We start from the raw sequence: 115343 nt of genomic DNA, 5'->3' as shown, positions 1-115343 counted from the left end.
CCGTGTTCCTGGCCGCCGACCGGCAGCACTGGCCGCTCAGCCGGGATGCCCGGTAGACCTGCCTGCCCACGCGGGAAAGCGGGTTCAGGTAGGCCACGGACTGGGGGATGAGGGCGATCTGTCTGCCCCGCAGCCGGGGGATGGAGCGGGGCGTCACGGCCTCGCCCTTGAACAGGATGTCGCCGGTGATGCGGGCGTTTTTCGGCAGCAGCCCGAGGACCGCGTGGGCCAGGAGGCTTTTGCCGGAACCGCTGGACCCCACCACGGCCACGATTTCCCCGTGGCCGATCTGAAGGGACAGGTCCCTGACCGGGTGGAGGGGGGCGCGGCGCCAGCCGCTTCCGTACCGTTTGAATTCGATGGACAGGTTGTTGACCGTCAGCATGACTACTCCTGGCTGGTTTTCGGGTCTGTTATGACGCGGAGGCTGTTGCCCAGGATGTCGAAGAGCTTGACCGTCACCAGCAGGGACAGGCCGGGCAGGATGGCCAGCCACCAGTAGCCGGTGGAGATGTGGCGCATGGCTTCGGACAACAGGATGCCGATGGACGGGTTGTGCGGGGAGAGCCCGAACCCGAGGAAGGTCAGTCCGGCGGCGTGGAGGATGGCGTGCGGGAAGAGCAGTATCAGGCCGATGGTGAACTGGGGAACGATGTGCGGCAGCATGTGCTTTCGCGCGATCCACCAGGGCGACCGGCCCAGCCTGCGGGAGACCATGACGAACTCGGCCTGTTTGAGTTGCAGGATTTCCGCCCGGATGATGCGCGCCAGCCGCGTCCAGTGGGATATGGCCACGGCGATGATCACGCCCGTGGCCCCGCCGCCGCAGGCAAAGGACACCAGGATGAGCAGCACCAGGTGCGGGGTGGCCATGATCAGGTCGATGAGCGTGGTCACCACAGCGTCGGTCTTTCTGCCCATGGTTGCGGACAGGGTGCCGAGCACGACCGAGACCACGGAACTGACCGTGGCCGCCAGGAGTCCGATGCCCAGGCTGCGGGTGAGCCCCTTGACCGTGCGCACGAACATGTCGCGGCCCAGCCAGTCCGTGCCGAAGGGGAACTCCAGGCACGGCGGCAGCTTTCTGTGCAGGAAATCCGTGGCCAGTCCGGCGTCTCCCATCAGGTTGGCGGTCGCGGTCAGGGTGGCGAAATAGGCCATGCAGAGGCAGAGGACCCATACGGCCCGGCCCCGGCCGTCCCCGAGGCGCAGCCGGTGGGCCAGGAGATGCAGCCGGTCCGGCAGGGAGGGGCGGCAGGTGTCCGTTGTCATTTCGCTTCCTCCGTGCCGATGCGGATGCGCGGGTCGAGGACCCCGTAGAGGATGTCCGCGATGAGATTGCCCGCAAAGACGAACACGGCGCTGAACAGGGTGATTCCGAGCAGGAGCGGCACGTCGCCTCGGATGCCCGCCTCCACCGTGGCCTTGCCCAGGCCGGGGTAGGAGAAGACCTGTTCGGCCAGCACCGAACCGCCGAACAGCTCGCCCAGGGAGGCGAACTGCAGGGTGACGGCGGGCAGGGCCACGTTGCGCACCGCGTGCCGCCAGGCCACGCCCGTCCGCGATTCGCCCTGGGCAAAGGCGAACAGGGCGTATTCGCTGTTCATGGCGTCGATGGTCTTTTCGCGCGTGTGCAGGGCGATCTGGGCCACGCCGATGAGCGACAGGGTGGCTGCGGGCAGGATCAGATGGTGGAGGCGCTGCCACAGGGTGGCGTCGTCGGGCGAGACCCCCGGCGGGGTGGCGCAGCAGATGGGGGTCAGCCCCAGGGAAACGGAAAACACGGCCAGCAGCACCAGCCCCATCCAGAAGGACGGTGTCGAGGCCAGGGTGTAGCTGTAGATGCGGATGATCCTGTCGGTCAGGGAGCCCCGGTTGGTGCCCGCCACCACCCCGAGGACGAAGCCGAGACCGCCCGACAGCAGCCAGGCCGAGGCCATGAGCCACAGTGAGGTCACGAACCGTTTGCCGATGACCGTGGTCACGGGCTCGTTGAAGATCATGGATTGTCCCAGGTCGCCCCGGACCGCGTTGCCGAGCCAGATGAAGAAGCGTTCGGGCGCGGGCTTTTCCAACCCCCAGCGCTCGATGATTCGTTGTTCCTGCTCAACGCTGATCTGCATCCGGTCGATGCCGATGTAGGCAGTGACCGGGTCGATGGGCGACAGGGAAACCAGGGTAAAGGCCAGGATCGAGACCAGCGACAGGATGAGAAACAGTCGGCCGGCCTTGCCCAGGCAGAAGGAGGGGGAGATGACGTTCATATCTGCTTGTCCCGGCCCGGCGGCGAGCGTCAGCCTCGCCGCCGGGCATGGGTATCAGTCTTTCCAGGTCCATTTCTGGATGTTGGCCGTGATGGGCCAGCCGTGGCCGTGGGGCTCGACCTGCGAGACGCCGACATCCAGGTGCTCGTCGATGAAGTAGGTGTGATCGAGATTGACCAGCCACGCCCAGGGAGCGTCGCCCCTGGCGTTGAAACCGGTCTTCCCGTCCCATTGCGCCTTTTTCCAGAATTCGAGCGACGCTTCGTAGCTGTCTGCGGCGAGGGCTGCGTCCAGGTATTCGTCCACCTTCGGGTTCGTGTAGAAGCCCGCGTTGTTGTATCCTTCCCCTGCCTGGTGGCTGCTGTAGAGGTGGTAGACCTCGATGGGATCGTGGCTGCCCCAGCCGAAGACGACGACCCGTGAGTGTTTGAGCTGCCTGATTTCATCCCAACTGCGCTTGCCTTCCACCAGGGCGTTGATGCCGATGTTCTTGAGCATGTCGGCGCAGGCCAGGGCCAGGTACTGGCGGATGGAGCGGGTGGCCGGGTAGATGATGGTGAATTCGGCCTTCAGGCCGTCTTTCTCGACGATGCCGTCCCCGTCGGAATCCTTCCAGCCGCCGTCGGCAAGGATCTTGCGGGCGGACTCGGTGTCGGCGTCGGCGATGACGTTGGCGGGATTGTCCCACGGCAGCCCGTCGCAGGGGCCGTAAGCCGGACGGCCGAAGCCTTCGAGCACGCCTGCGACCAGGAGCTTCCTGTCGATGGCCACGTTGATGGCCTTGCGGATGGCCGGGTCGGTGGTGACGTTGTTGCCTATGGGCAGGCCGTCAGCCGTCTTTTCACCCTTGTCCGGGACGGTGGGGAACATCAGGCCCCGGTTGTCCACGCTCCTGACGGGGTGCAGCTTCATGCCGGGAATGGTCTGCACGGCCAGGGCCTGCGGCACCACGACCACATCGACCTTGCCCGCCCGGGCGGCGGCAAAGGAGGTGTCCTCGTCGGTGAACAGGAAGACGAGGCGCTTGAAAAAGGGCTTGTCGCCGTAATAGTGGGGATTCGCTTGGGCGATCATCTGCTGGCCCTCGTTCCATTCCACCATCATGTAGGGGCCGGACCCGACGGGCTTGCGGGCATAGTCCTGCCCGTGCGCGGCCTTGGGAACGATCCCGAGGCTGATGAACCGGTTGACGAACGTCGAGTCGCGCGACGTGAGCCGGAATTCGATTTCGTATTTGCCGGTGGCCTCGGCCCGGTCCATTTTCATCAGATCGACCTTGCCGCCCACCTTGGCCGCGGTGTTGAAGGTGTAGGCCACGTCCTCGGCGGTCAACGGGGTGCCGTCGGAGAACCTGGCGTCCTCGCGGATGGTCACGGTCCAGGTGAGGCCGTCTTGTGAAAGTGCGTACCGTGTGGCGAGGTCCTTGACGATGTTCAGGTTTTCGTCCCGCCTGAGCAGGGTGGACTGGAACAGGGGGCTGCCGTAACGGCCCCAGCCCAGGGTCGGGTCGTATCCGTCTTCGGGCTCGCCCTGAATGGCCAGGGTGAGCGTGTCCTTGGCCAGGACCGGGGACACGGCCATGGTGCACAGCAGCATCAGGCCGACCGCCAGGGCCAGCGCCAGCCTCCCTGCGGGGATTGTTTTGAAAACGCGCATGAACTCCTCACTTCGTATACGGGTTTTAAAAAAGATTGCGCTAAATAACATTAATATAAAAATCGTGTCAATAAAAGCGACCTAAATCAAAAACAGTCAGACTAGACAAGGCGGGCGGACTGGGTGGGCAGCCTGAGAGGGGGTGTCGCATGGGTTCGGTGGGGCGAAAGGGTATATCGCTGGGCGCGGGATCGCCCCTCGTGCAGACGATCTTCGTTTGCGTGGCAAGGGATGGCACCAATCGGTCTTGTGTATCCCGCCGTGTGTACAGGATTTATTTTCTTGCGGGGCTTGATCGGCTTGGAAAACGGATTATGATTACAGGCAGAGGGAAGGCAAACAGTCAAGCGACAGGAGACGGATATGTGCAAGAACTGCGGCTGCAATCTCGACAAGGACCGGGTGGCCCATCAGCATGCCCACGGCGGCCAGGACATCCATGGCCATGAGCACGAGCACCAGCATGCCCACGTGCATGAGCACACCCACGCGGACGGCACCACCCACTCCCATGAGCACTGCCACGTGCACAGCCATACCCACAGTCACGGGCACGAGCACGGCGTGGACGGCGAGCACGAGCACGATCACGGGGCCCACAGCCATGACGTGGACCACGGCCACGGGCATGGCGGCGAAGGGCACGACCACAATCACGGTTGATGAACGCCCTGCGGCTGGTGTCGGAACCATAGCCGGCACCGGTCGCCCCATCACGGCACGACGCCCAGGGGACGGAGCACGCGGGGGAGCAGCCCCTGGAGCTTGGAGATGCACACCCCGTAGTTGGTCACCGGGACCTCCCGGCGGCCGCATTCCGTTATCCGCCGGAGCATCTCCGTGCGGTTCAGCATGCACGCCCCGCAGTGGACCACCAGGCTGAACCGTTCCAGGTCCTCGGGGAAGTCGTGCCCAGAATAGACCTCGAAACGCAGGTCCCTGCCCGTATACTGTCCCATCCAGCGCGGAATCTTGACCCTGCCGATGTCGTCGGCAACGTTGTGGTGCGAGCACGCCTCGCCGATGAGCACGGTGTCGCCGTCTTTGAGGTCGTCGATGGCCGAGGCCCCCCTGACCAGGCTGTCCAGGTCGCCCTTGTAGCGGGCGAACAGGGTGGAGAAGGTGGTCATGGGGATGTCGTCGGGCACGTCCCCGGCCACGCTCATGACCACCTGCGAGTCCGTGACGACCAACGCGGGCTTTTCCCTGAACCCGTCCAGCGCGGCCTGGATTTCCCGTTCCTTGACCGTGACCCCGACGGCGTCACAGTCCAGAATTTCGCGCAGCACCTGCACCTGGGGCAGGATCAGGCGGCCCTTGGGCGCGGCCAGGTCGATGGGCACCACGCAGAGCACCAGGTCTCCTCCGCTGATCATGTCGCCGAGGATCAGCCGCTCCTGCCGGTATTCCGGCGGCGCGCTGTCGATGATCATCTGCTTCAGACGGTCCACGCCGGTGTTGCACACGGCGGAGACGTGGACCAGGGGAACGGCCTCGCCGCCGGGCAGAATGGCCGTCCCGTCCATGATGCCCGTGCGCAGGTCCGCCTTGTTCCAGGCGATGATGTGCGGGACGTTCATCTCCCGGATGGCTTCCAGCAGGTCGTGTTCGTATTCGGTGAGCCCTTCCTCGCCCAGGACGACCACGGCCACGTCGCAGCGGTAGAGAACCTTGCGGGTGGCCTTGACGCGCAGTTCGCCCAGTTCGCCCGTATCGTCCAGCCCGGCGGTGTCGTAGAAGGTCACCGGCCCCAGCGGCAGCAGCTCGTAGTGCTTGGCCACGGGGTCCGTGGTGGTGCCCGGCGTGTCGGACACGATGGCCGTGTCCTGGCCCGTCAGGGCGTTTATCAGGGAAGACTTGCCCGCATTGCGCCTGCCCGCCAGGGCGATGACCAGCCGAACCCCGCGCGGCGCCTTATTCGACATGATTCCTCCTCGGGGAGAACCCCTTGGCCGAGGACACGGCGAAGCCCGAGCCCTCGATGGCCCGCCTGGCCCGGTCAAGGGTCGGAGGGCCGTCCAGCGGGTCCGCGTTCTTGCCCGGATAGATGATGTAGTTCCCCCGGATGTCCGCCGGGGTCATGGACGGCATGAGCACGTTGCATCCCCGGCGCAGGGCCTCGGCCCGGCTCTCAGGGCGCAGGGCGTCCAGGGCCGAGGTGGCCGGGATGTTCGCCTCGGGGTTGAGGAGGCGCAGGATGGCGGTCATGCGGTTGGAGAGCCGCGCCGAGCCCGGCGCGCAGCCCGCAAGAGGGGTGTCGGAATTGGGCACGAACGGCCCCACCGCGATCATGTCCAGGCCGAGGTCCGTGAGAAAGAGGATGTCCTTGAGCGCGTCCATGGGGGTGGTGCCGGGCAGCCCGGCGATGACCCCGGACCCCACCTCGAAGCCGAGGTTGCGCAGGCCCTCCAGCCGGTGGAGCCGGGCGCTGAAATCCTCGCCCTGTCGCAGCCGTTTGTAGAGGTTGCGGTCCGTGGTCTCCAGCTTGAGCAGGCAGCGGTCCGCGCCGCAGGCGCGCCAGAAGGCGTATTCGTCGATGCCCCGGTCTCCCAGCGACAGGGTCACGGCCACGTCGTGGCACCGCTTGATGGTCCGTATCAGCTCGCCGATCAGTTCCATGGAAAAACCGGTGTCGTCGCCGGACTGCAGGACCACGGTCCCGGCCCCTTCGGCCACGGCCCGGGCCGCGGCGTCGAGAATGTGTTCGGCCTGCATGCGGTACCGCGTGAGGTTCTTGTTGTCGGCGCGCAGCCCGCAGTAGCGGCAGTGCTTGTCGCAGACGTTGGAGAATTCGACGATGGCCCGGATGTAGACGTCGTTGCCGAAGACCCGCTGCCGGGTGGCGTGGGCTTCGGCGAACAGACCGGCGTCGTCGCTGCCGTTCAGGTATTCGAGGATGTCGTGCGTGTTCATGGCGTGGTGGTGGCCGGGGTGTCCCGGTGTTCGAGTTGTCGGGCGGGAACGGTCGACAAAGCGCGGCACCGGCACATGGCCCTGGCGCACTCGTTGACCAGACGGAAGGCGGCAATCTCCTCGTCGTCGGCGTGGTATGGAGGCTTGCCGGCCATGGTCCATTTGAGCAGGGTGGGCACGTCCGCCCGGATCATGCCCCAGAATCCCTGGGGCGCGTGCACGTTGGCGTGGGCGTACTGGCCGAAAATGATGGTGTCGTCCGCGATGACCACGGGCAGGCAGGGCAGCCGCCTGGCCGGGTGCAGGTACACCTTGTCCGGGAAGCGGTGGGCCAGCTCGGTCATGAACCGGTGGGACAGGGCCACCTCGTCGTCCGCCGCCTGGGGCGAGATGCCGAAGCGCAGGGCGTCCAGGAAGGGACGCACCCAGCCCTGGTCGTTGCCCGGTTCGAGGACGATGATGTCCAGCCGTTCGAATTCGGGCTTTTCCAGGGCGGTCTCAAGCCCTTCCCTGTGCGGCCGGGATCGGGCGAACGCGCCGTACACCGCCGCGTGCAGGATGATCCTGCGGCGGCTCCGGGCGAACAGGGACGGCGTGTCCAGCCGGTCGATGGTGGTGACGATCTTCATGGCGTGTTCACCTCTTCGTACTCTCCGGGCGTGAAGCCCAGCTTGCATAATTGACGGGGCGAAAAAAGGCGTTCCACGGTGTCTGCCGGGGCCACGCCCGCTTCCACCATATGGGCCGGGATGGGGGTCCCGTTGCGCCGCGCGTCGGCCACCAGCTTTTCCACCGCGTCGTAGCCGAGTACGGGCACCAGCACCGTTGCCAGGGCCGCGCTTTGTTCCACATGGGCCCGGCAGCGGTCGGGCCGGGCTTCGATGCCGCGCACGCAGTTGTCCGCCAGGCCGAGGCAGGAGGCGGTCAGCAGGGTCATGGACTCGAGCAGGGAGTGGGTGATGAGCGGCAGCAGGTGGTTGAGCTCCAGCTGCCCCAGCCCGGCGGCCAGGGCGATGGTCTGATCGTTGCCCATGACCCGCAGGGCGGCCTGGGTGACCGCTTCGGGCATGACCGGGTTGACCTTTCCGGCCATGATCGAGGACCCGGCCTGGATCGGCGGCAGGGTGATCTCGCCCAGCCCGGCGGCCGGGCCGCTGGACAGCAGCCGGAGGTCCGAACCGATCTTGAGCAGGTTGGCCGCGCACGCCTTGAGCATGCCCGAGACCTCCACGAAGACGTCCGCGTTCTGGGTGGCGTCCAACAGGTTCTCGGCCCGGGACACGGGCAGCCCGGTGATGGCGGCCAGGTTCCCGGCCACGGCCAGCACATAGTCTCGCGGCGCGCCCAGACCGGTGCCGATGGCCGTGCCGCCGAGGTTGACCCGCTTTATGCGTTCCCGGCACTTGAAGATGCGCCAGCGATCGCGGGAAACGGCCTCGGCAAAGGCCCCGAAACTCATGCCCAGGGTCATGGGCACGGCGTCGGTCAGTTCCGTGCGCCCCACCTTGACCACGTCGCGGAACTCGGTCTCCTTGCGCTGGAGGGATTCCTGGAGCGAGGCCACGGCCCTTTCCAGTTCCATGAGCAGGTCGGTGGCCGCCACCCGGAGGGCCGTGGGAAACACGTCGTTGGTGGACTGGTGCATGTTGACGTGGCGCAGGGGGTTGACCAGTTCGCGGTCGCCCCTGTCTCCGCCGAGCCGTTCGGCTGCCCGCGCCGCGATGACCTCGTTGAAGTTCATGTTGGTGGAGGTCCCGGCCCCGCCCTGGAAGGGGTCCACCACGATCTGGTCGTGGAACGCGCCGCCCGCGATTTCGGCGCAGGCGTCCATGATCGCCTGTCCGCGCTCCCCGGACAGATGCCCGAGGAGCGCGTTGGTCTTTGCGCAGGCCTGTTTCACTTGTGCGAAGGCGCGGATGAAGGCCGGGTGCAGCCGATATCCGGAGAAGGGGAAGTTGCGCACTGCCCGCGAGGTGTGGATGCCGTAGTAGGCATCCGCAGGCAGATCGATTTCGCCGATCCCGTCACGTTCGGTCCGCAGTCGTTCCGGTTCCTGGTTCCGCATGGTTCGTCCGGCTAAGGTTACAGGTACAGGTCCCGCTCTCCCGCCTCCATCCGGACCAGGCGTTCGGTCAACAGCTTTTTCCGGTCGGGGTCGGGGTAGTTGTCCACTTCGTTCTTGATGAGGGCCTCGCCGATCCGTTTGGTCTCTTCCGAGGCGTAGTCCTCCAGGTATTCCTTGAAGGTCAGCAGCCCGTTGGGCAGGCAGAATTTCTGGATGAATCCGGTCTTGGCCAGTTCCATGAAGTGCTCGCCGGTGCGGCCCAGCCGGTAGCACGCCGTACACCAGGACGGCACGTAGCCGTGATCCCCGGCCACGGACCGGATGACCTCGTCCAGGCTGCGGCTGTCGCCGACGCAGAACTGCTGCACGTCCGGGCGGTCGTATTCCGGGTCGGAATACGCGCCGGGATAGGTGCGGGAGCCGCCCGAGATCTGGGATACCCCGAGCTCCATCAGTTCCCTGCGGAACTCGGCGGTTTCCCGCGTGGTCAGGATGAGCCCCGTGTAGGGCACGGCCAGCCGGAGCACGGACACGATCTTCTTGAATTCGTGGTTCGTGGTCGGATAGGGCGGATTGTAGGCGATGTCCGAGTTCAGGGCGGGTTCGAGCCGGGGGAAGGAGATGGTGTGCGGTCCCACGCCCCAGTCGCGTTCGAGCTGGCGGGCATGGTGGAGCAGCCCGAGCACCTCGTAGACCGGGTCGTACAGGCCGAAGAGCGCGCCCATGCCCACGTCGTCGATGCCCGCTTCCTGCGCCCGGTGCATGGCGTGCAGCCGCCACAGGAAGTTGGTCTTGGGCCCGGCGTGGTGCAGCTTCTCGTAGGTGGGCCGGTGGTAGGATTCCTGGAAGCACTGGTAGGTGCCGATGCCCACCTCGTGAAGCTGTTTGAAGCCGTCCACGTCAAGGGGCGCGCAGTTGATGTTGACCCGGCGGATTTCGCCGCTCTTGGCCGAGGTCACGGCGTAGACGTCCCGCACGGTCTGGGCGATCCAGTCCGCGCCCAGCGTGGGGTGCTCTCCGTAGACGAGGAGCAGCCGCTTGTGCCCGAGGTCCTCGAGCACGGTGACTTCGGCCCTGATCTCCTCTGAGCTCAGGGTGCGCCGGTCCAATTCCTTGTTGGAGGCCTTGAACCCGCAGTACTGGCAGCGGTTCTTGCATTCGTTGGTGATGTACAGCGGTGCGAAGACCACGATGCGGTTGCCGTAGATGGCTTTCTTGATGGTGATGGCGGTCTCGAAGATGGCCTCGTCCAGGTCCCTGTCCTTGTTTCGCAGCAGGGCGGCGGCCTCATCCGGGTCCAGTCCCTGTTTCTCGCGGGCCTTGGCCAGAATTTCCCTGATACGTCCCGGGTCCGGATTCTCGAACCGGGCCATTTCCTCCCGGATGGTCGCCTCGTCCACGAAATTGTGCAGGCCTTGGCCCAGCGTGTTGTCCTGTTTCATTGGTTGCCTCCCTGGTTCACACCAGAAGTGATTTGACCCGAACGCCGTCCAGATTGCCCAGCTTGCCGGTCAGCGCCCCCACCTCGTCGGTGGTGGCTTCGATGATCAGGTCGATTATGCTCACGCCCCTGTCCCTGAAGGGCAGGCCCATGCGCCCGACGATGATGTCCCCATAATCGCTCAGGATGGTGTTGACGGTCGCGGCCGCCTTTTGCCTGTCCTTGATGATGATGCCGACGATACCGAGTCGCTTCTGCATCACGTATCCTCCTGTTGGTGGCTTGCTCCGTAAAGAGAAGAGCCCGGTTTAGCACTCCCGGGCCTTCTGCTTCGAGGGAATATGGGCGGAGCTTCTGGACGGTTCTCCCGGCCGCGGAAACGGGCAGGGCCAGTTGGCTCCACCCTGTGGTTCAGGCGAACCCTTCCCGCAGGCAGAATTTCTCCGAATGGAGGTGTTCCGGGGAAATTCTTACGAGAAAAAATATTACTAATCAAGAAAAAATTATACTGAACGCATAACTTTTTAAAAAAAGTATTACGAAACAGAGAGAGCAGCGCGGAGCGCGCGGGGTGTCTTGCAGAGTGAAACGGGGAAGGAGGGAAAAGCTTTCGGCCCTAGGATCAGAAATGTCCTCGCCGCAGGTCGAAGCTGTCAGGTCTTAGAGGTTGAACTTGAAGCCCTTGGCCTTGAGTGCAGCCAACCGCGCGCTGCGGTCCACGTAGTGGGTGTGCAGCAGGTGGTGGGACATGTGGCCGCAGGGACCTTCATGCAGGAAGCCGTCCTTGTGGTCGTAGATCTTGGCGATCATGGGGTTGTCCTGGGACTTCCTGACCTTGTAGATCTTGGCGTCGGCGTCGTACACGGACTTCTGGCGCAGGCCAACGAAGTTCATGGAGCTTGCGACCGCTTCCTTGGTCAGGTTGACGCCGAGAACGGCATATCCGGCCATGAAGCCGCAGGCCTTGATGAAACCGCGTCTGTTCATTTTCATGGTTGCTATCCTCCTTATGCGCTGACCCGGCGTGCCCGGAAACGCTTGTTGATCTTGGCCACAGTGCTGCGGAACAGGGAAGCCGTGACCTCGGGGTCGATGGGCTGGCCGCCGCCGTTAACGCAACCGCCGGGGCAGCTCATGATCTCGATGAAGTGGTACGGGGATTTCCCGGCCCTGACTTCGTCGCAGAGCTTGGCGGCGTTTGCCAGGCCGCTGGCCACGGCCACCTTGACCGTGCCGAAGCCGGGCACCGCGACATCGGCGGTGTTGATGCCTTCGTGGGTGCGCACGACCTTGATGTCCGGGTTCTTGAGGGTCTGTCCGGACAGGACCTCGTAGGCCAGGCGCAGGGCCGCTTCCATGACGCCGCCGGAGTTGCCGAAGATGGTGGCCGCGCCGGTGGAGTCGCCCAGGATCGGGTCGGGTTTCTGCGAGGGCAGCGAGTTGAAGTCGATGCCCGCAGTCTTGATCATGTAGGCCAGCTCGCGGGTATTGATGGTGGCGTCGATGTCGCGGAAGCCGCTGTCCGCCAACTCCGGGCGCAGCCCTTCGTACTTCTTGGCGATGCACGGCATGATGGAGACCGTGTAGATCTTCTTGGCCGGGGTATGGGTCTCGTGCGCTCCGTAGGTCTTGGACAGGGGGCCGAGCATGCCGATGGGAGACTTGCAGCTCGACAGGTTCGGCAGCAGGTCCGGGTAGAAGGTCTCGGTGAACTTGACCCAGCCCGGGCAGCAGGACGTGAACTGGGGCAGGGGGCGGGCGCCCTTCTTGCCCTGTTCCTTGACCCGCTGGATGAGTTCGGTGCCTTCTTCCATGATGGTCACGTCGGCGGTGAACTCGTTGTCCCAGATGTAGTCGAAGCCGAGCTTGCGCAGGGCCGCGTGCATCTGGCCGCCGACATAGGTGCCGGTGGGCGCGCCGAAGCTTTCGCCCAGGCCGTACCGGACGGCGGGGGCGGGCATGGACACGACCACGGTGTCCGGGTCCTGCAGCTTTTCGAAGATCTCGTCCACAAAGGACACGCCTTCGTAGATGGCGCTGTAGGGACAGTTGGTCAGGCACTGGCCGCAGTTCATGCAGGCCGCCGGGTCCACGACCGCACGAATGCCGTCTTCGTTGATGGCCTGGATCGCGCCTGTGGCACAGACCTCTTCACACGTGCCGCATGCCTCGCATTTGGTGGGATCGACCTGGACAAAGAAAATTCCGTCCGGGTCGATGCCCTTGGGGGCGTTGGTTTGAGCCATCACGCCTTCAATCTTTTTCATCGTTCCCTCCTTGTTGGGGTGGATTGAAGACAAGTCCACCGGCGCAACTGCCGGAGCTGACTTGGGTGTGCATCCTGACATGGGATACCCTCCTCGGCTAACGGGACCTGTCGGGAAAGAATCGGAGCCGTTAGCACAAATATGAAATTAATAACACAATAGAGGTACTATTTTAAAAAGGATATCCATGTCAAGGTGTCAGAACGTCTTGGCGCGGTTGTTTTCACAATCGGTCGGGGTCGGCCTTTTCGGCCTGGAATGGGAGGAATCGGAAGGATCCTCAGGGGGATTCGCCGGTCCGGATTCGGGCAGGCGGGGCGGCGGTCAGGATTGCTCGTCCGCCAGCCTGACGTTGAGCGAGCCCAGTTCGGGCAGGAACCGGGTCAGGATGAAGTCCCGGCTCTCCCTGGTCATGCGGGAGCGGCACAGATAGCGCAGGGTGATGCGCACGCCGCCGGAGGCCAGGTCCACATAGCCCCTGGGTGTCAGCCTGTTGAAGAAGATGCTCCGTTTCTCGAACACCCGCTTTACCCGTTCCAGATCGATTTTTTCGGATACGTAATAGGCATTGATCAGGTCGAGGAGCCGTTCCCTGGCCTTTTCCCAATCGCTTTCCGGGGTGAGGACGATGCGCAGCTCCGTCCATACGTATCCCGCCCCCCGGGTGGAGTTGACCACCGGCAGGGTCAGGGTCAGTGCGTTGGGGACCTTGATGAGCCGCCCCGTGGAGTGGTTGGTGGAGTCGGTCCTGCCGGTTTCCAGCAGGGTGAAGTAGAGGATGCCCTTGTCGATGACGTCGCCGGAAAAATCGCCGATTTCCACCCGGTCACCGATGGCGAAGACCTCCCGCCAGAAGATCACGAACGAGCCGAGAAAGTTGAGGATCAGCTCCTTGGAAACGATGGTCAGCGCAGCCGCCACGATGGTCAGCGCCGTGAGGATGGGGGTGATGCCGTCCAGCCAGATGACCACCAGGGACATGGCGATCAGGAACAGGGCAGTGTATTTGATGATGAACGGAGCTTCAGTGGCCTGCCGCCCCTTGTGCGTGGCTACGGACACCGCGATCCTGGCCAGGATCAGGATGGCCAGGGTCAGGGCCAGGCTCAGCAGCGCCTTGACCACGTATGGGTTGTTCAGGAATTCCTGCATGGGTTTCTCCGTTGTGTAATCAGTGGACACCGTTCCTATCACCGTTGTATGAAAGGTTGCAATGAAAAGCCACGACCAATCCCGCTGACCGAGGAGGGGACAGTGTTTGATTTTCTCAAGTGGAACAGCGTCAAGTTGGATGCGGCCCCGGGAACTCTCGTCTATGCCGGGGAGAAACGCGATTTCACCCCGTCCGTGACGACGTATTCCTACAGGTCGGACAAGGTCACGGAGGAGTGCGTGCTCTCTGCGGACGGCATTGTCTTCGAGCCGGATTGCATCAATTTTCTCATCGCCACCGGCATCCATCAGCCGGACATGGTCAAGGGCATCGGCGCGAAGCTCTCCATCCCGCCCCTTTTCCTGGAGGACGTGCTCAACACCGGGCAGCGACCGCATTTTGTCTGGGCGGACGACGACACCGGATTCATCGTCATGAAGCACATGATGGTCGCGGACGGCCTGCTCAAGTCCGAGCAGGTCAGCCTGTTCTGGCGGGACAATCTGGTGGTGGCGTTCCTGGAACGGGAGAGCGACCTGCTGGACGGCATCCTGGCCCGCATCCACAAGGGAAAGGGGCGCATCCGTAACTCCGACTCGTCATACCTGATGGTGGCCATCCTCGACGCCCTGGTGGACCAGCATATGCTGGCCTTGGCCCGGTTCGGCGAGGCGGCCCAGGCACTCGAAGGCAGGTTGAGCAGCGGGATTTCCGACGACATGCTGGGCGAACTCTATGAATTGAAACGAGAGACCATCCTGCTGCGCAACACCCTGGTGCCCATCCGGGAAATATTCAAGTCCCTGCTCCGGGACGACACCGAGATATCGGAGCAGGTCCATCCTTTCCTCGTGGACGTGGTCGGCCACCACGAGCAGACCCTGGAAGGGGCCACGGCACTGCACGACATCCTCAAGTCCATGATCGACTATCAGATCTCACTCATCGGCATCAGAACCAACAAGGTCATGCAGCTCCTGACCGTCATCGCCACCATATTCATCCCGCTGACCTTCATTGTCGGGGTGTACGGCATGAACTTCAAGTATATGCCGGAACTGGAATGGTATTACGGCTATTATATAGTCATGGCCGTCATGGGCGTGGTCGGTGTGGGCATGTTCTTCTATTTTTACCGGAAGAAGATGCTCTGACCGACCGGGCCGACCTGTTGAAGGTTTGGGGCGACTTGGTTATGCTGCGCCGCAACTGACGAGGAGCGCATCATGACACCGGCCATCCACGCGGCGAAAAGGGCGAAGATCGCCTACGCCGTCCACGAATACGAACACGATCCGTCGGCGGATTCCTACGGCCTGGAAGCGGCTGAAAAGCTCGGCCTGGACCCGGCCAGGGTGTTCAAGACCCTGGTGGTGGCCGCCGGGCCCGAACTGGTGGTGGCGGTGCTGCCCGTTGCCTGTCGGCTCAACCTCAAGCGGCTGGCCAAGGCCGTGGGCGCGAAAAAGACGGCCATGGCCGACGTCAGGCAGGTGGAACGGGTGACCGGCTATGTGGTCGGCGGCGTGAGCCCGCTCGGCCAGAAGAAGCCGCTGCCAACGGTCATCGACGAATCCGCGTTCGATCAGGACACCATTTTCGTCAGCGCCGGGCGCCGGGGCCTGGAGGTCGAGCTCTCCCCCCGCGATCTGGCCGACCTGACCGGAGCGTCCTTTTCGCCCGTGGCCCAATAACCCCCTTCGCACACGCCGTTTCGGCCCGATCCCGTCCTCCGCATGGCGGTATGGGAGAAAAAAACCGATTATCTGGACGGCAAGCCTATATTTGTTTTATCGTCTTCAGTGAGGTGTGCCTATCCCATGGACATGGCCGCATCTGCATGATCGAAGAGGACCGGTTGACCGATTCCGGGTGTCATCTGCAATCCACGTGGAACATGAACAGACGAATTGCAACCAGAACGCTTTTTTTCGGGGTGGCCTTCCTGGCTGGCGCGGCCTTCCTGACAGGGTTGTCGTTTGTTCAGAAGATGGCGACGGGAATCGATCCGTTTCGGCTGACGACCTATGTCGTTTCCTTTCTGGTCGGCGGAACGACCGGCCTGCTCGTTGGCTATTTCTTCTATATCCTCAAAGCGGCGAACACCCGCCTGGCGGCCGCAGAGGCCCTGCAGCGGACCCTGCTCGACACCATCGACGTCGGCGTGTTCATCATTGACGACAAGACCAAGGTCATCGAGAAGGTGAACCACCATGTGCTGGACCTCATGGGAACCGCTGAAGGCGACGTGGTGGGCAAGACCGCCCCGCTGGTCATCTGCGACCACGGCTCTCGGGAGTCGGATGGTCCCGTCACGGCAGAGGACAAGGCGGAATGCATCCTGCTCACCCCGGGCAAGGCCCCCATCCCCGTCCTTCGCTCGGTGAAGCGCCTGAACCTCGGAGGGGAGGATAAACGGCTTGAAACCGTGGTCAGCATCTCCCGCCAGAGAAAGGCCGAATCCCTGCTGGAGAGCGAAGCCCAGCGGCGCAGGGTGCTTTTGGAAAAGAGCAATGACGGCATAGTCATCATTGACCAGGAGCACCGGATTATCGAAGCCAATGAGCAGTTCGCCGCCATGCTGGGCTATTCTGCGGAAGAGGTCGTCGGCTTGCACACCTGGGATTATGAGGTGAACACGTCAAGGGATGAAATATTAAATAATTTCGAAGACCTGACCAAGATAAACAAGATATTTGAAACTGTTCATCGGCGCAAGGACGGCTCCTCCTACGATGTGGAAGTGAGTGCGCGGGGCCTTCTGGCGGGCGGTGTGCCGCTCATCCTGGCCATCTGCCGGGACATCTCCGACCGGAAACGCTTCGAAGCCGCCCTGGTGGAGGCCAAGCAGGCCGCTGAATCCGCCTCCAAGGTCAAGAGCGAGTTCCTGGCAAACATGAGCCATGAAATCCGCACTCCCATCAACGGCATCATGGGCATGCTGCAGTTGATGAACACAACGGAACTGACGGAAGAGCAGCATGAGTTCATCGAATATGCGCTTCAGGCGAGCAACAGGCTGATCCGGCTGTTGTCGGATATTCTCGACCTGACCCGGGTCGAGTCGGGCCGCATGGAAATCGTTGCCGAGCCCTTCAGCCCGGCCGATATCATGGAGAGCATGCTCCATCTCTTCGCCCCTGCCGCCAGAGAGCAGGGGATTGAGTTGCGGGTTCAGGTCAGCCCGGATGTCCCGGCCAGACTCAATGGCGACGCCGTGCGCACCCAGCAGATTCTCGGCAATCTGGTCGGCAACGCCCTCAAGTTTTCCGAGGCAGGCAGGGTCGACGTGGACGTCCGTCCGCTGCCGATCCACGCCGAGGGCGAGTGTCGGTTGCTGTTCACGGTTTCCGATAACGGGCCCGGCATAGCCGACGAGCAGCTGGCGCGGGTGTTCACGCCCTTTACCCAGGTCGACGGAAGCTACCGCCGCCGTTTCCAGGGCGCGGGACTTGGCCTGGCCATCTGCGCGCGTCTCTTGGAGTTGATGAACGGCACCATGGCCGTGGATAGCGAGCTCGGCGTCGGTTCACAATTCTATTTCAGCATTCCCTTCAAAATCGCCGAGCCTGCGGCCTCTGTCGCCGGGAAACGCATGGGGCCTGTTCTCGTGACGGGTGTGAAAGTCCTGTTGGCCGAAGACGACGGTACGTCGCGCCTGTTCGCCCGGCGAGTCCTTGAAAAAGGCGGGCATACGGTGACGGTCGTGGAAAACGGGGAGCAGGCTCTGGACGCCCTGCGAGCCGAGCCCTTCGACATCCTGCTCGTGGATATTCAGATGCCCGTTCTGGACGGCATGGAAACCATGAAGGCGCTCCGTCGCGGTGACGCCGGGGAAACGAACAGGGACATCCCGGCAATCGCCCTGACCGCCCATTCCATGGCCGGGGACAAGAACAGGTTCCTGGAAGCGGGCATGAACTGGTACGTGTCCAAGCCCCTGGATTCCGACACCCTGCTGGGGGCAGTGGCCTCGGTTTTAGAAACCGACCTCCAGGATACCGCCTGAGTGGACGGAATTCGGGAGTTTTTTCCGTCCCGGACTGGTCAAGGTGCAATTCTTTTAGCCCATGCACCAAAAAACCGTATGGTTTTTGAGCCTGGAAAATGGATATTTTCAGACTGCACCACGTTTTGACACCAGTTTTTTCGATAGTTTGATTTTTGATGCCTATCTGTCCGAAATACTGATTTATTCCCCAAAAAATAAAGACGCTTTTCAGTCTTGAAGGAGCTTCCCGCAGTTGGTGGCTAGGTTGCAACCGGCTGGAAATGTGGATGTAAATTGGTTTGGTGCCAGAACGTGATCAAGTCTGAGCACATTGTCTGGATGTGTCGTCTTCTCATAGGGGTTGATTGTGCCCGTGTGGGCATAATAAATATCTACGGACGGACTATGCTGAATCAGACGGCCGGACAGGCACCCGGTATTGAAGCGGGGCAGGATTTCACCTTCGAGGGGTTCGTGGAGCTGGCCACGTGGTTTCACAATTATCCCGCACCCGGGTTGCTGCTCGGCGGCTACATGGTGGAAGAGGCCAAGCGCCACATCCCGGAGGGCGTGCTCTTCGACGCCGTGAGCGAGACGTCCTGGTGTCTGCCGGACGCGGTCCAGCTCCTGACACCCTGCACCATCGGCAACGGCTGGCTGCGGGTCGTCAACGCGGGCGTCTACGCCGTGTCCCTGTTCGACAAGCATACCGGAGAGGGCGTTCGCGTCCGCCTTGACCCGGCCAAGCTCGAATCCTTCCCCCATACCCTGTGCTGGCTGATGAAGACCCGTCCCAAATCGGAACAGGACTCCGAGGCCCTGCGCCGGGAAATCCGGGACCACGGGCTCGAGATGCTGAGCGTGGAGAAGGTGACCGTCAAAGCCGAGGTCGTGCGCAAGCGGAGCAAGGGAGCCATCTCCCTGTGTCCCATTTGCGGGGACGCCTATCCCGACTTTCACGGCTCCATCTGCCGGTCCTGCGCCGGGGACTCCCCGTATCTCGACGACAGGTCCGCGACCGTGGTCATGGACATCAAGGAATCCATTCCGTCCACACCCGTGGAAGAGAGCCTCGGCAAAACCATTGCCCACGACATGACGCGCATCGTTCCCGGTCGGTCCAAGGGAGTGGCCTTTTCGCGCGGGCACGTGGTCACGGCGGGCGATGTCTGCCGGTTGCAGCAGATGGGCCGCTTCAACCTGTATGTGGACCAGGAAGCCCCGGCGGGGTTCATCCATGAAGACGACGCGGCCCGGGCCTTTGCCGGTCGGATGTGCGGCGACGGCGTCAGGGCCGAGGGCGAACCGTGCGAGGGACGGATCAACATGGTCGCCGCCCGCGACGGCATCCTCGTCTTCAACGATTCGGTCCAGCGCGCGTTCAACTCGCTCCAGGACGTCATCGTCTCCTCGCGGCACGAATACAGCCTGGTGCGCGAGGGGCGCCGCGTGGCGGCCACCAGGGCCATTCCCCTGTTTATCGACCGGAATATCTACGGCCGTGCCCTGGCCATCCTCAACGGCACGCCGCTGTTTTCCGTGGCTCCCCTGCGCAACGCCAAGGTCGGACTGCTCATCACCGGCAACGAGGTGTTCAAGGGGTTGATCGAGGATCGTTTCGAGGAAGTCATCCAGGCCAAGGTGGCCCAATACGGCGGACGCATCGTTGAGACCCTGATACGGCCGGACGACGCCGTCGAGATCGCGGGCGCAGCCAGCGGACTGGAAAAGATCGGGTGCGATCTGATCATCACCACGGCAGGCCTTTCCGTGGACCCGGACGACGTCACCCGGATCGGCCTGGCCCGGGCCGGGCTGACCGATATCCTCTACGGCATGCCGGTCCTGCCCGGAGCCATGACCCTTGTGGGCCGCATCGGCAACGCCCGGGTCCTCGGCGTACCGGCTTGCGCCCTGTTCCACAAGACCACCAGCCTGGACCTGATGCTGCCCCGGCTGTTGGCGGACCTGCCCATCACCCGCAGCGACGTTGCCAAGCTGGGCAACGGCGGGATGTGCATGGAGTGTGCGTCCTGCACATTCCCCAAATGTCCTTTCGGGAGGTAGATCATGCTGAATCCAGATCCCGTCACGTCCATCAAATCCGCAACCCGAATCGGTCCCACCATGAGGATCCACCTCTGGTTCGAAACCAGCGGGGGCGTCGTTTTCGGCCTCGGCCGGTTGCAACTGCTCCGCCAGGTGGAGCGGTGCGGCTCCCTCAAGGCTGCGGCCGAGTCCCTGGGCATGTCCTACCGGGGGGCCTGGGGCAAGATCAAGGCCACCGAGGAAGTGATCGGCCAGAAACTCATCGAGCGGGCCGCCAGCCGCCGCGCCGGGTACCACCTCACGCAGTACGGCCTGGGCATTGCCAAGAGCTTTGACGAGTGGTTCCGTGAAGTTGAGTCCTACGCCCTGTCCAAAAGCCGGGAATTACTGCCTTTTTCTCTTGAAAAATACGAGTGAGCGGCTTTCTCGCCTTTTCAATATGTTAAATATAACATATTGATTTAATTGAATTTTATGATATCTTGATGCTGCTCGAACATCGTGTTCGGGGAAACCATTGCCGGGTGCAGTGCGCACGGCAAACAGCAAGGAGGCCACAGGTATGAAACTCGACCGCCGAAGCTTCATGAAGCTCGCAGGCTCGTCAGCGGCGTGTCTCACCCTCGGGCAGCTCGGAGTCAGTCTGGCTCCGGTCAAGGCCTATGCCTCGGGAATCAAGATTTCCGGTGCAAAAGAGGTTGTGACGGTCTGTCCGTTCTGTTCGGTGAGCTGTCACGTGATCGGTTACGTCAAGGACGGGAAGCTGGTTAACGCAGAGGGCGACCCGGACTACCCCATCAACGAAGGTTCGCTGTGCGCCAAGGGTGCGGCCATGTTCAGCATGACCACCGGCAAGCACCGGCTGCAGAAGCCGCTTTACCGCGCTCCCTACAGCGACAAGTGGGAAGAGAAGGACTGGGACTGGATGTTCGACCGCATCGCGCGGCGCATCAAGGACACCCGGGACAAGGACCTTATCCTCAAGAACGAGAAGGGCGACACCGTCAACCGACTCGAATCCATGTTCCTGCTGGGCACCTCCCACGCAGGCAACGAAGAATGCGCAATTGCCCATCAGGCGATGCGCGGCCTGGGCGTCGTCCACATGGACCACCAGGCAAGGATCTGACACAGCGCAACTGTTGCGGCTCTGGGAGAGTCGTTCGGACGCGGTGCGATGACCAACCACTGGATCGACATCAAGAATGCCGATTCAATCCTCATAATGGGCAGTAATGCTGCCGAACATCATCCGATCTCATTCAAGTGGGTGTTGAAGGCCAAGGACAAGGGCGCCACAGTCATGCATGTGGACCCGAAGTTCTCCCGTACATCCGCCAGGTCGGACTTCCATGTCCCCCTGCGGTCCGGCACGGATATCGCTTTCCTGGGCGGCATGATCAAGTACATCCTCGACAACGAGAAATACTTCAAGGAATACGTCGTTGAATACACCAACGCCGCGCTCGTCGTGGGCAAGGAGTTCGGTTTCAAGGACGGCCTCTTCACCGGTTACGACGAGAAGACCCGGACCTACGACAAGTCCAAATGGGGCTTCGAACTGGACAAGAACGGCGTGCCCAAGCGGGACAAGTCGTTGAAGAACCCCCGGTGTGTCCTCCAGCTGATGCGTGAGCATTACAGCCGGTACGACATCGATACCGTCTCGGCCACCACCGGCGTTTCCGCCGAAAACCTGATGAAGGTCTACAAGAACTTCGCGGCAACGGGTCGCGGCGACAAGGCCGGTACGGTCATGTACGCCCTGGGCTGGACCCAGCATACCGTCGGCGTGCAGAACATCCGCTCCGCCGGTATCATCCAACTCCTGCTGGGCAACATCGGCGTGGCCGGCGGCGGCATCAACGCCCTGCGCGGCGAGCCCAACGTTCAGGGTTCCACCGACCACACCCTGCTGTACCACATCATCCCCGGCTACATGGCCATGCCGCACAACGGCTGGCAGACCTATGACGAGTACGTCAAAGGCAATACTCCGGTTTCCGGCGACCCGCAGTCGGCCAACTGGTGGCAGCACAAGCCCAAGTACTTCGCTTCACTGCTGAAAGCGTGGTACGGCGATCACGCCACCAAGGAAAACGGTTTCTGCTACGAATTGCTGCCGAAGATCGAGAAGGGCGGGGACTATTCCTACCTCTATCTCTTCGACCGCATGTACCGGAACAAGATTCGCGGCGGCATCATCATCGGCCTCAACCCGATGAACTCCGTGCCCAACTCCAACAAGCTCAGGAAGGCGCTGGACAACCTGGAGTGGCTCGTCACTTCGGAACTCCATCACTCCGAGACCACCGACAACTGGCACCGCCCCGGCGTTGACCCGAAGAAGGTCAAGACCGAGGTGTTCCTGCTGCCGTCGGCACACAGGTTGGAAAAGGAAGGCTCGGTGACCAACTCCGGCCGCTGGCTGCTCTGGCACTACAAGGCCGTGGAGCCCGCCTTCCAGGCCAAGCCCTTCGGCGACATGTTCTGCGGCTTCATGGGCCGTTTGCAGAAACTGTATGCCAAGGAGGGCGGCAAGCTGCCCGAGGCCGTGACCTGGCTGGACTACCCGGAAGCCTACGATCCCGACGATCTGTGCCAGCGCATCAACGGCCGTTTCACCCAGGATGCCGAGGTCAAGGGCAAGAAGTACAAGAAGGGCCAGCAGGTTCCTTCCTTCACCGCCCTGAAGGACGACGGTTCGACCATGAGCCTGAACTGGCTCTACGCCGGTTCCTATACCGAGGAAGACGGCAACAAGGCCAAGCGCCGCTCCACCGAACAGACCGCCATGCAGAAGAACATCGGCCTGTACCCCAAGTGGGCCTGGTGCTGGCCGGTCAACCGCCGCATCCTCTACAACCGCGCTTCCGTGGACCTCAACGGCCGGCCGTACAACAAGGCCAAGGCCGTTATCGAGTGGAAGGACGGCAAGTGGGTGGGCGACGTGCCCGACGGCGGCTGGCCGCCCATGGCCACCGGCAAGGGACGCTATCCGTTCATCATGCACAAGCACGGCTTTGGCCAGCTCTTCGGCCCGGGCCGCATGGACGGCCCGTTCTCCGAGCACTATGAGCCGGTGGAAACGCCCGTAAACAAGAACCTGTTCTCGAAGCAGCTCAACAGCCCGGTCTACAAGTTCGTTACGAGCGACATGGACAAGCTGTGCAAGCCTGCTGATCCCGAGTACCCCGTCGTGCTGACTACGTACAGCCTGACGGAGCACTGGTGCGGCGGCGGCGAGACCCGCAACGTGCCCAACCTGCTTGAGGCCGAGCCCCAGCTCTACGTCGAGATGAGCCCGGAACTGGCCGAGGAAAAGGGCATCAAGAACGGTGACGGCGTCATTGTCGAATCCATTCGCGGTCGGGTCGAGGCCATCGCCATGGTCACGGTCCGCATGCGCCCGCTCCTGGTGCACGGACGCATCATCCACGAAATCGGCATGCCGTTCTGCTTCGGCTGGACCACGCCGGGTACCGGTGATTCCACCAACAGGCTCACGCCTTCCGTTGGTGACCCGAACACCACCATCCCGGAATTCAAAGCCTGCTGCGTAAACATTCGCAAGGCCAACAAGCTCACCGAGCTGGCAACCTAAAGGAGTACGCCATGCCCAAGACGATATTCGTAGATACGTCCCGCTGCACCGCGTGCCGCGGTTGTCAGATAGCCTGCAAGGAGTGGCATGAGCTGCCCGCCAACAAGACCACGCAGTACAAGTGGGGCAGCCACCAGAACCCGCAGGATTTGAATCCCAACAACTACAAACTCGTCCGTTTCAGCGAGCACCTGGACAACGGCGTGATCCGCTGGAACTTCTTCCCGGACCAGTGCCGCCACTGCGAACTGGCTCCGTGCAAGGAGATGGGCGACCTGTACATAGAAGGCGCCATCGTCAGGGACGAGAAGACCGGCGCAGTGCTCTACACCGACAAGACCAAGAACTTCTCCAAGGAGCAGTTCGAGGAAATTCGCGAGTCCTGCCCGTACAACATCCCCAGGCGCAACGAGAAGACCGGGGTGCTGACCAAGTGCACCATGTGCAACGACCGCATCCACAACGGGATGCCGCCGGCCTGCGTCAAGGTGTGCCCCACCGGCACCATGAACTTCGGTGAACGCAGCGACATGCTCAAGCTCGCCGAGGCCCGGTTGGCCGTTCTCAAGAAACAGTACCCGGATGCACGGCTGGCTGATCCCGACGAAGTCAACGTCATCTATCTGCTCATCGACAAGCCGGAGAACTATCACGAGTTCGCCGTGGCCCAGGCCGACCTCGGGCCCATGTCGAAGAAGCAGTTCCTCGCCACTCTGGCGAGACCCTTCAAGGCAATGAAGGCATAACGAAAACCACCTCTCCCTCCGGGGCCGGGATGTCGGAACGCGACTTCCCGGCCCCATCGGAGAGCACGGAGCACTGCATGAAGACTGCTTCTGCACAGAAAATCGTTGATTCAACCCTGGAATCCATCAAAAAGCGCGTCCCCGCCTACAGCGAGCTGGCCGACCGGTTCGGTCCGCTCTTCCTGACCAAGGGCAAGGTGCGGGACGACCTCCTCGACAAACTCCCCGACCCGCCCGCCGTGGATACGGCCCGGCTGGTGGCCGGAGTTCCCCTGCTGATCGACGAGGACCTCTCCTTATGGGTGGAGGCCATGGAGGCCTCGCGAGACGAATTGTTGCCGGAAGTGATCGAAGTGCTCCGATTGGAGGCGGATGCGGCCAAGGCCCTGCAAGGCCATCTGGCCGATCCTGTCAACCTCGTGGGACTTGCCCAGGCCCGGATCGAGGGCAACTGGAAACACTTTGAGAACACCTCCGTACAGCTCGGCATCGGGCATTCACCGTCATTGCTGTATATTTCAGAGACCGTTTTCGGTCCTGTCCTCTGTGCTATGGTCGACGGCATGGGCAAGTCCCTGTCCGATATTACCTGGGACAGGGGGTACTGCCCCGTATGCGGTTCCTCCCCGTCCATATCCTATCTTTCCCCCAAGGAAGTCTCCGATCTCGACCACCTGGTGGGGGGCGGCGGAAAGAAGTACCTGCACTGTTCCCTGTGCGGGCACGACTGGCGCTATCGGCGCAACGCCTGCGTTGCCTGCGGCAACGACGAGAACGACAGCCGCGAGATCTTTTACGTGGACGACATCAGGTACGAGCGGATCGAAGCCTGCCACAAGTGCGGCAAGTACTGCCTGAACGTGGACCTGCGCGAATTCGAGCCGCATCCGCACCTGGACGTGGTCCAGATGGGGCTCATTCATCTCGACATCTTCGCCCGCAACAACGAACTCGTCCCGGTGACCCCGACCCTGTGGAACGCCGCGGATTAGGTGGGATGCCATGCCGACCTCGCACCTCAGGATAGTCGCCGCGCCCCAGGGGGCGCAGGAGGACGACCGGCCGGACGCCGGGACGTCGCAACTGGCCTTCCCGGCCACGCTGCAGCGGTACGAGGGCGGCAGGCTCGCCTATCACAAGGATTCGATCGCGGTGGAGGCCCCCCTCCGGCTCCAGGTGGAAGGGGTGCTCGACACCACGCTCTCCAGAACTCCCGGCGACGACATGAACCTCGTCGCCGGGCATCTGTTCTCCCTGAATATGATTCGCGGGAGCGAGGACCTGTCCAACGTGACCTTCAACTACCGGGGGCGGACACGGGTTTCCGTCGTCCTCAAGACCACCGGCGCAATGCGGCGGCTCTTCCCGTCGCCCCGTCCGGTACGGGTCAGGGCCGAGCGGCTGTTCGACTTCAAGGAGACGTTCGAGCGGCGTCAGAACCTGTTCAAGTCCACCGGATCGACCCACGCGGCGGCCCTGTTTTCCGCTTCCGGCGAAATGATCGCCTTCGGCGAGGACGTGGGCAGGCACAACGCCTTTGACAAGGCCATAGGCCGCTCCCTGCTCGAGGGGACCCTGGACGAGGTGGCCATCGCCATGCTCTCCTCCCGGCTGGCCCTCGAGCTGGCGGTCAAGGCCCAGGCCGCCAACATCCCCATCCTCTGCGGCTTCTCCGCCGCCACCAGCTCCGGCATCGACTATGCCGAGCGCAACAACCTGACCCTGGTGGGCCGCCTCCGCAACGGCTCCTTCTACCTCTATTCCAACGGCTGGCGCATCCTGTCCTGACTGGTTGCCGTGCTGCCCGGCGGCCTCCGGATTCCGGTTGCCGCCCCTGTCGCCTCCGGCCCTGCGTAGCCAGTATTTGCGTTCCGTGCCTCTTGACGCAGACTAATCTATCTTTTACATCCTTTTTGTGTCACCAAAACTATAATTATGACATGAAATGGTAATTAAAATCATATTCGTCTTGAATCCGGAGGTCCCGTGCGCGTCCCGAACAGCTTTCTCGCCTGTCTGTTGATTCTGTTTTCGGCTGTCCCGGCTGTTGCCGGACAGCGAACCGTTGCCGACTCCTCCGGCAAGGCGGTGGCCATCCCCGAGACGGTTCGCAACGTCATCTGTTCCGGGTCCGGGTGTCTGCGGCTGCTGACGTATCTTCAGGCCCAGGACATGATCGTGGCCGTGGACGACATTGAGACCCGGCGCAAGCAGTTCGACGCCCGTCCCTACGCCCTGGCCAATCCCCAGTTCAAGAAAATGCCCATCTTCGGCCAGTTCCGCGGCTTCGACAACCCGGAACTGATCCTGAGCCTGGAGCCGCAGCCGGACGTCATCCTCAAGACCTATTCTTCCTCCATGGGCTATGACCCGGTGGAACTGAACGAGAAGACCGGCATCCCGGTCATGGTCCTGAACTACGGCGACCTCGGCAAGCTCAGGCCCGACCTGTACAGGTCCCTGCGCATCATGGCCGAGGTGGTGGGCAAAGAGGACCGCGCCGAGGCGGTGATCGAGTTCATAGAGGGCCAGATCAAAGACCTCGTGGCTCGGACGGCCGACGTGCCCGACGACGGTTGCCCGTCGGTCTTCGTGGGCGGCGTGGCCTTCAAGGGACCGCACGGGTACCAGTCCACGGAGCCCGCCTACCCCCCGTTCAAGTTCGTCAAGACCAACAACCTGGCCTATGACGTGCGACTCTCCGGCAAGGAGCTGCGTCACTCGGACGTGGCCAAGGAGATGATCGTCCAGTGGAACCCCGATTACCTGTTCCTCGACCTGTCCACGCTCCAATTGGGCAACGAGGCCGGAGGGTTGTTCGAGCTGAAGACCGACCCGTCATACCAGACGCTGACGGCGGTGCAGGGGGGCAAGGTCTACGGCCTGCTCCCCTACAACTGGTACACCCAGAACTACGGGTCCATCCTGGCCAACGCCTTCTACGTCGGCAAGCTGCTCTATCCCGATCGGTTCGCTGACGTGGACCCGGCGGCCAAGGCGGACGAGATATTCACCTTCCTGGTGGGCAAGCCGGTCTTCAAGGACATGGACGCCATGTTCCAGGGGCTCGCCTACAAACCCATTCCCCTGAACTGACATGCATTTTTCGGATGGTTCCATACCTGACGAATACCGCCGGTACATCGGCTGGAAGTCCGCGCTGCTGTTCGTGGTGACCGGGGCGCTCTCGGTCTCCCTGCTGGTGGCCGTGTCCCTGGGTGCGGCCCACATCCCCCTGGCCGACGTGGCCCGGTCCCTGGCCGGTGCGGCGGTGTCCAAGCGGTTCGAGATGATCCTGTGGAACATCCGGCTGCCCCAGGCACTGGCGGCAATTGTCGCCGGGGCGGGACTGGCCGTGGCCGGGACGGCCATGCAATCCATCCTGCGCAATCCCCTGGGGTCGCCGTTCACATTGGGGATATCCCATGCGGCGGCGTTCGGCGCGGCCTTTTCGGTCATGATCCTGGACGGCGGGATCATGGCCTCAACCCACACGGACGCGGTGACCATCACCAGCCCGTACGTGACCACCGGGCTGGCCTTTGTCTTCAGCCTGGCTGCGGCGGGCGTGATCATCGGCGTTTCCCGGCTGCGCGGGGCCACCCCGGAGGTCATGATCCTGACCGGCGTGGCTCTGGGCTCGCTGTTCACGGCCGGGACCATGCTCCTGCAGTTCTTTGCCGACGACGTGCAGCTGGCGGCCATGATCTTCTGGACCTTCGGCGACACGGCCAGGGCCTCCTGGTCGGAGTTGGGCATAGTCTCCGTGGTGACCGTGGTGGCCTGCGCCTATTTCCTGTTCAACGGCTGGAACTACAACGCCATCGACGCGGGCGACGAGACCGCCAAGGGGCTCGGCGTCCGCGTGGAGCGGGTGCGCATGGTGGGCATGCTGCTGGCAACGCTCCTGACGGCGGTGATCATCGCCTTTCTCGGCATCATCGGCTTCGTCGGACTGGTGGTGCCGCACATGGCCCGCCGGGTCATCGGATCGGACCATCGCTTCCTGCTGCCCGCGACCATCCTCGGCGGCGGGCTGCTCCTGCTGGTGTCGGACACCGTGGCCCGGCTGATACTGGCGCCGCACGTCCTGCCGGTTTCGGTGCTCACGGCCTTCCTGGGCGCGCCGGTCTTCATCTACCTCATACTCAGGGGGCAGCGCGGATGAGCCTTTCCGTTTCCAGGGTGGCCTTCGGCTACAACGGGCACCCAGTGCTCGACGGCGTGGATTTCGGGCTATCGGGCGGGGAGCTTCTGGCCATCCTCGGCCCCAACGGAGTGGGCAAGACCACCCTGCTCAAGTGCATCAACGCCATTCATCGACCGTCCGGCGGCGTGGTCATGGTCGAGGACCGCAACGTCCTCAAGATGAAGCCCGACGAGATCGCCCTGAACATCGGCTACGTGGCCCAGAAATGCGAGGCCGCGCGGCTGACCGTGTTCGACGCCGTGCTCATGGGCCGCAAGCCCCACATCCGCTGGAAGGTTCGGGACGAGGACCTGCGCATCGTGGATTCGGCGCTGAAGCGGCTGCGCCTCGACCGGCTGGCCCTGCGCTACATAGACCAGCTCAGCGGCGGGGAGCTGCAGAAGGTGGCCATCGCCCGGACCCTGGTCCAGGAGCCCCGGCTGATGCTGCTGGACGAGCCCACCAGTTCCCTGGACCTCAAGAGCCAGGTGGATATTTTGACCATGATCCGGCGGGTGGTCAGCGAGCACGCCATCTGCGCGGTCATGACCATGCATGATCTCAACACGGCCTTCCGTTATGCGGACCGGGTCCTGTTCCTCAAGGACGGGCGGATTCATTCCACCGGCCCGACCTGCGAGGTGACCTCGGCCGTGGTGGAAGAGGTTTACGGATTGCCCGTGGACATCCTCACGGTGAACGGGAGCCCGCTGGTGGTCCCGGCCGCCTGATTCATATCTAAAGGAGACCTTATGCCCTGCGCTTTTCCCCCTGAAGTCATCCAAGACACCATCGCCTTCCACGGACACTCCTGTCCCGGCCTGGCCATCGGCATCCGGGCCGCCGAGCTTGCCTTTCGCGACCTGGGCCTGCCCGGGGAGACCGAGATGGTGGCCGTGGCCGAGACCGACATGTGCGGCGTGGACGCCATCCAGTTCATAACGGACTGCACCTTGGGCAAGGGCAACTTCATGCACCGGGATTACGGCAAGATGGCTTTTTCCTTCTTTGACCGGAAGAAGGGCAAGGGACTGCGGGCCGTGCTCAACCCCGACTCATGGGGCGAGGTCGGGCGCGAGATGGGCGAGTTGACCACCCTGGACGCTTCCGGAAACGGGTCGCCCGAAATCCGGGAGCGGATCATGGCCCTGCGCGGGCAGATGCAGGAGCGCTTCATGTCGATGGAGCTGGACGACCTGTTCCGGATCACCGCCTTGACCTGCGACCCGCCCAAGCCCGCCCGGATTCTCGAGAGCCTCGTGTGCACGGGGTGCGGGGAGACGGTCATGGAGTCGCGCACCCGGCGCATGGGCGGCGAGACCTACTGCATCCCCTGTTTCGGGGAACACGAGCAAAAGATTTAGGGGGCTGCGCGGGAGCGCTGGCCTACAGGGTCAGCTTCGATCCGTTTGCGTCCAGGTAGCCGTTCAGGGCCGGAAGGCCGATGAGCGGCTCGGGCGAGAGCGGGATCGGGCAGACGTCGTATTCCTGCATGAGGGACGAGCATTTGTCCCAGGTGCACTCATCCGTTACCTTGTTCATGATGATCCGGGACAATTGCAGGCCCATCTCGGCAAGGGTCTTGTCGATGCGCTCGGCCTCGGCAAAGGAGAGCCGGTCCGGGTTGACCACGAGGTTGACCGAGCATCGGGACGGGTCCTGGAAAATCTCCTTCAACTCCGTGAAAAATGCTTGCTGCTGCTCCAGCCGGTTCATGACCTTGTCGCACTGGATTTCCTTTTTCCCCAGCTGGATCTTGGTGATGATTTCCTTCTTGTTCATGATCTCGCTGCGCAGTTTGAGCAAATGCTCCAGCCAGATGAGCGACAGGGCGGGCAGGTTGAAGAATTTCAGTGTCAGGGCCGTGGGCGGCATGTCGAAGAGGATGACGTCGGCGTCCGGGTATTCCTTGCGATAGTGCTGGAAGGCCAGGAGCAGGCCGTATTCCTCGATGCCCGGCGAGTGCTTGACCACGTTCAGGTGCTTCTCCAGGTTGAAGGCGGTCTGGTAGGTGTAGTTGGCGCGCATCTGCTGCTCCACGCCCTTGATGTATTCCGTGATCCACAGGTCGATGTCGGCCTGGGCCACCCGCAGGTTGTCGGCCACGCGGGTCGGCTTGCCCGTGAAATCCGTGTCGAAGATGTCGGCCTGGTTGTGGGCCGGGTCCAGGGAGACCAGGAGCACGTTCTCGCCCTGCCGGGCCAGCTCCAGCGCCGACAGGGAAGAGGTGGTGGACTTGCCCACGCCGCCCTTGCCCGCATGAAAATGGTAGTGTTGTTCGGCCATCGGTCGGTTCCGTTCTACATCCCGTCCAGCATGGAAAAGAGGTCGGCCAGGGGGTCGTTGGACATGCACACGCGGTTGGTCATGCAGGTCAGCTCGTTTTCCATGTAAGGGAGCAGTTCCAGTGAGATGTGCATGGGCGGGGCCTGCATGCCCACGAACGCGCCGATGGTCAGGAGGCTGAAGATGTTCTCCAGTTCCCTGGTTTCCCATTCGAGGCGTTCCGTGGCCTTGGCCCGGTGAAGTTGGTCCACAAAGCGATAGGAATTGCGGATGCTGCGGACGACCCGCTTGACGGGATTCTTCATGCTCGGTTGTCCCCGTTGTCCCGGCTCACCCGGAACAGGCGCATCTCCTGCGCCACCCGCCTGTCCGAGGGGAAGTAGTAGTACGCGCCGTACAGGCCGGCCAGGAAGGCCCCGGAAAAATGGAAGGTGGACACTGCCGCAATATAGCCCGCCGCAGCGACGTAGGGCGCGAGCAGGGCCAGGGACATGAGGGTCAGCTGAAAGGGGACGAAGGCTTCTTCGCTTACGTTTCGGCTGCCCTCCACGCTCTTGACGAAGCGTATCCGGTAGAACATCGGCAGGGCCACGGCCAGGACGATGGCCGAGATGAAGACGATCTTTCCGACCAGGTCGATGTTCCCCAGTCCCAGGGACTGGACGAGCCCGGCCTGGCGGCAGGCGGCCCAGACGGCGAAGAGGACCACCGCAGGGGAGAGCATGGTCAGGTAGCGGCGCAGCAGGGCGGTGCGAATCGTATCGACGTGCGTTGCGTCAGCCATGGAAAACCTCACGGGTCCCCGGCCGGGCTCGAGCCCGGCCGGGGTGGTTGCGTATTGTTAAGAGACGTCGGCGGCGGGGGTGACTCCGTCCGTCTTGAGGAACTTCAAGAAGGCTTCGAAGATGACCCACAGGGACACGAAGAGCACCAGCAGGTTGATCACGGACAGCAGCGTGTTGCCTGCGTCCATGTACCTGCCCTGGTTGAGCAGGATGGCCCAGACGGTCATCGCGCCGAGGAACACGGCCGGGATGCCCGAAATGATCCAGCTCAGTCCGCCTCGGCCCTTCAGGTACACCGTGATGGTGGCCAGCACAAGGGCGGCCAGAATCTGGTTGATGCAGCCGAACAGGGGCCACAGGGAGAGGGCGCCCTTGCCGTTGGCGCCGGACGAGAAGGCCAGGCAGCCGGCCAGGAACACGGCCACGCCGGTGGCGATGTACTTGTTTTCGAAGATCTTGATCGGCGAGCCGCTGAACAGCTCGGTCAGGGCGTAGCGCTCGATGCGGGTGGCGGTGTCCATGGTGGTTCCGGCAAAGGAAGCCACGAACACGCCCATGATGGCCAGGGCCACGCCGTGCGGGATGCCCACGGTTTCGATCATGTTGGCGGCGCCGAACACGAAGGCGGCGACCTTGGAGCCCAGGCCCGCTGCTGCGGCCCAGGAGGAGTAGTGGGTGGTCCAGGCGTCGAGACCGGCCAGGGTCGTGCCGTTGGCGGTGTAGCCCAGGCCGATGCCTGCGGCCACGGCCACGACGACCAGGGTGGACAGCACGGCTTCGGTCAGCATGGAGCCGTAGCCCACGAACAGGGCGTCGGGCTCGGAGGCCACCTGCTTGGCGGTGGTGCCGGAGGAGACCAGGGAATGGAAGCCGGAGATGGCGCCGCAGGCGATGGTGATGAACAGGAACGGCAGCATGGGCGGCGCGCCTGCGGGGGCGGCCTGCACGGCCGGGGCCACGATGTGCAGCTGGCCGCCGGAGAAGGAGGCGGCGAACACGCCGACCACCATCAGGGCCAGGGCCACGATCAGCTGGTGCGAGTTGATGAAGTCACGCGGCTGCAGCAGCATGGTGACGGGCAGGGTGGACGCGATGAAGGCGTACACCAGAAGGGCGATGGTCCACAGGCCGGTCGGCGGGATGCCCGCGATGGTGCCGATCTTGATGGGCACGTAGGTGCCGATGACCACGGTCACGTACATGAGCGCCAGGGCGATCAGGGACCAGGTCAGGGCGTTGCCGCCGCGCTTGTAGATGATCACGCCCAGCGCCATGGCGATGGGCACTTCCAGCCACACAGGCAGGACGGACGCCGGGTACATGTTGAAGATGACCGCGATGACCAGGCCGAAGATGGCGGTGACGATCAGCAGGTCGAGGAAGAGCACCACGAAGAAGAACAGCTTGGTGCGCGGGTTGATGTATTTGGCCGTGATTTCGGACACGGACTTGCCCTGGTTGCGCATGGACAGGATGAGTGCGCCGAAGTCGTGGACCGCGCCCATCATGATGGACCCGACGAAGATCCAGATCATGGCGGGCACCCAGCCCCAGATGACGGCGATGGCCGGGCCGACGATGGGTCCGGTGCCGGCGATGGAGGTGAAGTGGTGGCCGAAGATGATTTCCTTCTTGGTCGGCACGTAGTCCGTGCCGTCTTCCATTTCCACCGAAGGCACTTTGGCCCCCTGGGACAGGGCGAAAATCTTTTTCCCGATGTAGCGGCCGTAGAGCTGATACATGATGATGTATCCGGCAAAGGCCGCGAGCATCATGAGCATGGCATCCATTCGATACTCCTTTGTAAAAAGCGTTGAATCGGCCCGCCCCCCCCAGGGCGGACCACGCGCGCACGGGCGCGGCTCCTCTCACAATCGGAGCGAGGATACCTTTGCCGGATCGAAAATGACACGGGGGCAAGGGCAAATTGCGATTTTGCGTGCTGAAGCGCACAAAAATCCGGCTGAAGTGCAGCGGAGATCAGGCGGCGGCTTCGGCGGCCAGGGGGACGGTGAAGGAAACCAGGGTTCCCCGGCCCGGTCGGGAGGTGAAGGAGAGGGCGTGCTGCGGGCCGTACACCTGTTCCAGCCGCTGGTTGCAGTTGCGTACGCCGATGTGGTCGTCGCCGTCGAACTCGCCCGTGCTGGCGAGCACGTTGTTCAGCGTCTCGCGGGTCATGCCCACGCCGTCGTCCTCGATCTCCACCCGGAGCGTGCCCTCGTGCAGGGTGATGCGGATGGCGATGGTGCCGCCCTCGACCTTGCCCAGGATGCCGTGCTTGACCCCGTTCTCCACCAGGGGCTGGATGATCAGCGAGGGGATCATGATGTTCTCCACCCCCTGGTCCAGTTCCCATTGGCTGCGGACCCGGTCGCCGAACCGGGCCTGCTCGATCTTGAGGTAGGAGCGGATCTGGTCCAGCTCCGCGCCCAGCCGGGTGAAGCCGTCGCCCGCGTCCAGGTTGCGGCGCATGTACATGGCCAGCTCGGCCAGGAGCGAGCGCGCCCGCTCGGGCTTGGTGCGGGTGAAGGCCCCGATGGTGTTCAGGGCGTTGAACAGGAAGTGGGGGTTGATCTGGGTCTGCAGCCGCCGGATTTCGGCCTTGGCCAGGAGCTGGTTCTGGGTCTGGATGTCCTGGAGTTCCAGCTGGGTGGAGAAGAGGTCTCCCAGTCCTTTGGCCAGCTCGAAGTGGACCTTGTGCAGCTGGATGTCCTCGGTGCCGTAGAGCTTGAGGCAGCCCACGATCAGGCCGCCCTTGCGCAGGGGCACGATGACCGCCGAGTCGAGGGGGCAGTCCGGGTTGTCGCAGCCGATGGCCGCCTTGGAGCGGAGAAAGACCGGCTCGCCCGTGCTCAGCACCTTGCGGGTGGCCTTGGTGCGCAGGGGTTGGCCCGGTTCGTGGTGGTCGTCGCCCACGCCCAGGTGGGCCAGGACGGTCTCCGGCCCGGCCAGGTCCACGGCGGCCACGGGCACGTGGTCCCAGATGATCCGGGCCGTGTTCATGGCCGATTCCTCGTTGAGCCCGAACCGCAGGTGGGCCACGGTCTTGTTGGCGATCTCCATGACCTGGCTGATGCGGCTCGAATCGCGGTTGGAACGGTATTCGAAGAGCAGGTGCAGGGTCTGGACGAACAGGACGGCGCCGAAAGTGTTCACCGCGATCATGGGCAGGGCGATGACCTTGACCAGTTCGAGCGCCTGGTCGAACGGCTTGGCCATGACCAGGACCATGAGCTGGTGGATGGACTCGCTGACCAGGCCGAAGATGAGCGCGGCCCGCCAGCTCAGGTTGTTGCCCTTGAGGTGCATGGACACGTAGCCTGCGGCGGTGCCCTCCAGGAAGGTGGCCAGGGCGCACGGGATGGTGGAGAAGCCGCCGATGTCGATGAGGAACCGATGCCCGCCCGCGATGAGTCCGGCCAGGAAGCCCACCAGCGGCCCGCCGAGCAGCCCCCCGGTGATGACGTACACGCCGCGCAGGTTTGCGTAGGAGCCGAGCACGATGTCGCCGCCGTAGGTGCCCATGATGCCGAGCAGGCCGAAGATCAGGCCGAGCATCCACCGGTACTGCCGCTCCGGGCGGCGGCCCACTCCCAGCTTGCCGATGGGGGCCAGGGTGAGCACGAACAGGCCGATGGCCAGCATGGCCCCGAACCGGCCCACCAGGGTCATCAGCAGCGTGAGGATGTATTCGAACATGTGCGGCCTTCTTCCCTTGGCCTAGAGGCCGAGATACTGCTTGAAGTCCCTGACCCGGCCCCGGCTGAGCGTCAGTTCCGTTGACCCGTCGTCGTTCAGGACCAGGGTGTACTTGCCGCCGGTCCAGGGGGAGAACTCCTTGACGTGGCTCAGGTTGACCACGGCGCTGCGGTTGATGCGCAGGAAGGGGAGGTCGGACACGCGGGTCTCCACGTCGTCCAGGGTGGCCAGGCCGTGGCAGGGATGGCAGCCGTCGTAGGTGTTGACCATGATCTTGCGGCCGCTCAGTTCGAAATAGACCACTTTCTCGAAATCGATGAGCTGCAACCGGCCGTTCTTTTCCACGGTCACCCGGGGCAACGGCTTGCCCACGGCGGCGAGCAGGTCGTTCATTTCCGGTTGCGGGTCGCTCTCGGGCGCGTTCCTGCCGAGCAGCTCCCGGACCCGCTCCACGCTGACCTTGAGCCGCGAGGACTCCACCGGCTTGAGCAGGTAGTCCACGGCGTTCTTCTCGAAGGCGCGGATGGCGTATTGGTCAAAGGCGGTGACAAAGATGAACAGCGGCGGGTCGGGCAGGCAGCGCGCCTCCCGGAGCACGTCGAAACCGTCCGCCCCGGGCATCTGGATGTCCAGGAACACCAGGTCGGGCGAGTCGGAGCGGATCATGTCCAGCGCCTCGCGTCCGGTCCGGGCCTCGTCGGCCTCGATGTCCGGGAAGCTCTCCAGCAGAAATGACAATTCGCTGCGGGCAGGGGCCTCGTCGTCGACGATGAGCGTGCGTATTTTCATTATGAGTTCAATAAGATTAGGTATTTATACACTTTCGCCGATAACAGTATCCCGCAGCAACCGCCCTGTCAATCGGGCGGGGACCGGAGTGTGAAAGCGCACGGCCCCGCAACGCGCCGGGCGTTGCGGGGCCGTGTCGTCGGACCATGGGGTGCTTTATCGGACGGGCCGGCCGTTTTCGTCGAGCATGCCCCGTTCGTTGGGGCTGGTGACGATGGCCCGCACCTCACTCGGCCGCAGGTGCCGGGCCTCGTAAGGCGCGCCTGCCGCGTCAAGGCGGGCGGAGAAGGACCGCAGGTGGTTGCGGGAGCCCTTCATCAGGTTTTGGTACACGACCCGGATGTCGCGGTTGTCGGCATCGGCCAGGCGGGACTTGAGGTCCGCGATGTCCAGGTCCTCGATGGTCGCGCCCACCCGCAGCCCGTCTGTCAGGGATTTGCGGCCCGCGCCGGTCAGTTCCTCGAACAGTTCGCGGATCAGCGGGTCGTCGAATTGACCGGGCGTATCCGCAGGAACCGGCAGGCCGTACTTGACAAGCAGGGTGCGGATGGAATCCATGTGCTGTTGCTCGCTGGACGCGATGTTGGAGAAAATTCGGTCATTCCAGGCCGTGTCCATGGCCGCGTATACGTCACGGGCCAGTTTTTCCTCCTCGAACATGAAAGCCAGGCCTTCCTTTTCAGCGTGGCTCAATGGCTCGGCGGGCAGGGATGCCGCATAGCTCTCCATGCGACCGTCCGCGCCGTGACCGGCCGCCCGGGCCAGGGCCGGGAGCGACAAGATCAGGGCAACAACCAGGGCCGGAACGATTGATCGGGATATTTTCATGACGACTCCTTGGTAAGGTTGAATGAATATATGATCAATAATTACTTATGATGATTTGTAAAGGCGGGACCGGAGTGCGAGGCGCCGGTCCCCAAATACAGCGTGGCCGCATGCGGGAAAAAGAAAATTATTTTTCAATTTATTTCGTGTGTCCGTTTTTTTTGAGTTGACTTGTTCAATGATTTCGGATTGCTTTGTTATAAAACTGAGCGATCACTCAGTTTTGCGATTTTTTTTGACATTCAAGCCGATTGGAAACTATGGATAAGAAAACTGAGTGACCACTCGGTTTTTGAAAAAAGGATGGATTGCCGGAAATGAAGAAGAAGGAAGCCATACTCAAAGTCGCCACCGTTCTGTTCGCGAACAAGGGATTCACGGACACGTCGGTGCAGGAGCTTGCCCGGTTGACCGGGGTGGCCGAGGGCACGGTTTTCTATCATTTCAAGAGCAAGGAGGGGTTGCTCCTGACCATTCTGGAGGCGACCAGGGACGAGATTGTGGACCAGTTCGAACGGTTCTTCGAGAACAGGCCGTTCGCTTCGGGTCTCGAGATGGCGGAGGAGGTCGTCTCGTTCTATCTCTACCTGGCCGGACTGTTGGAAGACAAGTTTCTGCTGCTGCACAGGCATTTTCTCTACAGGCTCTCCGAGTCGAATCCGGAGTTCAGAGAAAACCTGGAATCCATCTACAATTGCCTGGTCGACATCTTCGAGCAGGCGATCCGGACGGGGCAGGAGGACGGGTCCATCTCCAGGGACATCCATACCCGGAAATCCGCGTTGATACTGTTCACCATGGTCGACGGCCTGGTGCGTTTCAAGAACCATAACCTGTACGACGCAGGGGCGCTGTTCAATGAATTGATCAGCATGTGCCGCCGCATGTTGCAGGCCTAAGAGGAAGGATCTGGCTGAATGCTCTCGAAAATATTCCCATTCATCGACTGGTTCAAGGGGTACAACACGGCGGCCTTGCGCGCGGACGCCATTTCGGGGCTCACCGTCGCCCTTGTGCTCATCCCGCAATCAATGGCCTACGCCCAGTTGGCCGGGATGCCCGCCTATTACGGCCTGTATGCGTCGTTCCTGCCGCCGCTCATCGCCGCCCTGTTCGGCTCCAGCCGCCAGCTGGCCACCGGGCCGGTGGCCGTGGTCTCGCTCATGACCGCCGCGTCGCTCGAACCGCTGGCCACCGCAGGCAGCGAAGGGTACATCGCCTACGCCATCCTGCTCGCGCTCATGGTCGGGCTCTTCCAGTTCCTGCTGGGCGTTCTCAAACTCGGCCTGGTGGTCAACTTCCTGTCCCATCCCGTGGTCAACGGCTTCACCAACGCCGCGGCCATCATCATCGCCTCTTCCCAGCTCTCCAAGATGTTCGGCGTGTACGTGGACAAGGCCGAGCACCATTACGAGACCATCATCCGAGTGGTGGAAAGCGCTTTTCATTACACGCATTTGCCCACCCTTGCCATGGGAGTGCTCGCCTTCGGCATCATGATCGTGCTCAAGCGCATCAATCCGAAGATCCCCAACGTCCTGGTGGCAGTGGCAGTGACCACGGCCATTTCCTGGGGCATGGGCTTCAACCATGACGCCAGGGTTTCCGTGGACGCCATCCAGATTCCAGAAGTCCGCGAATCCATCACCAAATTCAACGCCACCGTCGCGGGCATCGAAGACCTGGGCAAGGCGCGCACTGTCCTCAACGGCAAACTCGACACCGCCAAGCAGGCCGAGGACGTGGTCGGCGTGCTCGACGCCGAGCACGATCTGAGCGTCATCAACATCCGGATATCCAGGCTCAAGCACGAGTCGCATCTGCTCCGCGAAGCCGTGCGGTCCACCCTGATGGACGGCGTGGAAGAGGCGGGCGGCGCCATGGCCTTCTACCGCCAGGGCGAGGCCCCGTCCGGAGCCCCCGTCGACGGCCGCACCTGGCGCATCAAGATAGGCAACTCCAGGCTCGACACCGCCGACCTGAAGATGATCGGCGGCGGCGCCATCGTCGGCACCGTGCCCTCGGGCATCCCGGCCATTTCCGCGCCGACCCTGGACCTCAAGGTCATGCTGCACCTGATCCCGTTCGCGGCCATCATCTCGCTGCTCGGTTTCATGGAGGCCATCTCCATCGCCAAGGCCATGGCCGCCAAGACCGGCCAGCGGCTGGACCCGAACCAGGAACTCATCGGCCAGGGGCTGGCCAACATGCTCGGCGCGTGCGGCAAGTCCTACCCGGCTTCCGGCTCGTTCTCCCGCTCGGCGGTCAACCTGCAGGCGGGCGCGGTCACCGGCATGTCCAGCGTGTTCACCTCGCTCATGGTCGTCATCGTGCTGCTCTTCTTCACCCCGCTGCTCTACCACCTGCCCCAGGCGGTGCTGGCCGCGGTCATCATGATGGCCGTCATCGGCCTGATCAACGCCTCGGGCTTCATCCACGCCTGGAAGGCGCAGTGGTATGACGGAGCCATCTCCATCCTCTCCTTCATCGCCACCCTGGCCTTTGCCCCGCACCTGGACAAGGGCATCATGATCGGCGTGGCCCTGTCGCTGCTGGTCTTCCTGTACAAGTCCATGCGCCCCCGGGTGGCCAGCCTGTCCCGCTCGGACGACGAGTCCCTGCGCGACGCCACGGTCTTCGGCCTCAAGGAATGCAGGCACATCGCCCTGGTCCGTTTCGACGGCCCCCTGTTCTTTGCCAACGCCAGCTTCCTGGAAGACCAGATCACCGACCGCATGATGGAGAACGACAAGCTCAAACACATCATCATCGTGGCCAACGGCATCAACGACATGGACGCTTCCGGCGAGGAAGCCCTGTCCCTGATCGTCGACAGGGTCCGCTCCAGCGGGATCGACATCTCCCTGTGCGGCGTCAACGAAGCGGTCATGGCCGTGCTCGAGCGGACTCACCTGCTCGAGAAGATCGGCAAGGACCACGTCTACCCGACTATGGAAAACGCCATTTGCGCGACGCACGAGAGTGCCCACGCCGACGGCGACGAGGAAAGCTGCCCGTTGACCACGGTCTGCCGCATCGCCTAAGAGCAAGGAGTCATTATGTCCGTAATTACCGTATTCAATGGCCTGTTCTCCGAGGCAGGCGTCGTCGTCAAGCGCGTTCTCGATTCCACCGGCTATCGCCTAGTCACGGACCAGGAGATCGTTGCCGACGCGGCCAGGCTCTCCGGCATGGCCGAGGAAAAGATCGCCCGGGCCTTTCAGGCCAAGACATCCGTGTTCAATTCATTCAGCCATGAAAAGGAGCGGGCCATCGCCTGGCTCCGTCTGGCCATGGCCAACAAGCTCATGGACCAGGACGACCTCCTGTTCTCCGGCTTCGCCTCCCAGCTGCCGGCCTCGGAGATCGATCACATCCTCAAGGTCTGCCTCATCTCCGGCATGAAGGAGCGGCTGGCCGCTGCCGAAGCTGCCGAGGGATACGCCGAAAAGCATGCCCTCAAGCTCCTGCACAAGGACGACGAGGACCGCGCGGCCTGGACCGAATACCTCAAGGGCTCCAAGGACCCCTGGGCCCGCGAGCTCTACGACCTGATCGTGCCCGTGGGCAAAACCGGCGTGGACAAGGCCGCCGACCTCATCGTCGAGCAGCTGTCCAACCCCGCCGTCAAGGTGACCGACGCATCCCGCGCCAGGGTCGCCGACTTCGCCCTGGCCGCCAAGGTCGAGACCGTGCTGGCCGCCGAAGGGCACAGCATCCTGGTTTCCGCCAAGTCCGGTACCGTCACCCTGACCATCAACAAGCACGTCCTCCTGCTGGAAAGGCTGGAGCGCGAGCTGACCGAGATCGTGTCCGGTCTGGAAGGCGTCCAGAAGGTCGAGACCGGAGTGGGCAAGGGGTATCACCAGACCGACATCTACCGGAAGGTGGATTTCGAGGTCCCGTCCAAGGTCCTGCTGGTGGATGACGAGCGCGAGTTCGCCGAGACCCTGTCCGAGCGCCTCATGATGCGTGACATGGGTTCCGCCGTGGTCTACGATGGCGAGTCCGCCCTGAACCTGGTGCGCGAGGACGAACCCGAAGTCATGGTTCTGGACCTCAAGATGCCCGGCATCGACGGCATCGAGGTGCTGCGCCGGGTCAAGGCGGAGCATCCGAACATCGAGGTCGTGATCCTGACCGGCCACGGCTCGGAAAAGGACCGCGAGGTGTGCATGGAACTGGGCGCCTTCGCCTACCTGCACAAGCCGGTGGACATCGAACTCCTGAGTCAGACCCTCAAGGCCGCCAACGAAAAGATCAGGGCCGGCAAGTAGCCTGTTATGGAGCCGGGTGGCATTATGTCGATATTCGATAAGATCAAACCGCAGTTTCTGGAAACCGATTCCGGAACCGGACCCGCCAAGAACCTGTTCGACTACAGGCGAATCTGGCGCAAGGCCGTCGCAGTACTTGCGCTGGTGGCCCTGGTCCCGCTGTGCGTGCTGGCCTTCATCGACTACAATGTCACCCGGCACTCCCTGGAGTCCGAGACCCTCCTGCGCACGGCCAGGACCACTTCCAACGCCCGGCGGACCGTGGCCTATTTCCTCGAGGAGCGGACCAAGGCCCTGGACTTCCTGGCCGAGCACCAGGGCATCGACAAGCTGCGGGACTGCGACAACCTCGCCAAGGTCCTGGAGTCGCTCAAGTCCAGCTTCGGCGGGTTCGTGGACATCGGCATCATCGACAGCCGGGGCAGGCAGGTGGCCTACATAGGCCCCCACGATCTGCTCGGCGTGGATTACTCCACCCAGGACTGGTTCGAGAACACCATGTCCCAGGGCACCTCCATCAGCAACGTCTTCCTGGGCTTCCGGGACACGCCGCATCTGGTGGTGGCCCGCAAGGTGTATGACGCCAAGACCGACAAGGTCTACATCCTCAGGGCGACCCTGGACACCGGCCAGTTCAACGCCATGCTGACTTCCCTGGATCTGTCGGGCGGCGGCGACGCATTCCTCGTGAACAAGGAAGGCGTCATCCAGACGCCGTCCAAGACCCACGGCGAGCTGCTCAAGAAAGTGGACCTGGTGGACATCCCCGAGTTCTCCGAGAAGACGAGCGTCCGGCAGGTCCGGACTACGGACGGTACGGAATTCACCGTGGGGTATGCCTATGTGCTGGGCACCCCGTTCATCGTCATGGTGGTCAAGGAAACGGCGGCGATGCTGGAGCCGCTCAAGGCCATCCGCATGGAACTGTTGTGGATGCTCTCCCTGTGCGTTGCGGCCATCCTGATCGTCATCACCTGGGTGGCCACCTACATGGTCAACAAGATCTACATCGCGGACCAGACCAGGGCGCGCACCCTGCATCGCATGGAACACACCAACCGCATGGCCTCCATCGGCAGGCTGGCGGCGGGCGTGGCCCACGAGATCAACAACCCGCTGGCCATCATCAACGAGAAGGCCGGGTTGATCAGCGACCTGTTCATCTACCGCAAGGAGTACGCCCACGACGAGCGGCTTCTGGCCAATATCAATTCCATCCTCGACTCGGTTTCGCGTTGCGGCCGGATCACCAAGCGGCTTTTGAGCTTCGCCCGCCACATCGACGTGGAGATGGCCTCCATCGTGTTCAAGGACCTGGCCGACGAGGTCGTGGACTTCCTGCGCAAGGAGGCCGAGTACCGGTCCATCTCCATCACCATGGACATCCCGGACGACCTGCCGGAATTCGTGTCCGACCGGGGCAAGCTGCAGCAGATTTTCCTCAACCTGATCAACAACGCCTTCCAGGCCATGAACGACGGCGGCAGCCTGTACATCGCCGCCCGGGCCATCACCGAGGACCGATTGATCTTCTCGGTGCAGGATGACGGCTGCGGCATCCCGGAAGCGGACATCAAGCGCATTTTCGATCCCTTCTTCTCGACCAAGAAGAAGACCGGCGGCACCGGGCTCGGCCTGTCCATCACCTATGGTCTGGTCCAGGAGCTGGGCGGCACCATGGCCGTCGAGAGCGAGGTCGGGAAGGGAACGGTTTTCACGATAACCATGCCCCTCAAAGGGGCCAGGAAGGCATAGACGACATGAGAGTACTGCTGGTTGACGACGAAGTGGAACTGGTCTCCGCCATGGCCGAGCGGCTCGGTTACCGCGGCCTGGACGCCGACTGGACCGACAACGGCGAGGACGCCATCAGAATGGCCGCCGAGACGGAATACGCGGTTGCGGTCCTCGACATGAAGATGCCCAGGATGGGCGGCCTGGAACTGCGGGAGAAGCTGGCGTTTCACCACCCCGGCATGCGCTTCATCTTTCTTTCCGGGCACGGCTCCGAGTCGGACTTCAAGGCCGGGTGCGCCGCCGGGTGCAGTTATCTCATCAAACCCATCCAGCTCGAGGACCTCGTGGACATGATCCGGGAAGTCGTCGGGGAGGAGTTGTCATGAGCCAGGCTACCGTTCCTGCCCGCGAAGGGTTGAAATTTTTCGGGCGCGTCAGCGCTTCGGTGTCCCACGAAATCAAGAACGTCTTCGCCGTCATCAACGAGGCGGCGGGGTTGATCGAGGATTTCACGCTCATGGCCGAGCGCGGCATGCCCCTCAAACCGGAGAGGCTCAAGTCCGCCGCCAACGCCATTCAGGGCCAGATTCGACGCGGCGACACCATTGTCAAGAACATGAACGCCTTTGCCCACTCCACGGACGAGGACGTCCGCGAGGTGAACCTCGCGGAACTGCTCGGCCTGACCGTGGCCCTGGCCAATCGCCTTGCCGACATGAAACAGATCAGGCTGACCGCCGGCGACTGTGAGCCGGTGTCCCTTGCGGCCGATTCCTTTGATCTGATGTTGCTGCTGCACTCCTCCATCGCGGCGGCCCTTGATGCCCTGTCGGCGGGAGATACTCTGGCCGTGGGCGTGAAACCCGAAAACGGCGGCGCATCGTTCTCCCTTTCCTCTCCCGGAAAGGATGCGCCACTTGCGAATGATGAGGCCTTCGCCCAGTTCGCCCGGTCCATGGGGGCCGACGTGGGCGTGGACGAGGACAACAGGGCAAGCGTGCTGCGCATCCAGCCGACCGCCAGGCCCGAGTAAAACGACATTCACCTATCAGGAGAAATACCATGTCCGAGAAAGTACTGCTTATTGATGATGAAGAGGAATTCCTGAACGCCCTGTCCGAACGGATGGAAATCCGCGGCATGGACGTGAAGACTGCCGCCACCGCCGATTCGGCCGTGGCCGCGCTGGACAACAACGAATACGACGCCATCGTCCTCGACCTTCAGATGCCCGACATGAACGGCATCGAGATGCTCAAGGCGATCAAGGTCCGGCACCCGGACATGCAGGTCATCCTGCTGACCGGCCACGCCACCGTGGAGGCAGGCATCCAGGCCATGAAGCTGGGCGCCATGGACTTCATGGAGAAGCCCGCCGACATCGAGTCCCTGACCGAGAAGATCAAGAAGGCCCAGGCCAAGAAGATGGTCATCGTGGAAAAGAAGACGGCCAGCAAGGTCAGCGACATCCTCTCCCACAAGGGGTGGTAGAAACCGCTTGAGGGTCGACCCCGATGCCGGGGCGAGGGAAAACGAAGGGGGGTGCGGATTGTTCCGCGCCCCCCTTTGTCGTCGTTGAAACGGGCCGCCTAGCGCACGCCGTGTTCGGACATGAACGGGACGTACTCCCGGTCCGTGCCCATGATGTGCTGGACGAGCCAGTCGCGCAGGAACTGCATGACCTCGATGGACACGGTGGCCCTGCCCTCGGTCAGGGCCAGCTCGAAATCGCCGACCTTTTCCACGAACTGGCTGTGGGCGGACTTGTGCTCCGCCGTCCCGGGGTAGCCGTGTTGGTCGAACAGTTTCTCCTCAAAAGCGAAATGGGTGACCACGTATTCCTTGAGCCCGGTCACGATGTCCCGCATGACAGAGGCCGATTCCTTGTTGCGCATGGCCTGGTTGAGGCCGTTGATCAGCTTGACCAGCTGCTTGTGCTGGGCGTCGATGGAACCGATGCCCAGGGCGAGCTTGTCGGACCAGGAGACGAGGTCGTCGCTGACGTTGAGGCTGTCGGCGTCCCGGGCGGTTGTCATGGACTGGACGGTCTCGTTGAGGTCGCTGATCAGGGCGGTGATGGAACCCAGGTTGTCGGCGGAGCGGGCCATGCCCTCGGTGGATTCCGAGGCGATCCGGTTGACTTCGGTCACGGCCCGATTGATCTCCTCGGACGTGGACGACTGCTGCTCGGCAGCCGTGGCGATGGAGGCCACCTGGGCGGAGGTCTCGTCCACGATGGAAACGATCTCCTCCATGAACCGTCCGGCCTCGTCGGCGGCCTCGGTGGACTGGTTGATGTCCTCGGCGGCGGCCACGACCGCCTTGACGTTTTCCTCCGCCGCCTCCTGGATGGAGCCGATGGCGCCCGCCACTTCCTTGGTGGCGTCCATGGTCTTTTCGGCCAGCTTGCGGACCTCGTCCGCCACCACCGCGAACCCGCGTCCGGCCTCGCCTGCCCTGGCCGCCTCAATGGCGGCGTTCAGCGCCAGCAGGTTGGTCTGGTCCGCGATGTCGGTGATCACGTTGAGGACCTGGCCGATGGACGACGCCTGGTCGCCCAGTTGGGTCATGGTCTCCTTGAGGTCGTTGATGCGCGTGCCGATCCTGTTGATGGACTCGATGGCATTGCGGACGCCGCTGGCGCCGGTGGTGGCCTTGTCCCTGGAGTCTTCGGCATTGGTCGCCGCGTGTGAGGCGTTGCGGGCCACCTCGGCCACGGAGGCGTTCATTTCCTCCATGGCGGTGGCGGTCTCCGCAATGCGTTCGCTCTGCACCTTGACCCCCCGGGCCACCTGGTCCACTTCGGCGGACAGGGCGTTGACCGATTCGAGCACGTCGCGGGATATCTGTTCCGCCTTGCCCGAGGCCTGCTGCATGCTCTGGAGGAGGTTGCCCACGTTTTCCTCGTTCCGGTTGGCCCTCTCCAGCGCCTCGTTGGCCTTCCTGCCTTTCTCCTCGGCCTCCCGGGCCTGTTCGTCGGCCTGTTCGGTCCGTTCCCGGAGCGTGCCGACCATGGTCTCGATGGACTCCTTGAGGGTGAGGAGTCGGCTGGTGAATTGCCCCCTGATGGTGGCGTTCAGGTCCCCCTCGACGATCTTGAGGGCGAAATCGCGGATGGCGTCCAGGGGGGCGATGATCTGCCGCTGGATGAGGTAGAGGATGACGGCGGTCAGGAGCAGCCCGAGCAAGATGCACGTGGCCTGGGTGATGAGCAGGTATTGGACCTTGGCTTCGGCGCTTTGCTGGAACATGCCAACGGCCTTGTCCATTTCCTTGAGGAGCCGGATGTTGTTGTCCAGCACCCGATTCCAGGCCCCGGCGTGGTCATCGGCCAGCACGAGGTCCATGTCCTTGGCGAACGGCTTCCAAATGGAAAGTACCTTGTCAAGCTGGGCCGCGATGGCGGCTTCCGCCTGCGGGAGCTGCGCGGTGGGCCCGGCCGGGTCCAGGCTGAGGGGGGCCGGCCCGGAATTCTTCAGGGCGAGCAGCGTGGCCTCGAAGACCCGCATGGTGTTCCGGGCCGAGGACCTGTTCTTGTCCGCAAGGGCGGGTACGGATTCGGCCTCATGGGCGGCGGTCAACGCCTCCTTGGTCATTTTCTGGCTGAGCATGCGCTGCCTGCCCGCCAGGTTGATGACCAGGCCGTCGGCTTCCTGCATGGAAGTGATGATCCACGTGGCGGTGAACATGGCCGCCGAGATGGTGAACAGGACCAGGATGGCCGCAAACAGTTTCTTCCTTATGGACATGTAGAGCTCCTGCAAGGGATTGGGTTCGCGCGAGCACCACGTTTTCGGGTGCCGGGCGCGCCTGTCGATTCTCGTCTGTCATCCGATTGTACTTCAACCAGCGGCTCGGGCGCGCAGCGTGGGTTTTGTCGTAACTGATAGCTATTCTCCGAATATCATGGAGGGGTTCATGTTTACAACAGAATTCATTGTGTAAAAGTGAGCAGGCGTGAGCGGCTTTGCCCGGTCGGGGGAGGGGGGAAAAGTTGTGAGCCACGGATGGGGTCGCGGCTCGAAGGGGAGTTTGTCCGGGAAAAGCGGATGCGGGAAAAGGTTCCTGTTGGAGAAAATTATTTTTATGGCAATAGTTTTTGAATACAGCATGTTGAAAGAATTGGCACGATCCTGGCTAACCGGCTTCCCAGGCGGTGAAATAGCGAGTTTTTAGATTGAAATTGAATATGAGTCAGATTTTCCCTGACCCCCTGGAAACAGCTAGAGGTACACCATGACCGAATTGAATGAAAAACAGATGCAGGATCGCGATTTCCATGCCTGCTTTGCCTCATTTGCCCAGAAGATGGCCAAGGACGGCACCCCCGCCATCGTCATCAACGGGTTCAAGGATCAGATGCGCCGGTTCTTCGACGGGGATCGGGCCTTTCTGGGAGAAGGGGACATCACCCCTGTCATGGACAGCGAGGTCCCCGAGATGGGCGATCTCAGGAAGTACCGCGCCGCAGGCTACGCCGCCCTGGCCAGGACGGCCATCATCAAGCTGAACGGCGGGCTGGGGACCAGCATGGGCCTGGATGGGCCCAAATCCTTCCTGCCCGTTCGCGAAGGCCGGACCTTCCTGGATCTCATCCTGAACCAGGTCCGGTCCATGCGCGAGGAGTTCGACGCCCCGCTGCCCCTGGTGCTCATGAACAGCTTCTGGACCGACGAGCCCACCCGCAAACGGCTCCAGGACGAGATCAACGGCGATCCGCATGTGGCCATGTCCTTTGTGCAGCACCGCTACCCCCGCATCCGCCGGGACAACCTCGCCCCCCTGACCATGGAGGGAACCCCGGAGCTGGAATGGAATCCTCCGGGACACGGCGACATCTATACCTCTCTCCTGACCACGGGTACCCTGCGCCGGCTGCTTCTGTCCGGCTACCGCTACGTGTTCGTGTCCAATTCCGACAATCTGGGCGCGGTCTTCGACGCCAGCCTGCTCGGCTACATGGCGAAAAAGGGAATCCCCTTCCTCATGGAAGTGTGCCGCCGCACCCATCAGGACCGCAAGGGCGGTCACCTCATGAAACGCAACGGGTGCCTAGGCCTGCGGGAAGTGGCCCAGTGCGCCCCCGAGGACATGGACCAGTTCCAGGACGTGAACAAATATTCCTTCTTCAATACCAATTCCATCTGGATCGATCTCAAGGCCGTGGAGGAGGCGTTCCTCAAGCGCCGCCAGTTCGACCTGGAGCTGATCGTCAATCCCAAGCGGGCCATCCCGGGCGACCCGGACTCCCCGGAAGTCATCCAGTTGGAGACCGCCATGGGCTCGGCCATTTCGCTCTTCCCGGGCGCCCAGGCCGTGGTCGTTCCCCGCAGCCGCTTCTCTCCGGTCAAGACCATCGGTGATCTGATGCTGACCATGTCCGACTGCTTCAAGGTCACGGACAGCAGTTCGGTGGTCTGCCGCACGGACTGGCGCAAGCTGCCCTCGGTCAGCCTTGACCCCCGGGTCTATTCCACGGTGGGCAACTTCTTTTCCCGCTTCCCCGAGGGCGTGCCCTCCATGGCCGGTTGCCGGGGGCTGTCCGTCAAGGGCGACGTCCGCTTCCAGGGCGACGTAACCCTCAACGGCCGCGTGTCCATCATCAACAACACCGGCCGCCAGGCCGTGATCCCCTCGGGCCACAATCTGACCGGCGACGTGGCCCTCGTGTAGCTTGTGAGCGGGGTGGACGAATCCGCCGCCGGTCTCCCTGTTGCAGAAAAACCGGTCGCACGCTAACCTTGCAATATACTTGCGATGCTCTTCCCCCGAACGGGAAGAGCATCGTTTTGCGACCTGTTCGTGAGCCGCCGGTTCTTTTTCCCAATCGATAAAAGGTGTCTGAGCCGTGGACGACAAGAGCATCTTGGATGTGTGGACAATGAGCGCAAGGGAGCGCAGGGATGTCTGCGTGATTCCTGACGGATGCCGGGATGTTATTGTTGTCCGGCATGAAAGCGGCAAAACCGAGGCCTTCATCTCGCCGCTGTATCGTCAGACCATCAGGGTGGAAGTGAAACCAAAGACCGAATGGACGGGGTTTCGACTCCGCCCGGGCTGTGACGTGAAGGGCATAGACATGCCGGGCTTGCTGGCGTCGCCGCATTCGACGGATGCGCTGATCGATCGTATAGAATGCTCCACCCGGGTTGATGCGAACACCGCTGAAGCCGTCGGCTGCATTAAAAGGCATGGCGTCAGCGTGCAGCACTGCGCGAAGCAACTGGGGGTCAGCCCGAGGACGCTTCAGCGTTTGCTCGCGAGGAACACCCGGCGCAGTCCTTCATTCTGGCTGCGTCTTGCACGGGTCAGGCTCTGCGCACGGACATTGGTCGAGTCCGGCGTCCGCCCGGAAGTGGCGTATGAATGCCACTATGCCGACCAGGCGCATATGTGCCGTGAGATCAAGGAGTGGTTCGGCGTGTCCCCCTCGGCGCTGTTGCAGCGCCGGGATTTGACGGAGCAACTCTTCTGGCGGGCCTACTAGGTCGCGACAGGGGTGCAGATTTCCACGAGGAATCCGTTCATGTCAGAGACATAGGCCGTTGTCTGGCCCCATGCCATTTCTTCCGCTTCCTGCACAACTGTTGCTCCGGCGGCGACTGCCTTCTCCATGGCTCCTGCGACGTCTTCGGTTTCAAAGGCGATCTCGAAGCAGGGGCGATGGGGCTCGGGAGCGGCTGGGGTTTTTCCGATCCGGCGAAGGAGCGACAGAGAGCAAAAGGCCAGGGCGGTGGCTCCTGTGCCCAGTTCGCCGTAGTCGCCTCCTTCATGGAGGAAGGCGGTCTTCAGTCCAAATGCATGCTCGTAGAATTCCAGCGTTTCCGCGACATTTTCCACATAGAGTATGGTGTATCTGAATCGCATGTGATGCTCCTTTTTCATGGTCAATGGAAAAGGAACATAGCGCAGACGGGATCATCTGTATTGAATAAATGCGACACAACGAATATTCGGCCTGCCTCAAGGTGAGGGGCGAAACCGTTTACGTGTCCAATGAGTCGGGCAGGGTCTCCACGAACGCTTTGATCTCGTCCCGGACGCGGCGGTAGACGGCCAGGACGGCGTCCTCGTCGGTCATGTCCCGCGTCAGGGAGGGCGGGTCGTCGAAGCCCGCGTGCACGACCCGTGTCTTGGCCGGGAAGTAGGGGCAGTTCTCGTTGGCGTTGCCGCAGACCGTGACCACGTAGTCGAACTCCAGGTCCGCGGGCAGGTCGGTGACCAGCTTGGAGGCGTTGGCCGAGATGTCGATGCCCGCTTCGGCCATGACCTTGACGGCGCGGGGGTTGATGCCGTGGGTCTCCACGCCTGCGGAGTACGCGGCCAGGGTGTCGGACTTGAGGTGGGTGGTCCACCCCTCGGCCATCTGGCTGCGGCAGGAATTGCCGGTGCAGAGAAAGAGGATGTTCTTCATGGTGCGTTCCTTATCGGGCGTTGGGCGTCCTGCGCACGTGGCAGACCCCGGCCAGGGTTTTCTGCTCGAGGGGAAAGTATTTCTTCTTGAAGTATATGGCCACGTTGACCAGGGCGATGAGCACCGGCACCTCGACCAGGGGGCCGATGACCGCAGCGAACGCCTCGCCGGAGTTGATGCCGAAGACCGCGATGGCCACGGCGATGGCCAGTTCGAAGTTGTTGGACGCGGCCGTGAAGCTCAGGGTCGTGGCCTGCTCGTAGTTGGCGTCGGCCTTCCATGACAGGTAGAAGGAGACCAGGAACATGATCAGGAAGTAGATGGTCAGGGGGATGGCGATGCGCACGACGTCGAAGGGCAGGGCCACCACCTTGTCGCCCTTGAGCGAGAACATGACGCAGATGGTGAAGAGCAGGAAGATGAGCGTCAGCGGGCTGATCTTCGGGATGAACACGGTCTCGTACCACTCCTTGCCCTTGAGCCTGATGCCGACGAGCCGGGAGAACATGCCGCCCAGGAACGGGATTCCGAGATAGATGAACACGGATTCGGCTATCTGCCCCATGGAGATGTCCACGGCGGCACCTTCAAGGCCGAACCAGCCCGGCATGACCGTGATGAAGACGTAGGCGTACACCGAGAAGAAGAGCACCTGGAAGATGGAGTTGAAGGCCACCAGCCCGGCGCAGTATTCGGAGTCGCCGTGGGCCAGGTCGTTCCAGACGATGACCATGGCGATGCAGCGGGCCAGGCCGATGAGGATCAGGCCGACCATGTACTCGTGGTGGCCGGACAGGAAGATGACGGCCAGGCCGAACATGAGGATCGGGCCGATGATCCAGTTCTGGGCCAGGGACAGGGCCAGGACCTTGTAGTTGCGGAAGACACGGCCGAGCTGCTCGTATTTCACCTTGGCCAGGGGCGGGTACATCATCAGGATCAGGCCGATGGCGATGGGAATGTTGGTGGTCCCGACCTGAAAGGAGTCGATGACGTCCTTGATGTTCGGGAACAGGTAGCCGCTGCCCACGCCGATGAACATGGCCAGGAATATCCAGAGTGTCAGGTAGCGGTCCAGGAAGGACAACCGTTTGATGGTCGATTCGGACATGTCGGGTACCTCTTGTCGCGGTCTAGGCCGCGCACGAATTGTCGGTGTCTTTGGTTTCGAGAAAGTTCATGAGGCGTGCGTAGTCCTGCCTGGCCTCTTCCAGTTCGGGGAGGTTCTGCTTGAGCACCTGGAGGACAAGGGCCTGGATTTCCTGCTGGGGGGCAGCCAGGGAGTAGTATACCCATTGGCCCTTGCGGCGGCTCTGCACCCAGCCGGAGTTCTTCAGAAAAGACATGTGCCGCGACATGGTGGACTGGGGCAGGTCCAGTCCGTTCATCAGGTCGCAGATGCACAGTTCGCCGTGATCCAGCAGCCGGATGGCCCGCAGCCGGATGGGCTCGGCCAGTCCCTTGAAGCATTGAGCGAGTTGTTCCATGGCCATCTCGTATATCCGGATAAGCGGATATGTCAATGGGCGGCGTGTGACGAACGTGTGTCTTTTGATGGAGGCGGCGCCAGCGAGGTCACTAGCATCATGGTGGCCAAGCTGATGCCCAAAAGGGGTGTGGCCATGATCCACACGCCTTGAAAAAGAGTAGTTGGTAATTCGATTGAGAGCATGCAGGCCGATTAGAATTTCATATGTCTTTACAGTGTCTTGCCATGGATGTTGAGTGAAAGGAGAATCGGCCCGCTGGTTTTCTGAAAAAACCGGACAAGTGGCGCAGTCGGTGGTGCTTTTAATTGGTGGATTAAAAATGTAAAAACACAGAAGACTGTTTTTGTTAAAAGAACAATGGTTTTCAATAAAAAAGCAGGGAGTCCTGTTTTCCCCGCCATTAGGCGGATTCCGGCTGGATAGGTGTAAAATTGCAGGTATGAATCGACTCTCAAGATGATAATGGTTGCTGTCTTGGAATAAACATAATAGCTATTATCGGCCATCAAGCGTGTCCGAAAATATCGGACTAGAGGGCTTTTAGATGGCGACTTCTTTTTGGCGCTGCATTAACCTCTTTGTTTTGTTCGTTGTTTTTGAGTTGGTATGAATATTTCATATATTAAGAATACGCCTTCGATAGGAGGGCGAAATGTGAACGATTTAATGCGGGGGATTGGGCATGAAGAAATTATTGATCGCCATGAGTCTGGTATTCGCGATGTCCGCTGTCGGGGCACAGGTGGCGCATGCAACGAGCCTCGTCGGTTCCGACTATCCGAACGATATAAGTGCAACCATTTCTTCGACCCTGGCCGGTACGAGCCTGACGCTGCAGGTGACCAACACTTCCGGCGTTGAGTCATATCTGACCTCCCTGGCTTTTCAGGTCCCCTCAGGGCTTGGACTGACCTTTGATGGCGCATTCCTGGCCGACGGCACCACCCCCTTGATCCACCAGCAGAACGAGAACACGACCTATGAATGGACCTTCGGCACCGTGACCGGAAACGACGTCGGCAACCGGGAAGCGGTGCGTCCCTACAAGGATTCAGTGAATTTCGGACTGTTCACCGACGGCGGCTTTCTGGGCGGGAAAAAGGTGATCGGCATCGCCGACGGCGACACTGCCATTTTCATGTTCACCGTCACGGACGGCTCGTTCACCGGCCTCGAACCCTTCCTGGCGCGATTCCAGGCGGTCTGGGACGGTGACTCCCTGGATGGGAGCGACATCGCGACCCCGACCCCCATTCCCGGCGCGGCGTGGCTGCTCGGTACCGGCCTGTTCGGGCTGGTGGGCCTGCGCAGAAAGTTTCGGTCCTGATCTACCCAAGCTAATTCAAATTGAGAATGAATGATGAGCGGCGGCCCAATGCCGCCCGCAGTATTCCCCAAGGAGCCAGAGTATGAGAGCCTACAGATTGATGATCCTGACCGCGTCTGCGGTCCTGTTGATGAGCGTGTCCGCTTTTGCCTTACCGTTCCCGAGCACGCTGGACAACTTCACCAGCAAGGACACCAGTGAATATCTTTCCCTGAACAGCATCGTGCCCGGCACCGAGGGCGCTTCCCCCATGAACGACGTGCCCGGCGGCCTGTGGGACGTTTCTTTCGCCTACGAAGAGGCCGGACACAACAACTTGTGGACCGCCCCCACCGGCGAGCAGCTCTCCAACGAGGGTGCGTGGGGGGCCACTGTTTCAGGTGTGCAGCTTGCCGGTTCTTCCTTTTACGATGTCGATGATCAGGAACTGTTTTCCATGGCCGACAACAATGCGGTCTGGATCTTCACAATTCTGAACGACTTCACGGTCAACGGCACGACGTTCCTGGCGGGCAATCTGCTTATCGCCTTCAACGACGCCTGGAACGGCGACAGCGACTACGACGACATGATTCTCCAGGCCAGCAGGGCCGCTACCCCGATCCCGGGTGCGGTCTGGCTGCTCGGCACCGGACTGGCAGGCCTGATCGGTCTGCGCCGCAGCCGGCAGTAACGCCGACGCGTCAATGACAGCGAGGCCCCGGCAGTCCGTCTGCCGGGGCCTCGTCTTTGCTCAGGATGGGGTGGTGCGGTACAGCCGCCGTCTGATCCGCCTTCCGGCCCAGGTCCCCAGCATGACGCCCGTGGTGTTGGCGATGAAGTCCCAGAACGAGGGGGTTCGATTGGGCACCAGCCCCTGGACTCCTTCCAGGAGTATCCCCCAGAGCACCAGGAGAAGCGCCCAACGAAGAAGGCGTCGTTCTTCTTTGAGGAATAGAGGTTGGAGCAGAGCCAACCCGGCGTAAGAAATCAGGTGTAACAGCTTGTCACTGCCAATAATCGGCTGAAAATGGCCTGTTCCGGGCAAAACAGACCCCACGGACACAAAAGTCAGACAAATTAGCCACAGTGTCCGGGAAAAATGGATACAACGTTGTTGGGTACGATTATTCATTTGTTTTTGTTTCACTTTTGCTTATTGTTGAAGTGCGCGGCGGTGTTGATTTCGTGTCGCGGTTTTGGCGGCAACACCCGGTTGTTTCAAGGAATTTGGGCGCAATCGTGAGTTTTCCACAGGGGCAAGCTTCTTTTTTTGTGAAATAGTCTTGAAAATTCGGAAAATTGCCATTTTTTAAGTCGCAGTAAAAATAGCATAGCGCTAACCTCTCCGAATATAGGGAATTATTTGTATTGGCATAAAAATAGCATTTTGAAAATGACCGCTTCAGACCCAAGCATTTCCTGCCTGATACGCCATTATTCCGGCGTGAAAGGGACACCGGGAAGGGTCGACCGAGTCGGCGGAGCGGACGATGTGTGTCATTGCTGCTAAAAAGTAAGGAACGCAGTTTGTCTAAGTCAGTAACCATTTGTTTCGACACCCTGGAGTCGGTTCGGGAGTCCCTCGAACACGAGGCCACGGTACGCGATGTCGAAGTCGGTGTGATCATCAATCGCGCCATCGAACAGTTCCTCAGCGGGCAGCAGCTCGTCAACAGGAGAGAACACGGCCGCGTCGGCGTGGATATGTCGGCAGTGGCCCGGCCCATCGATGGCGAGGTCGGTACCGCAATCCTGCCCGGACGGATTCTCGATCTTTCCGAGGGCGGCCTCAAGCTCCAGTGCCACAGTGAATTCGAAGACATCGAAGAAGTGGTCAAGGTGGGAGGCCAGGTGGAAATCATCTTCACCGTGCCCGACAAGGAGTACCCGGTCTGTTTTACTTGCGAGGTGCGCCACATCTACCGCAAGGACGCTTCCGAGTTGGGATGCGAGTTCGTGGACGGGAACAACGACAATTTCGATTCGCTCAAGACCATTCTCGCCGCCGGCGTGAACTAGTCGCGCCGGTTCCCGCCTGGAGATAGAAGGGCGACGAGCGGTTACGGGCATCATTCTACCACAATGCTTCAATGGAAAAGGCGGATATTCCGCCTTTTTTTCGTTGAAATTACATCCTTGCCGGTTGCTTGTAGTCGATTTCGTGCTTCTGCAGGAGTTCGTAGAGCCGCGCCCTCGACAGGTCCGCCACCTTGCAAGCCTTCTTGAGGTCGCCGTCGGTCTGCTTGATGAGTTCGATCAGGTACTCGGCCTCCATCTGGGTGACCACCATGTTTCGGACTTCCTTGAATGTCGGCAGAATCTCGATCTCGGTCTCGGGCTTGGGCATGACCGTCACTTGATGTTGCTGGTGGACCGGGGTTTCGTTGGCCTTTTCCACCGTGGACTTGACCATGCAGATGCGCACTTCGCGCGGCAGGTGGTAGGAGGTCAGGGTCTTGGCGTCATAGGAATTGGAGATGGCGTAGTTCATCGTGTTGATCAACTCCCGGACGTTGCCCGGCCAGTTGTACTGCTTGAGCGCTTCCAGGCAGTCCTGGGAAAGCCGCTTGCAGGGAGCGCCCTGCTCCTCGCAGATCTTTTTGATGTAATGGTGTGCCAGGGGCTCCACGTCTTCGGGCCGCTCACGCAGGGGCGGCAGGTTGATCAGGCAGGACTTGAGTCGGAAATAGAGGTCCTTTCGAAACGTGCCTTCCTGCACCATGCGGGACAGGTCCCGGTTGGTGGCCGCCACCAGCCTGAAGTCGCTGGAGACTTCCTGCTTCGAACTGAGCGGCCTGAAGGAGTGTTCCTGCAGGACGCGGAGCAGGGAACGCTGGGTGGGGGCGGCGAGGTCCGCGATTTCGTCGAGAAAGATGGTGCCCCCGTCCGCTTGCTTGAACAGCCCCTCGCGGCTTTCCTTGGCGTCGGTGAAGGTGCCCTTTTCGTGGCCGAAGAGAATGGATTGGGCCAGGGTGTTGGGCAGGTTGGTGCAGTCCACCACGGTGAAGGGCTTCTTGCGCCGGTCGCTGTTGTCGTGCACGGCCCGGGCGAACAATTCCTTGCCGGTGCCGGTCTCGCCCAGGAGCAGGACATTGTTCTTGGTGCGGGCCACGATGCCCACCCACTGGATGGCGCGCAGCAGCTTCGGGCTGGACCCGATAATGGGGCCGCGATGAAATGTTGATTCGGATATGAAGCGGTTTCGGGCGTCCCTGTGCTTGACGCACCGGGTCAGGCACTGCTCGAAGTCCACGAAACGAAACGGCTTGACCAGGTAGTCCCAGGCCCCCATCTGGATGGCGGACTCGGCGTGCTGGCTGTCGCGGGAGGCCGAAACCACGATGACGTCCGGATTTCCCGGAGTGGATTGGATCTCGGGCAGATGGTGCAACCCGTTGTGCGTCCCGAGGTCGACGTCGAGAAAGACGATGTCGTAGGGGAGCTGCTGCAATTCGGCCATGCCTTCGTTCAGGGTCGGAGCGCAGACGCACTTGAGCCCGAGACGATTGATCATGTTCTCGAAAAGGAGGCGAAAATCCTCGCCGTCATCGATGAGCAGTATTCTTGCCATTGAACCCGGTTCAGCGCGGGAAAGCGTATTAACTATCTTTAATGGCGTGCAAACGCACGCGACCCAGCACCTTACTGGCAGCTCGGCTGTCTCCCTGAGATCCGTGGCTTTCCGTCCTGAATTCGCATTCAGTTTGGCTTTTCAGTAAACGTATTCTTCATATTTCTTGTCAGATTTCAAGGTATTTTGGCAAGAAGTAGGTGAAGTTTTCATCCAAAAAGGTGGGAAACTCTCGTCGATTTGGGAATTTCTCCCGTATTTTCCGATCGATTTGGGAGATGCCCGTCTGGTTTTTTCGGATCACTGGCGTTATGAAGGGTTAGCCATTGCCATGAAGCGGTTTTATCCCGTAAGGGTTTGACAAAACGGCGTTGGCATAGTCTTTTCATGCAGCGTACTTCAAAACCTGTGAGATGAATGTGGACAACCAGAAGGAATATCTTGTCTCCGGAGAACTCGCCGAAAGCCTGGAGATAATGGCGGCGAAAGTGGACTCCACGCCGGAAGCCCTGCTGGCGAGTATCGTTTCCCAATATCTCGGTCGGCATGTGGTCCCGGAGGGCGCGGAGGAGCGGCGGGCGTTCAGGCGCGTGGACATCTCCATCCCGGCCATGCTGTACCTGGAAGAGGACGGCAAGGCCTCGGTGCGGTATCAGCCTGCCAATATCCGTGACGTGTCGCCGGGCGGCATGCGGGTGGTCTGCTCCGGGCGCAAGCTGTGCGGACGGTTGGCGTCGGAGTATGCCTCGGGTCTCGAGTTCGAGGTTATCTTTTCCTTTTCAGAAGACATGAAGCCGGTCCGGTTCCGGTGCAAGTCGGTCCGGATGGAGGTTGTGAACAAGGACCTGCACATCGGCGCAAGGATCATCGGATCCGATGCCGAAGGCAAGGCCATGTACGACAGGGTCGTGGACAGCGACCTGTGTTGAACTGCTGGTATCGCTTTGGAATAATGCAATTTTATCCTGTTCGTGCGAACAGGGTGACGGGAGAGGGTATGAAGGCTTTGAAGAATTTTCGTATTTCGATGGCCGTTGCGGCCTGTGTGGTCTGTCTGTCTTTGGCCTGGTCTGCACAGGCGGGCTCCATGGACTCGTTCACCCTTGGGGCCGGGGACGTCCTGGAGGTTTCGGTCTGGGGCGATGAGAGCCTGACCCGGCCCAATGTGATCGTCCGGCCCGACGGCAAGATCTCGTTCCCCTTGATCGGGGATATGCAGGCGGCGGGTAAGACCGTGGAACAGTTGCGAAAAGAATTTGAAACGCGTATAGGAGAATACGTCTCCGATGCGCCGGTGACGATCATGCTGCAACAGCTCGGGAGCGCCCAGGTCTATATTGTCGGCAAGGTCAACCGGCCCGGCGTGTATCTGATGAGCGGTCAGATAACGGTACTCCAGGCCCTGGCCCTGGCAGGCGGCATGACTCCCTATGCGGAGAGTGACGACATCCTGGTGGTTCGCATCGGCAGTGACGGGAAGCAGAAATATCTTCCCTTCAACTATGTCAAGGCCGTTGCCGGAGACGGGTTGGACGAGAACGTCCCGCTCAAGCCGGGCGATACGGTTCTGGTCCCCTAACCGGCAGTCACTTTATCCGATACGCAGGTAGCGAAATCGACATGCAGTTCCTTTATTCGCGTTCAACCACGATCTGGAGCCTCCTTGCGCTCCTCTTCGTGGTCTGTGTCGCGCCCGGCCCGGCCCGTGCGGAAAAAGGCGTGGTTACTCCCTCCATCAGTGCCAAGACGACCTACAACGACAATGTCCATTTCAAAAAGAAAACCGACTTCGAATGGCTTTTGGTCCCGGCGGTAAAAGTGGATTACGGCCAGGAGGACTGGACCCTGTCCACCGGTGCCAGGGCCAATGTTTATCGCTATTCGGACCTCAACCAGTATGACCGGGAGAACTACAATTTCTGGTTGGACGGGGAGAAGGACATTACCGAGACCCTCCAGATCAACTTCAGAAGTTCTTTTTCCTACGACCACACCTTTGAAGATGAGCTGACCGAGTCGGGCAACGTCACGTCCCAGGCCCTGCGCCGCAGGTATTCCCTGTCTCCCGGCGTCTCGTGGGGAATGACGGAAAAAGACAACCTGACCCTGACCCTTCCCTACAGTCAGACGGTGTACACGGGCAGCAGCAACGCGGACAGCGTGTCCAAGGGCGGGACGTTGGGCTGGTCCCATGTCATGAACAACGAGCGGGTGAGCCTTCTGGGGCAGTTTTCCCTGACCAACTACTATTTCGACCGGACCGATGGGTACACGGATCAGGATGTCTACAACCTGATGGGCGGCATGCACTACAAGCCGTCAGAACTGTTCGATATCACCGCCTATTTTGGCCTCGGCCATGCCCGTTCGGACGTCACGTTCAGGACTTTGCAGGACACCACCGGAGCGAACACGTACTTCAGTTTCGACCTTGCAGGCACCTACCACCGGGAAAAGTGGGAATTCACCCTGGGGGCCGACCGTCAGGCTTCCCCGTCCACGGACGGCGAGGTGACGGTGCGAACCAGGATGAAGCTGTCGGGGAAGTATTCCTTTACCGAACGGCTCTCCTCCGCTGTCGAGACCGCCTATTTTCAGACCGAATCCGGGGGCCTGATTTCCGAGAGCAAGAAACGGACGTATTACGTTCACCCCTGGATCGGATACAAGTGGACCGAAAACGCTTCCATCCGCCTCGAGTTCCGGCATACCAACAACAAGAATCTCCTAACAGACAAAGAGCAGAAGCAGAATCAGACGGCCCTTCGTTTTGAATACCGTTATCCCTGGTTCTTCTAACCTGCCCGCGAGGATGCAATGGAATCGAACACCAACGAGATTGCGATCTATATCAACGCCTTCAAGCGGAGGAAATGGTTGTTCGTCCTTCCTGCGGCGGCCATCTTTCTGCTCGCGTCTCTGATCATTCTCTCCCTTCCGTCAATTTACGTGTCTTCCGCAACCGTCCTGGTCGAAGGCCAGGAGGTCCCCCAGGAGTTGATCCAGACAACGGTGACCGGTTATCTGGAAGAGCGTCTCCAGTCCATCAGCCAGATGGCCTTCAGCCGCAAGAACCTGACCGCCATTATTGATAAGTTCGGTCTTTATGCCGAATACAAGGAGACCCTCACCGGCGAGGAGATTCTTGAAATGATGCGGGAAAACATCCAAGTCGAGAATATACAGGCTGAAGTGGTGAGCAGTTCGGGGCGGGCCAGCACGGCCACAGTGGCCTTCACCATTTCCTTTGAAGGCAAGTATCCCAAACAGGTCTTGCAAACCACCAACGCCCTGGTCTCGCTGTTTTTGGAGGAAAACCTCCGTGCGCGAGAGGAAAAAGCGCTCACGACCTACGACTTTCTCAACAAGCAGCTCGATCAGTTGCGCGATGAGGTGCAGACCGTCGAGGGCCGAATTGCCGAGTTCAAGGAACAGCACTACCGTTCCCTCCCCGAGTTGACCCAGCTCAATCTCCAGGCCCTGGAGCGGACGCAGAAGGACATCGACGCCCGCCAGGAAATGATCAAGACCCTCACGGACCGCAGGGTCTATCTCGAAGGGCAGCTGGCCACGGTGGACGAGAACATGTACTCCTATAACGCCGAGGGACGACGTATCCTTTCACCCGAGGAGGAACTGAAATCCCTGCGCAGCCAATACCTCTCCCTCAAGACCACGCGTTCGGAAAAACATCCGGACATGATCAAAATCAAGGGCCAGATCGAATTGCTGGAGACGGAACTCTCCTCTCGAAACAGGAGCCAGGACATTGATGCGGAGCTGGCGTCCTGGAAACGGGAACTCGAAAGCCTGGAAAAGCGCTATACGGACAAGCACCCCGACGTCATCAATGCGCGCAGCAAGGTCGCGGAATTGGAAAAGGAACGGGTCGAGGCCACCAGGAATCCGAGCGTCCTGACCTCCGGGGTGGACCTGGACCAGGAAAACCCGGCCTACATTAATCTCAAGACTCAGATTCAGGCCACCACTCTGGATATCCGCAACGAGAGGAACATGCTGGCGGAGCTGCGCCGGAAATACGACGAATACGTGAGCTACATAGAGCAGAGCCCCCAGGTGGAGCAGGAATATCTGCGGTTGCAGCGGGATTACCAGAATTCCAGCGCCAAGTATCAGGAGACCCAGCAGAAGGTTCTGGCCGCCCGCCAGGCCCGTGAGCTGGAAAAGGAAAACGTGGCCGAAAAACTGTCCCTGGTGGAGCCTCCCATCCTGCCGGAAACCCCGGCCAAGCCCAAGCGGGCGCTGCTGATGGTCGTGGCCTTCATTTTATCTCTCGGCCTTGGCGTGGGGGTGCTTTCCATCGCGGAATTCATGGATAATTCCCTGCATGACAGCTTGACCCTGGCCGCCGTAACGGCAGCGCCGGTGCTCGGCGTCATCCCCTATGTCCAGACAAGCGAGGAAATCGCGGCCAAGCGGAAGCACAAGATGGTGGCCGTCCTGGGTTCCATGGGCGTCATTGTTGCGTCGGTACTGGTCGTGCACCTTTTCGTCATGCCGATTGATATTGTTTTTTATAAGATAATGGATAAGTTGCAGAGACTGCTGTAGCAGAGCCCGTCCCGAGGAAGAGAGCAATGAGCAAGATCGCGAAGGCATTGAAGAGGGCCCAGGAAGAACGGGTCGACGGAGCCGGGCAGCAGGCCGCATCGACGCCGCCGGCCGGGGAAACCCAGTTGGTCGGGGAAGAGGCGCAGAAGCCGGAGTACCGGCGCACCCAGGTGCAGGAGACCACGGACCTGCACATGGAGCGCAACCGGTTGTTGACCGACGGCAGCGCCCAGCACACCCGGGACGCGTTCAACGTCCTCCGGGCAAAGTTGCTGCAGAACACCCGCAAGGAACGGTTCAATACCATTATGGTCACCAGCCCGCGACGGCAGGAAGGCAAGACCATCGTGGCCACCAACCTGGCCATGGCCATAGCCCGTGACGCGCGCCAAACCGCGCTTTTGGTGGACATCAACCTGCGCTGGCCCGGCGTGGCCCAGACCCTGGGCGTGTGCCGCGATCAGCAGGCCGGGATCGAGGACTACCTCATCGGCCAGATGGAACTCCCGGAGCTGATGGTCAACCCCGGTATCGAAAAGCTGGTGGTGCTGCCCGCCTGTCAGGCCACCACCGAATCGGCCGACCTGATCAGCTCCCCGCGCATGCACAAGATGGTCCGGGAGTGCAAGAACCGATACCCCGACCGCTACGTGATATTCGACTGCCCCCACGTGCTGGACATGCCCGACGCGCTGGTCTTCTCCACCTACGTGGACGGCGTCATCCTGGTGGTGGAAGAGGGCAAGACGTCCCAGGCGGACATCAGGGCCTCCATCGACATGCTCGGCGATGCGAACATCATCGGTGTGGTCCTGAATAAACACGTGACCCAGTAGGCTGCCATGTTTCGCACATTTTACGGGTTGACGGAGAAGCCGTTCGACATCATCCCCAATCCGGGCATTCTGTACCGAAGCGAGAAGCACAACCAGGCCCTGACCTATCTGCGCTACGGGTTTTCCGAGAATATCGGCTTCATCCTTTTCACGGGCGAGATCGGCACAGGCAAGACCACGCTGATCAAGTACCTGCTGACTGAATTGACCGACGACGTCGAAGTGGCGGTGGTCTTCAACACCAACGTCAACGCCGAGGAACTGCTCCGGCTCATCCTGATCGAGCTGGAGGTGGAAGGGGTCGGCCAGGACAAGTCCAAGAATCTCGATCTGCTCAATCAGCATCTCATTGAAGTCTACAGCCAGGGGCGGCGTTGTCTGCTGATCATCGACGAGGCCCAGAACCTGTCTTCCGAGTCCCTGGAAGAGGTGCGGCTTTTGTCCAACCTCCAGACCGACACGCAGCCGCTGCTCCAGATCATCCTGGCGGGCCAGCCGGAACTGCGGGATATCATTCAGGGGCCCGGCCTGGAACAGCTGGCCCAGCGCGTGGCCATCAGCTACCACCTGGTGTCGCTTTCCCGGGAGGAGATGGGCGAATACGTCCGATACCGTCTTGAAAAAGCCGGCGCCAAGGACGGCAACCTGTTCGATGAAGATGCCCTGGACCTGCTGCACGAATACACCGGGGGCATACCCCGGTCGGTCAATGTCATGTGCAACGCCGCCCTGGTATACGGGTACGCGGATTCCATGGAGACCATCTCCAGGGACGTCATCAAGCTGATCATCGATGACAACATCGGCATCGACCCGCACCGGGCCGGGACTCCGGCAACGATATCGCCCGCTGGTGCGGCTGCTGCAGAGGGGTTGAGCGAGGAGCACCTCAGGCGGATCGCCCAGCTCGAGTCCCAGGTGGCCAAGCTCGTCGCCCAGGTCAACTGGCAGTCGGGCCAGGTGGACGGTTCCCTGGCCAAGGGAAACGACAAGTTGGTCAAGTCCCTGACCGAACTGCTGGAAAAGGAACGCGTCAGGTCCGAGCGGTATTTCGGGCGGTGCATCGCCCTTTTTCACAAGAACCGGATGCTGAAGCAGCAACTCGACGAGTTGTCGGGCCGGGAAACAATGGACTCCATCGACGAGCATGAGGAGAAGGAGCGCAAGAAGGGCTTTCTTCATTCTCTGTTCGGCGCTTTCACGTTTTGAAAGAAAGAGTGAAGGTTGGTACGGTACCGGAAAGCAGGCTTCATGAAATCGGTGCAGCGGTCGATGGACAGCGGGCGGAACAAGAAGCTGCCTGTTGCCGTCAAGGGCTTCGGATGTCTGATTGGTGCTCTCATTCCCAACTGCATGTTGTTGCGGGGTTGGAGCCATGGAGATTCTCGGCGGCCCGGGCCCGGTATCAATTGGCTTGTGTCCCAACGATACGGTCCGCATGCCGGTGGATGAAGCGTTGGCGTTTGCAGGGAGGGATTGCATCCGTCAGCTGCCTCGACCGACAACAGGTGCCGCATCCGGGTGCGGATTATTGAGGATGGTGAAGCCGGTGAAGCATCATGTATAAGGAACAGGTCTACGTCACCACCAACGTCGCGCTGGTCATGGACGGCATTGTCGTCATCCTGGCCGGCTACGCCGCGTACTATCTCCGCTGGCTTCTGGGCGGCGATGCGGAATGGGCCTTGGACGGCGGCATGTTCATCTCCATCGTCATGTCGCTCATGTTCGTCAACTGCTATGTCCTCGGCCAGTTGGGCTTCTACGCCTCGGACTTCAACCCGCCGTTCTGGGCGGCCCTGCGCAAGGTGACCCTGGCGGTCGCTATTGACTTTTCCCTGGTCACCATGGGGCTGTTTTTCATCAAGGAAGAGTCCCTTTCCCGGATGTTCCTCGGCATATACGCCGCGTTGGTCTTCATGGGGCTTATGTTCGTGCGCGCCCTGTTCTATTATTTCTTCCGGCGCAGCGCGGACGCCTATGGATTGCGGCGCATCCTGCTGGTGGGCAGCTCCGACCGTGTTGAGGCGGTTTTCAAAGCCTTTCAGCGGCAGAAGAGCTGGGGTCACACCCTGGTCGGTTCGCTGGCCGTAGGGCCGCTGTTCCAGATAGAGGGCCTTCCCTGCCTCGGGTCGGCGGAGGACATGGCTCATATCATCCTGGAAAATGATGTCGACGAGGTCGTGTTCACCGTGCCGGGCAACGTGCCCTTTGACTTTCCCATGTATCTCGACATCTGCAAGGAAACGGGTTTGACCTGCCGCATCGTGCCCGCCATGTTCGCCCCGGACGACGGTCGTTGGGGACTCCAGGTGGATTCCATCGACAATATCCCTGCCCTGAGCCTCTACGGCACCACCATCAATGCCAGCGGGCTGTTTTACAAGCGCCTCCTGGACCTGGCGGGCGGAGCTCTCGGGTTCGTGCTGCTGTGCATCATGTATGTGCCCATCGCCCTGGCCATCAAGCTGGAGTCGCCGGGGCCGGTCCTGTTTTCCCAGGTGCGCGTCGGGCAGAACAACCGCAAGTTCCGTTTGCACAAGTTCCGCTCCATGTACATCGACGCCGAGGAGCGCAAAAAGGAACTCATGGACAAGAACGAGATGGAAGGGCACATGTTCAAGATGAAGGACGACCCGCGCGTGACCAGGGTGGGACGTTTCCTGCGCAAGACTTCGCTGGACGAGTTCCCGCAGTTCATCAACGTCATCCGTGGCGAAATGAGCCTGGTCGGCACCCGGCCGCCTACCGTGGACGAGGTCAGCCACTACGCCAAGGCCGAAAGGCGGCGCATCTCGATGAAGCCGGGCGTGACCGGGCTGTGGCAGGTGTCCGGGCGCAGTGAGATCAATGATTTTGCGGACGTGGTAAGACTGGATTTGGAATATATCGACGGCTGGCGTTTCATTCATGATATCCGGATTGTTTTCAAGACCATTTGGGTGATATTCACGAAACACGGTGCATCCTAGAAATATAAGTACACGGAGCCGATCCAATGACGAAAAAGGTATGTTTGCTGTTGTGTGTCCTCGTTTTGTTCGCCGCCTGTTCCTCCTCGGAGGAAAAGAGCGTCGAGTACACCGAGAAGGCCATCAAGTATTACGAACAGGGCAAGTTCGACGAGGCCATGGTCGAGGCCAAGAACGCCATCAAGCTGGATAACAAGTCGGCCAAGGCATACCTCGTGCTCGCCAATTGCAACATCCAGTCCCAGAACTGGCGCAAGGCCTTCGGCTCGTACGGGCGGGCCGTGGAACTCGACCCCTCCCTCGTGGATGCGCAACTCGGACTGGGCCGCCTGTATCTGCTCTCCCGACAATATGACAAGGCGTCGGAACAGGCGCGCATCGTGCTTGAACTGGATCCGGAAAGTACGGCCGGCCATATGCTGAAGGCCGGGGTGCTCCTCCAGTCGGGGGATCTCGACGGCGCCCAGCGGATTTTGTCCGCCATCCTGACCAGCCACCCGGGCAACGCCGATGCGGTCATCGGTCTGGTCACCACCTACGAGCGCAAGGGAGACAAGGACAACGCCGACAAAACCCTGCAGGAGGGGTTGGCGGCCAACCCGGGCAACAGGGTGCTGCTGTTCAAGGCGGCCACCATGGCCGAGGCAGTCGAAGATTATGCTGCCGCCGAGAAATATTACCTCGCCCTCCTGGACGTTTCCGAGAACAAGGCCCCTGTGCAGTTGATGATCGCCCGGCTCTACGAGCGGTCAGGGCAGACGGCCAAAGCCGAGTCCATGATGCTGCAGCAGATCGAAGCCAACCCCGACAGCCTGGAGTATCGACTGGCTTTGGTCGGGTTCCACATGCGGAGCAATCATTTCGACCAGAGTCTGGCCGTGCTCGACACGGCTGAAAAGGACGGCCTGAAGGATATCAAGCTCGAGCTGGCACGGGCGGACATTCTCTTTGCCCAGAAAAAGGTGGATGAAGTGGTTGCGCTGCTTCCCGCCATTGCCGAAAAGTATCCCGACCACCCCCTGGCCGCTTCGGCCCTGTCCAAGCTCGGCACGCTATACATAGCTCAAAAGGATTTCCCGGCCGCGCTCGAGGTCCTGGACGACGCCGCCAGCCGCAGCGCCTCGCCGGAGATTCTCTATCTCCGCGCCCAGGCTCGTCTCGGCACGGGCGATGTCGAGGGGGCCATCGCCGATCTGCAGATCGTGCGCAAGGAGATGCCGGAAAACTATCAGGCCCGGTATCTGCTGGCCCGCGCCTACTTTGCCCAGGACAAGGGGTTGATGGCTGTCGAGGAACTGCATGACACCCTTGAGCTCAATTCGGACTATGCCCCCTCGCGCAACCTGCTGGTGCAATATTATTCCCGCTACGGCCAATGGGACGCCGCCGAAGAGGAGCTTGGCGTCCTGCTGAAGCAGAACCCCGGGGAACCGTCCCTGCTCCTGGCCCTGGGCGATGTGAAGCGGATGCGCGGTGAAGAGGCCGCAGCCAGGGAAGCCTATTTGTCCGTGCTGGATCTGCCCGAGGGCCACGGCCCGGCATTGCTGCGTCTCGGTCTCCTGGCCGAGGCCGGAAAGGACTATCCTGCGGCCATCGACTATTACGAAAAGGTGCTCCAGCTGCATCCCAAGTCCGCTGCGGCCATTGAACGCAAGCTGCTGGCCCTGTATGCCTCCGGCGACACGGCCACGTTCGAGGCGTATCGCAATGAACTGTTGGCCGAAGACGCGAACAGTCCGATCCTGCACGACATGTTCGGCCGTCTGGCCATGATGCAGAAGGATCGCGAAGCTGCGGAAAAGGAATTCCGCAAGGCGAGCGAGCTGGCCCCGGAATGGAGCGTGCCGTATCAACGTCTGATCGGTCTCTACATGGCCAACAACGAGACGGACAAGGTCGTCAAGGAGTGCAAGGCCGTGCTGGAAAAGAACCCCGACGCCTATGTCGAGGAGTTCATGCTCGGCCAGATCTACCAGATGAAGGGCGACATCGACGGTGCGATCAAAGCGTACGAGTCCGTGCTGAAGAAGCAGCCCAAGTTCCTTCCCGCAGCCAACAACCTGGCATACGTCCTCGCGGAGACGTCCACGGACGAGGCGACGCTGAAGCGGGCGCTGGACCTGGCGCAGCTGGCCGCCGAGAAGGGCAACCCCGAGGCTCTGGACACACTGGGATGGCTCTACCATTTGCTTGGCAACCGCGAACAGTCCATTGAGACGCTGAACAAGGCATACGAAAAGATACCCGACAACAAGACCGTCGCCTACCACCTGGCCGTGGTCCTGGCCAAGTGGTCCCACAACGTGGAGGCCCGGCGAGTGGTTGATGCGGCGCTCAAGGACGGCCAGGATTTCCCCGAGCGCGCCCAACTGGAAGAACTCATGAAATCACTGTAGAAAATATCTGAGACCCGGGCAGTTCCTTTTGAATCGGAAGGGATTGTCCGGGTTTTTCGGATTTGATAAGTCCTGTGGGGGCAAAAAAGTTATCAACAGGATAAACAATTAATTTTATTAAGTTTGCATGCTCCTTGCACTAATTGGGCATATAGACGCACTTAAACGCAACCGTGCATTATACTCTTACAAACGAGGTATATAATGTCCATGATCATCAATGCCCCCACGACCAAAGTGTCGACCTACGACGTTGCCGGCCAGACCGACGTCCAGTTCAACTTTGATTTCGATCCGACCGCGATGCGGGCGGACGGGACCACTCTTATAGTTGAATATGAAGGCAACGAGATTCGTCTTGAAAATTTCTTCGACGCTGACGGCAATTCCCTGGTCGAGAATTTCCTGACCCAGGACGGGCAGACGTTCTCCGCCGCGGAATTCCTGGCGGCGATCATGGGCGGCACCGAGGGCGGCAATACCGCTGAAGATATCGAGACCGCAGCCGGTGCCGCAGCCGGTGGTTCCGGCGCAGGCGCCTACAGCGACGATGCCGGAGTCCTGTTCGACGGCCTGGACGCCTTGGGCGGCCAGGGCGATGCCTACGACCAGCAGCAGCCCGAACCGGTCGAGGAAGTGCCGGGCGACACCCGGGGCAGCGGCGACAACAACATCGATTATCAGGGTGAGGCTGTTTGGAGGCGCTTTGACAACGACGACTATACCTCCGTCGCATTTTACAAGCCCAAGGCGGACGAACAGCAGATCGCCGACAGTGCCGACCTGTACGGCCACATACGGACCCGGACCGAGTACCACGGAACCGATGGCAACGACGTCCTGACCATGCCCGACATTTACGGCTATGGTTCGGTGCTGCTCCTTGAAGACGATTCCCCCGGTGCTCCCTGGAGCAACTCCGATGGTACGGATGCCCGTATCAGCGGAATCGAGGAGATCCGGGGCAGTTCCTTCGACGACATCATCGATTTGTCCAGCACGACCATGGATTACACCGACGGCAACGGCAACATCATGGACGTGAAGGTTTACGGTAACGACGGGGACGATGTCATCTGGACCAATTCCGGCAATGACTACATCGACGGCGGTGCCGGTTCCGACAACCTGATCGGCGGCATCGGAGACGACACCATCCTCGGTGGGACCGGTGACGACATCATCAAGGGAAGCGGCGGGGCCGATCTGCTCAACGGCGGCGACGGCGACGACAACCTTTATGGCGGCACAGGCGAAGACGTCATGTACGGCGACGCCGGTAACGACTACCTCCACGGCGGGGCCGGCAATGATCAGATATTCGGCGGCGACGGCAACGATACGATCAACCCCGGCACCAACGACCCCGGCCTCAACGGTGCCAGCTCCGGCATCGCGTATGACGAAGTAACCTTGGGTGACGGGCATGATACTCTTCTCATTAATTCGTCGTCATTGACCCCGGATGATCCCATTCTTGACCCCTCCAGCACTGATTGGAGCATTGTTGAAGTGAGCGACTTTGTGGATGGAGAGGACCAGATCCAGCTTGACGGCTGTTTCTTCACAAATCTTTATTTCCGCAATGATACCGACGGCACGGTCGATCCTGCCCTGGTCTTTACCGCCAACGCGGACGGAAGCGGGGCGAGCACGATTGTGGTGCTGGATAATTGGACTGTCACCGATTTTTACAACAGCCAGTTGTACATCGATCTGACCACTTAGCGACCGGATGGCTGAACGTCCCTGTCCGTCTTTCCCGGACATTCAGCCCAGTCAGTAAGCGTGTTTTTGAAAAAGACATAACAATCAGATAGATACGGATGAAAGAATGCAATGGCACGATTCTTTCATAGTCAATGCAAAGATTAAGGAGTGCTATCATGAAGTATCGAGCTAGCATTATTGTTCTGATTATGACCCTGCTGTTCGCCAGCAGCGCTTTCGCCAGTTCGCTGGTGATCCACACCGGTTTCGAACAGCCCGCGTGGGACACTGATCTGTATGGCGAAGGCTGGAGCAGGGGTATGGATTTTGTTGGATACTGGGCCCCCGGCGACGGCGGAGCCGGCATCAACAATGACGGGTCCGTGATCGGATATTCGGGGAGCACCTTGGGCATCAGATTCGTTGCTCCCAACGAGCAGCGCCGGCCTGCCGAGCAGTTTACCTTTACGTATCAAGCTCAGGAAAATCCCATCTATCTGACCATCGACATGAGCGGTGACCTGAATTCCGTCGGCTTCGATGCGAACAACTCCGCGCAGTATTTCAGGGCCGAGGGCCAGAGCGGTGACAACACCGACGGCTTCCAGTTCGTCGATTACTCCGGCGATTCCCTCATCTTCGTGCTGACGGGCACCACCACGACATATCCTGCGTTTCCCAATGAGCCTGACCTTGACCCCTCGTTTTCCTTCTACATGAACAACGGTTTTGAGACCCTTTTGAACATCGACGCTCTGTACTTTTCCTCGTACAACCCGATTGACCAGTTGTCCGGGCTCGAATCGTTGGCCTCGGATGGTGGCGACGTGGTGGTCGAGCTGACCGCATTCGACTATACCCCGACCCCGATCCCCGGTGCCGCATGGCTCCTGGGCTCCGGCCTGATCGGCCTGGTCGGCCTTCGCCGCCGCTTCAAGGCGTAGCGTATACCGTACAAGCTAGCTAGTAGGCTGATACTTCAAGGCCCCTCTCTTCGGAGAGGGGCCCTTTTTTTGCGCGTCCGTTAGGTTGCATATTTGCCGGGTTCTATCCGGGGCTGTCTGCAAGGGATAGCCGGGCATGCGGGCAATGGGATGTGCGGTTTGCATGGAATGCGCGTGTCCGAAAAATCCGGACAAGTCCGGAGTGGCCGGATGGGCCGAAGTGGACACTGGTGCCGGTTGCCTTGGGGCGGAATCTGACTGGATCGTGCGACAAGGCAGGCGTGAAAATGTGCAGGATAAAGGACATGGCAGGAAGTCCTGCCTGTCGGACGGTTGTCGGAGGGCGTTGTGTCGGTGTGCGCGGTCAAAGAGGTCGGCTGCCCGGCCAAGTGTCCGGGCTCGACACGATAATGGCTTGCGCACAACGGGAAAGGCCGACATCGGGGGCGATGTCGGCCTTTCCACAGTGTGGGGATTGTGAGGAAGTTATGCCTTGCTGACTTCGATGAAGTGTTCCTGCATGGCGATGGCTCCACCGCCCCTGTCCCACTTCCTTATGCCCTTGGGCATGAGCTCGTTGTCCGCCGCGCCCTTGCCGCGTGCGCGGGATTCGCAGGGCAGGGTGTGGCCGAAACCGTGGATCATGAATACGCATTCGGGGTGGACGAAGTCGGTGACGAACGCCTTGATCTTGGCCTCGTAGCCGTTGTTGGACACCTTGACGTAGTCGTCGGTGGCGATGCCCAGCTTGTCGGCGCGGGCCGTGTTGATCCACAGCGTGTTCTCGGGCATGCGTTCGAAGAGCAGGGAGTTGTTCACGGTGTGGCCCTGGGTGTGCAGGGCGCAGCGGCCGAAGGTGATGCGGAACTTGCCCTCGGGCGGCCGTTCCGGGGACACGTAGGGCTTGAGCGAGGGCAGGCCGTCGCCTTCGAGCTTGGCGTCGATGACCTGGATCTTGCCGGACGGGGTCTTGAAGGAGCCTTCCTTGACCGGCTTGTACAGCGGTTCGGAGGCCAGGGACACGATGCCGGTCTTTGCGAAGTCCTCGATGGACACGCCCGTGCCGTCGAGCTGGAATTTCCAGATGTCTTCGATATTGTCGTAGTCCAGCTCGTCCAGGCCCATGCGCTTGGCCAGTCCGGCGTATATTTCCCAGACGGCCTTGGTGTCGTAGAGGGGCTGGACGGCGCGTTTGCGCATCTGGAGGGCGGGCTTGGGCCCGTTCTTGGTCATGATGATTTCATCGCGCTCAAGGTAGGGCGAGATGGGCAGGACCACGTCCGCGTTCCAGGCGGTGTCGGACCAGGAGAAGGTCGCGGCCACCAGCAGCTCGATGTTGTCCCACATGGCCTTGACGTCGGCGGAATCGGGGAAGGCCATGAGCGGGTCGTGGCGCTGGGCGATGTAGGCCTTGATCGGATACGGCTTCTCGTCCACGGCTGCCTCGTAGGCCAGGTGCACCAGCCCGGGGCCGGCGTCAAAGTGCTTGCGTCCGTCCATCCAGCCGATGCCGTCGGCGCGTTTCCCCTCGGGCTTGGGGTAGAGGTTCATGAAGCTCTGGAGGCCCTTGGCCCCGACATCGCCGGGCTTGTTCATGAAGGGCAGGCCGCCCTTGGCCCCGATGGCGCCGAGCAGGGCGTTGATCAGGTAGATGGTCCTGGTCATGTAAAAGGAGTCGTTGTAGCGGGCGGTCATCCAGCCGGGATGCCAGATCACGCTCGGGGCTGCCTCGGCCAGCTGGCGACAGAAGTCGCGGATGGCGTCGGCGTCCAAGCCGGTTTCCTCGGCGGCCCACTCGGGGGTGTACTGCCGGACGAAATCCTTGAGCGTGTCGAAGTCCTCGAGCCAGTCGGCAACGAATTCCTTGTCGTACAATTCCTCATTGATAAGCACGTGGATGACGGCCAGGTTGAAGGCGTAGTCGGTGCCGGGGCGGATCATGAAGAAGTTGTCGGCCTTGGTGGCGGGCACGTTGGCGCGGATGTCGACAACGGACAGCTTGGCGCCCTTGTCCAGGGCGTTGAGCACGGCGTTGACCTCGGAAACGTTGATCGCTTCCATGACGTTGCGCTGCTGGAGCACGATGTGCTTGCAGTTGTTGAAATCGTAGGACACGCCTTTGCGGCCGAATCCGAACACGGACAGGGCGGCGTTCTGGACGTTGCGGGCGCAGGCGGAGTCGTGGTTGTTGTAGTTGGCCGTGCCGATGCCGCGCAGGAAGGCGCGGTAGAAATCACGGAACGGGCCGCCCCGGTCGGAGAAGAGGACCGAGTCCTTGCCGTAAGTGTCCTGGATGCGTTTGAGTTCGTCGGCCACGTAGTCCAGGGCTTCATCCCAGGAGACCTGTTTCCATTTGCCCTCGCCGCGCTTGCCGGTGCGGACCATGGGATACTGCGGCCGCTCCTCATCGTAGCTCAGGGCCGTCCCTGCCGCGCCGCGCGGACAGAGCGACCCCTTCAGCGGAACGCCGCCCTCGATATACTCGGCCTTGCCGTCGACAACCTCGACCTTGATGGGGCAGCGCACCGAGCACATGCCGCAGATGCTGTATACATATTCCTTAGTCATGACTTCCTCCTGAAAAATTCCGGATGGACTGCGCATTTCTATCCGTAGGGTGGACACTATATGTCCGGGTCAACCAAGGACAATGATATCCCATGATGTGAAAGTTATCACATTATAATTGGGATAAAATGGAAAATCAGTGTATATTGGTCGCAATTAATTGTGAAAAAAGGATCATGCGTACCAGGCGTTGACCGGGACCGCTTTTTCTTTCAGATCGTCAGTTATCAACGGGACTGCGCGCCCAACACGAATGTTTTCGAGGTGAAAAATGGCTAGCTACACAATTAAGTATGACAAGAAGCGGTGTATCGCCTGCGACGCCTGCCTTGTTCACTGCAAGGTGAAGAACAAGGTCCCCGAAGGGTTGTCGCTCAACCGCCTTATCGCCGAGGGACCCATCCCCGACGAGGAGGGCAAGCCCACCGCCAAGCTCAAGTACCAGAACTGCCGTCACTGCAAGAAGCCGCAGTGCGTGCCCGCCTGCCCCACCGGGGCGATGTACAAGCGGGAGGACGGCCTCGTCCTGGTCGACCTTGACAAGTGCGACGGCTGCCAGGCCTGCATCGAGGCCTGTCCCTGGACCGTTCCCGTTTTCAACGAAGCCACCGGCAAGATCATGAAGTGCGATTACTGTGTGGATCGCATCGAAGCCGGGGGAGAACCCGCGTGCGTAACCGGATGTACGGCAAAGGCCTTGACGTTCGTCCGGAAATAAATAGGTGCCAACTCCGGGGCTTTGGGGGCTGCGGAGTGATTTTTTACGTTTAAACATTGATGAGGAGGTAACAGTGTTACGTTCCAACAAAACTCTTCTGATGCTGGCCCTGGTGGCGGTTGCGTGCTTCGTGGCCGAACCCGCCATGGCCGACCGTCTGGCCGACGCCATCGCCGAAGCCAAACCGACTGGTGAACCCGGCTATCTGGGCATCCCCGGCGGTCCGCAGCTCAACATCATCATCGGCCTGGTCTGGGCGATCTGGGTGGGCTGGATCTTCTCCACCGTCGGCGCGTTCGGCGGCATCATGGCCGGTGTTGGTCACATCACCATCTACGGCCTGGGCGATTACGCCAGCTCCTTCGGCAAGGGCACCAAGATGAACAAGGTCGTCACCGACTCCATCCGCGTGTCCAACCAGTGGCTGGTCGGTTGTTCCGCCGCCCTGTCCTCCTTCAACTACTTCAAGGCAGGCCGCCTCGTGCTGCCGCTGGGCATCGCCCTGGCCATCGGCTCTGTGGCCGGTTCCTGGCTCGTGCCCTGGCTGACCGCCGGCAAGATCTCCCTGAAGGCCTACCTCGGCTACTTCGGTCTCTTCGTCCTGTTCCTGGGTTGCTATCTCACCTATGAGACCACCCCTAAGGGTCAGGCTTCCAAGAAGGCCGCCAAGCAGGCTGCCGAGGCCTTCCAGAAGTCCGTCAAGGAACAGCAGGCCGGCGGCACCGTCGACATGGCCGAGATGGGCGTCAAGGTGCAGAAGTTCACCCCCACCGCCTGTGAGTTCACCTTCTTCGGCGTGGAGTTCAAGTTCAATCCGCTGATCCCCGTGGTCGGTGGTTTCTTCATCGCAGCCATGGCTTCCTTCCTGGGTGTCGGCGGCGGCTTCCTGCTGGTGCCGTTCCTGACCTCCGTGGCCGGTCTGCCCATGTACCTGGTTGCCGGTACCTCCGCCCTGGCGGTCCTCATCGGCATGGTCAACTCCATCGCATCCTACATGCTGCTCAAGTCCACCCCGGTGGAATGGGGCCTGATCGGCGCCGAACTCGTCGGCATCGTCATCGGCTCCATCATCGGACCCAAGACGTCCAAGTTCATCCCGGACAAGGTCCTGAAGTACATCTTCATCGTCCTGGCCGTGTACGTCGGCGTCCGCTATACCTCCAAGGGCTTCCTGGGCTACTCCCTGGTTCCCCCCTTCTAGGTCAACGACTCAACCGGAACAACGAGGGGGCCGTCCACATGGACGGCCCCCCATACCATCAGGATAGACCATGACGGGCCAAATGATTTACGAATTTCTCGACCCCTGGATGATCTGGGCGTTCAGGCTGAACGGCAATGCCTATGTGGGCTTTGCCATCGGTCTTGCCTGGGTCTGTCTGGCAGCCACCGTCATCGGCGAGCTGTGCATGGCCGGGGTCTATTTCCTGAACAAAAAGCATTTCGCCACCATCAACCGCGACATGGTGGATCATCACAATCTTTCCGTCCGGGCGCTGGGCGCTAAGGACAAGACCGCCTGGAAGGCCTGCAACTCCATCGCCAACGACGCCTTCGGCAAGAACTTCTTTGCCCGCATCGCCCTGTTCGCGTCCTCGTTGTGGGTGGTTCCTTTCGCCATCGGCTGGCTTTTCTACCGGTTCGGCGAAGTGGACTTCGCCGTGCCGTTCATCGGTTCGGTGAGCCCGGCTTTCATCTTCATCCCGGCCTACATCCTGGCCAGATATGGTTTCAGCCTGGCCAAGCCGTGGATTCCGTTGTTCAGGACCATACGGCGGAAGGTACAGGAAAACGAGGCCGGAGAGGAAATGATGACCTACGTGGACCTGCTGGACGACGAAGGAAAACGAGCGGTCTTGGAAAGAAGGCCGGTGCCGGAAGGGCATTGAAGAATCGAGACGAAATAAAAGCCGCCCAAAAAGGGCGGCTTTGTTCTTTGTCGGATCGGCCGGTTGCGGTTAGGGCCCGGCTTTCTCCACTTCCTTGATGAAGCCGGAGAGGTCGGAAGGTCCGAGCAGGTAGTAGCGGTCTTCCGTCTGGATGCAGAGCACGTCCCGGCGGTTGGTCACGATGACGGCCTCCCGGTTGTCCTTGATCTTGACCACCCCGGACTTGTAGCCCGCGAAGCTCATGTGCTTGACCGCCTTGGTGATCGCGAAGTCGTCGTCCAGGACCAGGTTGACGGGGAAGGTCTTGACCACGCTGGCCCAGGGGATGACCGCCGAGGCGAACGGTGGGGCGGCCAGGAGGATACCCTCTTCGGCCACGGTGATGGCAGCCCGTTTGGGCGTGATGTAGAGCATGTACCAGTAGAACACGGCAAGGGGACCGGCCACGGCGATGAGGCAGATACCCGTCCAGGTAAGGCCTGAACGGAAGCTCCAGGTCACCACCCCGGCCACGGCTGCGACGGCGATGAGGAAGAGCGTGAGCACCATTTTGCTCATGGGAATCTTGAAAGTGGCTGCCATGAATGAATCTCCTTGTTGGCGCGATGTCGTTTAGATTCTCTTCATACTGGCATTGAAGCGCGTTGCCAAGGATAATGGCGGGTTGGATTGACGGGAGATTTACTGTACTGTTTAAGCGGATGACATTTAACGCGGCGTGGTGAACGCCGGAGAAGACTGTGAAGAAGTTGCGATTCGACTCCCTGTTGCACCTGTTGACCACGATGCTGCTGTTCGCCTGTCTTCTGGCGGCTGCGGGCTGCTCGGACAGTGAGGAATCCGTGGTGGTCGATCTGTCCCGACGCGAGCCCCTGGTGGCCCCCCGCCAGGTGGATGCCATCACCTACGCCTATCTCCCGCAATATTCCCATACCACCTCCTTTCAGCGGCATCGCAAGATGCTCGAATACCTGCGCAAGGAGACCGGCTTGCGGCTCAGGCAGATTTTCCCGGACACCTTTGACGAGCACGTCAAGATGGTGGCCCGGGGCGAGATCGATATTTCCTATTCCAACCCCCTGATCTACCTGCGTCTGGCCGACGCCGGGGCATCGGCGTTCGCCCGCATCGTCGAACCCAACGGCGAACCCAATTTCCGGGGGCAGATCATCGTCCGCCAGGACAATCCGGCCATAAAGAGCATCGACGACTGCCGGGGAAAGCGGTGGATCGCCGTGGACCCGGGGTCCGCAGGCGGCTATCTCTTCGCCTTGGGCTTTTTCCATGATCACGGCATCATGGCCGAGGATTTCGAGACCATCGACTTCGCGCCCGGCCCCGGCGGCAAGCAGGAAAAGGTCGCCCTGGCCGTGTACGCCGGAGCCTATGACGTCGGTTCCATCCGCAAGGGCACCCTGGCCGTGGTGTCCGGGAAGATCGACGTGGACGACATCAGGGTGCTGGCCGAGACCCGCCCGTATCCGGGCTGGGTGTACGCCTCCCGCAAGGGGCTCGATCCCGCCGTGGTCAAGGCTATTTCCGCCGCCATGTTCAAGCTCGATCACAAGCAGCCCGATGATGCCGTCGTTCTGGACGCTGCGGGCATGCAGGCCATTCTCCCGGCCGAGGACTCCGACTATGATCCGGTCAGGGAACTGACCCGCACACTCGGGCTGCGGAAGTAGGGGGGAAACGGCATGCGACTCTTCCCCCGGCTTCGTTTCCGCACCAAGCTCAACCTGGGCATTTCGGGCATTCTCATTGTCATGGCCATCTTGCTGTTGCCCATCGTGGGCACCATGAACGCACGGTCCCTGGTGGACGAGGCGAGGCGGCGCGGCACCGCACTGGTCGAGAGCTTGGCCGCCCGGGCCGTGGACCCCATGCTGGCCCGCGACTTCCTGCGGCTCAAGAACATGGTGGACGAGCAGAACCGGGTGGAGGACGTGGTCTACGCCTTTCTCCGCGACCAGGACGGGCACGTCCTGGCCCATACCTTCCAGAAGGGGTTCCCGGTGGACCTGCTGGCTGTGAACCAGCGGGTGGCCGAGAGCGGCCCCAGCATCGTCCTCCTGGCCGACGGCTCCCGGCGCATCTATGATTTCATGGCACCGGTGCGGGTGGCCGACGGTCACATCGGCACGGTGCGCATCGGGCTGTCCAGGGCGCGCATCAACCGGGCCGTGCAGCAGCAGATCACCATCATGGCCGGGCTGTTTGCGGGCGTCCTGATCATTGCCACGACCATGGGCACGTATTTCGCGCGTCGGGTCACGGCCCGGCTGGGCCGGTTGCGGTCCCACGCCGAGGACATGCTCACGGGCAACCTGGACACCATGTCCGCCCCGGCGAGCGGCGTCCATTGCTGGGAGAAGCAGCAGTGCAACACCTTCCAGTGTCCCGCCTATGGGGAGCGACAGCGGCGGTGCTGGTACATCGCCGGGACCATGTGCCCCGACTGCAACAACGAAGACAGCTTCCAGTGCCGCCTGGAGTCCTGCCGCAAGTGCGCGGTCTACCGGGAGAATGCGGGCGACGAGATCCAGGATCTGGCCGAGACCTTCGACGTCATGGCCCTGTCGCTCAAGCGGCATATCGATGAGTTGCGGGACGCCGAACGCAACCTCCGCGACCAGCAGCGTCTCACGCGCACCATCCTGGACGTTACCCCGGACCGCGTCTCCCTGGTGGACGGCACCATGCGCTACCAGGGGTGCAACAAGTCCTTTGCCGAATCCGTGGGCGTGCCCCTGGACGAGGTGGTCGGCAAGACCGACTTCGATCTTTTTTACGAGGCCGAGGCCGAGGAGCGGCATCTGGCCGGACGCGACATCCTGACCTCGGGCCGCCGCCTGGACACCCAGATCCAGGTGCGGGGGGAAAAGGGCGACCGCTGGTTCCACGTGGTCTCCATCCCGGTCCACGCCGAGGACGGCCGCATCGTCGGTCTGCTGCGCACGGACCGCGACATCACGGACATCAAGGGGTTCGAGAACCAGCTCATCCAGGCCCAGAAGATGGAATCCCTCGGCCTGATGGCCGGCGGCGTGGCCCATGAGATCAACACCCCGCTGGGCATCATCCTCGGCTACTCCCAATTGCTGCAGGAGGATGTCGAGGAGGGCAGCCAGATTCAGCAGGACCTGGCCATCATCGAAAAGCAGGCCCAGGTGTGCAAGAAGATCGTGGCCGACCTGCTCGGCTTTTCGCGCCAGAGCGAATCAGCCAAGCGGGAGATGTGCTTCAACAACTCCGTACTGGAGGCGGTCAGCCTGGTGCGCCACACCTTCGAGCTGGACAATGTGACGATCCTGACCCAGATGGACGACCGCTTCCCGATCATCTACGGGGACCCGGAAAAACTGAAGCAGGTCTGGATCAACCTGCTCAACAACGCACGCGACGCCATGGACGGCAAGGGCGGGACCATTCTCATCCGGACCAAGCTGGACACCCCGGCGGGCATCGTGTCCGTGTGGGTGGCCGACAGCGGCGAGGGCATCCCGGAGGATGCCCTGGAAAAGATTTTCGATCCCTTCTATTCCACAAAGTCCGTGGGACAGGGGACCGGCCTGGGGCTGTCCGTTTCCTTCGGCATCATCGAGGATCACGACGGCGAAATCCATGCCGACAGCCCCGTGCCCGAGGACTTCGGCTTCCCCTACATGGACGAGGCGGAAAAAGGACCGGGCACGGTTTTCGAAATCAACCTGCCGCTGGATCACTCCAGCGATACGGCGGAATCCGCAGAGGAGTAAACTATGGCGAATATACTGGTATTGGACGACATTTCCGACGCAGGCGTGCTGGTCAAGCGCATCCTGGAGCGCCAGGGACACAAGGTGGCCAACTTCACCGAGGAGGAGGACGCCCTCAAGTACGCGGCTGCCAACCCCGTGGAGCTGGCCATTCTGGACATCAAGCTCAAGAAGATGACCGGAGTGGAGGCCCTTGAGGAGTTCAAGAAGATCAACCCGGGCATGAAGGCGATCATGCTCACCGGCTACCCGACCCTGGAAACGGCGCGCGAGTCCCTCCGGCTTGGAGCGCAGGAGTATTGCGTCAAGCCCATCAACAAGGAAGAACTGGAGACCAAGGTCGCCGAGGTCCTGGAGGGATAATTTGCCGTTCACCCAACTCTTCACGCATTGGACGTACCAGCTTTTCGCGCCCGGCACCCTGCTCAGACGCAAGTACGAGGCGTTCAAGTCGCTTTTGGCGCAGGACGCCATTGCGCTCGAACTGATCGCCGACCTTGAGGAGGTGTTCTACGGCAAGACCCTGGCCGACCGGCAGCGGGCCGTGTGGATGACCCAGCAACTCTCAGAAGCCGTGTCCATCATGGCCGGGAAACTGGTGGAGATGAATCCCACCCGGTACATGGACCTGCCCGAATATTTTCGCAAGATCGACTTCTACGTGCGCATGGGCATGGAGTTGGAGGAACCGGAGGTGGGGCCGCCCTACATCCTGTCCCTTGAAGAGGCCGCCTTGTTCCCGCGCCTGGCGGGCGGCAAGGCGTACAATCTGGGCCGGGCCAAGATAGAAGGTGGGGCACCGGTTCCGCTCGGATTCGTGGTTACCGCCAATGCGTACAATTATTTCCTTGATTTCAACGGGTTGACCGATGAAATCGAGAGCCGCTTGCGGCAGATGGTGGTGGGCGACCGTGACCTGCTGGTCCGGCTGACCGCTGAAATGCAGGAGTTGATCATGGCCGCCGAGGTGCCCGAGGAGATCGCCAGGGGCATCCGCTTCGGCGTGTCCGAGATCATCGAGGGCGACGACCTGATCGCGGTCCGGTCCAGCGCCCTGGCCGAGGACGGCGAGATTTCCTTTGCCGGGCAGTACGCTTCGGAGCTCAACGTCCAGCCCAACGACGTGCTGGAGGCGTACAAGCGGGTCCTGGCGGGCAAGAATTGTCCCCGGGCCGTGGCCTATCGCATCTCCAACGGGCTGACGGACAGCCAGACGGCCATGGCCGTGCTGGTCATCCCCATGGTGGACGCCGATACCGCTGGCGTGGCCTACTCCCGCGACCCGGACTGCCGGGGCGCCAACGCCATCGGCGTGTACGGCGTGCGTGGCCTGGGCAATGAGCTGGTGGACGGCTCCATCTCGCCGGACAAGGCGACCCTGACCCGGGAGGAGACGCCGAAGCTCAATGTGGATTGCACCCCGGACACGGGCGGGCTGCCGTCCGAAGAGACCTTGGCCCGGCTCGGCTCCATCGCCATGCAGCTGGAGCGGGCCCTGGGCTGTCCCCAGGATATCGAATGGGCCGAGGATGTCACCGGCGAGCTTTTCATCCTGCAGAGCCGTCCCCTGCAATCCGAGCGGGAGGAGGCTTATGAGAATCAGGAACCTCTGGGCGTCAAGCCCCTGGTCGACGGGTTGGAGCGGGCTTCCACAGGGGCCGGCTGCGGCGAGATATATTTTGCTTCAACGGGCGAGCGCATCGCCCGGATACCCGAGGGCGCGGTGGTCGTCACCAAGACGCTGCAGCCGTCGCTCCTGACCTTCATCAGCCGCATGAACGGCGTTATCTCGGACACGGGCAGCCGGGCCAGCCATTTCGCGTCCGTGGCCCGCGAGTCGGGCGTGCCGGTGGTGGTGGGCAAGGTGGACTATCCGTTCGAGCCGGGCCAGCTCGTGACCGTGGACGGAACGAACGGCGCGGTCTTTGACGGATGCGTCGAGGCGATCATGACCCGCGCCCGCGAGGGAGAGCAGATCTCGCAGCGGGTGGTGGAGCAGTATTCCAAGGTCGCGCCCCTGGCCGTGAAACTCAACCTTACCGACCCGCAGGCCGAGGACTTCACGCCCGCCGGTTGCAAGTCTCTGCACGACGTGGTCCGGTTTTGCCACGAAAAGTCCGTGAACGAGATGTTCTCGGTCATGGACAAGCGCGGACGGGGAATGCTCCGGGCCAAGCGGCTGAAGACCAACCTGCCGCTGGTCATGTACGTCCTCGACCTCGGCGACGGTTTTTTCGAGAACGCGGCCGAGGGCAAGACCGTGTCTCCCCAGGACATCAAGAGCCGACCCATGTGGGCGTTGTGGTACGGGTTGTCGGATGATCGCGTCCGCTGGCCCGAGCGGCTGACCCATATGGACTGGGAGGAGTTCGACAAGGTGTCGGCGGGCATCTTCAGCTTCGATTCCCGGCTGCTGGCCAGCTACGGCCTGGTGTCCGACAACTACCTCCACCTGATGATCCGGTTCGGCTACCACTTTTCGGTGGTGGACTCGGTCTGCGGCCCGGACGCCGGGGCCAATTACATCAATTTCCGCTTCAAGGGCGGCGGCGCGGGTTTCGACCAGCGGCTGCTCCGGCTGGAATTCATCCGCCGGGTACTCGAGCGCTACGGTTTCGAAACCCGGACGCGCGGCGACATGATCGACGCCAAGTTCGCCCGTCAGGGGGAGAACGAGACGCGCCGCCTGCTGGTGCGGTTGGGCTATCTCATGGCCGTGACCCGGCTCATGGACATGCGCATGGAGAACGAGGCGCAGGTGGCTCAGGAGGTGGAGCGGTTTATCGTAGACGCGGAGAACCGGGATGTTCGGTAGAAAGAAGAAGGATGCCCCGGCCTATCAGGTGACCTGGGTCACGGACCAGCTCGGCGTGGGCCATGCGCCCATGAGCCACCCCCAGCTCGACGCCATCCGCAAGCAGGGCGTTGACGCCATCCTCAACCTGTGCGGCGAGTTCTGCGACCTGCACGACATCGAGAAGGATGCCGGGTTCGAGGTCCGCTACCTGCCGCTGGAGGACGAGGAGGCCCCGGGCCTCATCGAGCTGGAAAAGACCCTGGAATGGCTGGACGAGGCCATCTATCTCGGCAAGAAGGTGCTCATCCACTGCCGCCACGGCATCGGGCGCACCGGCACCGTGCTCAACGCCTACCTGCTGCGCCGCGGCCTGGGCCACAAGCTGGCGGGCCAGGCGCTGAAAAAGCTCAAGTCCAAGCCCGCCAATTTCGTGCAGTGGCGGACCATCCGCAAGTACGGCAAGGCCGCCGGGCAGCTTCACGTGCGCGAGCCGTCGCTGGAGTTCAAGCGGTTGGTGGACCTGTCGCCTTTTTTCAATGATTACGGAGAGCTGGTCCAGCGCGTCGAGGAGAGCGGCCAGAACGTGGACGGTCTCGCCTGCGGCCTGGACCACAGCCAGTGCTGCACCACACCGGTCAGCCTGACCCTGGCCGAGGCCGTGCACATCTCCCACCGCATGAACCTGGAACTGACCAATGAGGAGCGGCTGGCGGTCATCGAGCGGGCCGTGGCGACCGCCCAGGCCGAGCGCAAGACGGCCAGGGACATGGACGGCGGCGGCGACTTCTGCCTGTCCCAGTCCGGGTCGGCCTGCCCGTTGCTCGCGGACGGCAAGTGCCTGCTCTTCGATTACCGCCCGTTGCAGTGCCGCGCCTTCGGCCTGGATCAGAGCGACGTGGGCGGGTTGTGGGGCGAATTGATCAACCCTGCGTTGAGCAAGATATCGGCCGAAATCTGGTTTGCCTACACCGGGGCCATGGCCAAGGGGGGCCTCCCCCATTTCGCCCTGCCCGACGTGGTTTCCGGCAAGTTCGTGGAAACCGTGTTCAAATACATGATGGAGCAGGGGCTGGAGTAAGGCCCGCGACGAGCCCTAGACCGAACAGCGCAACCCGGCAAAGGGATTTGACAGCTGCGGCAGGAAGGGCTCGGCAAAGAAGACGTGTCCCTCCCGGGGGATGCGCGTGACCGGTCCGTCCGGGTCGGTCTGCACCGTCACTGCGTCTTTTCCAAACCCGATGACCATGGGCACCACTTCCTGTTCGCTCTCGCTGCACAGGCTCTCCCGCTGTTCCGGGGCAAAGGCCGTGGTGCGTCCGTCCGGGGAGATCGCGGTCAGCCGGGTCAGGGTGGTCGCGACCCGGACCACGTTGCCGCCGTGGTCGAAGACCAGGGAGTTGACGTCCCCGTTGACGCCCACGGCGTCGGGGTCATAGGCCATGATCTCGCCCGCGAGGGTCTTTATCGGGGTGGGCCGCGCCGGTTCCAGGGAGCGAATGCTCCCGTCCGGGGCAAAGCTGACGCCGATCCGCGTCTCCACCATGCCGACCGGGGAGGCAATGGTCAGGGTGTCCTCGGGCCACAGGGTGATGGACCGCAGCGAGCGGTTGTCGAAGAATCCGAGGCTGAGTATGCGGGCGGTGACGATCCCCACCGGCGTGTTCAGGGTAACCGGCGCGGCCAGGGCCGCCTCGTCCTCCTGGCTCCAATATCCGCACAGTTTCCCGTTGAGCGGGAAGATACGGTTTATGTTGCCGTTTTCATGAAACGAGACCAGCTCCGCCGGGACCGTTCCCGCCGGCGTATCAATGGGAGTCTGCGCCTCCAGGGGCACGGACTTCACGACCCCGGAGCGGTGATACTCCACGGGGAAAAGGTCCCGTTTTCGCAGGTCGTCGGTGGTGTGCTGGGGAATCAGTTGGCCGTATTGCGTGGTGATCGGTTCCATGAAAACCTCCGTTAAGCGTTGCGGGGGGACGGACTGCTGCCGTGGAGCGGGAGGGCATGCCCGACCGGGGCCCCGGTCAGGCGGGCGGTGTCCGTGTTCGTGAGCGCGGCCCGGGCCGGTGCGGCCAGGATCAAGAGCCAAAGACAGATGCAAAAGAGTTTTTTGATCATGGGGGCTCCTAGTTCTTGGCCAGGGCGGCCAGTTCCGTGGCGGTCAGGGGGCGTTCCAGCTCCCAGGCCAGTTTCCTTACCGAATCGACAAGGGCCGGTATATCCCGGCGATCCGCTTCAAGACCGCTTTGCTCAAGGGCGGAGACGATGGCCGCGCGCCCGCTCTTGCCGCCAACCGCGACAGCGCGGTCTGCGCCGATCCTCGCGGGATCGAAAGGCTCAAAGAGTTCCGGCGCCTTGCTGAGGGCGTGGGCGTGCAGCCCCGACTCGCAAGCGAAAATGTCCTGCCCGGCGACCGCCTTGGTCCGGGCAATCGGCACCCCGGCAGCTTCAGAGACGAAACGACACAGTTCACGAATCCCGTCAACTTCATACGCATGGCTTTCCTCCTTGAGGGTCAGATAGGTTGCCAGTTCCTCGGTGGCCGCGATGCCGGACCGCTCGCCGATGCCGAGAAGGCTGGCGTCGGCGAAGTTCGCCCCTGCCGACAGCGCGGTCAGGCTGTTGGCCGTGGCCATGCCGAAATCGTCGTGGCAGTGCACGGCCAGGTCCAGGTCGAGATTCTCCCTGAAGGTGCGGACCAGGCCGTCCGTTTCCATGGGAGTGAGGATGCCAAGGGAGTCGGACAGGCGGACGCGGGATGCGCCCACACTCCGCGCCAGCCCGGCCGTTCGCAAGGCAAAGTCCGTGTCTGCCCTGGAAACGTCTTCCAGGCCCACGGAAACGTAGTCGATGCCCAAAAGCCCGGCCACGAGAACGGTGCGGGCCAGGCGTTCAAGCAGCCCCTCGCGGTCGGTTCCGAGGCGTCGCTCGATGTGCAGGTCGGAAACCGGGACACCGATGTTGATCCTGTCCGCGCCGAGTCCGGCTGCGGCCCGGACGTCCGCCTCGCGGCAGGGGGCCCAGACCGAGAGTCTGGTTTTCCCGGCACGGGGCCGCGCCCAGCTGATGAGTTCAGCCAGGCCGTCCTGGCCGACCCAGCCGAGTTCCACCTCGTCCGCTTTCAACTCCAGGAGTCCGGCGACGATCCGCTGCCTGGCTTCCATGGAGAAATAGGCGCCGAAGAGCTGGGCTCCTTCTCTGAGTGTCGTATCGATCAACATGGTCCGGTTCCTTTGATGTATGTATGTGCATCCTGGTCTTCATTCCCCATAAAGCAGAATCAGTGCCAATCCGGTCCATTTGCGCAATAGACTGAAATAGCTGAAGTAATTTTCACAGTGTCGTGATGGGAATTTGCCTACGTTTTTGTAGGTTGCTACTTTTGTGTAGGCGGATACTGTTTTCTCCTACACTTTTCGTAGCTGGCCGCAAAAGGTGTGTTTTCAAATAATAATCAATAAAATCATGCTGTTAATTCTTTGCAACGAGTTTGGCACGAGGTTTGCCTTAGGGGACTCATCAACGCGAGAAATCCCCAAGGAGGAGAATCATGAGGAAAGTAGCTATCTACGGAAAGGGCGGAATCGGAAAGTCCACAACCACTCAGAACACTGTCGCCGGTCTGGCGGAAATGGGCCGCAAGGTCATGGTCGTCGGCTGTGACCCCAAAGCGGACTCGACCCGGCTGCTGCTCGGCGGCCTGGCACAGAAGTCGGTGCTCGATACCCTTCGCGAAGAAGGCGAGGACGTGGAACTCGAGGATATCCGCAAGCCCGGTTTCGGCGGCACCTGGTGTGTCGAGTCCGGCGGCCCGGAACCCGGCGTCGGCTGTGCCGGTCGGGGTATCATCACCTCCATCAACATGCTGGAGTCCCTGGGTGCCTATGAAGAGTCCGAAGGTCTCGACTACGCCTTCTACGACGTCCTCGGCGACGTTGTCTGCGGTGGTTTCGCCATGCCCATCCGCGACGGCAAGGCTGAAGAAATCTACATCGTCTGTTCCGGTGAAATGATGGCCATGTACGCGGCCAACAACATCTGCAAAGGCATCATGAAGTACGCGGAATCCGGCGGCGTCCGTCTGGGCGGCCTGATCTGCAACTCCCGTAACACCGACCGCGAAGCCGACCTCATCACCGAGCTGGCTGCCAAGCTCGGCACCCAGATGATCTACTTCGTGCCCCGCGACAACGACGTCCAGCGCGCCGAGATCAACCGCAAAACCGTCATCGAGTGGGACGGCTCCGTCCCGCAGGCGAACGAGTACCGCGGCCTGGCCAAAGCCATCGACGAAAACGAGATGTTCGTCATCCCGAATCCGCTGGAAATCGAAGATCTCGAACAGCTTCTTCTCGACTACGGCATCATGGAAGCAGCGTAATCGCCCAGGGCACGCCATCCGCGTCGTTGCTGCGGGCTCGCTGTGGAAGGCCACAGCTTCGCCCTGGCGCCTAGCGGCTGACGCACCCTGAACAATTCCGCCGGGCAAGAGCCCAAATGCCATGCCTTCACGAGGCATGGGATCGAGCCCCATACCCTCGGCAAATACAAGTAATTAATCAAAGTTCAATAATTTAGAAGAGATAGGAGAGTGTGAAAATGATGATCATGGTACGAGCAATAGTGCGGCCCGAAAAAGCCGATGATGTCCTGGCCGCCCTGATGGACAACGGCTTTCCCGCTGTCACCAAGTATTCCGTGGCCGGTCGCGGCAAGCAGCGCGGCATCAAGATCGGCGAGGTCACCTACGACGAAATCCCCAAGACCATGCTCATGAGCGTCGTCAATGCGGCTGACAAGGAATTCGTCATCACCACCATCATGGACGCTGCCCGCTCCGGCACCAAGGGTGCTTTCGGCGACGGCAAGATATTCGTCTCCGAGGTGGAGGACGTCTACACCATCAGTTCCGGTGTGAACGACACTGCCGCAGCCGGCGAGGAGGCCGCATAATGAAGGAAGTTATCGCAGTTGTGCGCATGAACATGATGAACAAGACCAAAGCCGCTTTGAGCGAGGCCGGTGTGGACGCATTCTTCGCCCACGAAGCCCAGGGACGCGGCAAGGGGTTCGTCAATGCAAGCCTGCTCCAGGGCGCTGAAAGCGGATACGAAGAAGCCGCCGAAGTGCTCGGAGAGAAGGGCAAGCTGTATCCGAAGCGCATGGTAACGGTAGTGGTCGCCGACGATCTGGTCGCGGATGTGGTGGAAGCCATTGTCGAAGTGAACCAGACCGGCAAGCCTGGTGACGGCAAGATATTCGTCCTCCCCGTTGGCGACGCGGTTCGCGTCCGTACGGCGGAAACCGGCGCAAAGGCAATCGCTTAGCACGTTTGAAGGAGTATTGAGAAATGGCCAAGACCAAGAAAGTGGTGCAGCTGATGCCTACGGACATCAAGGAGGAGCTTCTCGCGAAGTACCCCCCGAAGGTGGCCCGCAAGCGCGCCAAGCAGATAATGATCAATGAGGCCACGGAATCGGAGGCCCCGTCCGAGATTCTGGCCAACGTCCGCACCATTCCGGGTATCATCACCATGCGCGGCTGCACCTACGCAGGCTGCAAGGGCGTCATCATGGGCCCCACCCGCGACATCGTGAACATCACCCACGGCCCCATCGGATGCGGATTCTATTCCTGGCTCACCCGCCGCAACCAGACCGACCCCGGTCCTGACGGCGACAACTACATGCCCTACTGCTTCTCCACGGACATGCAGGATCAGGACATCATCTTCGGCGGCGAGAAGAAGCTGGCCGCCGCCATCGAGGAAGCCTACGAGCTGTTCCACCCCAAGGGCATCTGCGTGTTCGCGACCTGTCCGGTCGGGCTCATCGGCGACGACATTCACGCCGTGTGCAAGAAGATGAAGGCGAAGTTCGGCGACTGCAACGTGTTTGCCTTCTCCTGTGAAGGCTACAAGGGCGTTTCCCAGTCCGCCGGTCACCACATCGCCAACAACCAGGTCTTCTCCCATCTGGTGGGCGAAAACGAGACCCCGCCCGAGGGCGAGTACAAGATCAACCTCCTGGGCGAGTACAACATCGGCGGTGACGGGTTCGAGATCGACCGCATCCTCAAGAAGTGCGGCATCACCAACGTCTCCACCTTCTCCGGCAACTCCAGCTACGAGCAGTTCGCCTCGGCGCAGCACGCCGATCTCGACTGCGTCATGTGCCACCGGTCCATCAACTACGTGGCCGACATGCTGGAGACCAAGTACGGCATCCCCTGGATCAAGGTGAACTTCATCGGCGCCGAATCCACGGCCAAGTCCCTGCGCAAGATCGGTGAATACTTCGCCGACAAGAAGCTCATCGACCGCATCGAAGCAGTGATCGCCGAGGAAATGCCCGACGTCGAGGCCGCCAGGGCGGAAGTCCTGCCGAACACCGAAGGCAAGACCGCCATGCTGTTCGTCGGCGGCTCCCGCGCCCACCACTACCAGGATCTGTTCTCCGAGATGGGCATGAAGACCCTGTCCGCCGGATACGAGTTCGCCCACCGGGACGACTACGAAGGCCGTCACGTCATTCCCGACCTCAAGGTGGATGCCGACTCCCGCAACATCGAGGAGATCGAGGTCGAGGCCGATCCGGAGCTCTACAATCCGCGCAAGACGCCCGACGAGATCAAGGCCCTGGAAGACGCAGGGTACAAGTTCAAGCACTACGCCGGTTTGAACGAGCAGATGGACAAGGGCACGATCGTCATCGACGACCTCAACCAGTACGAAGCCGAGAAGCTGGTGGAACTCCTCAAGCCCGACGTGTTCTGCGCGGGCATCAAGGAGAAGTACTCCATCCAGAAGACCGGTGTTCCCATGAAGCAGTTGCACAGCTACGACTCCGGCGGTCCCTATGCCGGATTCAAGGGCGCGATCAACTTCTACCACGAAATAGACCGGTTGGTGAGTTCCAAGGTGTGGTCCTACATGAAGGCCCCTTGGCAGGAGAGTCCCGAACTGACCGGAACATTTGTTTGGGAATAGGAGAAGAAAATGGTTTTACTCAGACATACACCCACTGAAGTCAAGGAGCGCAAAGCGCTCATGATCAACCCGGCCAAGACGTGCCAGCCCATCGGTGCCATGTACGCATCCCTCGGAATCCACGGATGCCTCCCGCACTCCCACGGTTCCCAGGGCTGTTGCGCCTACCACCGGTCCGCGTTGACCAGGCACTACAAGGAGCCCGTCTCCGCCGCCACGTCATCCTTCACCGAAGGCGCATCCGTGTTCGGCGGGCAGGCCAACCTGCTGCAGGCCATCGACAACATCATGTCGGTCTACGATCCCGAAGTGATCGCCGTGCACACCACCTGCCTGTCCGAGACCATCGGCGACGACCTGAACCAGATCCGCGACAAGGCGATCAAGACGGGCAAGCTGCCCGAAGGCAAGACCTTTGTCGGCGCGCCCACCCCGTCCTACGTCGGCTCCCACGTCACCGGCTTCTCGAACATGGTCAAGGCCATGGCCATGCTGGCCGAGCCTACCGGCAAGAAGAACGGAAAGGTCAACGTCATCCCCGGTTGGGTCGAACCCAGCGACATGGGCGAGATCAAGCGGCTGGCCGCCATGGTCGGCGTGGACATCACCCTGTTCCCGGACACCGACGGCGTGCTCAACGCCCCCCTGACCGGCGAATACAAGATGTTCCCGGACGGCGGCGTGACCGTGAAGGAACTCAAGGGCTGCGGCGACGCCATAGGCACCCTGGCCCTGGGCGAGTGGTGCTCGGCAGACGCCGCCCGCTGGCTGGACTCCAAGTGCAAGGTTCCCTGCACCGTGCTGGACATGCCCTTCGGTCTGGCCGCCACCGACCGCTTCGTCGACGTGCTGCGCACCGTGGCCGGCGTCTCCGTCCCCGAAACCGTCGCCTTCGAGCGCGGTCAGCTCGTGGACATGATCTCCGACATGCACCAGTACTTCTACGGCAAGCGCGTGGCCCTCTGGGGCGACCCGGACCAGCTCATCTCCATGGTCGAATTCCTGATCTCTCTCGACATGCAGCCCGTCTACGTGGTCACCGGCACCCCGGGCAAGAAGTTCGAGAAGCGGATTCAGGAGCTCTGTGAAGGCCAGCCTTTCGAGGTCAAGGTCAAGGCCAAGGGCGACATGTTCCTGATGCACCAGTGGATCAAGAACGAGCCCGTGGACCTGCTCATCGGCAACACCTACGGCAAGTACATCTCCCGCGACGAGGACATCCCGCTGCTGCGGTGGGGTTTCCCCATCCTCGACCGCCAGGGTCATCAGTACTTCCCGACAGTCGGCTACAAGGGCGGCCTGAGGCTTCTGGAAATGATCCTCGGCCTGCTGCTGGATCGCAAGGACCGCGACGATCCGGAAACGCAGTTCGAACTCGTCCTGTAGCATTCATACCAGGCCCGGGGCAGAGACCTTCCCCCTCTGTCCCGGGCTCCACCCCAACCCCAAGGGCAGCCATGACACAGGCCATCACATACGAATCCCATCCCTGCTTTGCCGTTGCTGCGCGCAAGACCTACGGCCGTCTGCACCTGCCCGTGGCCCCGCGCTCCAACGCCCGTACCCGTTTCGCGGACAGCGGGAAGTCCAAGCCCGCAATCACGCCCGAAGAGGCGCTCAGGTGGCTGGACCACGTCGTCGGGCAGGGCAAGCCCATCTCCCTGGTGGGCATCACCGGCCCCGGCGATCCCCTGGCCGTGCCCGGCCCGAGTCTGCGGACCCTGCGCCTGATCCGGCAGCAGCATCCGGGAATCGGGCTCTGCCTGACCACCCTGGGCCTCAACGCGGCGGATCACGCCGATGAACTGGCCGAGCTCGGCCTGTCCCACGTCACCCTGCTGGTGGACGCCGTCAATCCGGAGATCGCGGAAAAGGTCTACGCCTGGATACGCCCCTCCACCAAGACGGTGCCGCTGGACGAAGCCGCCCGGCTGCTGGTCAACGAGCAGGCCAGGGCCCTCACCGCGCTGAAGAAGGCGGGGCTGGTGGTCAAGATCAACACCACGGTCTACCCGGGCTGCAACGCCGGGCACGTGGAAGAGATCGCCGCGGCCATGGCCACGCTGGGCGCGGACATCATGGCCGTGGTCCCGTTCATCCCGGCCGAGGGCGACCGCGTGTCCCCGGAGCTGATGGCCGAAGTCCGCGAACGGGCCGCCCGGCACATGGACCTCATGCCCTCCTGGAAGGAGTGCGGCGAAGGGCTGGTCGGCCTGGACCGGCCCGACAAGCAGGACGCGTCCGTGACCGTGCTGCCCAAGCCCTCCATGGAACGGCCCAACGTGGCCGTGGTCACCTCCACGGGCATGGATGTCGATCTCCACCTGGGTCACGCCATCAAGGCCATGATCTACGGGCCGCGCGAAGACGGCCTGGCATGCCTGATCGAGAGCCGCGACCTGCCCGAGCCCGGCTCCGGCTCCAGACGATGGGAGACCCTGGCCGAGACACTCGGCGACTGTTTCGTCCTGCTCACGTCCAGCGCGGGCGACAAGCCCAGACAAATTTTGAGCCGCCTGGGATTGTCCGTCCTGATCACGGACGGGAGCATCGAGGGCACGGTGGACGTGCTCTACGGCGGCGGGAAAAAAGGAAAAAAATGCAAGGCAGGCAGTTGAAAACGGCTCGATTGCAGCGTTGCTTCGGAAAAGCCGGGTCCTTGCGTATGCGGAATACGCGGCGGCCCTGTCTTTCCCTCGCGCCTCGCACTCAAACCATTTTGAACAGCCAGGATTAAAACAGGAAGAAGGAGAGTGTGAAATGGCAATTCCCGAAAAAATGATCATCGTCTGCCAGTCGTTCAGGGCGGCCGGCGAACCCAAAGGCCTCTGCCACAAGCAGACCGACGGTTTCCTCCAGTACCTGGAAGAGGAAATCCTGGACCGCGGGCTCGATGCCCTGGTGGTGGCCACCAGCTGTCTGAAGCAGTGTGAATCCGGCCCGATCATGGTCGTTCAGCCCGAGAACTGGTGGTTCAAGGGCGTGGACTCCGAAGAGGCCATCGACGCAATTCTGGACGCCCTGGAAGAGGGCGAGCCTGCCGCCGATTACCTCGCGGCTTAGCAATCGAGAGTCCCATGCCCGAAGCCGTCATCATCCGCTCCGCAACCGCCGCCGACATCGAAGGTCTGGTTGACCTGCTCGAGGACCTGTTCTCCATCGAGGAGGACTTCGACGTCGATCGGGACAACCAGCGGCGCGGCCTGGAAATGATGCTGAACAATGGTCGGGGATGCATCCTGGCCGCCCAAGCCGCCGACGGGACTGTGGTCGGCATGTGTTCGGGGCAGTTGACGATCTCCACGGCGGAAGGCGGTCCCGCCGTCCTCATCGAAGACGTTGTCGTTCGCGAGGACCGGCGGGGCCAGGGCATCGGAGCCCGGCTCCTGGAGGACCTGGCCCGCTGGGCGGCGGACAACGAGGCCGGGAGGCTTCAGCTGCTGGCGGATTCGGGAAACGGCCCGGCTCTGGGTTTCTACGAGCACCTGGGATTTGAGAGGACGCGGCTTATCTGCCTGCGGAACCGACTGTAACAACCCATCAGGGGAAGTAAGATGAGCACGATTCTAGAAGAAAGAAAGGACCAGATCCACCTGTCCGGCGAAGGCGCCATCGACATGGCCTGCAACCGCGAATCCCTGGCGGGCGCGGTCAGCCAGCGGGCCTGCGTGTTCTGCGGCTCCCGCGTGGTCCTTTACCCCATAGCCGACGCCCTGCACCTGGTGCACGGCCCCATCGGCTGCGCGGTCTACACCTGGGACATCCGGGGGGCGCTCTCCAGCGGCCCTGAACTCCACAGGCTCTCCTTTTCCACCGACCTCCAGGAGACGGACGTCATTTTCGGCGGCGAGAAGAAACTGGAGGCCGCCCTTGACGAGCTCATCGACAGGCACTCCCCCAAGGCCGCGTTCGTCTACTCGACCTGCATCGTCGGCATCATCGGCGACGACCTGGAAGCGGTCTGCCGCAAGATGTCCGAGAAGAAGGGCATCCCCGTGCTGCCGGTTCAGTCCGAAGGCTTCAAGGGCAGCAAGCGCGAGGGTTACCTGGCCGCCTGCAAGGCCATGTTCAAGCTCATCGGCAATGGCGACGTTTCGGACATATCGCCTCTTTCCATTAATATTTTCGGCGACTTCAACCTGGCCGGTGAAATCTGGATCATCCGCGAGTACTTCGAGAAGATGGGTGTCCAGGTGGTGGCCAACGTCACCGGCGACGGCCGGGTGGCGGACATCCAGCGCTGTCACGGCGCGGCCCTGAACCTGGTCCAGTGTTCGGGGGCGACCCTCGACCTGGCCAAGATGATGGAAGAGGAGTTCGGCATCCCGTACGAGCGGGTCTCCTACCTCGGCATCGAGGACATGGCCGACTCCCTGTACAAGGTCGCCGACTTCTTCAAGGACAAGGACCCCGGCATCCTGGAGCGCACCCAGAAGCTCGTCAAGGAGGAGCTGCAGGTGCTCATGCCCGAGCTGGCCCGCTACCGCAAGGACCTGGAAGGCAAGAAGGTCGCCATGTACGTGGGCGGTTCCTTCAAGGCCTTTTCCCTGGTCAAGGCCTTCCGTCACCTGGGCATGAAGGTGGTCCTGGTCGGTTCCCAGACCGGCACCAGGGAAGACTACGCCGAACTGGAACAGATCACCGATCCCGGCACGGTCATCATCGACGACGCCAACCCGCTGGAGCTGTCCCACTTCATCAAGGAGAAGGACGTGGACGTGTTCGTGGGCGGGGTCAAGGAGCGGCCCATCGCCTTCAAGCTCGGCGTGGGGTTTTGCGACCACAACCACGAGCGCAAGGAAGCCCTGGAAGGGTTCGTGGGCATGCTCAACTTCGCCCGCGAAATCCACGCCTCGGCCATGTCCCCGGTCTGGCAGTTCGTGCCCCGCCGCGCGGGCCGCATGACCGAAGAAAAGAAGGAGGCCGTCAATGAGTAAGGTCAAGACGCCCAAGCCCAATTTCGTTTCCACCACCAACGCCTGCAAGCTGTGCACGCCGCTGGGGGCCTCCATGGCCTTCCGGGGCGTGGAGGGGGCCATCCCGTTCCTGCACGGTTCCCAGGGGTGCGCCACCTACATGCGGCGGTACATCATTTCCCATTTTCGCGAGCCCGTGGACATCGCCTCCTCTGCGCTGGGCGAGAAGAACGCCATCTACGGCGGCGGCCCGAACCTCAAGAAGGGCATCCTCAACGTCATGAAGAAGTACGAGCCGCAGGTCATCGGCGTGGCCACCACCTGCCTGACCGAGACCATCGGCGACGACGTGCCCATGAATCTCAAGGAATTCCGCGACGAGTTCGGCGATCTGGATCTGCCCGAACTGGTGGAGGTGTCCACCCCGAGCTACTCCGGCACGCACACGGACGGGTGGCACGGCGCGGTCCGTTCCCTGGTGGAGCAGCTCTGCACAGCCAAGGTCCCGGAGACCGGCCGGGTGAGCATCCTGCCCAACATGGTCTCCTGCGAGGACGTCCGGCATCTGTTCGACATCTGCCGCGACTTCGGCATTCCGGCCACCATTCTGCCCGACATCTCCGAGACCCTGGATGGCCCGGCGCTCGAGGATTACGTGAAGATTCCCTCCGGCGGCACCCCGGTCAGCGAGATCAGGGAAATGTCCGGCGCCAAGGCGACCATCGAGTTCGGCCGTTGCCTGCCCAAGCAGACGGGGGGCACCAGCCTGGAAAAGCGGTTCGGCGTGACCAACCACCGCATCGGCCTGCCCATGGGGTTGCGCGAGTCGGACGCCTTGTTCGAGACCCTGGAAAGTGTTTCCGGCAATCCCGTGCCGCGCCGCTTTGAGCTGGAACGGGGCCGTCTCATCGACGCCTACGTGGACGGCCACAAGTACGTGTTCGGCAAGCGGGCCGTGGTTTACGGCGAAGAGGACCTGGTGGTCGGGCTGTGCGCCTTTCTGGCCGAGATCGGTGTGGACGTGGTCCTGGCCGGGACCGGCGCGCGGGGCAAGGGGCTGGAAGCGGCCATCTCCCGCGTCACGGACGGCGTGGCCCGAATGGCCCCCGAGGTGCGAGAGGCGGTGGATTTCCATGACATCGCAGCCGAGGCCGAGTCCCTGAAGCCGGACCTGCTCATCGGCCATTCCAAGGGGTACCGCTACGCCGAGGCGTGGGGCGTGCCTCTGGTCCGCGTGGGTTTCCCCGTCCACGACCGTTTCGGCGGTCAGCGCATACTCACCCTGGGCTACAAGGGGGCCTTGAACCTCTTTGACAGAGTGGTCAACGCGGTCATCGAAAAGAAGCAGGCCGATTCTTCTGTCGGCTACGGATATATTTAGAAGTCAACCTGTTACACACCTCAACGACAGGAGAGCACCATGCATAAGGATACCACCAAGCACCCCTGCTTCAACAAGGCGGAAGCCGGAAATTGCGGTCGCGTGCATCTGCCCGTGGCCCCCAAGTGCAACATCCAGTGCAACTACTGCAACCGCAAGTACGACTGTGTGAACGAGTCCCGCCCAGGCGTGACCTCCGGCATCCTCAAGCCGTTCCAGGCCGCGGAGTACATGGACAAGGTCCTGGCAAAGGAGCCGCGCATCACCGTGGCCGGCATCGCCGGTCCGGGCGACCCCTTCGCCAACCCCGCCGAGACCCTGGAGACCATGCGGCTCCTGAACGAGCGCCATCCGCACCTGCTCTTCTGCCTGTCCTCCAACGGCATGGGCATCCTGCCCTACCTGGACGACATCGCCGCCCTGGGCGTGTCCCATGTGACCATCACCGTCTCCGCCGTTGATCCGGCCATCGGGGCGAAAATCTACGCCTGGGTCCGCGACGGCAACGTGGTCTACCACGGCGAGAAGGGCGCGGAGATCCTGCTGGGCCGCCAACTCGCGGCCATCAAGGGCCTCAAGGAGCGCGGCATCACGGTCAAGATCAACTCCATCATCATCCCCGGCGTCAACGACCACCACATCGTCGAGGTCGGCAGGGTGTGTGCCGGGCTTGGCGCGGACATCCAGAACATGATCCCGCTCAAGCCCACCGAGGACACGCCGTTTTCCGAGATTCCCGAGCCGGGCCGCGAGACCGTGCTGCCCCTGCGCAAGGAAGCGGGCGAATTCATCGACCAGATGACCCACTGCAAGCGGTGCCGCGCCGACGCGGTCGGGTTGCTCAACGACGACCAGTCCGTTGCCCTGTGCGGCACGCTCCGGGCGTGCTCCAAGCTCAAGCCCCTGGAGGTCAACACCCCGCGTCCGCACGTGGCCGTGGCCACCCGCGAGGGCATGCTGGTCAACCAGCACCTGGGCGAGGCCAAGTCCTTCCAGATCTGGGGCGAGTCCGATACCGGCGGGTATGCGCTGGTCGAGGAACGCAAGGCCCCGGAGGCGGGCTGCGGCCCCCAGCGGTGGTCCGAGCTGGCCGCGACCCTGAAGGATTGCCGGGCCGTGTTGTGCGCGGCCATAGGCGAGACCCCGCGCATGCTGCTCGAGGAGCACGGCATTCATTCCCACGTGGTTGACGGGTTCATCGAGGACGCCCTGCGCTTCGTCTTCGAAGGCGGCGACATGAACGCGCTCAAGGTCCGCAAATGCGGTATCGGCAGCGGGTGTGCGGGCGGCGGAGCCGGCTGCGGTTAACGGCTGAAAAGCGGCCGATTGCTGCGTTGCTTCGGAAAAGCCAGACCCTCGCGTATTGTTTATACGCTTCGGCCCTGGCTTTTCCTCGCGCCTTGCACTCAACCACTTTTGAGACGTTAACCCCGGCTCTGGTGTCCAACAACTTCCAAGGAGAAACGAATGAACAAGGCGACATTGGAGAAAGTGTTCGAGTACGCGTCCAAGCCGGTGCAGGGAACCATGTCCCGCAAGCTTCGAAAGGACGTGAAGATTCAGGTCAACGAGGGCGAGGTCTACGAAGGGGCCACCTTGTTTCTGGGCGAGGAGTTCGTGCGCGTCACCTGCACCAAGGACGGCATGAACATCAACACCTACTATGATTGGGAGAAAATCGCCTCGGTGCGCACCCTGGGTGCGGTTGAATAATCGGATTTGAAATTACGCGAGAAAGGCCCCGCCGAACTTCGGCGGGGCCTTTCTTGCATTCCTGCGGCGGGGAAGTCCAAAACCCGACACCCCCTGCCGTATGCCGGGGGCAGGGGGTGTCTTCGTGGGGGTTGTGGAGGTATCGATGCCGAAATTTACATCTGCGTTTCCTTCATGCGCCTGAGCCGTGCGCGGCCTTCCGCTATCATGGTCTCCAGGCCGTACTTCTTGACCCGGTAGCCCATCTGCCGGGCGGAAAGGCCCAGTGCGTCGGCGGCCTTGTACTGTACCCAGCCGGACCGTTCCAGGGCGGCCATGACCTCGTTGCGCTCGAATTCCTTGAGCGAGGTGCGGTGGGGCAGCCCTTCGGACAGGGGGAGGGTCTCCTCGACGACCGGGGTCTGGCCGGGGGCGAGGTAGGACTTGAGAAATTCCAGGGTGATGCGGTCATTGTCCGTCATGATGACCAGCCGCTCGATGAGGTTCTGCATCTCGCGCACGTTGCCGGGCCAGTCGTAGCGGATGAGCGCGTCCAGGGCCGTGGCGGTGAGGTGGATGCTGCGCCCATAGTCGTCGGCCATCTTGTGCAGGAAATGGTTGAGCAGGCTGGTGATGTCCTCCTTGCGTTCCCGCAGCGGCGGGATGCGGATGGGGAAGACGTTGAGCCGGTAGTAGAGGTCCAGCCGGAACTTGCCGCGTTCAACCAGGTCGCCGAGGTCCCGGTTGGTGGCGGCCAGGATGCGCACGTCGATGGACCGGGTGCGGCCGCCGCCGAGGCGTTCCAGCTCCTTGTCCTGGAGCACGCGCAGGAACTTGGCCTGCAGCCCCAGGGGGAGTTCGCCGATCTCGTCCAGAAAGATGGTGCCCGTGTCCGCCTCCTCGAATCGGCCGGGCCGGGAGGCGGTGGCCCCGGTGAACGCGCCCTTTTCGTGGCCGAAGAGCTCGGACTCCAGCAGGTTGCCCGGGATGGAGGCGCAGTTGACCTTGATGAACGGGCTGCCCGCACGTTCGGAGAGCTCGTGGATGATCCGGGCGATGAGCGTCTTGCCCACGCCGGATTCGCCCAGCAGCAGGACCGTGGCCCGCGTGGGCGAGACCTTTTCCATCTGCCGCTGCACCTCGACCATGGATGAGCTCTGGCCCACGATGTACGGGCCCTTGGTGTTCTTGGAAATCTGGTACTTGAGGGAGGTGTTTTCCCGTTTCAGGGCCGCCTCGCGGGCCTTGATTTTTTCATTGAGGCTGATGAACTGCCCGATCAGGGTGGCCACGACCTTGAGGAAGGCGACGTCCTCCTCGAACTCCACCTCGTCCTCGAACAACCGGTCCACGGTGAGCACGCCGATGGGGTCGCCGTGCAGGATGATGGGCACGCCGATGAAGGATATCCCGCCGCGCTGGACCCGCCGCGACCCGGTCTTGTCCAGGAACAAAGGCTCCTTCTCGATGTCCGGAACGTAGAACGGCTCTCCGGTCTGGAAGATGCGCCCGGTCACGCCCTCGTCCAGCCGGTACACGCCGCGTTTCCGCTCCTCAACGGTCAGGCCGTAGGATGCGTTGATGGACAGGTGCCCGGTTTCGGGATCGTAGAGGGTGACCGTGGCCCGCTGCATGGACAGCAGCTCTGACAGAATCTGCAGGACGCCGTCCAGGGCCGACTCCAGGTCGATGGCCTGGTCGATGACCTGGCATATGGCCAGCAGGGCGGAGAGCTTCAGTCGGTGGACGGTCATGGACATACTTGTGGTTAGCAAGCACGGTGCCATGTTTTCGGAATGAGATAATGACTGTAATACCGGTTGGTTGTCGGATGTCAACGAGAGGTGGTGGTTGACAAAAATGTAATTTTGCAAAAATGGCTATACATATCTGCAATATTGTTGGCTTGTCCGCGTCTATTTTCGGCGGCGGCCCGGCCCTTTCCCCGGCCCGGCCTTTCTGCCGGGTCCTCCCGGGTGCTTTTTCCCGGGCGGCTGTCCTTTGGAGGGAATGAGGATGGCGTGCTGGCGCATGCGTTCGGCGTCGGTCTTTGCCACCGTGATGGGGTTGCCCTGCATGTCGGTTTCCGCGTGGAACATAGCGGCGGCGGCCGTGCCGGGCAGGGGGATGAAGCATTGGACCTGTTCCGGCTTCCAGCCGCGGGCCTTCAGCCAGTTGGCCAGGGAGCGCATGTCGTCGTCGGTGCAGCCGGGGAAGGCGGACATGAGGTAGGGGACGACGTATTGCTTCTTGCCCGCTTTTTTCGATTCCCGGTCGAACAGTTCGAGGAACCGCTCAAAGGCCTCGAAACCCGGTTTGCGCATGAGCTTGAGGACGCGGTCCGCCTGATGTTCCGGGGCTATCTTGGCCTGGCCCCCGACGAATTCGCGGACCAGGGCGGCCAGGGCGGGCATGTCCGTGAGGCCGAGGTCGATGCGCCAGCCCGAGGCCACCCGCACGTGTTTGACCGAGGGAAGATCGTTCACCGCCCGGAGCAGGTCCACGAAGTCCTTTTGCGTCACCAGGTAGTGCTTGCAGATGCGCGGGGTCAGGCAGCTCGCCCGGGTGCACTCGGACTGGTCGGCGGCGCAGTGCGCGCCCCACATGTTGGCGCTGGGGCCGCCCACGTCGGAGATGGAGCCGGTCCAGCCGGGGGTCTTGGCGATGGCCTTGACCTCGGACAGGATGGATCGGGTGCTGCGGGAGCGGATGGTCCGCCCCTGGTGCAGGGCCAGGGTGCAGAAGGAGCAACCGCCCGAACACCCCCGGTGGGTGGTCACGCTGGCCTGGATCATGTCCGCCGCCGGGATGCGCTCCCTGTATGAGGGGTGGGCCAGCCGCGAGAAGGGCAGTCCGGCCAGCTCGTCCAATCCGGCGGTGTCGAGGAGCGGGCCGGGCGGGGTCAGGATGACCAGCCGTCCCCCGGCTTCCTGCACGGCGGTGTGCGTGTTCTGGTGGACCTGGCGTTCGAGCAGGATGGTGGCCTGGATGAGCTGTTTAGGGTCGGCCAGGATGGCCTCGTGCGAGGGCAGCTCCATGACCGGGAACGTGTCGGGGACGTCATCCCGCCCGCCTGCCGTGACCAGGCCGGGCAGCCCGGCGATTTGCGGTCTGAGCGCCTTGACGTCCACCTCGCCCGTCTCGTCGAGAATGGTCTCGATGGTGTCGGCCAGGGTGATGATGGAATTTTCGGCCATGCCGTAGGTGATGGCTGTTGCCTTGGAATCCAGGAGGATGGATTTGCGTACCGCGTCCGTCCAGAAATCGTAGTGCGAGATGCGCCGCAGGGATGCCTCGATGCCGCCCAGGATGACCGGCAGCCCGGGGAAGGCCCGCTGGACAACGTTGGTGTAGGCCATGGAGGCCCGGTTGGGGCGTGCGCCCGCCTTGCCGCCCGGGGTGTAGGCGTCGTCGTGGCGCTTCTTGCGGAAGGCGGTGTAGTGGGCGAGCATGGAGTCCAGCGATCCGGCGGTGACGCCCGCGAACAGCCGGGGCCGTCCCATGCGGGAGATGTCCTCGGGCCGGTCCCAGGCGGGCTGGGCGCAGATGCCGGTGCGAAATCCGTGGTGCACCAGCCAGCGGCCGAGCAGGGCGGCCCCGAAGGAGGGGTGGTCCACGTAGCCGTCGCCCGTGACCAGAAGGATGTCCAGCTCGTTCCAGCCGAGGCGGTCCATCTCCTCGCGGGTCATGGGCAGCACCCCGGGCTGTTCGAGCGGTTGTCTGTCTCGCGTGCGCATCATCCATACATGATGGACCACCCCGCCGGTTTGGTCCACATCTTTCCCGTCGCCGTCATGGGTAAAAAACATCGGGGCTGTACACAAACCTGTGCAAGCTGTATTGTTGGGGCAGTAGGGAGGACGTCCATGAAAGCCATGCTGCTGGAAGAATACGGTCCGGAACACCGTTTCGCGGAACACGACATCGAAAAGCCCGTCCCCGGCCCGGGCCAGGTCCTGATCCGGGTCGCCGGGTCCAGTTTCAACCCCATCGACAACAAGATCGCCACGCTGGGCAACCTGCTCTCCTTTGCCCCGCCCCTGCCCGCCCTGCTCGGCATGGACGTGGCCGGCGAGGTGGTGGAGACCGGCGGCAGGTCGCGTTTCCGCGTGGGCGACCAGGTCATGGGTTGCGCGGGCGGCCTGGACGACCTGCCCGGCGCGCTGGCCGAGTACATGGTTGCGGACGAGCGGCTGCTCGCGCCCACCCCTGCCTGCATGGCCCCTGCGGACGCGGCCTGTCTGCCCCTGGTGTCCATCACCGCCTGGCTCGGCCTGTTCGACAAGGCCTCGGTCAGCCGGGGCCAGACGTTGCTGGTGCACGGCGGGGCGGGCGGCGTGGGCCATATGGCCGTGCAGCTCGGCGTCCACGCCGGGGCCGAGGTGTACGCCACGGTTTCCACGGAGGAGAAGGGCGCCGTGGTGGAGGCCCTGGGCGGCATCCCGATCTACTACCGCGAGACCAAGGTCGAGGAATACGTGGACGGGTTCACCGGCGGCAGGGGGTTTGACGTGGTTTTCGACACTGTGGGCGGCACCGTGCTGGACCAGTCCTTCGCCGCCGCGCGCATAGGCGGGCAGGTCGTCTCAACCGCCACGCGATCTTCCCATGATCTCAGCCTGTTGCATGCGCGGGGGCTGTCCCTGCACGTGGTCTTCATGCTGTTGCCCATGCTCACGGGAGAGGGGAGGGAGCTGCACGGTGAAATCCTGGCCAACGTGTCCGGCCTGGTGGACGAGGACGGACTGGCCGTGTTCGTGGACGATCGCCGCTTTGATTTCACCGACGTCGGCGAGGCCTATCGCTACTGGGAACAGGGCAAGGCGTCGGGCAAGATTTCCCTGGTCCCGGAGGAGTGGAACACGATTGCGAATACCTCGGATTAGTTTGGATAAACGCAATTGGTTCTTGACAAAATTCCTCTCACGGGAAAGATTATGATCCTATACTGTAAGTAGTGGACGAAGCCCGCGACCGGCGGGTTCATTTCGGCTTGCATCAATCCATACCCAAGTGAAGTCTATGCCTTCTGAGAAAAAGCCATCGGCCAAGCCCGATTCCAAACCCGCCTCGGCCAAGGCGCCCGGCTCCAAGTCGGCACCCGCCGGAAACACCGTGCCGAAATCGCCCGGCATCGGCACCAAGCCCGGTTCGCCCGGGCAGCCGCCCGTGAAAAAGGGAGCAGGGAGCGCGGCAAAGCCGCCCCAAGGCGGCGACCCCGGTCTCGTTTCCAGGCCCAACGGAGCCGCGCAGGCAAAGCAGGCGGGTGCCGGAGCGCAGGAACAACCCAGCCAGCCCATGCAGCCAGGCCAGCCCATGCAGCCAGGCCAGCCCATGCAGCCAGGCCAGCCCATGCAGCCAGGCCAGCCCATGCCCGCGAAGCGGGTCGAGCCGGACGAGCGGCTGACCCCCAAGGACATCGACTTCCAGCCGCCCCTGGTCATCTGCCTGTCCATCATCAGCCGTTTGCTGGGCAAGCCGGTGTCGTCGGCCACGCTCAAGTCGGGCATCCCGCAGAAGGAAGGGGTCATCACCGCCGCCTCCATCGTGCGCAGCGCCGAGCGCATCGGCATCACCGCCAAGACCGTGTACCGCGAGAAGCTTCGGACCATCACCAAGCTGGTCCTGCCGTGCATCCTGCTGCTGCGCGGCGGCAACGCCTGCGTCCTGATGGACACCACCAAGACCACGGCCCGGGTCATGATCCCCGGCCACGGCATGGACGAGACCGAGATCCCGCTGGCCAAGCTCGAGGAGGAATACACCGGGTACGCGATCCTCTGCCACCGCAAGTCCAAGCTGGACAAGCGCGCCAGCGAGCTCAAGCTGCTCAAGACCAAGCGATGGTTTTGGGGCGTCATCGCCCGGTTCTGGCCCATCTACAAGCACGTGGTGGGCGCGTCCATCATGACCAACATCATCATCGTGGCCTCGCCGCTGTTCATCATGAACGTGTATGACCGGGTCATCCCCAACAACGCCATGGACACGCTCTGGGTCCTGGCCATCGGCATCGCCGTGGCCTACATCTTCGACTTCCTGCTCAAGAACCTGCGCAGCTATTTCGTGGACGTGGCGGGCCGCAACGCGGACGTGCTCATCGGATCAAAGATCATGAACCACCTCATGTCCGCCCGGCTGGACCACATGCCGGAATCGGCGGGTGCCGTGGCCAACAACATCCGCGAGTTCGAATCCCTGCGCGAATTTTTCAGCTCGTCGTCGCTGGTGGCGCTCATAGACCTGCCGTTTTTGTTCCTGTTCATCCTGATCATCTATTATATAGGCGGCCCCATCGCCTACCCCATCTTCATCGCCGTGCCCCTGGTGGTCCTGTTCGGGGTGTTTCTCCAGATTCCCTTCCAGCACATCATCGAGAACCACTACAAGGAGTCCACCCAGAAGAACGCGCTCCTGTTCGAGATCGTGCAGGGGCTGGAGACCATCAAGACCTCCATGGCCGAGGGCCGCATGCAGGCCCGCTGGGAGAACGTGGTCGGCATGTCCGCCCAGTCCAACAGCCGGGCCAAGGTCCTGGCCAACATTTCCATCACCTTTTCCGTGTTCATCACCCAGCTGGTGTCCGTGTCCGTGGTCATCATCGGCGTGTTCCTCATCTCCGAGGGCGAGATGACCGTCGGCGGCCTGATCGCCAGCAACATCCTGGCGGGCCGGTCCATGGCCCCGCTTTCCGCCGTGGCCGGGCTGCTCTCCAGGTTCCAGCAGTCCCGGATGGCCCTGAATGCCCTGGACATGCTCATGGCCATGCCCAGCGAGCGTCCCGAGGACAAGGAGGCCTTCCATTACGGGGTCATCGAGCCGTCCGTGTCGCTGACCGACGTGGGGTTCAGCTATCCCGGCACTGACAAGGCCGTGCTCCACAACGTCAACCTGAAGCTCAAACCGGGCGAGAAGGTGGGCATCGTTGGCCGCACCGGCGCGGGCAAGTCCACCCTGGGCAAGCTCTGCGTGGGGCTGTACCAGCCCGTTGAGGGCTCGGTTCAGGTGGGCGACATCGATCTCCGGCAGATGGACGTGGCCGATCTTCGCAGGAAGGTGGGCTACATCTCGCAGGACAGCCTGCTCTTTTACGGCACTCTCAAGGACAACATCGCCTTCGGCCTGCCCGAGGCCGACGACCAGTCCGTCAATTATGCGGCCGAGGTTTCCGGGGTCAACGACTTCGTGCGCGACCACCCGGCAGGCTTCGGCATGATGGTCGGCGAGCGGGGCACGTCCCTGTCCGGCGGCCAGCGCCAGGCCGTGACCATTGCCCGGGCCATCCTGCCCGATCCGGAAATCCTGATCATGGATGAACCGTCCAGCAACATGGACAACCAATCGGAATACCGGCTCAAGGAACGGCTCAGGCCCTATGTGAAGGACAAGACGCTTATCGTCATCACCCACCGCCACTCCATGCTCGATCTGGTGGACAGGCTGGTGATCATGGACCGGGGAAGAATCGTGGTGGACGGCCCCAAGCAGGCCGTTCTGGACGGCCTCAAGTCCGGCAAAATCAAGGTTTCCATGTGAGGTCGGCATGAGCTACAAAAACGATAGAGAAGCACTCCTTTTCATGAGCGAGGTGGACCAGGCCATGTACGGCAAGGGCCGCCGGTTCGCCTACATCATGTCCACGGCCATCCTCCTGTTCGTCGTCCTGTTCGTGGTCTGGGCCAAGTTGGCCGTGCTCGACGAGGTGACGCGCGGATTCGGGCGGGTCATCCCCTCCCAGCGCATCCAGGAGATCCAGAACCTCGAGGGCGGCATCCTTCAGGAGGTCTTCGTGCATGAGGGCCAGGAGGTGCAGAAGGGCGACCTCCTCTGCCGGGTTAGCAACGAGCAGGCGGCCAGCTTTTACCGGGACGCCAAGTCCAAGGCCCTTGAGCACAAGGCGGCCATCGCCCGGCTCGAGGCCGAGGTCAACGGCACCGAGCCGGTCTTCGACGAGGAACTCATGAAGGAAGCGCCCCAGCTGGTCGACGATCAGATGCGGATTTTCAAGGCGCAGAGGGACAACATAAACATCGACCTCGGCCTGCTCCAGGACCAGTACGAGCAGCGTCAGCAGGAAGTGAACGAGATGGCCAGCCGCAGGCGGCAGCTCGTGAAGAGCCTGGATAACGCCAAAAAGCAGCGCGACATCGCCAAGCCCCTGGTGGAGAAACAGATCCATTCCGAGCTGGACTACCTCCGCTTGGAACAGACCGTGGTCCAGCTCACCGGCGACGTGGAATCCCTTACCCTGGGCATTCCTCGTGTGAAGCGGGCGGCCAAGGAGGCTGCGGGGCGCATCGAGCGGGCCAAGGCCGAGTACCGGTCCAAGGCCCTGGAAGAGATCAACATGCGGCGGCTGGAGCTGAAGTCCATCGAGGAAAACCTCAGTTCCGGCGGCGACCGGGTGACCCGTACAGATGTCCGTTCGCCGGTCAAGGGCATCGTCAAGCACATCCTCCTGAACACCCTGGGCGGGGTTGTCCGGCCAGGCGAGTCCATCATGGAGATCGTGCCCCTGGACGACACCCTGCTGGTGGAGGCGGAGGTCAAGCCGTCCGACATCGCCTTCCTGCATCCGGGCCAGGTGGCCAAGGTCAAGATCACGGCCTACGACTTCTCCATCTACGGCGGGCTCGACGGCACGGTGGAGAACATCTCCGCCGACACCATCGAGGATGAGCGGGGCGAGAACTACTACCTCGTCAAGGTGCGCACCGAGCAGAACGCCATGCTCTATCGCGGCCAGCGGTTGCCCATCATCCCGGGCATGACCGCCAGCGTGGATATCCTGACCGGCAAGAAGTCGGTGCTGGACTATCTGCTCAAGCCGATCCTCAAGGCCAAACAGAACGCGCTCAGGGAGCGCTGATCAGGCCATGACCGGCCGGGTTGGACATACGCTTTTGGTGCTCGCCCTGTGCGCGATGTGCATCGGCGTTGTCCTTGACCCGGCCGTGGAAGCCCGTGCCGCCGACACTTCGCCCAAGCTGCTCGGCTCCCTGGAGTTCAAGAGCACGATCAAGAAGCTTCCCAAATGGACGCGGGTACTGGACAAGATGAAGGCCTGGAAGGGCTATTTCCAGGACGCGGCCACGGCCAACCACCCGTCCAAGGGGTCGTGGTACGCCCTCAAGGCAGAGCTTGCGGGCAAGCCGCAGAAGGACATCCTCAAAGGGGTCAACAAGTTCTTCAACAAGTGGCCCTACCGGCTGGACAAGGCCAACTGGGGAGTCAGCGAATACTGGGCCACTCCCTGGGAATTCCTCAAGAAGTCGGGTGACTGTGAAGACTACTCCATCGCCAAGTTCTATGCGCTTCAGGAGTTGGGCTTCACCGGCGACCAGATGCGCATCGTGGCGGTCAAGGACGGCATCCGCGGCATCGGCCACGCCATCCTGGCGGTATTTCTTCCCGACGACATCTACATCCTCGACAACCAGACCATCATGGTCTTGTCGCACAAGCGATATAAGCATTACATTCCGCAATATTCCGTGAACGAGAAGTTCCGGTGGATGCACGTGGCTCCCAAGAAGAAGTCCACGTACACGAAGGCAAAGCAATAACACGCGCCCTCTTGACGAGGGTGACGTGAAGAAACCAGATGGAGTTGTGAAATGGCTGAACAAGTGAAACAGACCGCGTCAGAGGTCCCCAAGTCTATCGGGGGAGCCGGGCAGTCCGTCAAGATCGGCGTTGTCCTGGCGTTCGTGCTGATCATCTCGGTGGGCATCGTGCTGTTGGCCAACCGGGCCGTCAGCGACAAGGAAACCGGGGTGCTGGAAAACCAGCAGAAACGGTTCCACCTGCTCGTCCAGGGCAGGGCCGAGGTTATCGGTACTTTTCTCGACAACCTGGCCCACCAAGGCGACAGGCTCATCAAGTCCGACCTTTTCCGGCTCTACGCCACGGAGATCGACGGTTTCGACGGAGACCTGTCCTCGCTGTTCGGGGCGATCCGCGACGACGGCGACGTCGAGGAGGATGGCTCGTCCCTGGCCGAGCAACTGCCCATGATGGAGAACATGCTCCGGGAATTTTCCACCTATGCGGGGTTCGTCAACGCACGCATCCTGAGCAAGGAGGGCGAGGCCTACATCGCCACGGACGGGCACCTGCCGCCCATGAGCGAGGAGCAGATCAACGCGGCCAAGGGTTCCATCAGGGACAACTCCCCCAAGTATTCCTCCCTGCGCAAGACCCAGCTCGGCATGGAGATGGACGTGTACGTGCCCATCTATCCGCCCGATGCTGTGGGCGGCACGGACGAAGGTCCCCTGGAGGGGGCCGTGGGCTCCCTGATGATGACCCGGCAGATTTCGGGCAAGATCACCGAGCTCCTGTCCAATTCCCCGCTGGCGGGCGAGGGCGAGAAGACCCGCCTGATGCAGAAGACCGGGGCCGGATACCGGGAGGTCACCCCCTGGACCACCGAGGGGTTCCTGGACATCACCTCGGCGGTGAAGATCGACGAGTCCGGGAACATTCCCTTCGGCGTCCGGCCGAGCCTGTCCGACGATACCCGGCAGGTCTACTCCCTGGGCGTCCGCATCCCCGGTCCCGAGTGGTGGCTGGTGCAGGAGGTCGAATACGGTGAGGCCATGCGCCCCATCAATGATTTCCGGCGCACCGTGTACATCGTGGCCGGTCTGGGCATCCTGACCGCCTTCCTGGTGGCCGGTCTGGCCTGGTGGATACTCACCGGCGTCCAGAGCCAGCGGATCGCCACGGAGTTCCAGGCGCTGGCCTCCAAGATCGAGGAGCAGAAGCGGTTCATCGATTCGATCAACGCCAACATCGACGAGTTCATCACCCTCAAGGACGCCTCAGGCAAGTTCACCTATGTCAACAACGCCTTTGCCTCGGCAGCGGGGCGGCCCAAGGAGGAACTCATCGGCATGGACACGGCTGCGGTGTTCGGCTTCGACACGGCCAAGCGGTTGGAGACCATCGACGAGGTGGTGATCCGCGAGAGACGCAAGGAGACCATCAGCGAGCCCATTTTCCTGCGCTCGCAACGGCACCAGTTCCAGATATCCAAATCGCCCTACTGCGACGCCGACGGCACGTGCATGGGCGTGGTCGAGGTGTACCGCGACATCACGGAGTTCGTGGCCGCCCAGGAAAAGAACAAGCGGCTGATCAAGTCCGCCATGGAGGCGCTGGGGTCCACCATCGAGGCTGCGGACCCGTACCTCGGCGGTCACACCAAGCTGCTGGCGGGCCTGTCCGTGGAGGTCGCCAGGGCCATGCGGCTGTCCGAGATGGACATCGCCGAGATCGAGACCGCGGCCAACCTGTCGCAGATAGGCAAGATGTTCGTGCCCAACGAGATACTGACCAAGCCCGGCAAGCTGACCGACAAGGAGATGGCGGCCATGGAGGAGCATGTGGAGCACGCCTACCGCATCCTCAAGGACATCGACATCGCCGAGGGCGTGCTCAAGGCCATCTACCAGATGAACGAGCGCCTCGACGGGTCGGGCTATCCCAAGAACATCAAGGACGGGGAGATCATCATGCTCGCCCGCATCCTGTCCGTGCTGAACGTGTTCTGCGCCATGATCCGGCCCAGGTCCTATCGCGGGGCCAAGGACCCGCAGCAGGCCCTGGATATCCTCGGCAGCGAAGTGACCAAGTTCGACTCCGAGGTGGTCAAGGCCCTGGCCGACGTCATCCGGACGCCCTCGGGAGAAAGGTTGCTCGGCGACAAGGACTAGAACACCCCATCCATCCGGTTTCAAGGCCCCGGCGAACGACTCGCCGGGGCCTTTTGCGTGGAGTGAACGGCGGGCGTGAGGACAAGGGTGGGGGAGGCCTCCGGAGGCCTCGCGGAACGCCCCTTCGGGGAGACCCGGGCGCTGCCCGGGACCCGCTCAAGGCCGAGGGCCTTGAGAATCCCATGTCGCCTGCGGCGAGAGGCGCACGGAAATGAGAGTGGTGCCAGGGCCGGGCCGCACGGGATGTCCCAAAGTCTTCGCGCAAATCCTTTGGGACGGTGCCCCCGCCACAAGCGCCGTTGTCCGTCAGTGGGAAATACGTGTGGTGGCGTATCGGGAGAAATGGAGAAGAGGGGAAGGGCCGGCATTAACCGACAGCCGGGCGGATGTGCTTCCAAAAAGTTTAGGAAGGGAGAGGGGGTGGGGGCGGGGGAGGCTCCAAAAAAAAGGGGCGCGGCCTTGTGGCCGCGCCCCTGAGTGTTCTCGCGTGTATCAGGTTGCCCTATTGGGCGTCTTCCGGGGGGATATCTTCGTAGGTGTTGGCTGCAACGTCCATGGTGTGCATCAGCTTGCCCTGGAGAGCCAGGAACTTGTAGACGGTGAAGTTGCGATTGCTGGTGGCGGTCTCGAGCTGGACCTTGTTGCTGAACACCTCGTTGGTGGCGTCAAGCACGTCCAAGAGGGAGCGCTGGCCCACGTTGAACTGCATCAGGTACATGTCCAGGGACTCGAGGCTGTACTGCAGGGCTTCCTGGTACTTCTCGATCTGGCCCAGGGCGGACTCGTACTCGGCCCAGGCGGCGGCCACCTGGCGGATCAGGTCGTCGGTGGTGTCCTGCAACTCGGTCTGGGCCTGGTTGATGCGGGCCGCTGCGGTGCGGACGTCATTGTAGTCGCTCAGGCCGTTGAACAGGTTCCAGTTGGCGGCCAGCATGGCCTTGTTGTTCTGAATCCAGGAATCGGAGCCGTCCAGGTCGTCGGTGTGACGGCTGGAGACATAGATGTTCACGTCGGGATACATGGTCGACTCGAGCTGCTTCTTGGTGCGCTCGGCGACTTCGATCTCGGCCTTGTACACGGCGATCTTGGGGTTGGAGTCCAGGGTGTCGTTCAGGACCGTGTCGGCGTTGACGGGCACGAGGTCGGAAGCAAAACCGGGATCGTTCAATGCGTCCGGGCTGTTGCCCACGGTGCGGATATATTCGGCCTCGGAGGTGCGCAACTCGCCGACATAGGTGACCAGGGTGGTCTCGGCGCGGGCGACGCGGCCCTTGGCCTGCATTTCGTCCGCACGGTTGCCGGCGCCGCCTTCCACGCGCTCGGAAATGGAGTCGAGCAGTTCCTGGTGGGCGGTGATGTTCTCACCGGCCAGGGCGACGAGCTTGCGGATGCGGACCACGTCCACGTGGGCGCGGATGGCGTCCAGGGCCACGGTCTCGACGTTGTCGATCAGGCGGCCTTCGGCGGAGGTCAGGCGGGCGGTCTCACGCTTGTAGTCGTGATACCGGTCGAAGCCGTCAAAAATAGGCTGGGTCAGCGTCACCTCGACGTCCGTGGGCGTCCGGGTGTGCTTGTCGGTTTCGGCGGCGCGGTTGGCCAGATTGCTGTATTCCTGCCAGCCGGCTTCCGCCCTCAGGTCAAGGGAGGGGAAGAAGCGTCCGAGAGCGGACAGTTGGGCTTTGGAAACAGCATCCCTGTTGTGCAGCAGGGACTTGATCTGCGGGTGCTGCTTGACGGCAGCGACGACGCTGTCCTTCAGCGTAATCGCTCCGTCCGCAGCCATGACCGGCGCGGAAAAAACGAAGACGAAAAGAAGTACTGCGAGAACAATTTTTTTCATCATCTTACCCCGTGGTTTATTTAAGATACACTATCTCACCGCCTTATAGCCGTATATATAATTATGTGTCAACACTTGTGGAGAGAAAAAGGTATGTGATTCAAGCCCTGTCTAACACCCCGATACTCTAGATTAATTCCAGAAAGGTCTTTTGCGGGTCCACCGGGCATGAAAAAGCCGCGTCCGGGGACGCGGCTGTGAATTGCGAATGATTTGTTGCGCTTGGCTGCCGATGTCGGTCATTCCCCGTGCAGGCCGGAGTTGATCATGTGATGGATGAGGTCGTCGCCGTCGGTGTCGGAGGTGAGGGCGTAATCCTGGCCCGGCAGGTCGGGTTGGTGCATGCCCATGAGCTTGACCACGAAATCTTCAGTGTTGTCGGCCCCGCTGATGATGACCTCGGTAAGGTCGTGTTCGGTGTCCACCACCACGTCCTTGATGGACAGCCCTTCGGGCAGCTCCAGGGTGTCGTGGCCGATGGTGAAGTTGGCAACGAGAATCTCGTGTTCGCCCTGCGCCAGGACCGAAGGATCGACGAAGAACGTCTCCGGTTCCGTGGTGACGTGGATTGCGTGGCTGTCCCCGGCGAAGATGTCGTCGTGCCCCATGTCCACCAGGAGCTGCCCGCTGGGGGGCAGGTGCGCGGCCTGGGCCGCTTCGTCGCCGGTGACAATGGACCACGAGCCGTCGTCGCCCGGATTGAGCGCGAAGGTGCCCTCGCTGCCGACCGGGTTGAATCCGGCGTCGTCGAACAGGACTTCCATCATGGTGTTGTGGTTGGCCAGAATCCAGTTTCCGCCGTCCTTGAGGAAGTGGAAGTCCGCATTCAGGTCGATGGCGTTTTCGTCGACGTTTTCGATAAGGAAGAACCGGATGTCGGGCAGACCCTGGAACGCGGACACCAGTTGGCCGACCCTGGCCGTGTCCGTGCAGTTGGCGAGGACGATCTCCGGCTGGACCGGAACGTCCCCGTCAAGGGTGTATGTACCGAGCATCGTGGTCTGATTCATGTCCGTATTCTTGACCATATTGCAGTCCGTTTCAAGAGGAAATATTCCCTGTCCGTTATTTTCCGGGCCCGGCCACGTGGCCGGGCCCGGTTGGTGTTACAGTATGTTGTCGTTGCCGGAGTCGATAATCCCCTGGATTACCTGGTTCAACTCTTCGGAAGTCGTGATCTCGTGGGTTTCGTCCACGCCTACGTTGGCGGGGTTGACGCCCATGAGGTTGACCACGATGTCGTCGGAGCCGTCGATGTCGGTGAAGACCAGGCTGACGTCGTGCGCCGTGGAGGTGATCTCCACCGAGGCGCCGATCAGGTTGCCGAGGTCCAGTCCGTCGTGATCGCTGAAGTCGTCGATGTTGACGGTGTTGTCGCCGGTGTCGGACAGGTATTGCGGGTCTATGACGATGGCGTCATGGCCCTCGCCGGTGATGATGGTCGAGTTGTTGTAGCCGGGAACGACGTCGTTGCCGTCGGTGCCGGTCAGTGTGGCGGAGGTGCCGCCGCTGATCTCGAGCACGGGGCTGGTCATGTCGTTGGCGTCCACATGGATGGAGAACTCGAGGAACGCCTCGTCCGTGTTGCCGCTTCCGTCTTCGACGGTGTAGCGGAAGGAGTCGGTGGCGCTCTCGTTCAGTCCGAGGGCGGAGAAGCCCGGCTCGTACCGGTATTCGCCGGTTTCCATGTCGATGGTCAGCGTTCCGTGCTGTCCTTCGATGATCAGGTCGCCTTCCACGCGCATGGCGTGGCCGAGGACGGAACCGTCGGTGTCCACGCTGGCCAGCGCGGTGACGTCCAGGTCGCCCGCTTCCGGGTCATAGTCGTTGGCGAGCACGTTGCCGTCAACGGGGTTCAGCTGCGACAGGTCGGCCACTTCGTAGTCCACCCCGCGGAGCAGGAAGTCGGACTTGTTGCCGCCGTCGGTGAACAGGGCGACCTTTGCGATGGCCCCGTTGTATTCGAAGGCGTCCAGGGTGACCGAGGGCCGCCCGATGCTGGTGCCCCGGATATAGACGGGGTCGCCGAGCGCGTTGCCGGATTCGTCGTAGGCCTGGGCGAACGCGCCCTCGTGCTCGCCCTTGTTCCAGAACAGGGCCTCGAGGGTCAGGGTCACTGACTTGGCCGCGCTGTCCAGGGTGACGAGGAGCACTTCAGTTTCGCCGCGAACGCCGGTGTCGCCGTCGATTTCCTGGTCACCGACCGCCACGCCGGTGGCGTAGAAGTCGCTGCCCGTGCCGCCGGTGACGGCGTTGCGCCCTTCCTGTCCGAGGCTGGCCGCATCCCATGCGTCCGGCCCGTCCTCGATCCTGCCGGTGAAGCCGGACAGGGTCGCGCCGAGGCCGGAGGAGGCGTCGGTCAGGTGAACGGACTCGGGGCTTCCGGAGAACTGCTCGGTGAGCAGGTAGGCGGAGGTCCCGGCGTCGGTGTCGACGAATATCTGTTCGCCGTCATGCGCGGCCACCGGGGCTTCGTTTGCCGTTATGCTTATGTTGATCAGGCCGTAGTCCACCGCACCGTCCGGATCGGCGATCTGGTAGGTGAAGATGTCCGTGATTTCACCGGTCGCCCCGGGATTGGGGGTGTAGGTGTAGTGGCCTTCCGCGTCGATGACCAGCGTGCCGTTGGTCCCGGCGATGGTTGCCCCCTGGCCGTCGTCGGTCAGGGACAGGGTGCCGGAATCGGGGTCGAATCCGCCGGTGGCCAGAAGCTGGTCGTACTCGGCGTCGGTCAGGTTGTCGTGGTTGCCGACCGAGATGCCGGTGACGGTCAGGTCGGTGTTGCCGCCTGGGAACGGTCCGGTCTCGGGGTAGTCGGCGTCGTCGGGATCCCAGTCGTTGGCAAGCACGTTGCCTTCCACGATCACGGGGTCGACCGTGCCGGGCCCGGCCGGGGTGGAGTCCACGTCCTTCAGGTTGACGGAGCCCTTGGCGCCGTCGGCCATGAGGATGACGGTGCCGATGGCCGCGCCGGTGGAGGTCACGGTCAGCACGTTGCCGTGCAGGGACTGCTGAAGGTCGGCCGCCGGGATGGGGTCGCCGTTCATGTCCCAGGCCTCGGCCATGCCCTGGCCGCCGCCCTGGCTGGTGATGGTCAGGTCAACCGATGACTGGCCGTCGTTGAACTGGATGAGCAGCCGTTCGGCCGGTCCCTCGTTCTCGATCTGCCGGTCGTTGCCGTTTTCGTCGTCGCTGGCCCAGACGCCGTGGTGGGTGCCGCCGCCGGAACCCCATTCCGAGACCTGGGCGCCGACCCATCCGCCGTCGCCCAGTTCCTGGGCGATGAGGACGAAGGCGCCGTCGCCGGTCCCGCCGTCCGAGGGCTGGTTGCCTGCGGCGTTGCCGGTGTCGTCAACGGCCACGGGGCCGTCGTTCACCGGGACCACGGTGATGGTCGAGGTGGCCGGGTTGGATTCCGCGCCCTGGTCGTCGGTGACCACGAAGGTGAACACGCGGTCGCCGCCCACCGGGTCTTCCGAGGTGTTGGCGAAGGTCATGCCGCCCAGCAGGGACTCGTAGGTGCCGATGCCCGCTTCGGGGGTGATGGTCAGGGTGACCATGCCCGTGCCGGGGTCGGTGGTCGAAGTGACCGTCCAGCCCGCAGGGACGGTGATGACGTCGTTGTCGTCCATGGGCATGTAGGTGACGGTGGCCTTGGAGATGAAGGCCCCGTTGTCGATATCGTCGATGTCCACGTTGCCCGTCATGGCGATGGGCGGGTCGTTTTCCGTGTACACGTCCGCGTAGCCCAGGCCGCTGACGCCGGGGTCGACTTCCACGATCAGGTCGTTGAAGTCGTCATCGTCGCTGCCGGACAGCTGGTCGTCGGTCATGACGCGCCAGGTGCCGTCGGACTGGGACTGGACCAGGAAGGTCGGCTCTTCGCCTGCGGGGTTGAAGCCCGCATAGTCGAACTGGATGTCTACGGTCTGTCCGCCGATGGACAGGGCCCAGGAACTGTCGGGGTTCTGGACGAATTCCATGTCGCCGTCGGGCAGGTTGGCGTTGCCGCCGTTGGGGATCAGGAAGAAGCCGAAGTTGTCGTCCTCGGCGTAGGTGGCCAGCACCTCGCCGCTCTGGACGTCCTTGGAGTCCTCGATGATGATTTCCGGTTCGGTGGGCACGCCGTTGACCATGTGGTAGACGCCGAGCATGTTCACGTAACCAGCGTTCTGGCTGACGAACGTGATCTGTGCGTCGTCCGACGCCAGGTCCAGAGTCGGCGGATCGTTGAGTCCGAGCACCGTGATGGTCAGTGTGCTGGAGGCGTTCTCAACGGGTACGCCGTTGTCGTAGACCGTGTAGTCGAGCTCGAATTCCACCTGATCGCCCTTGGGCAGATACTGGTAGGAGGAGGGATCGAACTCGTAGGTGCCGTCAGCGTTGAAGGTCAGGCCCACGGGAGCGGGCTCGTTCAGGACGAAGGTCAGCTCGGAGGTCGTGTCGTCGAAGTCCGTGTCGTTGAGGGCAACGGAACCGTAGGAGGGCGCTGCGTCCTCATTGGTGACCAGGAGGTCGGGTTCGGCCTCGGGGGCTTCATTGATGGCGGTGCCGGGCAGGATGGTGACCGTGGCCGGGCCGTCGTAGATGCCCGTATCGGTCTGGCCGTCGGCGTCCATCGCGGTGTAGGTGAAGGTGTGGTCGCCCGCGAACTCCACGTCCACGTAGCGCAGTTCCCAATTGGCGTTCCAGTCTCGGGCGCCGTCTTCGGTGGTGCCGAATTCCAACCGGTCGAAGGTCGCGCCGTTCAGGATGTCCTGGTTCAGGACAAAGGACTGGAAGAGGTCGCCCCGGTTGCCGGACACGCCGTCGTAGTCGGCGGACTGCAGCGTGGCGTTCAGCCAGCCTTCATGGGTGGTGGGCACGGCGGGATCGAGGGAGTAGCTCATCTCGTCGTTGTTGACCGTTCCCCAGGCCACCACTTCGCTGCCGTTGTAGGCCACCCAGGTCGCAAAGGCGTCCTGCTGGCTGTCCGGGTTGAAGTAGTCGCCCAGGCCGTCGAAGCCGATCTCCGCATAGGCGACTGCTGCGCCGTTGAAGTCGACTGACAGGGTCTCGCCCATGTCGATGCCGTTGCGGCTCGGGTTGGCCAGGCCGTGGCCGATGTGGTTGGCCTGGTTGTCGAA

At 62.0% G+C, this 115343-nt stretch carries 99 protein-coding genes and 1 riboswitch (2 of these 100 only partly in view); of the genes, 60 read left to right on the top strand and 39 right to left on the bottom strand.

The window, feature by feature from the left end; translation table 11 throughout:
• The 14 genes from OO730_RS05455 to OO730_RS05390 all read right to left on the bottom strand — a co-directional run.
• Positions 1–385 carry the start of an oligopeptide/dipeptide ABC transporter ATP-binding protein gene (locus tag OO730_RS05455; RefSeq protein ID WP_264983573.1) on the bottom strand. The gene continues 539 nt to the left of window position 1, outside the view, so 385 of the gene's 924 nt are visible here — the first part of the coding sequence; it begins with the start codon at positions 383–385; its stop codon lies off the left edge, out of view.
• Between the two features lie 2 nt (positions 386–387).
• A complete protein-coding gene (locus OO730_RS05450) occupies positions 388–1272 on the bottom strand; it encodes an ABC transporter permease (RefSeq protein WP_264983572.1) in 885 nt (294 codons plus the stop codon).
• A complete protein-coding gene (locus OO730_RS05445; RefSeq protein ID WP_264983571.1) occupies positions 1269–2264 on the bottom strand; it encodes an ABC transporter permease in 996 nt (331 codons plus the stop codon). Before OO730_RS05445 ends, OO730_RS05450 begins: the two co-directional genes overlap by 4 nt.
• Positions 2265–2318: 54 nt before the next feature.
• Entirely contained in the window at positions 2319–3920 is a 1602-nt protein-coding gene (locus OO730_RS05440) for an ABC transporter substrate-binding protein (RefSeq protein ID WP_264983570.1), read from the bottom strand.
• A gap of 318 nt (positions 3921–4238) precedes the next feature.
• A complete protein-coding gene (locus OO730_RS05435) occupies positions 4239–4613 on the bottom strand; it encodes a hypothetical protein (RefSeq protein ID WP_264983569.1) in 375 nt (124 codons plus the stop codon).
• A gap of 20 nt (positions 4614–4633) precedes the next feature.
• Positions 4634–5845, bottom strand: coding sequence for a [FeFe] hydrogenase H-cluster maturation GTPase HydF (gene hydF / locus OO730_RS05430; RefSeq protein WP_264983568.1), 1212 nt, complete (start codon positions 5843–5845; stop codon positions 4634–4636).
• Positions 5835–6833, bottom strand: a complete 999-nt coding sequence (gene hydE, locus OO730_RS05425; protein ID WP_264983567.1) for a [FeFe] hydrogenase H-cluster radical SAM maturase HydE — start codon at positions 6831–6833, stop codon at positions 5835–5837. Before hydE ends, hydF begins: the two co-directional genes overlap by 11 nt.
• Positions 6830–7462: a hypothetical protein gene (locus tag OO730_RS05420; RefSeq protein ID WP_264983566.1), complete on the bottom strand. Its 633-nt coding sequence runs from the start codon at positions 7460–7462 to the stop codon at positions 6830–6832. Before OO730_RS05420 ends, hydE begins: the two co-directional genes overlap by 4 nt.
• Positions 7459–8898 (bottom strand): aspartate ammonia-lyase, encoded by a 1440-nt coding sequence (locus OO730_RS05415; protein WP_264983565.1) that lies wholly within the window; start codon positions 8896–8898, stop codon positions 7459–7461. The genes OO730_RS05420 and OO730_RS05415 overlap by 4 nt, the downstream gene beginning before the upstream one ends.
• Positions 8899–8915: 17 nt before the next feature.
• The gene (gene hydG, locus OO730_RS05410; protein WP_264983564.1) at positions 8916–10340 is read right to left on the bottom strand and encodes a [FeFe] hydrogenase H-cluster radical SAM maturase HydG; all 1425 of its coding nucleotides are present in this window, start codon (positions 10338–10340) and stop codon (positions 8916–8918) included.
• 16 nt (positions 10341–10356) lie between these two features.
• Positions 10357–10599, bottom strand: a complete 243-nt coding sequence (locus OO730_RS05405; protein ID WP_264983563.1) for a TM1266 family iron-only hydrogenase system putative regulator — start codon at positions 10597–10599, stop codon at positions 10357–10359.
• A gap of 400 nt (positions 10600–10999) precedes the next feature.
• The gene (locus OO730_RS05400) at positions 11000–11332 is read right to left on the bottom strand and encodes an iron hydrogenase small subunit (RefSeq protein WP_264983562.1); all 333 of its coding nucleotides are present in this window, start codon (positions 11330–11332) and stop codon (positions 11000–11002) included.
• A 14-nt stretch (positions 11333–11346) separates the two neighbouring features.
• Complete coding sequence (locus OO730_RS05395) at positions 11347–12606, bottom strand: [FeFe] hydrogenase, group A (RefSeq protein ID WP_264983561.1); 1260 nt, start codon at positions 12604–12606, stop codon at positions 11347–11349.
• Between the two features lie 324 nt (positions 12607–12930).
• The gene (locus tag OO730_RS05390; RefSeq protein WP_264983560.1) at positions 12931–13758 is read right to left on the bottom strand and encodes a mechanosensitive ion channel family protein; all 828 of its coding nucleotides are present in this window, start codon (positions 13756–13758) and stop codon (positions 12931–12933) included.
• 102 nt (positions 13759–13860) lie between these two features.
• On the opposite strand from OO730_RS05390, the gene corA reads away from it, so the two are divergent.
• The 13 genes from corA to OO730_RS05325 all read left to right on the top strand — a co-directional run bounded on the left by corA (position 13861) and on the right by OO730_RS05325 (position 29699).
• Positions 13861–14913 (top strand): magnesium/cobalt transporter CorA, encoded by a 1053-nt coding sequence (gene corA / locus OO730_RS05385; protein WP_264983559.1) that lies wholly within the window; start codon positions 13861–13863, stop codon positions 14911–14913.
• Positions 14914–14985: 72 nt separating this feature from the next.
• On the top strand, positions 14986–15450 hold the full coding sequence (gene ybaK, locus OO730_RS05380) for a Cys-tRNA(Pro) deacylase (protein WP_264983558.1): 465 nt from the start codon (positions 14986–14988) through the stop codon (positions 15448–15450).
• Positions 15451–15653: 203 nt separating this feature from the next.
• Entirely contained in the window at positions 15654–17765 is a 2112-nt protein-coding gene (locus OO730_RS05375; RefSeq protein ID WP_264983557.1) for a PAS domain-containing hybrid sensor histidine kinase/response regulator, read from the top strand.
• Between the two features lie 387 nt (positions 17766–18152).
• Positions 18153–19814: an FmdE family protein gene (locus OO730_RS05370; RefSeq protein WP_264983556.1), complete on the top strand. Its 1662-nt coding sequence runs from the start codon at positions 18153–18155 to the stop codon at positions 19812–19814.
• Between the two features lie 3 nt (positions 19815–19817).
• The gene (locus tag OO730_RS05365; RefSeq protein WP_264983555.1) at positions 19818–20213 is read left to right on the top strand and encodes a winged helix-turn-helix domain-containing protein; all 396 of its coding nucleotides are present in this window, start codon (positions 19818–19820) and stop codon (positions 20211–20213) included.
• A gap of 145 nt (positions 20214–20358) precedes the next feature.
• A complete protein-coding gene (fdnG, locus tag OO730_RS05360) occupies positions 20359–23400 on the top strand; it encodes a formate dehydrogenase-N subunit alpha (protein WP_264983554.1) in 3042 nt (1013 codons plus the stop codon).
• 11 nt (positions 23401–23411) lie between these two features.
• The gene (locus OO730_RS05355) at positions 23412–24146 is read left to right on the top strand and encodes a 4Fe-4S dicluster domain-containing protein (protein ID WP_264983553.1); all 735 of its coding nucleotides are present in this window, start codon (positions 23412–23414) and stop codon (positions 24144–24146) included.
• Positions 24147–24223: 77 nt separating this feature from the next.
• The gene (locus OO730_RS05350) at positions 24224–25138 is read left to right on the top strand and encodes a formate dehydrogenase accessory protein FdhE (protein WP_264983551.1); all 915 of its coding nucleotides are present in this window, start codon (positions 24224–24226) and stop codon (positions 25136–25138) included.
• Positions 25139–25148: 10 nt separating this feature from the next.
• Positions 25149–25934, top strand: coding sequence for a formate dehydrogenase accessory sulfurtransferase FdhD (locus OO730_RS05345; RefSeq protein WP_264983550.1), 786 nt, complete (start codon positions 25149–25151; stop codon positions 25932–25934).
• 198 nt (positions 25935–26132) lie between these two features.
• Entirely contained in the window at positions 26133–27242 is a 1110-nt protein-coding gene (locus OO730_RS05340) for an iron ABC transporter substrate-binding protein (RefSeq protein ID WP_264983549.1), read from the top strand.
• A 1-nt stretch (position 27243) separates the two neighbouring features.
• Entirely contained in the window at positions 27244–28314 is a 1071-nt protein-coding gene (locus OO730_RS05335; RefSeq protein ID WP_264983548.1) for a FecCD family ABC transporter permease, read from the top strand.
• A complete protein-coding gene (locus OO730_RS05330) occupies positions 28311–29066 on the top strand; it encodes an ABC transporter ATP-binding protein (protein ID WP_264983547.1) in 756 nt (251 codons plus the stop codon). Before OO730_RS05335 ends, OO730_RS05330 begins: the two co-directional genes overlap by 4 nt.
• A gap of 21 nt (positions 29067–29087) precedes the next feature.
• Complete coding sequence (locus OO730_RS05325; protein ID WP_264983546.1) at positions 29088–29699, top strand: FmdE family protein; 612 nt, start codon at positions 29088–29090, stop codon at positions 29697–29699.
• A gap of 22 nt (positions 29700–29721) precedes the next feature.
• Here OO730_RS05325 and OO730_RS05320 read toward each other — a convergent pair whose 3' ends face one another.
• From OO730_RS05320 to OO730_RS05290, 7 genes are all read right to left on the bottom strand, one after another.
• Complete coding sequence (locus OO730_RS05320) at positions 29722–30621, bottom strand: ArsA family ATPase (RefSeq protein ID WP_264983545.1); 900 nt, start codon at positions 30619–30621, stop codon at positions 29722–29724.
• Between the two features lie 14 nt (positions 30622–30635).
• Positions 30636–30926, bottom strand: a complete 291-nt coding sequence (locus OO730_RS05315; RefSeq protein ID WP_264983544.1) for a hypothetical protein — start codon at positions 30924–30926, stop codon at positions 30636–30638.
• A complete protein-coding gene (locus OO730_RS05310) occupies positions 30923–31405 on the bottom strand; it encodes a hypothetical protein (RefSeq protein WP_264983543.1) in 483 nt (160 codons plus the stop codon). Before OO730_RS05310 ends, OO730_RS05315 begins: the two co-directional genes overlap by 4 nt.
• 57 nt (positions 31406–31462) lie before the next feature.
• On the bottom strand, positions 31463–33196 hold the full coding sequence (locus tag OO730_RS05305; RefSeq protein ID WP_264983542.1) for a carbon starvation CstA family protein: 1734 nt from the start codon (positions 33194–33196) through the stop codon (positions 31463–31465).
• A gap of 190 nt (positions 33197–33386) precedes the next feature.
• Positions 33387–35105: a LytS/YhcK type 5TM receptor domain-containing protein gene (locus tag OO730_RS05300; RefSeq protein ID WP_264983541.1), complete on the bottom strand. Its 1719-nt coding sequence runs from the start codon at positions 35103–35105 to the stop codon at positions 33387–33389.
• Positions 35106–35126: 21 nt separating this feature from the next.
• On the bottom strand, positions 35127–35894 hold the full coding sequence (locus OO730_RS05295; RefSeq protein ID WP_264983540.1) for a LytR/AlgR family response regulator transcription factor: 768 nt from the start codon (positions 35892–35894) through the stop codon (positions 35127–35129).
• A 156-nt stretch (positions 35895–36050) separates the two neighbouring features.
• Complete coding sequence (locus OO730_RS05290) at positions 36051–36722, bottom strand: DUF2202 domain-containing protein (protein WP_264983539.1); 672 nt, start codon at positions 36720–36722, stop codon at positions 36051–36053.
• Between the two features lie 317 nt (positions 36723–37039).
• On the opposite strand from OO730_RS05290, the gene OO730_RS05285 reads away from it, so the two are divergent.
• Genes OO730_RS05285 through OO730_RS05255 form a run of 7 tightly spaced genes read left to right on the top strand, consistent with a single transcriptional unit; the run spans position 37040 to position 44227 of the window.
• Complete coding sequence (locus tag OO730_RS05285; RefSeq protein ID WP_264983538.1) at positions 37040–37621, top strand: TetR/AcrR family transcriptional regulator; 582 nt, start codon at positions 37040–37042, stop codon at positions 37619–37621.
• An 18-nt stretch (positions 37622–37639) separates the two neighbouring features.
• Positions 37640–39766 (top strand): SulP family inorganic anion transporter, encoded by a 2127-nt coding sequence (locus tag OO730_RS05280; RefSeq protein ID WP_264983537.1) that lies wholly within the window; start codon positions 37640–37642, stop codon positions 39764–39766.
• Positions 39767–39781: 15 nt separating this feature from the next.
• Positions 39782–40999 (top strand): response regulator, encoded by a 1218-nt coding sequence (locus tag OO730_RS05275; RefSeq protein ID WP_264983536.1) that lies wholly within the window; start codon positions 39782–39784, stop codon positions 40997–40999.
• A gap of 24 nt (positions 41000–41023) precedes the next feature.
• Positions 41024–42754: a sensor histidine kinase gene (locus tag OO730_RS05270; RefSeq protein WP_264983535.1), complete on the top strand. Its 1731-nt coding sequence runs from the start codon at positions 41024–41026 to the stop codon at positions 42752–42754.
• Between the two features lie 5 nt (positions 42755–42759).
• On the top strand, positions 42760–43122 hold the full coding sequence (locus tag OO730_RS05265) for a response regulator (RefSeq protein WP_264983534.1): 363 nt from the start codon (positions 42760–42762) through the stop codon (positions 43120–43122).
• Complete coding sequence (locus tag OO730_RS05260; RefSeq protein ID WP_264983533.1) at positions 43119–43769, top strand: sensor histidine kinase; 651 nt, start codon at positions 43119–43121, stop codon at positions 43767–43769. Before OO730_RS05265 ends, OO730_RS05260 begins: the two co-directional genes overlap by 4 nt.
• Before the next feature lie 29 nt (positions 43770–43798).
• Positions 43799–44227 carry a response regulator gene (locus tag OO730_RS05255; protein ID WP_264983532.1) on the top strand — a complete coding sequence of 143 codons (429 nt, stop codon included), beginning with the start codon at positions 43799–43801 and terminating at the stop codon, positions 44225–44227.
• A 98-nt stretch (positions 44228–44325) separates the two neighbouring features.
• Here OO730_RS05255 and OO730_RS05250 read toward each other — a convergent pair whose 3' ends face one another.
• Positions 44326–46485: a bacteriohemerythrin gene (locus OO730_RS05250; RefSeq protein ID WP_264983531.1), complete on the bottom strand. Its 2160-nt coding sequence runs from the start codon at positions 46483–46485 to the stop codon at positions 44326–44328.
• 487 nt (positions 46486–46972) lie between these two features.
• Here OO730_RS05250 and OO730_RS05245 point away from each other — a divergent pair, with 487 nt between their 5' ends.
• Both OO730_RS05245 and OO730_RS05240 read left to right on the top strand, forming a co-directional pair.
• On the top strand, positions 46973–48409 hold the full coding sequence (locus tag OO730_RS05245; protein ID WP_264983530.1) for a UTP--glucose-1-phosphate uridylyltransferase: 1437 nt from the start codon (positions 46973–46975) through the stop codon (positions 48407–48409).
• Between the two features lie 175 nt (positions 48410–48584).
• Positions 48585–49223 carry a helix-turn-helix transcriptional regulator gene (locus OO730_RS05240; RefSeq protein ID WP_264983529.1) on the top strand — a complete coding sequence of 213 codons (639 nt, stop codon included), beginning with the start codon at positions 48585–48587 and terminating at the stop codon, positions 49221–49223.
• On the opposite strand, the gene OO730_RS05235 is transcribed toward OO730_RS05240, so the two are convergent.
• The 5 genes from OO730_RS05235 to OO730_RS05215 all read right to left on the bottom strand — a co-directional run bounded on the left by OO730_RS05235 (position 49220) and on the right by OO730_RS05215 (position 52146).
• Complete coding sequence (locus OO730_RS05235) at positions 49220–49603, bottom strand: VOC family protein (protein WP_264983528.1); 384 nt, start codon at positions 49601–49603, stop codon at positions 49220–49222. The genes OO730_RS05240 and OO730_RS05235 overlap by 4 nt on opposite strands.
• Positions 49604–49721: 118 nt before the next feature.
• A complete protein-coding gene (locus OO730_RS05230; RefSeq protein ID WP_264983527.1) occupies positions 49722–50150 on the bottom strand; it encodes an arsenate reductase ArsC in 429 nt (142 codons plus the stop codon).
• Between the two features lie 10 nt (positions 50151–50160).
• Positions 50161–51261: an ACR3 family arsenite efflux transporter gene (gene arsB, locus OO730_RS05225; RefSeq protein WP_264983526.1), complete on the bottom strand. Its 1101-nt coding sequence runs from the start codon at positions 51259–51261 to the stop codon at positions 50161–50163.
• A 22-nt stretch (positions 51262–51283) separates the two neighbouring features.
• Positions 51284–51637 (bottom strand): ArsR/SmtB family transcription factor, encoded by a 354-nt coding sequence (locus OO730_RS05220; RefSeq protein WP_264983525.1) that lies wholly within the window; start codon positions 51635–51637, stop codon positions 51284–51286.
• 212 nt (positions 51638–51849) lie between these two features.
• Positions 51850–52146, bottom strand: a complete 297-nt coding sequence (locus tag OO730_RS05215; protein ID WP_264983524.1) for a hypothetical protein — start codon at positions 52144–52146, stop codon at positions 51850–51852.
• Positions 52147–52322: 176 nt separating this feature from the next.
• On the opposite strand from OO730_RS05215, the gene OO730_RS05210 reads away from it, so the two are divergent.
• On the top strand, positions 52323–52967 hold the full coding sequence (locus tag OO730_RS05210; RefSeq protein WP_264983523.1) for a hypothetical protein: 645 nt from the start codon (positions 52323–52325) through the stop codon (positions 52965–52967).
• A gap of 82 nt (positions 52968–53049) precedes the next feature.
• Positions 53050–53640 (top strand): VPLPA-CTERM sorting domain-containing protein, encoded by a 591-nt coding sequence (locus OO730_RS05205; RefSeq protein ID WP_264983522.1) that lies wholly within the window; start codon positions 53050–53052, stop codon positions 53638–53640.
• Between the two features lie 60 nt (positions 53641–53700).
• Here the strand turns inward: OO730_RS05205 and OO730_RS05200 are convergent, their stop codons facing one another.
• The gene (locus OO730_RS05200) at positions 53701–54081 is read right to left on the bottom strand and encodes a VanZ family protein (protein WP_264984127.1); all 381 of its coding nucleotides are present in this window, start codon (positions 54079–54081) and stop codon (positions 53701–53703) included.
• 395 nt (positions 54082–54476) lie between these two features.
• Here OO730_RS05200 and OO730_RS05195 point away from each other — a divergent pair, with 395 nt between their 5' ends.
• Complete coding sequence (locus OO730_RS05195; protein ID WP_264983521.1) at positions 54477–54968, top strand: PilZ domain-containing protein; 492 nt, start codon at positions 54477–54479, stop codon at positions 54966–54968.
• A gap of 109 nt (positions 54969–55077) precedes the next feature.
• Here OO730_RS05195 and OO730_RS05190 read toward each other — a convergent pair whose 3' ends face one another.
• The gene (locus tag OO730_RS05190; RefSeq protein WP_264983520.1) at positions 55078–56520 is read right to left on the bottom strand and encodes a sigma-54-dependent transcriptional regulator; all 1443 of its coding nucleotides are present in this window, start codon (positions 56518–56520) and stop codon (positions 55078–55080) included.
• Between the two features lie 73 nt (positions 56521–56593).
• Positions 56594–56668: riboswitch (cyclic di-GMP riboswitch) on the bottom strand.
• A gap of 271 nt (positions 56669–56939) precedes the next feature.
• Between OO730_RS05190 and OO730_RS05185 the strand changes: the two genes are divergently transcribed.
• From OO730_RS05185 to OO730_RS05135, 10 genes are all read left to right on the top strand, one after another.
• Positions 56940–57449 (top strand): PilZ domain-containing protein, encoded by a 510-nt coding sequence (locus tag OO730_RS05185; RefSeq protein WP_264983519.1) that lies wholly within the window; start codon positions 56940–56942, stop codon positions 57447–57449.
• A 68-nt stretch (positions 57450–57517) separates the two neighbouring features.
• Positions 57518–58099, top strand: coding sequence for a polysaccharide biosynthesis/export family protein (locus OO730_RS05180; protein WP_264983518.1), 582 nt, complete (start codon positions 57518–57520; stop codon positions 58097–58099).
• 41 nt (positions 58100–58140) lie between these two features.
• Complete coding sequence (locus OO730_RS05175; RefSeq protein ID WP_264983517.1) at positions 58141–59319, top strand: outer membrane beta-barrel protein; 1179 nt, start codon at positions 58141–58143, stop codon at positions 59317–59319.
• Between the two features lie 18 nt (positions 59320–59337).
• The gene (locus OO730_RS05170) at positions 59338–61092 is read left to right on the top strand and encodes a GNVR domain-containing protein (RefSeq protein ID WP_264983516.1); all 1755 of its coding nucleotides are present in this window, start codon (positions 59338–59340) and stop codon (positions 61090–61092) included.
• A gap of 26 nt (positions 61093–61118) precedes the next feature.
• Entirely contained in the window at positions 61119–61928 is an 810-nt protein-coding gene (locus OO730_RS05165; protein ID WP_264983515.1) for an AAA family ATPase, read from the top strand.
• A gap of 6 nt (positions 61929–61934) precedes the next feature.
• A complete protein-coding gene (locus tag OO730_RS05160; protein ID WP_264983514.1) occupies positions 61935–63137 on the top strand; it encodes an ExeA family protein in 1203 nt (400 codons plus the stop codon).
• Positions 63138–63487: 350 nt separating this feature from the next.
• Positions 63488–64900: a sugar transferase gene (locus tag OO730_RS05155; protein WP_264983513.1), complete on the top strand. Its 1413-nt coding sequence runs from the start codon at positions 63488–63490 to the stop codon at positions 64898–64900.
• 26 nt (positions 64901–64926) lie between these two features.
• Positions 64927–67296, top strand: coding sequence for a tetratricopeptide repeat protein (locus OO730_RS05150; RefSeq protein WP_264983512.1), 2370 nt, complete (start codon positions 64927–64929; stop codon positions 67294–67296).
• Between the two features lie 204 nt (positions 67297–67500).
• Entirely contained in the window at positions 67501–69024 is a 1524-nt protein-coding gene (locus OO730_RS16225; RefSeq protein ID WP_323373368.1) for a calcium-binding protein, read from the top strand.
• A gap of 158 nt (positions 69025–69182) precedes the next feature.
• The gene (locus tag OO730_RS05135; protein WP_264983511.1) at positions 69183–69950 is read left to right on the top strand and encodes a VPLPA-CTERM sorting domain-containing protein; all 768 of its coding nucleotides are present in this window, start codon (positions 69183–69185) and stop codon (positions 69948–69950) included.
• 486 nt (positions 69951–70436) lie between these two features.
• On the opposite strand, the gene OO730_RS05130 is transcribed toward OO730_RS05135, so the two are convergent.
• Positions 70437–72518, bottom strand: coding sequence for a molybdopterin-containing oxidoreductase family protein (locus OO730_RS05130; RefSeq protein WP_264983510.1), 2082 nt, complete (start codon positions 72516–72518; stop codon positions 70437–70439).
• Positions 72519–72789: 271 nt separating this feature from the next.
• Here OO730_RS05130 and OO730_RS05125 point away from each other — a divergent pair, with 271 nt between their 5' ends.
• The 3 genes from OO730_RS05125 to OO730_RS05115 all read left to right on the top strand — a co-directional run bounded on the left by OO730_RS05125 (position 72790) and on the right by OO730_RS05115 (position 75125).
• Entirely contained in the window at positions 72790–73236 is a 447-nt protein-coding gene (locus tag OO730_RS05125; protein WP_264983509.1) for a 4Fe-4S dicluster domain-containing protein, read from the top strand.
• A gap of 73 nt (positions 73237–73309) precedes the next feature.
• Positions 73310–74437 (top strand): sulfite exporter TauE/SafE family protein, encoded by a 1128-nt coding sequence (locus OO730_RS05120; RefSeq protein ID WP_264983508.1) that lies wholly within the window; start codon positions 73310–73312, stop codon positions 74435–74437.
• Positions 74438–74507: 70 nt separating this feature from the next.
• Positions 74508–75125: a hypothetical protein gene (locus OO730_RS05115; protein WP_264983507.1), complete on the top strand. Its 618-nt coding sequence runs from the start codon at positions 74508–74510 to the stop codon at positions 75123–75125.
• Positions 75126–75194: 69 nt separating this feature from the next.
• On the opposite strand, the gene OO730_RS05110 is transcribed toward OO730_RS05115, so the two are convergent.
• Complete coding sequence (locus tag OO730_RS05110; protein WP_264983506.1) at positions 75195–75707, bottom strand: PH domain-containing protein; 513 nt, start codon at positions 75705–75707, stop codon at positions 75195–75197.
• 203 nt (positions 75708–75910) lie between these two features.
• On the opposite strand from OO730_RS05110, the gene OO730_RS05105 reads away from it, so the two are divergent.
• The 5 genes from OO730_RS05105 to OO730_RS05085 are packed head-to-tail and all read left to right on the top strand — an operon-like array spanning position 75911 to position 82758.
• The gene (locus OO730_RS05105) at positions 75911–76810 is read left to right on the top strand and encodes a phosphate/phosphite/phosphonate ABC transporter substrate-binding protein (RefSeq protein WP_264984125.1); all 900 of its coding nucleotides are present in this window, start codon (positions 75911–75913) and stop codon (positions 76808–76810) included.
• Between the two features lie 12 nt (positions 76811–76822).
• The gene (locus OO730_RS05100; protein WP_264983505.1) at positions 76823–78883 is read left to right on the top strand and encodes an ATP-binding protein; all 2061 of its coding nucleotides are present in this window, start codon (positions 76823–76825) and stop codon (positions 78881–78883) included.
• A gap of 3 nt (positions 78884–78886) precedes the next feature.
• Positions 78887–79246, top strand: a complete 360-nt coding sequence (locus tag OO730_RS05095) for a response regulator (RefSeq protein ID WP_264983504.1) — start codon at positions 78887–78889, stop codon at positions 79244–79246.
• Position 79247: 1 nt separating this feature from the next.
• Positions 79248–81698 (top strand): PEP/pyruvate-binding domain-containing protein, encoded by a 2451-nt coding sequence (locus OO730_RS05090; protein ID WP_264983503.1) that lies wholly within the window; start codon positions 79248–79250, stop codon positions 81696–81698.
• Positions 81688–82758 carry a phosphatase domain-containing putative toxin gene (locus tag OO730_RS05085; RefSeq protein ID WP_264983502.1) on the top strand — a complete coding sequence of 357 codons (1071 nt, stop codon included), beginning with the start codon at positions 81688–81690 and terminating at the stop codon, positions 82756–82758. Before OO730_RS05090 ends, OO730_RS05085 begins: the two co-directional genes overlap by 11 nt.
• Before the next feature lie 15 nt (positions 82759–82773).
• Here OO730_RS05085 and OO730_RS05080 read toward each other — a convergent pair whose 3' ends face one another.
• The 3 genes from OO730_RS05080 to OO730_RS05070 are packed head-to-tail and all read right to left on the bottom strand — an operon-like array spanning position 82774 to position 84901.
• A complete protein-coding gene (locus OO730_RS05080) occupies positions 82774–83628 on the bottom strand; it encodes a hypothetical protein (protein ID WP_264983501.1) in 855 nt (284 codons plus the stop codon).
• Between the two features lie 11 nt (positions 83629–83639).
• Positions 83640–83798 carry a hypothetical protein gene (locus OO730_RS05075; RefSeq protein WP_264983500.1) on the bottom strand — a complete coding sequence of 53 codons (159 nt, stop codon included), beginning with the start codon at positions 83796–83798 and terminating at the stop codon, positions 83640–83642.
• 8 nt (positions 83799–83806) lie between these two features.
• Entirely contained in the window at positions 83807–84901 is a 1095-nt protein-coding gene (locus OO730_RS05070; protein ID WP_264983499.1) for a LeuA family protein, read from the bottom strand.
• Between the two features lie 329 nt (positions 84902–85230).
• Here OO730_RS05070 and nifH point away from each other — a divergent pair, with 329 nt between their 5' ends.
• From nifH to OO730_RS05010, 12 genes are all read left to right on the top strand, one after another.
• Complete coding sequence (gene nifH / locus OO730_RS05065) at positions 85231–86061, top strand: nitrogenase iron protein (RefSeq protein ID WP_264983498.1); 831 nt, start codon at positions 85231–85233, stop codon at positions 86059–86061.
• Between the two features lie 218 nt (positions 86062–86279).
• Complete coding sequence (locus OO730_RS05060; protein ID WP_264983497.1) at positions 86280–86633, top strand: P-II family nitrogen regulator; 354 nt, start codon at positions 86280–86282, stop codon at positions 86631–86633.
• Positions 86633–87007 carry a P-II family nitrogen regulator gene (locus tag OO730_RS05055; protein WP_264983496.1) on the top strand — a complete coding sequence of 125 codons (375 nt, stop codon included), beginning with the start codon at positions 86633–86635 and terminating at the stop codon, positions 87005–87007. Before OO730_RS05060 ends, OO730_RS05055 begins: the two co-directional genes overlap by 1 nt.
• A gap of 23 nt (positions 87008–87030) precedes the next feature.
• The gene (gene nifD / locus OO730_RS05050; RefSeq protein ID WP_264983495.1) at positions 87031–88668 is read left to right on the top strand and encodes a nitrogenase molybdenum-iron protein alpha chain; all 1638 of its coding nucleotides are present in this window, start codon (positions 87031–87033) and stop codon (positions 88666–88668) included.
• Positions 88669–88677: 9 nt separating this feature from the next.
• Positions 88678–90054, top strand: coding sequence for a nitrogenase molybdenum-iron protein subunit beta (gene nifK, locus OO730_RS05045; RefSeq protein WP_264983494.1), 1377 nt, complete (start codon positions 88678–88680; stop codon positions 90052–90054).
• Between the two features lie 71 nt (positions 90055–90125).
• Positions 90126–91286, top strand: coding sequence for a radical SAM protein (locus OO730_RS05040; protein WP_264983493.1), 1161 nt, complete (start codon positions 90126–90128; stop codon positions 91284–91286).
• Between the two features lie 142 nt (positions 91287–91428).
• Positions 91429–91731, top strand: a complete 303-nt coding sequence (locus tag OO730_RS05035; RefSeq protein ID WP_264983492.1) for a (2Fe-2S) ferredoxin domain-containing protein — start codon at positions 91429–91431, stop codon at positions 91729–91731.
• A gap of 14 nt (positions 91732–91745) precedes the next feature.
• Positions 91746–92201 carry a GNAT family N-acetyltransferase gene (locus OO730_RS05030; protein ID WP_264983491.1) on the top strand — a complete coding sequence of 152 codons (456 nt, stop codon included), beginning with the start codon at positions 91746–91748 and terminating at the stop codon, positions 92199–92201.
• Between the two features lie 21 nt (positions 92202–92222).
• A complete protein-coding gene (gene nifE / locus OO730_RS05025) occupies positions 92223–93605 on the top strand; it encodes a nitrogenase iron-molybdenum cofactor biosynthesis protein NifE (RefSeq protein ID WP_264983490.1) in 1383 nt (460 codons plus the stop codon).
• Positions 93598–94965, top strand: a complete 1368-nt coding sequence (locus tag OO730_RS05020; protein ID WP_264983489.1) for a nitrogenase component 1 — start codon at positions 93598–93600, stop codon at positions 94963–94965. Before nifE ends, OO730_RS05020 begins: the two co-directional genes overlap by 8 nt.
• Before the next feature lie 39 nt (positions 94966–95004).
• Complete coding sequence (locus OO730_RS05015; RefSeq protein WP_264983488.1) at positions 95005–96273, top strand: NifB/NifX family molybdenum-iron cluster-binding protein; 1269 nt, start codon at positions 95005–95007, stop codon at positions 96271–96273.
• Between the two features lie 159 nt (positions 96274–96432).
• Complete coding sequence (locus tag OO730_RS05010; protein WP_264983486.1) at positions 96433–96678, top strand: hypothetical protein; 246 nt, start codon at positions 96433–96435, stop codon at positions 96676–96678.
• A gap of 155 nt (positions 96679–96833) precedes the next feature.
• Here OO730_RS05010 and OO730_RS05005 read toward each other — a convergent pair whose 3' ends face one another.
• Both OO730_RS05005 and OO730_RS05000 read right to left on the bottom strand, forming a co-directional pair.
• Positions 96834–98417 carry a sigma 54-interacting transcriptional regulator gene (locus tag OO730_RS05005; protein ID WP_264983485.1) on the bottom strand — a complete coding sequence of 528 codons (1584 nt, stop codon included), beginning with the start codon at positions 98415–98417 and terminating at the stop codon, positions 96834–96836.
• 156 nt (positions 98418–98573) lie between these two features.
• On the bottom strand, positions 98574–100394 hold the full coding sequence (locus OO730_RS05000; RefSeq protein ID WP_407681917.1) for a YgiQ family radical SAM protein: 1821 nt from the start codon (positions 100392–100394) through the stop codon (positions 98574–98576).
• 129 nt (positions 100395–100523) lie between these two features.
• Between OO730_RS05000 and OO730_RS04995 the strand changes: the two genes are divergently transcribed.
• The 5 genes from OO730_RS04995 (at position 100524) to OO730_RS04975 (ending at position 108377) form a co-directional block, all read left to right on the top strand.
• Complete coding sequence (locus tag OO730_RS04995; RefSeq protein WP_264983484.1) at positions 100524–101543, top strand: zinc-binding dehydrogenase; 1020 nt, start codon at positions 100524–100526, stop codon at positions 101541–101543.
• Positions 101544–101991: 448 nt separating this feature from the next.
• Complete coding sequence (locus tag OO730_RS04990) at positions 101992–104193, top strand: type I secretion system permease/ATPase (RefSeq protein ID WP_407681916.1); 2202 nt, start codon at positions 101992–101994, stop codon at positions 104191–104193.
• 7 nt (positions 104194–104200) lie between these two features.
• Positions 104201–105526, top strand: coding sequence for an HlyD family type I secretion periplasmic adaptor subunit (locus OO730_RS04985; protein ID WP_264983482.1), 1326 nt, complete (start codon positions 104201–104203; stop codon positions 105524–105526).
• A gap of 7 nt (positions 105527–105533) precedes the next feature.
• Positions 105534–106223: a transglutaminase-like cysteine peptidase gene (locus OO730_RS04980; protein WP_264983481.1), complete on the top strand. Its 690-nt coding sequence runs from the start codon at positions 105534–105536 to the stop codon at positions 106221–106223.
• A gap of 51 nt (positions 106224–106274) precedes the next feature.
• On the top strand, positions 106275–108377 hold the full coding sequence (locus tag OO730_RS04975) for an HD domain-containing phosphohydrolase (protein WP_264983479.1): 2103 nt from the start codon (positions 106275–106277) through the stop codon (positions 108375–108377).
• A gap of 502 nt (positions 108378–108879) precedes the next feature.
• Here OO730_RS04975 and OO730_RS04970 read toward each other — a convergent pair.
• The 3 genes from OO730_RS04970 to OO730_RS04960 all read right to left on the bottom strand — a co-directional run.
• Positions 108880–110217, bottom strand: coding sequence for a TolC family outer membrane protein (locus OO730_RS04970; RefSeq protein WP_264983478.1), 1338 nt, complete (start codon positions 110215–110217; stop codon positions 108880–108882).
• Between the two features lie 239 nt (positions 110218–110456).
• A complete protein-coding gene (locus tag OO730_RS04965; protein WP_264983477.1) occupies positions 110457–111245 on the bottom strand; it encodes a hypothetical protein in 789 nt (262 codons plus the stop codon).
• Between the two features lie 78 nt (positions 111246–111323).
• Positions 111324–115343 carry the 3' portion of a VCBS domain-containing protein gene (locus tag OO730_RS04960; RefSeq protein WP_264983476.1) on the bottom strand. 2532 nt of this gene lie beyond the right edge of the window, so only the last 4020 of its 6552 coding nucleotides appear in the window; its start codon lies off the right edge, out of view — the gene reads right to left on this strand; its stop codon occupies positions 111324–111326.

The organism is Pseudodesulfovibrio portus (assembly GCF_026000375.1).
GTDB classification, from domain to species: Bacteria; Desulfobacterota; Desulfovibrionia; order Desulfovibrionales; family Desulfovibrionaceae; genus Pseudodesulfovibrio; species Pseudodesulfovibrio portus.
Note: the sequence above shows the minus strand (reverse complement) of the source record. Positions and strands in the feature narration are given on the sequence as shown.

Bases quoted from the DNA above. Each gene is read 5' to 3' on its own strand.
- OO730_RS05450 (WP_264983572.1), bottom strand. From the start codon at position 1,272: ATGACAACGGACACCTGCCGCCCCTCCCTGCCGGACCGGCTGCATCTC.
- OO730_RS05445 (WP_264983571.1), bottom strand. From the start codon at position 2,264: ATGAACGTCATCTCCCCCTCCTTCTGCCTGGGCAAGGCCGGCCGACTG.
- OO730_RS05440 (WP_264983570.1), bottom strand. From the start codon at position 3,920: ATGCGCGTTTTCAAAACAATCCCCGCAGGGAGGCTGGCGCTGGCCCTG.
- OO730_RS05435 (WP_264983569.1), bottom strand. From the start codon at position 4,613: ATGGTTCCGACACCAGCCGCAGGGCGTTCATCAACCGTGATTGTGGTC.
- hydF (WP_264983568.1), bottom strand. From the start codon at position 5,845: ATGTCGAATAAGGCGCCGCGCGGGGTTCGGCTGGTCATCGCCCTGGCG.
- hydE (WP_264983567.1), bottom strand. From the start codon at position 6,833: ATGAACACGCACGACATCCTCGAATACCTGAACGGCAGCGACGACGCC.
- OO730_RS05420 (WP_264983566.1), bottom strand. From the start codon at position 7,462: ATGAAGATCGTCACCACCATCGACCGGCTGGACACGCCGTCCCTGTTC.
- OO730_RS05415 (WP_264983565.1), bottom strand. From the start codon at position 8,898: ATGCGGAACCAGGAACCGGAACGACTGCGGACCGAACGTGACGGGATC.
- hydG (WP_264983564.1), bottom strand. From the start codon at position 10,340: ATGAAACAGGACAACACGCTGGGCCAAGGCCTGCACAATTTCGTGGAC.
- OO730_RS05405 (WP_264983563.1), bottom strand. From the start codon at position 10,599: ATGCAGAAGCGACTCGGTATCGTCGGCATCATCATCAAGGACAGGCAA.
- OO730_RS05400 (WP_264983562.1), bottom strand. From the start codon at position 11,332: ATGAAAATGAACAGACGCGGTTTCATCAAGGCCTGCGGCTTCATGGCC.
- OO730_RS05395 (WP_264983561.1), bottom strand. From the start codon at position 12,606: ATGAAAAAGATTGAAGGCGTGATGGCTCAAACCAACGCCCCCAAGGGC.
- OO730_RS05390 (WP_264983560.1), bottom strand. From the start codon at position 13,758: ATGCAGGAATTCCTGAACAACCCATACGTGGTCAAGGCGCTGCTGAGC.
- ybaK (WP_264983558.1), top strand. From the start codon at position 14,986: ATGACACCGGCCATCCACGCGGCGAAAAGGGCGAAGATCGCCTACGCC.
- OO730_RS05375 (WP_264983557.1), top strand. From the start codon at position 15,654: ATGAACAGACGAATTGCAACCAGAACGCTTTTTTTCGGGGTGGCCTTC.
- OO730_RS05370 (WP_264983556.1), top strand. From the start codon at position 18,153: ATGCTGAATCAGACGGCCGGACAGGCACCCGGTATTGAAGCGGGGCAG.
- OO730_RS05365 (WP_264983555.1), top strand. From the start codon at position 19,818: ATGCTGAATCCAGATCCCGTCACGTCCATCAAATCCGCAACCCGAATC.
- OO730_RS05355 (WP_264983553.1), top strand. From the start codon at position 23,412: ATGCCCAAGACGATATTCGTAGATACGTCCCGCTGCACCGCGTGCCGC.
- OO730_RS05350 (WP_264983551.1), top strand. From the start codon at position 24,224: ATGAAGACTGCTTCTGCACAGAAAATCGTTGATTCAACCCTGGAATCC.
- OO730_RS05345 (WP_264983550.1), top strand. From the start codon at position 25,149: ATGCCGACCTCGCACCTCAGGATAGTCGCCGCGCCCCAGGGGGCGCAG.
- OO730_RS05335 (WP_264983548.1), top strand. From the start codon at position 27,244: ATGCATTTTTCGGATGGTTCCATACCTGACGAATACCGCCGGTACATC.
- OO730_RS05330 (WP_264983547.1), top strand. From the start codon at position 28,311: ATGAGCCTTTCCGTTTCCAGGGTGGCCTTCGGCTACAACGGGCACCCA.
- OO730_RS05325 (WP_264983546.1), top strand. From the start codon at position 29,088: ATGCCCTGCGCTTTTCCCCCTGAAGTCATCCAAGACACCATCGCCTTC.
- OO730_RS05320 (WP_264983545.1), bottom strand. From the start codon at position 30,621: ATGGCCGAACAACACTACCATTTTCATGCGGGCAAGGGCGGCGTGGGC.
- OO730_RS05315 (WP_264983544.1), bottom strand. From the start codon at position 30,926: ATGAAGAATCCCGTCAAGCGGGTCGTCCGCAGCATCCGCAATTCCTAT.
- OO730_RS05310 (WP_264983543.1), bottom strand. From the start codon at position 31,405: ATGGCTGACGCAACGCACGTCGATACGATTCGCACCGCCCTGCTGCGC.
- OO730_RS05305 (WP_264983542.1), bottom strand. From the start codon at position 33,196: ATGGATGCCATGCTCATGATGCTCGCGGCCTTTGCCGGATACATCATC.
- OO730_RS05300 (WP_264983541.1), bottom strand. From the start codon at position 35,105: ATGTTCGAATACATCCTCACGCTGCTGATGACCCTGGTGGGCCGGTTC.
- OO730_RS05295 (WP_264983540.1), bottom strand. From the start codon at position 35,894: ATGAAAATACGCACGCTCATCGTCGACGACGAGGCCCCTGCCCGCAGC.
- OO730_RS05290 (WP_264983539.1), bottom strand. From the start codon at position 36,722: ATGAAAATATCCCGATCAATCGTTCCGGCCCTGGTTGTTGCCCTGATC.
- OO730_RS05285 (WP_264983538.1), top strand. From the start codon at position 37,040: ATGAAGAAGAAGGAAGCCATACTCAAAGTCGCCACCGTTCTGTTCGCG.
- OO730_RS05280 (WP_264983537.1), top strand. From the start codon at position 37,640: ATGCTCTCGAAAATATTCCCATTCATCGACTGGTTCAAGGGGTACAAC.
- OO730_RS05275 (WP_264983536.1), top strand. From the start codon at position 39,782: ATGTCCGTAATTACCGTATTCAATGGCCTGTTCTCCGAGGCAGGCGTC.
- OO730_RS05270 (WP_264983535.1), top strand. From the start codon at position 41,024: ATGTCGATATTCGATAAGATCAAACCGCAGTTTCTGGAAACCGATTCC.
- OO730_RS05265 (WP_264983534.1), top strand. From the start codon at position 42,760: ATGAGAGTACTGCTGGTTGACGACGAAGTGGAACTGGTCTCCGCCATG.
- OO730_RS05260 (WP_264983533.1), top strand. From the start codon at position 43,119: ATGAGCCAGGCTACCGTTCCTGCCCGCGAAGGGTTGAAATTTTTCGGG.
- OO730_RS05255 (WP_264983532.1), top strand. From the start codon at position 43,799: ATGTCCGAGAAAGTACTGCTTATTGATGATGAAGAGGAATTCCTGAAC.
- OO730_RS05250 (WP_264983531.1), bottom strand. From the start codon at position 46,485: ATGTCCATAAGGAAGAAACTGTTTGCGGCCATCCTGGTCCTGTTCACC.
- OO730_RS05245 (WP_264983530.1), top strand. From the start codon at position 46,973: ATGACCGAATTGAATGAAAAACAGATGCAGGATCGCGATTTCCATGCC.
- OO730_RS05235 (WP_264983528.1), bottom strand. From the start codon at position 49,603: ATGCGATTCAGATACACCATACTCTATGTGGAAAATGTCGCGGAAACG.
- OO730_RS05230 (WP_264983527.1), bottom strand. From the start codon at position 50,150: ATGAAGAACATCCTCTTTCTCTGCACCGGCAATTCCTGCCGCAGCCAG.
- arsB (WP_264983526.1), bottom strand. From the start codon at position 51,261: ATGTCCGAATCGACCATCAAACGGTTGTCCTTCCTGGACCGCTACCTG.
- OO730_RS05220 (WP_264983525.1), bottom strand. From the start codon at position 51,637: ATGGAACAACTCGCTCAATGCTTCAAGGGACTGGCCGAGCCCATCCGG.
- OO730_RS05215 (WP_264983524.1), bottom strand. From the start codon at position 52,146: ATGGCCGATAATAGCTATTATGTTTATTCCAAGACAGCAACCATTATC.
- OO730_RS05210 (WP_264983523.1), top strand. From the start codon at position 52,323: ATGAAGAAATTATTGATCGCCATGAGTCTGGTATTCGCGATGTCCGCT.
- OO730_RS05205 (WP_264983522.1), top strand. From the start codon at position 53,050: ATGAGAGCCTACAGATTGATGATCCTGACCGCGTCTGCGGTCCTGTTG.
- OO730_RS05200 (WP_264984127.1), bottom strand. From the start codon at position 54,081: ATGAATAATCGTACCCAACAACGTTGTATCCATTTTTCCCGGACACTG.
- OO730_RS05190 (WP_264983520.1), bottom strand. From the start codon at position 56,520: ATGGCAAGAATACTGCTCATCGATGACGGCGAGGATTTTCGCCTCCTT.
- OO730_RS05180 (WP_264983518.1), top strand. From the start codon at position 57,518: ATGAAGGCTTTGAAGAATTTTCGTATTTCGATGGCCGTTGCGGCCTGT.
- OO730_RS05175 (WP_264983517.1), top strand. From the start codon at position 58,141: ATGCAGTTCCTTTATTCGCGTTCAACCACGATCTGGAGCCTCCTTGCG.
- OO730_RS05170 (WP_264983516.1), top strand. From the start codon at position 59,338: ATGGAATCGAACACCAACGAGATTGCGATCTATATCAACGCCTTCAAG.
- OO730_RS05165 (WP_264983515.1), top strand. From the start codon at position 61,119: ATGAGCAAGATCGCGAAGGCATTGAAGAGGGCCCAGGAAGAACGGGTC.
- OO730_RS05160 (WP_264983514.1), top strand. From the start codon at position 61,935: ATGTTTCGCACATTTTACGGGTTGACGGAGAAGCCGTTCGACATCATC.
- OO730_RS05155 (WP_264983513.1), top strand. From the start codon at position 63,488: ATGTATAAGGAACAGGTCTACGTCACCACCAACGTCGCGCTGGTCATG.
- OO730_RS05150 (WP_264983512.1), top strand. From the start codon at position 64,927: ATGACGAAAAAGGTATGTTTGCTGTTGTGTGTCCTCGTTTTGTTCGCC.
- OO730_RS16225 (WP_323373368.1), top strand. From the start codon at position 67,501: ATGTCCATGATCATCAATGCCCCCACGACCAAAGTGTCGACCTACGAC.
- OO730_RS05135 (WP_264983511.1), top strand. From the start codon at position 69,183: ATGAAGTATCGAGCTAGCATTATTGTTCTGATTATGACCCTGCTGTTC.
- OO730_RS05130 (WP_264983510.1), bottom strand. From the start codon at position 72,518: ATGACTAAGGAATATGTATACAGCATCTGCGGCATGTGCTCGGTGCGC.
- OO730_RS05125 (WP_264983509.1), top strand. From the start codon at position 72,790: ATGGCTAGCTACACAATTAAGTATGACAAGAAGCGGTGTATCGCCTGC.
- OO730_RS05115 (WP_264983507.1), top strand. From the start codon at position 74,508: ATGACGGGCCAAATGATTTACGAATTTCTCGACCCCTGGATGATCTGG.
- OO730_RS05110 (WP_264983506.1), bottom strand. From the start codon at position 75,707: ATGGCAGCCACTTTCAAGATTCCCATGAGCAAAATGGTGCTCACGCTC.
- OO730_RS05105 (WP_264984125.1), top strand. From the start codon at position 75,911: ATGCTGCTGTTCGCCTGTCTTCTGGCGGCTGCGGGCTGCTCGGACAGT.
- OO730_RS05100 (WP_264983505.1), top strand. From the start codon at position 76,823: ATGCGACTCTTCCCCCGGCTTCGTTTCCGCACCAAGCTCAACCTGGGC.
- OO730_RS05095 (WP_264983504.1), top strand. From the start codon at position 78,887: ATGGCGAATATACTGGTATTGGACGACATTTCCGACGCAGGCGTGCTG.
- OO730_RS05085 (WP_264983502.1), top strand. From the start codon at position 81,688: ATGTTCGGTAGAAAGAAGAAGGATGCCCCGGCCTATCAGGTGACCTGG.
- OO730_RS05080 (WP_264983501.1), bottom strand. From the start codon at position 83,628: ATGGAACCGATCACCACGCAATACGGCCAACTGATTCCCCAGCACACC.
- OO730_RS05075 (WP_264983500.1), bottom strand. From the start codon at position 83,798: ATGATCAAAAAACTCTTTTGCATCTGTCTTTGGCTCTTGATCCTGGCC.
- OO730_RS05070 (WP_264983499.1), bottom strand. From the start codon at position 84,901: ATGTTGATCGATACGACACTCAGAGAAGGAGCCCAGCTCTTCGGCGCC.
- nifH (WP_264983498.1), top strand. From the start codon at position 85,231: ATGAGGAAAGTAGCTATCTACGGAAAGGGCGGAATCGGAAAGTCCACA.
- OO730_RS05060 (WP_264983497.1), top strand. From the start codon at position 86,280: ATGATGATCATGGTACGAGCAATAGTGCGGCCCGAAAAAGCCGATGAT.
- OO730_RS05055 (WP_264983496.1), top strand. From the start codon at position 86,633: ATGAAGGAAGTTATCGCAGTTGTGCGCATGAACATGATGAACAAGACC.
- nifD (WP_264983495.1), top strand. From the start codon at position 87,031: ATGGCCAAGACCAAGAAAGTGGTGCAGCTGATGCCTACGGACATCAAG.
- nifK (WP_264983494.1), top strand. From the start codon at position 88,678: ATGGTTTTACTCAGACATACACCCACTGAAGTCAAGGAGCGCAAAGCG.
- OO730_RS05040 (WP_264983493.1), top strand. From the start codon at position 90,126: ATGACACAGGCCATCACATACGAATCCCATCCCTGCTTTGCCGTTGCT.
- OO730_RS05035 (WP_264983492.1), top strand. From the start codon at position 91,429: ATGGCAATTCCCGAAAAAATGATCATCGTCTGCCAGTCGTTCAGGGCG.
- OO730_RS05030 (WP_264983491.1), top strand. From the start codon at position 91,746: ATGCCCGAAGCCGTCATCATCCGCTCCGCAACCGCCGCCGACATCGAA.
- nifE (WP_264983490.1), top strand. From the start codon at position 92,223: ATGAGCACGATTCTAGAAGAAAGAAAGGACCAGATCCACCTGTCCGGC.
- OO730_RS05020 (WP_264983489.1), top strand. From the start codon at position 93,598: ATGAGTAAGGTCAAGACGCCCAAGCCCAATTTCGTTTCCACCACCAAC.
- OO730_RS05015 (WP_264983488.1), top strand. From the start codon at position 95,005: ATGCATAAGGATACCACCAAGCACCCCTGCTTCAACAAGGCGGAAGCC.
- OO730_RS05010 (WP_264983486.1), top strand. From the start codon at position 96,433: ATGAACAAGGCGACATTGGAGAAAGTGTTCGAGTACGCGTCCAAGCCG.
- OO730_RS05005 (WP_264983485.1), bottom strand. From the start codon at position 98,417: ATGTCCATGACCGTCCACCGACTGAAGCTCTCCGCCCTGCTGGCCATA.
- OO730_RS05000 (WP_407681917.1), bottom strand. From the start codon at position 100,394: ATGCGCACGCGAGACAGACAACCGCTCGAACAGCCCGGGGTGCTGCCC.
- OO730_RS04995 (WP_264983484.1), top strand. From the start codon at position 100,524: ATGAAAGCCATGCTGCTGGAAGAATACGGTCCGGAACACCGTTTCGCG.
- OO730_RS04990 (WP_407681916.1), top strand. From the start codon at position 101,992: ATGCAGCCAGGCCAGCCCATGCAGCCAGGCCAGCCCATGCCCGCGAAG.
- OO730_RS04985 (WP_264983482.1), top strand. From the start codon at position 104,201: ATGAGCTACAAAAACGATAGAGAAGCACTCCTTTTCATGAGCGAGGTG.
- OO730_RS04980 (WP_264983481.1), top strand. From the start codon at position 105,534: ATGACCGGCCGGGTTGGACATACGCTTTTGGTGCTCGCCCTGTGCGCG.
- OO730_RS04975 (WP_264983479.1), top strand. From the start codon at position 106,275: ATGGCTGAACAAGTGAAACAGACCGCGTCAGAGGTCCCCAAGTCTATC.
- OO730_RS04970 (WP_264983478.1), bottom strand. From the start codon at position 110,217: ATGAAAAAAATTGTTCTCGCAGTACTTCTTTTCGTCTTCGTTTTTTCC.
- OO730_RS04965 (WP_264983477.1), bottom strand. From the start codon at position 111,245: ATGGTCAAGAATACGGACATGAATCAGACCACGATGCTCGGTACATAC.